The organism is Novosphingobium sp. BF6 (assembly GCF_058273105.1).
Map to the genome: position 1 here is coordinate 2461108 of NZ_CM177775.1, position 107267 is coordinate 2568374.

Here is a 107267-nt window from a genome sequence, read left to right on the forward strand (position 1 = left end):
CTCTTCCGACATCGTCGGATGCACGGCGACGGTCGCGTCGAAATCGGCCTTGGTCAGCCCCGCCTTCACCGCGATGGCGGCGGCCTGGATGATCTCCGGCGCTTCCGGCCCGATCATGTGCAGGCCCAGCACGCGGCCGGTGTGCCCTTCGCAAACCATCTTGTAGAGCGAACGCTCGTTGCGGTGGGCGACGACGTTCTTCATCGGCCGGAAGTCGCTCGTGTAGATCTGCACCTCGCCGTATTGCTGGCGCGCCTGCGCTTCGGTCAGGCCCACGGCACCGATCGGCGGATGGCTGAACACCGCCGAGGGAATGCAGCCATAGTCCACCGTCGTCGGCTTGCCGCCGAACACGGTATCGGCGAAGGCATGGCCCTCGCGGATCGCCACCGGGGTCAGCTGCACGCGGTTGGTGACATCACCCACGGCGTAGATGTGATCGACATTGGTCTGCGAATATTCGTCGACCAGAATCGCGTTCTTGTCGTCCAGTTCGACGCCGACGTTCTCCAGCCCCAGCCCTTCGACATTGGGTACGCGGCCGGTGGCGAACATCACGCAATCGACTTCGAGCGGCTCGTGGTTGGTCATCGAGACCGTGAGCGAACCGTCCGCGTTCTTCTCGATGCCCCGGAAGTCGGCATTGAAGCGGAAGTCGATGCCCTTGGTCAGCGAGATCTGGAGCAGGCGATCGCGCATGGATTCGTCATAGCCGCGCAGCAACTGGTCCGAGCGATTGATCAGCGTCACCTTCGAACCGAACTGGTGGAAGATGCCCGCGAACTCGTTGGCGATATAGCCCGCGCCTGCGATCAGGATGCGCTCCGGCAGCGCATCGAGATGGAAGGCCTCGTTCGAGGTGATCCCGTGCTCGTGGCCGGGGCAGGACGGGATCAGCGGACGCGCGCCGGTGGCGATGAGGATGACTTTGGCGGTCTTCTTCTCGCCGCTGGCCAGGGTGATCTCGTGCGGACCGGTGATCGTGGCGCGCTCGTGGAAGATCTCCACCTGGTTGTTCGAAAGCGTCTGCGTGTAGAGACCGTTCAGCCGGTCGACATCGCCCAGCACGTTGTCGCGCAGCTTGATCCAGTCGAACTTGGCTTCCGGAATGTCCCAGCCGAACTGCCTGGCGTCCTCCAGATCCTCCGCGAAGTGCGCGCCGTAGACGAGCATCTTCTTGGGCACGCAGCCGCGGATCACGCAGGTGCCGCCGACCCGGTATTCCTCGGCAACCGCCACGCGCGCGCCATGCGCCGCCGCGATCCGGCTGGCCCGCACGCCGCCCGATCCGGCGCCGATGGTGAAGAGGTCGTAGTCGAATTCTGACATGCACTTGGCTCCTGCTGCACCGGCCTGCGTCCCGGGCACGGCGCATATGGGGCAGATCGCCGCCGATTGCCAATGGGTGATCGGCCAGACGCGAGAAGCTCTCCTTTCCCTCCCCCAAGTAACGAACCATCGAAACGGCCGCCCCGCTGACCGCAAAATAATTGTCAACCAAAACAGTTGAGTTTATAGGAGTCGCATCACCTGCCGCTCCCTACAGGACAGCCTGCGCCCGGCGGCCACCGAACTCCCCCAGAAACACCTCAGTCGGGAGAAGAGAGAATGGCAAAGACGAACCTTGAGCCCGCAGCACCCGTGCAGGAACCGCTCGTGCTCCTCATCCCCGGTCTCGACGGCAGCGGCCCCGGCCACTGGCAGCGCCGCTGGGCCGAAGAACTGGACAATGCCCAGATGGTCGATCTCGGCCTATGGGAAAAACCGCATCGCAACACCTGGATCAACCGCCTGAACCATTCGGTGCAGCGTGCCGGACGTCCGGTCGTGCTGGTGGCGCACAGCCTCGGCTGCCTGCTGACGGCATGGTGGGCGAAGTTCGAGCAGCCGGGAACGACTTCTCCCGTGGTGGGCGCGCTACTCGTCGCGCCGCCGGAGGTGGATTTCTTTCCGCGCGACGACCGGCTCAACGGCTTCGCGCCGACGCCGAGCGAGGCCCTGCCCTTCCCCTCGATCCTGGTGGCCAGCCGCAACGATCCCTGGATCGGCTTCCCGACCGCGCGCCTGCTCGCCCGCCAGTGGGGCAGCCAGTTCGTGGACGCGGGCGAGACCGGCCACATCAATGCGGATTCGAAGATTGGCAGCTGGGAGGACGGCAAGACGCTGCTGCGTCAGCTTACCGGCAAGCGCCCTGCCGGAGACGGTGCCCGCCTGCCGCTTCCGGCAGACCGGCCCGAGGGCCTCGCATACCGATCCTGACGGGGATCGACCTCCAGCGAAGCCCCGCGAGGAGCCGGGGCAGGTCCAAGCGATCTGCCCCGGCTCTTTTTATCAGGCGATACCCGAAAGCTTGAGCAGCGCTTCGGTCGAAGGGTCGAAAGTGGTGCCGCCCTTCTCGATCTGGTTGGCGATTTCCTTGCCCAGTTCGACGCCGAACTGGTCGAAGGGATTGATCTCCATCAGCACGGCATTGGCGAAAGTGCGGTGCTCGTGGAAGGCGATCAGGGCGCCGAACGTCGCGGGCGAGACTTCGTCCAGCAGGATCGTCGCCGAAGGACGGTCACCCGCATAGGCACGGGCCGGGTCTTCGCTGGCCTTGCCCGCCATCAGCGCCGCGCCCTGCGCGAAGCAGTTCGACAGCAGGATGCGGTGATGCGCGGGGTTGAGGTCGTCGCCCGGCGCGATCGCGGCGATGAAGTCCACCGGCACGAGGTTGGTGCCCTGGTGCAGCAACTGGAACACCGCGTGCTGGGCATCGGTGCCGACGCCGCCCCAGGTGATCGGCGCCGTCGGGCCATCGACCGGCGAGCCGTCGACCTTCACGCTCTTGCCGTTCGATTCCATCTCGAGCTGCTGGAGATAGTCCGGCAGCAGCGCGAGGCGTTCGTCATAGGCGAAGACCGCGCGGGTCTGGCAGCCGCGCAGGCGGGTGTAGTACTGGTCGGCAAAGGCCGCGCGCAGCGGCAGGTTGGCGAGGCCGTCGGTATCGCGGAAGTGCACGTCCATCGCCGCCGCACCGTCGAGGAACTCGGCGAAGTCCGGCCAGCCGAGCGCCATGGCGACCGGGAAGCCGATCGAGGACCACAGCGAGTAACGACCGCCGACGCTTTCCGAGAACGGCAGGATGCGCGTCTCGTCCACGCCCCATTCGACCGCCTTGTCCGGCGCCGCGGTCAGCGCGACGACGCGGCCATAGGGATCCTCGACGCCGTGCTCGCGCATCCACCCAAGGACGCTTTCGGCATTGGTCATCGTCTCGATGGTGGTGAAGGTCTTGGAAGCGACCGCCAGCATCGTCGTCGCCGGATCGCACTTGGCGAAGGCCGCTTCCAGGGCGCAGCCGTCGATGTTGGAGACAACATGGACGTCCACCATCGCCCCGTCGCGGGCGAGCGCATCGATCGCGAGCGCCGGGCCGAGCGCCGAACCGCCGATGCCGACATGGATCAGGTGCTTCACCTCGCCCATCGCGCCGCGGTGGATGGCCTCGACGATGGCCGCCATGCGGGCGTGGAACTCGTGGGCGAGCCCGACGCTTTCCTCGTTGCCGACGCCGCGCTGGGCAGTGTGTTCGGCGGCGCGGCCCTCGGTGGTGTTGACCACCTCACCCGCGAAGAGCGCCGCGCGGCGGCCCGCGAAATCGGTGGCCACGGCCAGTTCTTCGAAGGCCGCGATGTGGGCCGCATCGAGGTGGGTCTTGGACCAGTCGAACCGGATCGCGCCGGGGCTGGTCTCGTCACCCAGCTCCAGGCGGCTGGCAAGCAGATCGAGACGCGCCGGATCGGCGTCGAAAAGTTCGGCAAGCGTCGGTTTGGGCAATCCTTTCAGCTTGTTCCACACCGCTTCGCTCATGCCATGGTTCCTTTGTTCAAGTTGGGGGCAGCCTTATGCATAGCACGCAGCGGAAGGCCAAGTGCCATTCTTGCGCAATCGTCTACACATGCCGCTCGACGAAAACATGACGTTTTTGGTCGATAGCGGCACATCTTGGCCCCGTATCTCCCTTGACGGATGGCCCCGCGCGCAACAAGGGTTCGAGCCATGAGCGACATCGAAACCGCGACTTCCGGCCCCACTCCCGAAACATCCGCAGCGCCGCCTTCGGGCAACAAGCCTGCCCAGAAGGATGCCAAGAAGGATGAGGGCTTCTTCTCCTTCCTGCTCTGGCTGGTGCTGGGCGTGGTGGTGCTACGCAGCTTCATCATCTCGCCCTTCAACATCCCCAGCGAGTCGATGCTGCCGCGGCTGTTGAACGGGGACTATCTTTTCGCCTCGAAGTGGTCTTACGGCTATTCGAAGTATTCGCTGCCCTTCAGCCTGCCGCTGATCCCCGGCCGTATCTTCGCCAGCCAGCCCGCGCGCGGCGACGTGGTGATCTTCAAGGCCCCTCCCGGCAACGACGTCGACTACATCAAGCGCGTCATCGGCCTTCCCGGCGACGAAGTGCAGGTGAAGGCCGGTCAGGTCTTCCTGAACGGCAAGGCCGTGCCGCGCGTGAAGCAGCCCGATTTCGTGCTGCCGGTTACCGCCAACACCCATTGCTACGCGCCCGAGTTCGAAGGCAAGGACGCGGCGGGCGGCGCGGTCTGCAACTACCCGCAGTTCCGCGAGACACTGCCGAACGGCAAGAGCTACAACGTGCTCGACCTCGGCCAGACCCCGCAGGACGACACCGGCGTCTACATCGTCCCCGAAGGCCACATGTTCCTGATGGGCGACAACCGCGACAACTCGCTCGACAGCCGCTTCCCGGCGATCGAGGGCCAGGGCATCGGCATCGTCCCGCAGGACAATCTCGTCGGCAAGGCCGCCATCATGATGTTCTCCACCGACGGCGACGCCGAGTGGCTCAAGCCCTGGACCTGGTTCACCGCCGCGCGCTGGAGCCGGATCGGGAGCGTGATCTGAGTGCTTGAAGCAATAGACCGCACCTTCCTCGCCGAAATCTCGGGCGCCGCGCCTGCCGACGAGGCGCTCTGGCTGTCCGCCCTCACCCACGGCAGCACCGGCGAGAAACGCAATTACGAACGACTGGAATTCCTCGGCGACCGCGTCCTCGGACTCTCGGTCGCCGAATGGCTTTTCGAAAACAGCGAGGAGGCGGAAGGCCGCCTTTCGCAGCGTCTCAACGCGCTCGTCAGCCGCCAGACCTGTGCCGAGGTCGCGCGCCGCATCGGCCTCGGCCCGCACATGCGCCTTGGCAAGCAGGCCCGTGACGACGGCGGGCTCGACAGCGACAATATCCTGGGCGACGTGATGGAAGCGCTGATCGGCGCCTGCTTCACCGAGCGCGGCTTCGAGGCTGCGCGCCAGATGGTCCGCAAGCTCTGGGCGGAACCGATGCAGGGCAAGGCGGGCAAGCGCAAGCATCCCAAGTCGGCGCTGCAGGAATGGGCCGCCGGAAACCGTCGCCGCATGCCGGAATACAAGCTGGTAGAGCGTTCCGGCCCCGATCATGCCTCGCAGTTCACTGTCGAGGTTGCTATTTATAACGTCGGCGCCGCGCGTGCCACGGCCCATTCCAAGCAGGATGCCGAAACCCGCGCCGCCGAGGAATTCATGAGGAAATTCGGATGACCGAACATTGCGGTCTAGTAGCTGTCATCGGTGCCCCCAACGCGGGCAAGTCCACGCTCGTCAACGCGCTGGTCGGCCAGAAAGTGGCGATCACTTCGGCCAAGGCCCAGACCACCCGCGCGCGGCTGATGGGCATCGCCCTGCTCGATGAAACCCAGATCATCCTGGCCGACACTCCCGGCATCTTCGAACCCAAGCGCCGCCTCGACCGCGCAATGGTCGCCGCCGCCTGGGAAGGCGCGCAGGAAGCCGACGCGGTGCTGCTGGTGGTCGATCCGATCAAGAAGCGCCGCCACGAGCTGGAGCCCCTGCTCGAAGCGCTCGCCACGCGCCCGGAACGCAAGATTCTGGTCATCAACAAGGTCGATGCCGGTGCCAAGGAGCCGCTGCTCGTGCTGGCGCAGGAACTGACCGGCAAAGTCCAGTTCGACGAAGTGTTCTTCGTGTCCGCCCTGACCGCCGACGGCGTGCCCGAACTCAAGGCCCACCTTGCCGGGCTGATGCCGGAAGGTCCGTGGCACTACCCCGAGGATCAGGTTTCCGACGCCAGCGAACGCCTCCTCGCCTGCGAGATCACCCGCGAGCAGCTCTACCGCCAGCTCCACGAGGAACTGCCCTACGACGCCGCCGTCCGCCCCGAGGCCTACGAACAGCGCAAGGACGGTTCGGTGGAAATCCGCCAGCAGATCGTCGTCACCCGCGACAACCAGCGCGCCATCGTGCTGGGCAAGGGCGGCTCCAAGATCAAGGCGATCGGCGAGGCCGCGCGCAAGGAACTGGCCGAAGTGCTCGGTCAGAAGGTCCACCTCTTCCTCCACGTGAAGGTCGAGGAAAACTGGGCCGACGCGCGCGATATCTACGAAGAGATCGGGCTGGACTGGGTCAAGTAATGACACGTCTTCCGTCGATGAAGGCCGTGCGAGCGGCCATGCTTCTCGGCGCTTTGGCCGCGCCCGCGATGGCGAGGGCCGCGGAGAGCGAACAGGTCGCCGCGGTCGAGGAAAGCCTGGCCGGGCAGCGCTATGTCGCCATCGGCTCGTCCTTCGCCGCCGGGCCGATGCTGCCGCCCGCCAAGGGCGGCGCCCCCGCCCGCTGCGGCCAGAGCATGAACAATTACCCGACGCTGCTCGCCGAGCGCTTCGGGATGATCCTTACCGACCGTTCCTGCTCGGGCGCGACCACCAACAACGTGCTCGGCCCCTGGGGCGACATTCCGCCGCAGATCAGCGCCGTCACCCCGCAGACGCGGCTGGTGACCGTGACCATCGGCGGCAACGACCTGAATTACATCGGCAATCTCTTCACCGCGACCTGCATCCACCGCGCCAAACAATTGCCGCAAGGCGCCAAGCGACCGTCCTGCGGCACGGTGAAAGTGCCCACCGAAGTCGAATATGCGCGCGACGAGATGCAGATGATGGAAATCGCCCGGCGCATCCGCACCGTGGCGCCGCGCGCGCGGCTGGTCTTCGTCCAGTACCTGACCCCGCTGCCGCAGCCGGGCGGGCTCTGCCCGGCCACGCCGGTCAGCGAGGAGCACGCCGCGATCACCCGCCGCATCGGCCAGCGACTCTCCGAGATCACCGGCCGCGTGGCGCAGGCCTACGGTGCCATCGTCGTCGAGATGAATCAGTCCTCGGCCGCGCATACGCCCTGCGACACCCTGCCCTGGATGATCGGCTCGCCCGAAGGCTACGACGGCAGCCAGGGGCTTCAGTGGCACCTCAACTTCGCCGGAATGCAGGCGACCGCCAACGACATCGGCTGGTGGCTAACCCGCGCGGGCGTGAAGCAGGCCAAGCCGGGCCTCAGCATCCAGCCGCAGTCGATCCCCTCCGGCACGCCGACCGTCGTGGTGCCGCCAGCAGTCCCCGGCACGACGCCCAAGGCCGTACCCTCGCCCACCCCTACGGCGACCGCGACGCCCTCTACCGGCTCCGGTCGGCCCAGACGCTAATTGCCCGCCAGTCGCCAGCGCGCAAAGCTGGCGACGGCGGCAACTCCGGCCAGTCCGGCGGCCACCAGCATCGGGGCAGGCCCTTGTCCGGCCCCGAGCGACAACATCGTCCCGATCATCGCCGCGCCGAGCGTCTGTCCGAACAGGCGTCCGGTCGCGAGCAGGCCGCCCGCCGCGGCCGCCCGCTGGCGCGGCGCATTGCTGACAATCATCCGGGCATTGGGCGAGAAGAACAGCGCAAACCCGAAAGCGGCGACGACCAGCCGCCAGGCGATCGCCAACGCTCCGGCATGAGCGGGCAGAAAAGCCAGCAACACCAGCCCGGCAACCGCGACACCCATGCCGACAAGTCCCATGATCGAAGGCGAGACATGGTCTGAGAGCCAGCCCGCCGCCGGAGCGACGACCAGCATCGTCAGCGGGAACGGCAGGACCAGCAGGCCCACGTTCTCGACGCTATAGCCCATGCCCTGCTCCAGCCGGAACGGCAGCGCGACGATCAGCGCCGCCGAGGCGATAAAACCTGCTATCGCCGCAAGCGTCGAGAGGCCGATGGCGGGCTGAGCGAGGAGATCGACGGGAAAGACCGGATTCGTCTTGCGCCGCTCGCGGCGGGCCAGCAGCAGGGCCGAGGCGATACCGGCAAATGCCGTCACCAGCCCCAGTTCCACCATGCCGCCATGCGCTGCCAGTTCCACGCCGCCGATCAACAGGACGAAACTGATCGCGCTCCACAGACCTGAAACCCCGTCGAAAGGCGTGTCGCCGCGCTCGGGGTCCGGCAGGAAGCGGCCGATCAGCAGGGAAATCAGCGCGAAGGGAACGGCGGCCACGAAGATCCAGTGCCAGTCGGCATGGGCCACGATGAAGCCGCCGAGAACCGGTGCCAGTGCGTTGGAGGAAGCAACGATCACCGAATTGATGCCCAGCCCGCTGCCCAGCTTCGCCTTGGGATAGATCTGCCGGATCAAGGCCGTGCCGACGCTCATCGCCATGCCCGCGCCGAGTGCCTGACCCGCACGTATCAGCAATAGCAGAGGCAGCGAACTCGCGAGAAACGAAAGCGCGGAAGCGACCATGAAGATCACCTGCCCGGCCTGGTAGACGCGCCGCAACCCCAGTCGCTCGCCGAGATTGGCGAAAGGCAGCAGCGCCATGACCATGACGAGCTGATAGACCGTCACCACGTTGACGACGACGCCCTGCTCCACGGAAAGATCGCGGGCGATCGTCGGCAGCGCGACATTGGCGATCGTTCCGTCCAGCACGAACAGCGCGGTGCCGAAGGAAATCGCCACAATGGCCCACAACCGGCGCGGCATCGGCAGCCCGGAATCCCGAACATCGGTCGCGCGGCCGAGAACCGGCTCGCCATCGCTCATCCGCAGCATGTCACTCCAACGCCCGATTTCGAAATCGGCCCGCAGGGTGCCCGGCAGCGGGACAGGCTGCAAGTCATACGGAGGGTTGGGGGCGGACCTGTCGCCAAACCGCAACTTTCGCGGCGCAAGGACGGCCGACGGCATCGCCCGGCGCCGTAGCCGGGACGAGTGCGCAGAAAGGGTCGGACAATGATCGCAATGGCGCGGCTGAGGGCAAGCCGAATGCGACTCGTGCCCGGCTCGCCGCTGCTGTTCCTCGCCCTGGGGGCCACGCTCAGAATTCCGATGTTCGGCAAACCCGCGTTCCAGTCCGATGAGCAGTTCTATCTCCTTGTCGGCCAGCGCATGGCCGAGGGCGCGCTACCCTTCGTCGATATCTGGGACCGCAAGCCCTACGGCCTGTTCCTGCTCTACCGCAGCGTCTACGCCCTGCCCTTCGATCCGGTCCTGACGTACCAGATCGCCGGACTGGTCTTTTCGGTCCTGACCGCGCTCGTCATCGAACGCATGGCCCGCCGGATTGCACCAACCCGCGCGGCGCAGGCGGCGGGGTTGGCCTATCTGCTCTATCAGCCGGTGTTCAACGTGGCGCTGGGGCAGTCACCGGTGTTCTACAACCTGCCGGTCGCCCTTGCAGCAGCCCTCGTGCTCGACGTCCGGCTGCGCGACGGGGACCACAGGTTGTTCCGGCGCGGAATGGCGGCGATGCTGCTCCTCGGGCTGGCCTTGCAGATCAAGTACAGCGTCGTGTTCGAAGGCATGGGTTTCGGCCTCATGCTGCTCGCACGCGGACGCGCCGACGGCTGGAGCCTGCCGCGCCTCGCCGCAACAGGAGCGGCATGGGCCTTGGCCGCCCTCGCTCCGACGCTGCTGGCGCTTATTGGCTATGCGACAACCGGCCATGCCGAAGCCTTCCTGCAAGCCAACTTCCTCTCGATCTTCGGCCGCGCCGTCGATCAGGCCGACGCCTTCGCGCAGCTTGGCAAGGAAAGCCTCGCGCTGATTCCCTTCGCGCTGGCCATCGTGCTGGCTCCCACCCGACTGCCCACCTTGCGGGAAACGAACCCCGCCATGCTCACCGGCATCCGGATCTGGGCGATTGTCGCGCTACTGGGGTTCCTCGCCTTCGGAACCTGGTACGACCACTATCTCGGCCCGGTTCTCGTCCCGATCTGCCTCTTGGCCGCGCCCGCGTTGGGACGCGCGGCTCCCGGCGAGCAATGGTACGAACGGCTGCTGCTCGGCTTCGGCCTGCTCGGCGCACTGGTGGTCCCGGCGCTGCAAGTCCGCGAGCGCGGAACGGCGAAGGACTTCGCTGCCGCCAGCGCCGCCGTCTCACGCGAACTGTATGGCCGCTGCCTCTACGTCTACGAAGGCGACAGCGCGCTCTACCGGACGACACGCGCGTGCATCCCCACGCGCTTCGCCTATCCCAGCCACCTCAATGCGATGAACGAAGCCGGAGCGCTGGGCGTCGATTCCGTAGCCGAAGTCCGGCGAATTCTGGTCCGTCGCCCCGGCGTGATCGTTGTCGCGGAATACGGCCGCCCCAACCTGCCGAACCTCAGGACACGGGCGCAGATACGAAACACCCTCGCGCGCTCCTATGAGCGCTACGAGGGCGTGACAATCGGTACGCGGAAGTTCGGTCTCTACCGCCTGAAGCGCTGAACCTCAGCGCGCCTTGGCGATCGAGAAGCCGTGCTGACGCGCGGCATCCTTGGTCGATTCCTCGGTGCGGTTGAGCGCCTTGGCGATTTCCTTCAGGCCCTTGCCCTTTCCGGCAAGGGTCTGAAGTTTCTGCAGTTCCTCGGGCTTCCAGGGCTGCTTGTGCTTGGCGAACTTGTCGCTCATTCTGCGGCTTCCTTCTTGGCCTTCGCCGTAGTTTTTGGCGCTGCCTTTTTCGCGGCAGGCTTCTTTGCCGCAGTTTTCTTGGCCGCAGGCTTGTCGCCATCCTTGGCAGCCGCCTTCTTCGCCGGAGCCTTCTTGGCGGCGGCCTTTTTCGGCGCAGCCTTCTTCTTCGCCGGTCCCTTGGCGGCCTTTTCGTCGATCAGGGTGATCGCCTGCTCGGCCGTGAGGTCTTCCGGCTTCTGGTCGCGCGGGAGCGTCGCATTGGTGGTTCCGTCGGTGACATAGGGACCATAGCGGCCCGCCAGCACCTTGATCTCGCCGCCCGAAGTGGGGTGCGCGCCCAGCACCTTGATCGGCTCCGCCGCTGCACGCGAACCGCGCGCGCCTGCTCCGGCCGCCGCTTCCGCAAGCTTGGTCACGGCCATGTTCATGCCGGTCTCGAACACTTCGGCAGTATTGCGCAGGCGCGCATACTTGCCGTTATGCGCCAGATAGGGACCGTAGCGGCCAATGCTGGCGGTGATGTTCTCGCCGGTTTCCGGGTGCGGACCGATGGTGCGCGGCAGGCTGAGCAGCTTGATCCCCCACTCCAGCGTCAGTTCGTCGATATCCTTGGGGATCGAGGCGCGCTTGGCCTCCTTGCCCTCGCCGAGCTGGATATAAGGACCGAACCGGCCGGTACGACGCACGATCTCCAGGCCGGTTTCCGGGTCCTGACCCAGCGACTCGTCGTCGCCGCCGTCGGCACTGCCGCCGGGCTGCGCGAACTTGCGGGTGAACTTGCACTCCGGATAGTTCGAGCAGGCCACGAAGGCACCGTAGCGACCGCCGCGCAGCGACAGGCGGCCCTCGCCGCACTTGGGGCAGAGGCGCGGATCGCTGCCGTCCGCCTTGGGCGGGAACAGGTAGTCGGACAGGAACTCATCGAGCGCCTCGGTCACTTCCGAGGGCTTCTTCTCCATGACTTCGTCCGACTTCGGCTTGAAATCGCGCCAGAAGGCTTCGAGCAGCGCCTTCCATTCCTGGCGACCACCGGAAACGTCGTCCAGTTCGTCTTCCATGCCCGCGGTGAATTCGTAGGCGACATAGCGCTGGAAGAAGCGTTCGAGGAACGAGGTGAGCAGTCGGCCCGATTCCTCTGCGAAGAAACGGTTTTTCTCGGTGCGGACGTAGTTGCGGTCCTTGATGACCTGGATCGTCGCCGCATAAGTCGAAGGACGCCCGATGCCCAGTTCTTCCAGACGCTTGACAAGGCTGGCTTCGGAGAAGCGCGGCGGCGGCTGGGTGAAGTGCTGTTCGGCGGTGACGTCCTTCTTGGCGGGCATGTCGCCCGCCTTCATGAACGGCAGCAGGCCGCCGTCGTCGTCTTCCGACTTGTTGTCCTGGCCTTCTTCGTAGACGGCGAGGAAGCCGGGGAACTTCACGACCTGGCCCGAGGCGCGCAGTTCGTGCTGGCCGGTGCCGTCGCGCAGGGTGACGGTGGTGCGCTCCAGCGCGGCCGAGGCCATCTGGCTCGCCATCGCGCGCTTGAAGATCAGGTCGTAGAGGCGGCCCTCGTCACCCGAACCGTAGCGGTCCTTGGTGAAGTCGGTCGGGCGGATCGCCTCGTGGGCTTCCTGCGCGTTCTTCGCCTTGGTCTGGTAGACGCGCGGCTGCTCGGGCAGGTAGTGGCCGGAGAACCGGTCGGTGATCGCGGCACGGGCGGCCGAAATCGCGCTCGGGTCCATCTGCACGCCGTCGGTACGCATATAGGTGATCGCGCCCGCCTCGTAGAGCGTCTGCGCCACGCGCATCGTCTGGCTGGCCGAGAAGCCCAGCTTGCGCGCGGCCTCCTGCTGGAGCGTCGAGGTGGTGAACGGCGGCTGCGGGTTGCGCTTGTGCGGCTTGGTCTCGACCGATTCGACCTTGAAGGCGCCGCTTTCGACGGCGGCCTTGGCGCGCATCGCGGTGCCTTCCTCGCCGATGCTCAGGCGGTCGAGCTTCTTGCCCTCGAAGGCCACCAGCTTGGCGGTGAAATCGGTGCCGTCATGCGCCATCTGCGCCGCGACGGACCAGTACTCCTGCGGCTTGAACGCTTCGATCTCGCGCTCGCGGTCGACGATCAGGCGCAGCGCCACCGACTGCACGCGGCCCGCCGACTTGGCGCCGGGCAGCTTGCGCCAGAGCACCGGCGAGAGCGTGAAGCCGAATAGATAGTCCAGCGCGCGGCGGGCGAGATAGGCATCGATCAGGTCCTGGTCCAGCTCGCGCGGCTGGGTCATCGCCTTGGTGACGGTATCCTTGGTAATGGCGTTGAAGGTGACGCGCTGCACGTCCTTCGGCAGCGCCTTGCGCTTGGCCAGCAGTTCACGCACGTGCCACGAAATGGCCTCGCCCTCGCGATCAGGGTCAGTCGCGAGGATCAGGCGGTCGGCCCCCTTGGCGGCATCGGTGATCGCCTTCACCTGCTTCTGCTTGTCGCCGTAAAGCTCCCAGTCCATCTCGAAGCCCTCGTCCGGGCGGACGGAGCCGTCCTTCGGCGGAAGGTCGCGGACGTGGCCGTAGCTGGCGAGAACCTTGTAGTCCTTGCCGAGGTACTTTTCGATGGTCTTCGCCTTGGCCGGCGATTCTACGATGACTAGCTGCATACTTTCAGACTCTGTGTGCCCCTGGGCGCCAATGCGCCCTTACGTGTGCGCATATACGTGTACGCATAGGGTGGGAAGCCATTGGACGCTTCGTCAAGCCCAGAGATATGGCTTGGATGTGGCTCGTTCGTTTCCGCGCCGCTGCCCCGGAAATGCGGCCTCATGCCAGACTGACCCGGCCGCCCGCATGGCGCACGAGCCTGCCGCCGATCTCCAGTTCCAGCAAGGCCATGTGGATGGCCGGTGCCCCCGCGCCCGATTGCCGAATCAGTTCGTCGACGGCGACGGGCGCGGTGGAGAGCAGATCGGCGATCTCGATGTCCGTGTCCTGCACTGCGTTTTCGGGAACGGAATGCCATTCGGGGCGGCTCTCGCGAACACCGGTCCTCACCGCGCCGTCGAAGCCGGAAAGCAGCTCGATCACGTCCTCCACCGATTGCACCAGCACGGCACCGTCGCGGATCAGCTGGTTGCAGCCGTGCGAGCGCGGATCGAGCGGCGATCCGGGCACGGCCATCACCTCGCGTCCCATCTCTCCCGCCAGCCGCGCGGTGATGAGCGATCCCGACTTGGGCGCCGCCTCGACGACGATCGTACCGGCGGCAAGCCCGGCGATGATGCGGTTGCGGGTGGGAAAATGGCGCGCCAGCGGCTCGGTGCCGGGCGGTTGCTCGGCCAGCAGCAGGCCCTCGGTCGCCACGCGCGCCTGCAATTCGGCATGTTCGGGCGGATAGGCCACGTCGATCCCGCTGGCGATGACACCGACGGTCGCGCCGCCTGCCAGCGCGCCCTGATGCGCCGCACCGTCGATCCCGCGCGCCAGTCCGGAGACGACCGAGAAACCGGCCTCCGCAAGCCCATGGGCGAAGTCCCGCGCCAGACGCACCGCCCCCGCCGAAGCATTGCGCGCACCGACGATCGCGACGGCGGGTCGGCCAAGCACGCCGGTATCGCCCCGGAACGTCAGGATCGGCGGCGCGCCTTCCGAATAGGCGAGCAGCGCCGGATAGTCTGGAGAATCGTGGAAGAGATAGCGTGCCCCGGCCTTGCGGGTAGCGACTATCTCCGCCTGCACGCGGCGCTCCGGCGCTGCCTCGTAGCCCTTGCCCGCCCGTCCGGCGAGATCCGGCAGTGCATCGAGCGCGGCGCGGGCATCGCCGAAGCGCGCCATGAGCTGCATGTAAGTAACCGGGCCGATATGGGGAGAACGCAGAAGCCGGATACGCGCGAAGGCTTCCTCCTGCGAAAGACTCGCTGCCGCCTTGCCGTCCTGCTCCCCCCCTTGCCCTGTCACGGTTTCTTGCTGCCCCCGATCTTCGGCTCGGTGCCGGCGCGCAGGCGGGCGATGTTCTCGCGGTGCTGGAACAGCACGGTGGCCGCGATTACCGCCAGCACGGCGGCGGCCTCACCATGGCCCAGCAGCAGCGCCGCGATCGGCGCGACCACGGCGGCGATCATCCCGGCCACCGAGGAAATCCGGACCGTCAGCAGCAAGCCGATCCAGGTCAGCGCGTAGGCCAGCCCCACCGGCCAGGCGAGGCCGAAAGCGATGCCCGCCGTCGTCGCGACGCCCTTGCCGCCCTTGAAGCCCAGCCAGACCGGGAAACAGTGCCCGAGAAAGGCACCGAGCGCCGCCAGCCAGGTCCATTCCGGCAGGAAATGCGCGGCGATCAGCACCGCCGCAAGGCCCTTGAGCAAGTCGAGCAGCAGGGTCGCAGCGGCCAGCCCCTTGCGGCCGGTGCGCAGGACATTGGTGGCCCCGATGTTGCCTGAACCGATAGCGCGCAAGTCGCCCGCGCCCGCTATCCGGGTGATGAGAAGGCCGAAAGGCACCGAACCAAGGGCATAGCCCAGCACAAGGGCGAGAATCCATTCCATGCGTCGCTCTTAGCGGCTTGCGCGGCAATGGCGAAGGGACTTGCAGCAATGAACATTGCCCTTTCCCCTCCCGAGCGATTAACAGGGTGCAAGGTCCAGGAAAAAGCGATGCCCTCCCCCGTTCTCCCCCTCTCTTCCGTCGATCCCGCCGCGCCGATCCTGCTGTTCGATTCGGGCGTCGGCGGGCTGACCGTGCTGGGCGAACTGCGCAAGGTGCTGCCCCAGGCCCCGGTGATCTACGCGGCGGACATGGCGGGCCTGCCCTACGGCACCAAGACCGAGGCGCAAGTCACGGCCCGCGTCGCCGGGCTGCTCGGCCGCATGACCGAGCGCTTCGCCCCGCGCCTCGTCTGCATCGCCTGCAACACCGCCTCGACGATCGCGCTCGGCATGGTGCGCGAAGTGCTGGAAGTGCCGGTGGTCGGCACCGTCCCCGCGATCAAGCCCGCGGCGGCGATGACCCGGACCGGCGTCATCGGCCTGCTCGGCACCCAGGCGACGATCCGCCAAGCCTATGTCGACCGGCTGGAACAGGAATTCGCAGGAGGCAAACGCCTGCTGCGCTACGGCGGCCCCGGCCTCGTCGAAGCGGCGGAAGCCAAGCTGCGCGGCGAGCGGGTCGATCCTGCCGCCATCACCCGCGCCGCCGAAGCCCTGCGGGCCATGCCCGGCGGCGAGGACATCGACACTGTCGTGCTCGCCTGCACCCATTTCCCGCTGCTGGAAGAGGAACTGGCACAGGCTTTCGGCCCCGGCGTGCGTTTCGTCCACGGCGCCGAAGGCATCGCCCGGCGAATCGCCCAGCTGACCGACGGACAGGAATTCGCGCGCCAGACCCCCGATCGCGCGCTGTTCACCGGACCGGGCGAATTCCCGGGAGCCTACGGCGCGGCGCTGGCCCGCTATGGGCTGCCCGAAGGCGGAAGGTTTTGACGCCGCGTTTCAATCTGCTGCTGCTCATTCTCCTGCTGCTCGTCGGCGTCCCGCTCTACTGGTTCCAGCTCGACCGTAGCGCCCCCGGCGCCAAGGCCTACCCGCTCGACATCGACCGCCTGCGGGACCTCGCCGCTAGCATGCCGGGCGCCGCGCCCGTCGAACTGCGGCAGGAAGTCGTCGGCTATCGTTCGGTTCTTTCCAACGGGATTGCGGCGGGCAGCGGATTCCACCCGGAGCGGCTGGCGGTCCGCGCCTTCGAGGCGGTCGTGCCCGGTCAGCCGCCGATCCTGATCGACGCCGGGACGACGCCCCGCGACGCGAAGAAGCGCAATATCGAGGACTTCGACGCCGCTGCCCAGCACCGTGTCGACCGCCTCGCCGAGACTGCGGCGATGAAGCTGGTCCTGCTGGACCGGCCGCTCCATCGCGGCAACCCGGCCCTGTCCTCTCCGGACGCAATCCCGCTGCCGGACCTCAGCGAAGGCGAGGCGCGCGCGGTGGCGCCCGGCGTGGTCGCCATTCCGCTGGCCGACCTGCCCGACCGGGCGATGATGGTCTACGTCCGACTGGAGGACGGCCGCGAGTTCCTCTTCACCGGCGACGTCGCCACGATGGACGCGAACTGGATGGAGCTTCGCCCTCCCGCCCGCACCTTCGCAGCGATGACCGACGGCGACGAACGCCGCGAGACGGTTTCCTGGCTGATGACGATCAAAGCGCTCAAGCACGCCGCCCCGACAATGGCCATCGTCGCGGGTCACGAACCGCGCAATGTGGCAGGCATTGCAAGCGGGTTTGCAAAAGATCGATGATAGTCAGCGAGACAAGCGACTGGCCATGTCTTCAACGATCATGTATTTGCCCGCAGCAACGGGTAAAAACCCTTTCAAGGCGAACGCAGGATAGAGCCTCGGTGAACTACGAACACATTTTCGATCAGGCGATCGAGCGCCTCCACTCGGAAGGCCGCTACCGCGTCTTCATCGACATCCTGCGCAACAAGGGTGCCTACCCGAACGCCCGCTGCTTCGCCGGGCACAACGGCCCCAAGCCGATCACCGTCTGGTGCTCCAACGACTACCTCGCGATGGGCCAGCACCCCAAGGTGATCGAGGCCATGGAAGAAGCGCTGCACGATGTCGGTGCCGGTTCCGGCGGCACCCGCAACATCGGCGGCAACACTCACTATCACATCGAACTCGAAAGCGAGCTGGCCGACCTGCACGGCAAGGAAGGCGCGCTACTGTTCACCTCGGGCTATGTCTCGAACGACGCCACGCTCTCCACCCTCGCCAAGCTGCTGCCCGGCTGCGTGATCTTCTCGGACGAGCTGAATCACGCCTCGATGATCGCCGGCATCCGCAATTCGGGCTGCGAGAAGAAGGTCTGGCGCCACAACGACCTCGAACACCTCGAGGAACTGCTGGCCGAGACCGATCCTGCCCTGCCCAAGCTGATCGCCTTCGAATCGGTCTATTCGATGGACGGGGATGTCGCCCCGATCCACGCGATCTGCGACCTTGCCGAAAAGTACAACGCGCTCACCTATATCGACGAAGTCCACGCAGTCGGCATGTACGGCCCGCGCGGCGGCGGCATCACCGACCGTGACGAGGCGGCGCACCGCATCGACATCATCGAGGGCACGCTGGGCAAGGCCTTCGGCGTCATGGGCGGCTATATCGCCACCAACCAGAAGATCATCGACTGCATCCGCTCCTACGCGCCGGGCTTCATCTTCACCACCTCGCTCTCGCCGGTGCTGGTCGCGGGCGTGCTCGCCTCGGTGAAGCACCTCAAGAGCTCCAGCTTGGAACGCGAAGGCCAGCAGCGCTCGGCCGCAATGCTGAAGCAGATGTTCCGCGACGCGGGCCTGCCTGTCATGGATTCGACCACGCATATCGTGCCGCTGATGGTCGGCGATCCGGTCAAGGCCAAGAAGATCAGCGACATCCTGCTCGCCGAGTACGGCGCCTATGTGCAGCCGATCAATTTCCCCACCGTACCGCGCGGCACCGAGCGCCTGCGCTTCACCCCCGGCCCTGCCCATACCGAGGCGATGATGCAGAGCCTTACCGAGGCGCTCGTCGAGATCTGGGAACGCATGGAAATGCGCCTCGCAGCCTGAGCAGGGCGCTTTCGCGGACGCAACAAAATCTTTCGTATAGGGCTCCCCGTTCTCGCGGCGGAGCCCTTTTCATTTGCCCGGCCGTCCCCAAGTTCACCCGGTCGCTTCTCCCCGGCGACAACGACCAAAAGGACTTCCATGGCCAAGCTGTTCGAGCCGATCACCATCGGCAACCTCACCCTTGCCAACCGCATCGTCATCGCCCCGATGTGCCAGTATTCCGCCGAGAACGGGCGCATGACCGACTGGCACGCCATGCACCTCGGCAATCTCGCCCAGTCCGGCGCGGGCATCCTCACCATCGAGGCCGCCGCCGTCAGCCCAGAGGGCCGCATTTCCCATGCCGATGTCGGCCTGTGGGACGACGAAACCGAGGCGGCCATGGGCAAAGTGCTGGAATCGGTCCGCCGCTGGTCCGACATGCCTCTCGCCATCCAGCTCGCCCACGCCGGTCGCAAGGCCAGCACCAGCAAGCCCTGGGAAGGCGGCAGGCAGATCGCACCGGACGCCGGGAACGGCTGGCAGACGGTCTCCGCATCCGACCTCCCCTTCCTTCCCGAAGACAACGCCCCGGAAGCCCTCGACAAGGCCGGTCTTGACCGTATCCGCGAGGCTTTCGCCGATGCCGCCCGCCGCGCCGACCGCCTCGGCATCGACGCTGTGCAGATCCACGCCGCGCACGGCTACCTGCTGCACCAGTTCCTCTCTCCGCTCTCCAACCGGCGCGAGGACGAGTATGGCGGCAGCCTCGAAAACCGCATGCGCTTCCCGCTCGAAGTCTACGACGCCGTCCGCGCTGCCTTCCCGGCGGACAAGCCGGTAACGATGCGCGTCTCGGGCACCGACTGGGTCGAGGGCGGCTGGGATATCGAGCAGACCGTCGCCTTCGCCAAGGCACTCGAGGCACGCGGCTGCGCGGCCTGCCACGTCTCCAGCGGCGGGTTGGACGCCGGGCAGAAGATCCCGGTCGGTCCGAACTATCAGGTCCCCCTCGCCCGCAAGGTGAAGGAAGCGGTGTCGATGCCGGTGATCGCGGTGGGCCTCATCACCGAACCGGAGCAGGCCGAGGCCATCGTCGCGACCGGCGACGCGGACATGATCGGTCTGGCTCGCACCGTGCTCTACGATCCCCGCTGGCCCTGGCACGCCGCAGCCGCCCTGGGCGCGACGGTCAAGGCCGCACCGCAGTTCCTGCGCTGCCAGCCGCGTGTCTACAAGGACCTGTTCGTCCAGGCCTGACGCGCCGATCGGACAAGAAAAAAGCCCGCCGGAACCGAAGTTCCGGCGGGCTTTTTCATAACCGTTCCGAACGGATCAGCGCAGCGAGACCACGTTGTCCGACACGCGTGGATCCTTGCGCTCGCCGGTGTAGAGGCTGGCCATCGGCTCGTCCGAGACGTTCAGCACCTCGCCGGTGCCAAAGCCGTTGAACGCCGTGCGCATCGCCGCACCGTATGCGCCGAGCATGCCCACTTCGATCCAGTCGCCCGCCTTGATGTCGGCCGGAAGCATGAACGGGCCTTCCATGAAGTCGGCATCGTCGCAGGTCGGACCGTAGAACGAGAAGCCCTGAAGCTCATCCGAACGCTCGCCGCCGACGGCGGTTTCGCGCGAGATGCACTTCACCGGGAAGCGCCAGGCCACGTGCGCGGCATCGTAGAGCGCGCCATAGGCACCCTCGTTGATGTAGAGCTCGTCACCGCGACGCTTCTCGACCTTGACGATCATCGAGCTGTACTCGGCCGAGAGCGCACGACCCGGCTCACACCACAGTTCGGCGTTGTAGGCGATCGGCAGGGCTTCGAAGTGACGGTGGATCACCTGGAAGTAATCTTCGAGCGGCGGCGGCTCCATGCCCGGATAGACCGAGGGGAAGCCTCCACCAACGTCGATCATGTCGATGACGACACCGGCATCGGCAATCGCCGCACGGGCACGCTCCAGCGCCTGGACATAGGCGAAGGGCGTCATCGCCTGCGAACCGACATGGAAGCATACGCCCAGCCAGTCGGCCACCTGACGGGTCGCCTGAAGCAGTTCGCCCGCATCGGCGAGATCGACGCCGAACTTCGAGGCGAGGCTCAGTTCCGAATATTCGGAACTGACGCGCAGGCGCACGCAGAGGCGCAGGTCGGCGGCGCGGTTGCCTTCTTCATCGGTCGTCGCGTCGAGAATCTTCTCGACTTCCTCGATGGTGTCGAGGCTGAAGGTGCGTACGCCGTGTTCGAAGTAGGCTTCGCGGATCGCGCTGGCCGTCTTCACCGGGTGCATGAAGCACAGCGTCGCGTCGGGCAGAGCGCCGCGAACCATGCGCACTTCACCGATGGAAGCGACGTCGTAATGGGTGATGCCGTTTGCCCAGAGGATCTTGATGAGATCCGGCGAGGGGTTCGCCTTCACCGCATAGAGCGCCTTGCCCGGAAACTTCGTGGCGAAGAAACGGGCCGCGCGCGCAGCAGCATGCGGGCGGTTGAGGATAACGGGTTCGTCGGGCGCGATTGCGCGCGCTACAGCCGGTGCGTCAAGAAATTCGAGCAACTCAAGGGACCCCCAAACGGAATTGTTAACGACAAGAGCTGCCTTGCGGTTTGGAAGTCCCCATGGGGCAGCGAGGGGCGGGATATACGGCTCCCAAGCTGAATCGCAAGTGAAAAAAGTCCTGTTTCACAGAAACGTCACATACGGGGATCGCGCAAGGATTCATGCCGTCTCTCCGTTAGATTTTATCGCCTTTTTACAGGCGGTTGGTCAAACAAACTCCACCTTTTCTACCGCCTCGAACGAGACGCCGGAAAGGGAAGTTTCACAGTAACAATGCGATGGAGGGCAATCCGGTTCTCTCGACTCGGCATCGCAGGGACCGGCTGGGGCAATCGCGGGACGGACCGAACCGCCCCGCGTCTGATTCATGCCATTTTTATCAGCTCAAACGACCCCGGAAATCCTCGTAATCGAAGCGGCGAATGCAATCGAGCGCGTCGGTTTCCGAATCCCACATCCAGATCGAAGGCAGCGGAACGCCGTTGAAAGTCGTTGTCTTGACCATCGAATAATGGGCCTGGTCCAGGAAAGCGAAGCGCGCGCCCGGCTCGGCATCGACCGGCAGCACATAGTCGCCGATCACATCGCCCGCGAGACAGGACGGACCGCCCAGACGCACCGGCTCGCCCTCGCCTTCCGCCTTTTCGCCCAGCATGGCGGGGCGATAGGGCGCTTCGATCACGTCGGGCATATGGCAGGTCGCCGAGACATCGACGATGGCCACCGGCATGCCGTTATGCGCGACATCGAGCACCGATCCCACGAGAATCCCCGCGTCGAGCGCGACGGCCTCGCCCGGCTCGATATAGACTTCGGCGCCGGTGTCTTCCTGAAGGTCGATCAGGAATTCCACCAGTTCGTCGCGCTGGTAGTCGGCGCGGGTAATGTGGTGCCCACCGCCGAGGTTGATCCAGCGGAACTGACCGAAGAACGGCTCCAGATAGTCGAAGGCCTTGTCCCAGGTACGGCGCAGCGGCTCGAAGTCCTGCTCGCACAGGGTGTGCATGTGGATACCGTCGATCATCTCGACATGCTCTTCGGTGAGCTGGTTAATCGGGAAGCCGAGGCGCGAGTGCGGTGCGCAAGGGTCATACTTGGGCACTTCGCCCTCGGCATGCATCGGGTTGACGCGCAACCCGATGTCGAAGTCCTCGCCGCGGGCGCGGGCGGCCTCGATCTGCGGCCAGAAGCGCTCGATCTGCATCGGCGAATTGAAGATCACATGGTCCGAAAGGCGCAGGATCTCGTCGAGGTCCTGTTCCTTGTAGGCAGCGCAATAGGTCGCGATCTCGCCGTCGTAGAACTCGCTGGCAAGGCGCGCTTCCCACAGGCCCGAGGTGCAGACACCGTCGAGATACTCCCCGACGATCGGCGCGGTGGACCACATCGAGAAGGCCTTGAGCGCGGAAAGCACCTTGGCGCCCGACCGCTCGCCGACATCGGCGAGAATGCGCAAGTTATCGCGCAGCTTCGCGGCATCGACGACGAAGCTGGGGCTGTCGACGCGCGACAGGTCGAAGTGGGCGAAAGCTCCCGGATCGCCGGCGCGGGTTTCCATGTTCGTTCAGTCCTTGTTGGGGTGGCTCGATGGGGAGCCGAATTTTTCAACCAGATGGGTTTGGCAGATGGTCCTGCCCGACCATAGCTTCAAGAATGCGTCAGCCGAACGGCCCCTTGAAGATGAACCACGCCCCCGCCCCGACCAGCGCGAAGCCGACGATCTCGTTCAGCCCCGGCTTCTGCCCGAACAGCGCCCAGGCCACCAGCACGAAGGCGGTAAGCGACATCGCCTCCTGCAGCACCTTGAGCTGGCCCAGCGAATAGACCTGGCTGCCGATCCGGTTGGCGGGCACGGCGAGGCAATACTCGAAGAAGGCGATGCCCCAACTCATGGCGATCGCCACCCACAGGGCCTTGCCCGGCATCTTGAGATGCAGATACCACGCGGTGTTCATGAAGAGATTGGAGCCCGCGAGCATGGCCACGGGCGCAACGAAGGTCCAGTTCATGCCCGACTCAATCGACGCAGATCGCGGCGACCGCCTTGCCCTGCCTGACCTCGGCATAGCAGCCGTAGAGCCGGTCATCGGCCTGGCAGGTGCCGCTGGCGGGCCTGTCGGGAGAGACGGCACCGGCGCTGCCGACGCATTTGCCCTGACACTGCGCCGAATCGGTGCACTGCTTGCCCGCGTCGGCGTAGGCATGGACGCATTGTTCCATGCCCAGCATTCCCCGGCGCTGGACCGTTCCGCCCGAAGACTGGCACGAAGCACGGTCTTCGGCGTTCATGTCGCGGTTGTAGCCCTGCCCTTCGCCCTTGTGCCCGCTCGGCTGGACCGGCGGCGGAAGCGCCGTAGAAGTCTGAGGCGGTGAAGGCGGCTGCGGACCGTCCTGCGGCGCGCAGCCGACCAGCGCCAGAGCGCCGAAAGCCGCGACGAGGACGGTCCGCAGCCCGAACATCAGAACGCCAGAGGTCCGTCGAGTTCCTCGACCGTCCACGGCAGGCCATGCTGGTTCAGCATGTCCATGTAGGGATCGGGATCGAACTGCTCCATGTTGAACACGCCCGCACCGCTCCACTTGCCGGTCAGCAGCATGGCCGCGCCGATCATCGCCGGAACGCCGGTGGTGTAGCTGACGGCCTGGTTGCCGGTTTCGGCAAAGGCATCTTCATGGTCGCAGATATTCTTGATGTAGAACGTCTTCTCGCCCGAACCGTCGAGCGCTTCGCCGGTCGCGATGTCGCCGATGTTGGTCTTACCCTTGGTCGTCGAACCGAGCGAGCTGGGCTCGGGCAGCACGGCCTTGAGGAACTGCAGCGGAATGATTTCCACGCCGTTGTAGATCACCGGATCGATGCGGGTCATGCCCACGTTCTGCAGCACGGTGAGGTGCTTGATGTACTCGTCACCGAATGTCATCCAGAAGCGCGCGCGCTCCATTTCGGGGATGAACTTCGCGAGGCTTTCCAGTTCCTCGTGGTACATCATGTACATGTTCTTCGGGCCGACGGCCTCGAAGTCGAAGCTCTGCTTCACGCCCATCGCCGGGGTCTCGACGAACTGGCCGTTCTCCCAGTGGCGGGCCGGTGCGGTCACTTCGCGGATGTTGATTTCCGGGTTGAAGTTGGTCGCGAAGGCCTGGCCATGGTCGCCGCCGTTGCAGTCGAGAATGTCGAGCGTGCGGATGGTCTTGAGCTTGTGCTTCTTCAGCCACATGGCGAAGACCGAAGTGACGCCCGGATCGAAGCCCGAGCCGAGCAGCGCGGTGAGGCCCGCTTCCTTGAAGCGCTCCTGATAGGCCCACTGCCAGTGATACTCGAACTTGGCCACGTCCTTGGGCTCATAGTTCGCGGTATCCATGTAGTTCACGCCGGTCGCCAGGCACGCGTCCATGATCGCGAGGTCCTGATAGGGCAGCGCGAGGTTGACGACGAGTTTCGGCCCGATCGAACGGATCAGCTCGCTGGTTGCCGCCACATCGTCGGCGTCGATCGCATAGGTGCTGATCGAGACGCCGGTGCGTTCCTTCACCGACTCGGCAATCGCCTCGCACTTGGAAACCGTGCGGCTGGCGAGGTGAATATCCGAGAAGATGTCGGGATTCATCGCCATCTTGTGGACCGCGACCGAACCGACGCCGCCTGCGCCGATCACCAGAACCTTGCTCACCAATCTGTCTCCTTAACGCGATAGTCGCGAACAGCCGCATATAGAGGCCCTGTGTGACAACTCAACTCTTCGAGTTTCGTTGATTCATTTGTCGGGTGCGCCTTCGGCATCCGCCGAAGGCTTGCGGCACCAGCCCACGCCCCCACCCGACCTCCCACTCAAGTATACTGCCGATGGGAGGTCGGGTGGGGGCGTGGGCTGGTGCCGCACAAAACGGCCGGATGGCCGTTTTGCCCGACCGTCAGGTCGGAGAAGACTGTCACAAACCGCCATCGTCCCGTCATCGCGCGGTCACCCGGCGGAGGCAATGCGGCGAGCGAACCCCTTTCCCTCGCGGCCAAGGAATATCCGATGCCTCCTGCTCAGCACCCTCACGCGAGGCCTGCGTCCGACCTCATCGGCAAGGCCGTCGTCCGTTCCGAAACGAGCGCAGGCGCCCGCCTGCTCGACAAGGCCTTTGCTCTCGCCTTCAAGGGCCTGGTATATGCGCAGATCTGGGAAGACCCGGTAGCCGACATGGACGCGCTGCAAATCGGTCCCGACAGCCGCATCGTCACGATCGCCAGCGGCAGTTGCAACGCCCTCTCCTATCTGACCGCCGACCCTGCGGCGATCACCTGCGTCGATCTCAACACCGCGCATATCGCGCTGGGCCGCCTGAAGATCGCCGCGATCCGCAACCTCACCGACTATGCCGACTTGCGCCGCTTCATCGCCGAGGCCGATCAGCCGGGCAATCTCGCCACCTATCGCGACCGCCTGGCCCCCCATCTCGACGAGACCACCCGTCGCTACTGGGAAGGCCGCGATCTCGTCGGTCGCCAGCGCATCAAGGGCTTTACCCGCGGCATCTACAAGCGCGGCCTCCTCGGCCACTTCATCGGCGCCGCCCATGTGCTGGCAAAGCTCTACAAGATCGACCCCAGCGAAATCCTCGGCGCCGAGACGCTGGAGGAACAGCGCCGCGTGTTCGACGAGCGCTTCGCCCCGATCTTCGAGCGCAAGCTGGTGCGCTGGCTGACCGACCAGCCCGCCTCGCTGTTCGGCCTCGGTATTCCGCCCGCCCAGTACGACGCGCTGGCAGGCGGCAACCGCATGGCCGACGTGCTGCGCGCAAGGCTGGAAAAGCTGGCCTGTCATTTCCCGCTCAATGACAACTACTTCGCCTGGCAGGCCTTCGGACGCGGCTACGGACGCCAGCCGGAGGCGCCGCTGCCGCCCTATCTTCAGGAAGCCAACGTGCCGATGGTGCGCGAGCGGCTGAACCGTCTCACCTTGCGCCATGCGAGCTTCACCCAGGTCCTCAAGGAAAGCGCCGAGGCCTCGCTCGACCGCTACATCCTGCTCGACGCACAGGACTGGATGAGCGACGCCCAGCTTACCGAACTCTGGAGCGAGATCACCCGCACCGCCCGCCCCGGCTCGCGCGTGCTGTTCCGCACCGCCGCCGAGCCGACGCTGCTGCCGGGCCGCGTGCCGGACGATATCCTCGCCCGCTGGGATTACCGCGAGGCCGAATCGCTGGCGGCGACGCGCGCGGACCGCTCGTCGATCTACGGCGGCGTTCACCTCTACGTCCTGCGCTGAGGCAGCGGCGATGACCGGCACCGCCCTCTCGCAGGATCACGCCGCGCTGATGGACAAGGTCTATCGCGGCCAGCGCCACATCTACGACTTCACCCGCAAGTACTACCTGTTCGGCCGTGATCGCCTGATCCGCGAACTGAACGCCGCGCCGGGCATGAGCGTGCTGGAAGTGGGCTGCGGCACCGGGCGCAATCTCGAACTGATCGCGCGGGCCTGGCCGCAAGTGCAGTGCCACGGCTTCGATATCTCGGCCGAGATGCTCAAGAGCGCCCGCGCCCGGCTCGGCCCGCAGGTCCGGCTGGCGCCGGGTGATGCTACCCGTTTCGATGCGAACGCCCTGTTCGGCTGCGCGGGTTTCGACCGGGTCGTGCTGTCCTACACGCTCTCGATGATACCGGACTGGCAGGTGGCTCTGGAACAGGCGGCTGCCGCATTGGCACCGGGCGGTGTGCTTCATGCCGTCGATTTCGGCGATCTCGCCGGGCTGCCCTCGCCCTTGCGCAAGGGCCTGAGGGCATGGCTGGCGAAATTCCATGTCAGCCCCCGCATCGACCTGCCGATGGTCGCGGCGCGGCTTGCCGGGGAGAAATCCCTGCGGATCGCGGTGGAGCGTGGTCCGCTGGGCTATTACCAGTTGGTCCAGCTCTCCCGTTAGGACTATGCCGGGGCCATGACTCAGGCCCTCCTCCACCGTCCGACCGCGCAAGGCGTTGCGCTTGCTGCCCGTAAAGTCTCGGAAATCCTGCCGAGAACGCCGCTACTGCCGCTGGAGGTCAACGGACGCACGATCTGGTGCAAAGCCGAGAGCCTCCAGCCCGTGGGGGCCTTCAAGATTCGCGGCGCCTGGCACCGCATGACCGCGCTGACCGAAGAGGAACGCACACGCGGTGTCGTCGGCGTGTCGAGCGGCAACCACGCGCAGGGCGTGGCATGGGCCGCCCGCAAGCTGGGTATCCATGCCGCCATCGTGATGCCGGTCGATGCGCCGGAAGTGAAACTCGCCAATACCCGCGCCCTCGGGGCCGAAGTCGTGCTCTACGACCGACCCGGCGGCGAGGACCGCGATGAAGTGGCGAATCGTCTGTGCGAGGAACGCGGCGCCACGCTCGTCCATGCCTATGGCGACCCCTGGATCATCGAGGGCCAAGGATCCGCGGGTCTCGAAATCGCCGAGCAGATGGCCGAGCAGGATTTGGCCTCGCCCGACCTGATTCTCGCCCCCTGCGGCGGCGGCGGCCTCACCGCCGGACTCGCCCTCGCCCTGCCCGAGGCTGGGATAATCCCGGTGGAACCCGAAGGCTGGGACGATGTCTGCCACAGTCTGGAATTGGGCGAAATCCAGCGGGTCGGCCCCGATGCACCGCCGACGCCCTGCGATGCGCTCCAGACTCCCGGCACCTGGCCGATCAACTTCGAGATCCTCAAGGCCCGTTGCCCTTTCGGCCTTGTCGTCACCCCCGCCGAAGTGCGCGCGGCGCAGCGCCTCGCTTTCGCGAAACTGCGACTCGTCGTCGAGCCGGGCGGCGCGGCGGCATTGGCGGCGGTGCTGGCGGGCAAAGTCGAGCTTACCGATCGTACGGCGGTGATCCTGTCCGGTGGCAACACCGATGCCCAGGCCTTCGCCAAAGTGCTGCAAACGCTGGACTGACGCGGGACAGCGGCTCGGCCGAAGCTGTCGCATAGCGATACAGTCCCCGCGAAAGTAATTCTGGACGCATCCACGCTCGCTGCATTATTCTTACGCCGAAAAGACAAGATACTTTCGGGAGACAGCCGTGATCGTTGGCCGCGAGTCATATTCCATCGCCATTACGCGCGGAGCTTTCGTCGCGCTCGAAACCATTCTGGTGCTGATCACGCTTGCCGCGCTGACGAACAACCTGCTGGACGCCGACTGGGGGCTGAGCTGGTCGACCTTCTTCATAGGGGTGATCGGCAGCACCTGGGCCTTGGTGATCTACCAGCTGATTGCCGCGCACATGTCTCGGAACGAAAGCGACTCCTGACTCTCTTCGCGCCGGGGCCGCGTGCTGCTAGAGCGCGTCCATGGATTTGGACGACCAGCTTCGCCGCTATTTCGGCACCGACGACTTTGCGACCATCGCCCCTGCCGCGCTTGAGGCGGGTATCGAACGGATGCGCGTCGATTTCGGCATGCAGAAGGACCCAGCCCGGCGTTTCGCGCTGTGGTCCCTGCTTTATATGTTCGGCGCCTCGCCCGATCTCGACGTTGCCTTCGACAACGAGGAAGACCGCAATGCGGCTCGAGACTTCATGGACATGATGGCCAAGGCGCAAGAGTCAGACTGACTCGAGGCGACCGAGGTTCCCCTCAGCCGCGCTCGAAGTAGCTCGCCAGTTCGACGTGGGTGGACCAGCGGAACTGCCCCACCGGGCGCAGTTCCACCAGCCGGAAGCCCGCGTCGATCAGCCGCGCCGCATCGCGCGACCAGCTTGACGGGTTGCACGAGATATAGACCACCCGGCTCACGCTGGAATCGGCAATGCAATCGACCTGCTCGCGCGCGCCGGCGCGCGGCGGATCGAGCACGACCGCTTCGAACTTGCTGAGTTCGTCGGGCTGGAGCGGATTGCGAAACAAGTCGCGGTGGGCGGCGAAAACCGGCAATTGCGCGCGGTCGGCGCCGGCCTTGCACGACAAGTGCGCGTCACGCGCGGCTTCTGCGGCCAGGACCCTCGTCTGCGGCCCGGCGAGCGCCAGTGCAAACGTGCCGAGGCCGGAGAACAGGTCAGCCACGGTCGCCGCACCTGCCAGCCAGGTCTTCGCCGCATCGACCAGCGCTTGCTCGCCATCGACGGTCGCCTGAAGGAACGAACCCGGCGGGATCGGCACCTTGACGCCGCCCAGCGTCACCGTAACCGGCACCGGCTCCCACACGGTCTCGAACCCGTAGCCGCCGTCCATGGTCAGACGGGCGAGCTTATGTTCGCGCGAGAAATCGAGCATCGCCTCGGTCGCGGCCAGACCCTCTGCGGTAAGGCCCTTCACGCCCAGATCGACGCCCTGATCGGTCAGCGTCATCTCGATATCGGCGGCCATGCGAGTCTGCTGGTGCTTGCTCGGCTTGCCGTGACGGCCCTTCTTCGCCGGTGCCGCCTTGCCCATCATGATGAGCAGCTTGCGCAGCGGGCCCAGCACCGCGAACAGTTCCGGCGCCATGACCGGGCACTCTTCCAGCTCGACCAGCCGGTGCGACTTCGCCTCGCGGAAGCCGATCACGACGCGCCCGCCCGAGCTTTCCGCGCGCAGCGAAACGCGCCGACGCGCACCCGGCGGCGAAAGATGCGGCGGTGCGATCCTTTCCGCGCCCAGTTCCTGCGAGGCCGAGGCATTCGCCACGCGGCCCTCGACGAAATCGGCGAGCATCTGATCGTTCAGCTGCTGAAGTTGGCAGCCGCCGCAGCGGCCGAAATGGGTGCAGACCGGCTGGATATGATGCGGTCCCCATTCCAGGGTGCCGTCTTCATGCAGCAAGTCGCCCGGTGCGGCGCCCCAGGCGAAGCGGCCGGATTCGGTTACGCCATCGCCCTTGGCGGCGATGCGGAGAATTTCTTCGGTTCCAGTAGTCACAGGCAGGCCGCTAGCGCAGCCGGGACCATTTGTCCAAGCTGACCGGCAGTAAAGGCGGGCGGAGAGCGCCGCGCGGCCTCTCCATGCAGCCATACGCCCTCGCAAGCCGCCCCAAAAGCATCGACACCGGCGGCGAGGCGACTGGCGATGCATCCGGCCAGCACGTCCCCCGTCCCGGCCGTCGAAAGCCACGAAGTCGCACGCGGCGCGCAGGCGAGACGCCCATCCGGTGCCGCAATTACCGTGTCCGGCCCCTTGGCGACCACGACCATACCGCTCGCCGCCGCCAGAGCCAGCGCGCGGGCCGGTTTGCTGCCGCTGCCGTCTAGGTCGAAAGCGCGCTCCAGCGCCATCAGTTCGCCCTCATGCGGGGTTGCCACGGTGGCCGCCGAACGCTCCGCCAAGACGCGCGGCGCCAGCAGGATCAGCGCATCGGCGTCGACCACCACCGGCACCGGATTGGCCAGCGCCACCGCCAGCCGCTCGCGCGCGGCGGCATCGCGACCAAGCCCCGGCCCGACCAGAACCGCTGTGTTGCGATCATCGCTCAGCACATCGGTCAACGCGCCCTGATCGACCACGAGATCGGCGGGCACATTGCGTTTGCTGTCGGCAAAGAGCTTCACATAGCCCGCGCCTGCCCCCTGCGCCGCGAGGCTCGCCAGCACCGCCGCGCCGGGCATCGCCCCGCCGACCACCGCCAAAAGCCCGCGCCGATACTTGTGCGCATCCGCCCCCGGCGCCCCGATCCGGGGTTTGCCGACCGAAACGGCGGCCCCGTCGATCGGTGCAACGCCGATCGGCACTTGCCGCAGCGTGCCCATCATGGCCGTCGCGGGCATAAGGAAATGCGCGAACTTCCACGCGCCAAGCGCCAGTGTCGCCTCGTAATCGGGCAGCCCCTGATTGAGCAGCATGCCGGTGTCCGACTGCACTCCGCTCGGCAGATCGAGCGCGATGCGGTGGTGATGCGCCTTCGCCAGCCGCACCAGCAGCGTGAAATCCTCCGCCGACAACGGGCGCGTAAGGCCGCTGCCATAGAGGCAATCGACGAAGACATCGCCATGCACCTCCGCATCCATACCCAGCACCGCGCCATGATAGCGGGCGCGCGCATCACGGGCAGCGTCTGTCTTCGGACCGACCGGCGCAACGACGGTCACCTGCCCGCCGCGCTCGCGAATGGCCTCGGCGATCACATAGCCGTCGCCGCCATTGTTGCCCGGACCGCACAGGACGGTGACGGAGCGCCCTGCCGAAACCCGCCAGACCCATTCCGCCGAGCCCAGTCCGGCGATCCGCATCAAGGCCTCCACCGACGAACCCGCCGCGATCAGCGTCTCTTCGGCGGCGCGCATCTGGGCGACGGTCAGGATCTGGTCATTCTGGGGGAGCAGCCTGTGGGGCATGGGATTTCCTCGTGGCCGGGAACAGGTAGCGGTCGGCCGCGACCGAAACGTCGAGCTTGCCGCCTTCGAGCTTTGTTACCGCCACTTGCGCGCCATCGGCAACCTCAAGCCCGCGTCCGTCGGTCACCACGGCGAAGCGGCGGAAACCGCCGTCCGGGTGGCGAACCACCAGAATCAGCCCGTCCGGCCCTTCTTGCCGCTCGACCGCGCAGATCGGCTTGAGATCGCCGGAACCGGAAACGGCGCAGAGAATATGCTCCTCCCCCTCCGCCACTTTCGGCGCTTCGTGCCTGGACGAGCAGGCCGTGAGGGCCAGAACAAGAGCTGTAGCGGGGAACAAGCGTGCCATGTGCCCTGGCTACAGGGACTTTCCCACCGACAGCAAGCGTCTGTCTGGCGCAGCCCGAGAATGGGACACTTACGCAAGCCTTCACGTGATGTTACGCTGCCCCGGAATCTGTCGAGGGAGAGCATAACGATGCCGCTGATAGAACGCGCTGCCCGTGCCCTGGCGAAGGCCGAACACGGAACCGACGACTGGAATGCCCTGACCCCACAAGATCGCGAGCAATTCAAGGAAACCGCGCGGGAAGTCGTAAAGGCCCTGCGGGTTCCGACGCCCGGCATGTGCCTTGCGGGTGAACACCTTCTCAAGAAGGATCGCGGCCTGTCCGTCAACATCAGCGACGTACACGACGCCTGGCAAAACATGGTGGACGAAGCCGTGCGACTAGCCCCCGTCAGCGACGGCTAGACCGGCCCGCAAGTGTTGCGCCCCCCGATAGGCCGGGCGCAACGAAGACGGTGATGGGGTGCAGGGGTAATAACCCCTGCTCTTACCCTTTGAACCTTACTTCCGCTTGAGCTGCGTGACATCGCGAACGGCACCCTTGGCCGCGCTGGTGGTCATCGCCGCATAAGCCTGAAGCGCCGCCGAAACCTTGCGCGGGCGCGGATGGACCGGCGACCATGCATCGGCGCCCCGCGCCTCCTGCTGGGCGCGGCGATGGGCCAGCACTTCGTCCGAAACCATCAGGTTGATGGTGCGGCCGGGGATATCGATCTCGATGGTGTCGCCGTTCTCGACAAGGCCGATGGCGCCGCCCTCTGCCGCTTCCGGCGAGGCGTGTCCAATCGAGAGACCCGAAGTTCCGCCCGAGAAGCGACCGTCGGTCAGCAGCGCGCAGGCCTTTCCGAGGCCCTTCGACTTCAGGTAGCTGGTCGGATAGAGCATTTCCTGCATGCCCGGCCCTCCGCGCGGTCCCTCGTAGCGGATGACGACGACGTCACCGGCACCGACCTGCCCGCCGAGAATGCCCGCAACGGCGGCGTCCTGCGATTCGTAGACGCGCGCGGTGCCGGTGAACTTCAGGATGGAATCGTCCACGCCTGCCGTCTTCACGATGCAGCCGTCCAGCGCGATATTGCCGTAAAGCACCGCGAGTCCGCCATCCTGGCTGAAGGCGTGCTCCTTGCTGCGGATCACGCCGTTCTCACGGTCGAGGTCGAGTTCTTCCCAGCGGCGCGACTGGCTGAAGGCGGTCTGCGTCGGCACGCCGCCCGGCGCGGCCTTGAAGAATTCCTGCACCGAAGGCGCATTGGTGCGCGAGATGTCCCAGTGGTTCAGGGCATCCCCCAAAGTACGTGCATGGACGGTCGGCAGGTCGGTATGCAGCAGGCCCGCACGGTCGAGCTGACCCAGGATCGCCATGATGCCGCCGGCGCGGTGAACGTCTTCCATGTGGACGTCGTTCTTCGCAGGCGCGACCTTGGAGAGGCACGGCACCTTGCGGCTGAGGCGGTCGATATCCTCCATCGTGAAGTCCACGCCCGCCTCCACGGCGGCGGCCAGCAGGTGGAGCACGGTGTTGGTGGAGCCCCCCATGGCGATATCCAGGCTCATGGCGTTCTCGAACGCGCCGAAGCTGGCGATATTGCGTGGCAACGCGGTCTCGTCTTCCTGCTCGTAATAGCGGCGGCAGAGATCGACCGCGAGACGGCCCGCTTCGAGGAACAGGCGCTGGCGATCCGAGTGCGTTGCCAGCGTCGAACCGTTGCCCGGCAGCGAGAGGCCCAGCGCTTCGGTCAGGCAGTTCATCGAGTTGGCGGTGAACATGCCCGAGCAAGACCCGCAAGTCGGGCAGGCCGAACGCTCGATCGCCTGGACTTCCTCGTCAGTGTAGCTCTCGTCGGCGGCGGCGACCATGGCGTCGACCAGATCGAGCGCCTGCTCCTTGCCGCGCAGCACGACCTTGCCCGCTTCCATCGGGCCTCCCGAAACGAAGACCACCGGGATATTGATGCGCAGCGCCGCCATCAGCATGCCCGGCGTGATCTTGTCGCAGTTGGAGATGCAAACCATGGCGTCGGCGCAGTGGGCGTTGACCATGTATTCCACGCTGTCCGCGATCAGGTCGCGGCTGGGCAGCGAATAGAGCATGCCGTCGTGGCCCATGGCGATGCCGTCATCGACCGCGATGGTGTTGAATTCCTTGGCGACGCCGCCCGCCGCCTCGATCTCGCGCGCGACCATCTGGCCGAGGTCCTTGAGGTGGACGTGGCCGGGCACGAACTGGGTGAACGAGTTCACCACGGCGATGATCGGCTTGCCGAAGTCCGCATCCTTCATGCCCGTCGCGCGCCAGAGGCCACGCGCGCCCGCCATGTTGCGGCCGTGGGTGGAAGTGCGGGAACGATAGGCGGGCATTGTGCGAACTCCGGGATTGGTCATGGACACAGCGCTCTGCGCGCGCCGTGTCGATCATTGATATGGAGCGCCCCTACGCCATGTGCATGGCTTTTGCGAGGCATAAAATTTCCCGAAATGCGCTTTTTACTTTTGTTATCGTGCGCAGTCAGCTTTCCGGGATGGGGCCATAGCGGTTCTCGTCCGTCTTTCCGGAGCGGGCGAGCAGCAGCACCAGCACGCCGAGCGCACCCAGATAACAGAAGTTGTTGAGGAACAGCAGACCGAACAGGCGCGTGTCGAAGGCGGGATCGGCGAAGAGCACCGGCATCCGCGCGAAGCCGAAAAACAGGAAAGGCAGCGGCAGCAGCCCCCAGGCGCCGGAGCGCCCGGTATCGTGAAGCCGCCGGACCACGGCGGCGGCGATCAGCACGATCAGCAGGGCCATGATGCCCTCCATCGCCGTGAGGAACGGCGCGAGGTCCGGCATCAGTTCGGGATGATAACCGCCGATTTCGACCTCGTAATGCCCCGGACCGGAAGTGATCGTCGCCTGCTCCGGGTGCTCCAGCGCGAACTTGCGCATCTTCGCCATGGAGGCGAGCACCATCGGCATCGCCGTCGCAAAACCGCCGACCATAGCAATGCCCGCCACCACTGCCGCCCATGGCCAGAACCGGGCACGGGTCTCGCGGCCGGAGAATTTCGCCAGCCGCACAAGGTGATAGCCGATCATGTTGCCCCCTGATCCATCGCCGCGAGACTATCGCTGCGTCCGGGGGGCCGCAAGACGGGACAGGATCAACCGAGCCGAGCGACGACCGCGCTGCAAAGCCGCGTCATGCGCTCGGCCCAGAGCGCCTGGCCCGCTGGGTCGGCGATCTGGTCCTGCCGGATCTCGATGCTGAGATAGGGTCTGCCATGCACTTCGGCATGGCGGTTCATCGAGGCGTTGAGGATACGGCCCGAGTAAGGCTGCTGGTCGCCCACGGTCAGCCCTTCCGCTTCCAGCAGCGGGATGGCGAGGCGCGCGGCGCGGTCGTCCTCGTTGTAGAGGATGCCGATCTCCCAGGGGCGCGGCTTGTCGCAAGTCGCCAGCCCCGGCGTGAAACTGTGGAGCGAGACGATCAGCGCGGGCGGGCTTTCGGCAAGCAGCCTTTCGAGCGCGGCGTGATAGGGATCGAAGTAGGCCTCGACCCGCGCCGCCCGGCCCTCATCGCCGATGCGGTTGCCGGGGATTTCGTAGCCGTCCGAGACCTCCGGGAACATGCCGGGCATGCCGATATCGCGGTTGAGATCGCAAACCAGACGGCTGACCCCGGCGAGCCAGGCGGCAGTACCCGGCGCAATCATCTTCTGCGCCACGGCGGCGACGCCGATGTCGATGGCAATGTGCTGGTTCATCAGCTCAGCCGGAATGCCAAGATCGATGCCCTCGGGCACATGGTTCGAGGCATGGTCGGCGATGACGAGAATGCCGCCCTCGGTAGGCGTGCCGAGCAGGCTGTAGGGTTCGGTTTTCAACGCAGTTTCCCGGAGAGTTGCCACCAGTCGGGGTGTTCCGCCGCAATCCTTGCCGCGGCATGGCTTAAGGCTTCCTGACTTTCGTAGAGCGCAAAGCACGTCGCCCCGGATCCGGACATGCGGGCGAGGAAAGGCGCGGTCTCGCGCAGTGCGGCGAGGACATCCGCGATCACCGGGCAGATGGCGATGGCGGGACCTTCCAGATCGTTGCGGCCCGCCAGAGCGATCTCGCGCAAGCTTCCCTGCGGCATGGGGCCGCGATCCTGCCCATCCCAGGCTTTGAACACCGGCCCGGTCGGCACCGGCGCGCGAGGATTTACCAGCAGGACCGGGCAGTCTTCGAGGTCATTCTCTGCCACTTCGGCAAGATCGGTGCCGGTGCCGGTGCCAATGCAGGGCCGCGAAAGCACGCAGGCGGGTACGTCGGCACCGAGCCTTGCCGCGCGCTCGTGCCAGTCGTCGGGGAGGCCATGAACGCGCTCGACCATGCGGAACACCGCCCCGGCATCAGCGGAACCGCCGCCCAGCCCCGCCGCGACCGGCAGGCGCTTTTCGAGATCGACCGCCCAGCCTTTACCATGCGGAAGCGCGGTCAGTGCCTTGGCGACGATATTGCCGAAAGGATCGTCGATCTTCCCTGCGAATTCGCCGCGGGTGGTGAGACGGTCCTGCTCGACGGGCACCGCCGTCAGGTCATCTCCCGCATCGACGAAGGCGAACAGGGTTTCCAACTCATGGTAGCCGTCCTCGCGCCGTCTGCGGACATGGAGCGCGAGGTTGATCTTGGCGTAAGCGGTTTCGGAAATCATCGCTCCGTCCATGGCGCGACGCGGACTGGGAGGCAAGACAAGCCTTGGTCCCCCGCGCCCCACGTCTCACCATAAAGCCGCGTCATCCTGAACTTGTTTCAGGATCCATCGGGCCGCTTGTGCCGACGCGTCGTTGAATAAACTGCACCGGCAGCAAGCTAGCTAAAGCACCGCCCGTGCTGCGCGATGGACCCTGAGCCGAAGGCCAGCGCAGCTAAACAAGTTCAGGGTGACGAGGGAAATTTGCGAGGCGCGCGTTGAAAAAAGGGGAGAGCATCGCCCTCCCCTTCTCCATCACATATTCGGATAATTCGGCCCGCCGCCACCTTCCGGCGTGACCCATTCGATGTTCTGGGTCGGGTCCTTGATGTCGCAGGTCTTGCAGTGGACGCAGTTCTGCGCGTTGATCTGGAGCTTCATGCCCGAACCGTCCGGATCGACGAACTCGTAGACCCCCGCCGGGCAATAGCGCGCCTCGGGTCCGGCATAGAGCGGCAGGTTGATCGCGGTCGGCACCGCGGGATCCTTCAGACGCAGGTGAACCGGCTGGTCTTCCTCGTGGTTGGTGAACGAGTAGGACACGCTGGTCAGACGGTCGAAGCTGATGACGCCGTCGGGCTTGGGATAGGCGATCGGCTGGTAGAGATCGGCGCGCTGCAAGGTCGAGGCATCGGTGTGATGCTTCATCGGCTTGGCTAGGCCGAAGCCGAACAGCGTGCGCAGCCACATGTCGGCGCCCGCCAGCACCGTGCCGATCTCGCCGCCCCACTTGGCGACCAGCGGCTCGGCGTTCTGGACGAGCTTCAGTTCCGTCGCGATCCAGCTTTCGCGCACGGCGGTATCGTATTCGCCGAGCGTGTCCTGCTCGCGGCCCGCCTTGATCGCGGCGGCAATCGCCTCGGCGGCCAGCATGCCGCTCTTCATCGCGGTATGGGTGCCCTTGATGCGCGGCACGTTGACGAAGCCTGCCGAGCAGCCCGCCAGCACGCCGCCGGGGAAGGCCAGCATCGGCACCGACTGCCAGCCGCCCTCGTTGATCGCGCGCGCACCATAGGCGACGCGCTTGCCGCCTTCCAGGATCGCGCGGATCTCCGGATGCTGCTTCCAGCGCTGGAATTCCTCGAAGGGATAGACGTAGGGATTCTTGTAATCGAGCGCGGTGACGAAGCCCAAGGCCACCTGGTTGTTCGCCTGATGGTAGAGGAAGCCGCCGCCCCAGGAGTCGGTCTCGCTCATCGGCCAGCCCTGGGTGTGGATCACCCGGCCGGGGACATGCTTGTCCGCCGGGATGTCCCACAGTTCCTTGATGCCGATGCCGTAGATCTGCGGCTGGCAATCCGCCTCCAGATCGTACTTCGCCTTGAGCCGCTTGGTCAGGTGGCCGCGCGCGCCTTCACAGAACACAGTGTACTTGCCGAGCAGGTTCATGCCCGGCTGGAAGTCGCCCTTGGGATTGCCCTCTCGGTCGACGCCCATGTCGCCGGTCTGCACGCCGATCACGGCGCCCGCCGCGTCGTAGAGGATCTCGGCAGCCGGGAAGCCGGGGAAAATCTCGATCTCCAGCGCCTCGGCCTGCTCCGCCAGCCAGCGGCAGAGATTGCCGAGCGATCCGGTGTAGTTGCCGTCATTGGACATGAACGGCGGCATCACCAGATGCGGCAGGGAGAACTTCTTCTTCTTCGTGAGGTGCCAGTGCCAGTTGTCGGTCACCGGGGTCTCGGCCAGCGGACAGCCGTCCTCGCGCCATGTCGGCAGCAGTTCGTCGAGCGCCTTGGGATCGATCGTCGCACCCGAGAGGATGTGCGCGCCGATCTCCGAACCCTTTTCGAGCACGCAGACCGAAAGCTCCGGATCGACCTGCTTCAGCCGGATCGCCGTCGCCAGTCCCGCCGGGCCTCCGCCCACGATGACGACGTCGTACGGCATCTCTTCGCGTTCTATCATTGCGTCCACTGAGCAGGCCCCTAATTTAGTCGCTCGATTAATTTTCTCGAATTGCCTTGATTGGTGGAAGCCGAGAGGTCAAGACCCAGCCGATGGATCAGGCCCCAAATCGGCAATTTCTGGACGATATCACAGGTGCGCTCGGCTGGTGGCGCGAAGCCGGGGTCGATTTCGACTTCCTGGACGAGCCCCGCCAGTGGATCGTGCCAGAGGAAGAACAGGACGAAAACGGCGAACGCCTGCCACCGCGTCGCCGCCCGCCGGTGGAGGAAAATGCGCCTCCGCCGATGCCGACGCGCATCGATCCGGCGCTACTGCCAGTCGACCTTCCTGCCTTCCGCGACTGGTGGATGCGCGAATCGCTGCTCGACGACGGCGGCCCCCCCGGACGCATCGCGCCGCGCGGCGAAGCAGGCGCAAAGCTCATGATCGTCGTCGAAACTCCCGAGCCGCAGGACCGCGAAGACCTGCTGACCGGTGCGCAGGGCAAGCTGCTGGACGCCATGCTCGCCGCCTTCGGCACCCGGCGTGAGGACATCTATCTCGCCAGCGCCCTGCCGCGCCACGATCCCCTGCCGGACTGGCGTTCGGCGGAGACTCGCGGCCTGGGCGATGCGCTCGCCCGCCACGTTAACCTTGTGGCGCCGCAGCGACTCATCATGCTCGGCGGAAACGTCCTGTCGCTCGTCGGCCACGAATTGCCGCAACGCGCTGCCGTTTTAAGACAATTTCAGCATGAAGGAAGGGTTATACCGCTTCTGGCCGGGTGGGGACTCGCTGCGCTGATGCAACAACCGCGCGCGAAGGCGAGCTTCTGGAACGCCTGGCTGGAGTGGACACAGTCTGGAACTGACACAAGAAATTAACCGTACCGGAGACTTCGACGTCCTGAAGCGACGTTCCTTCTCCGGCAAAGCGGTCGCACGATGCGGGGAATGAATTTGAAACGATCCGGCAGGGAGAGAATCCGCAAGGAAGCAGGTCGCGTCAGCGCCGCCCTTGCCGTTCTCGCCGTTCTATCCGCCGCTGGCGCAAGCCCGGCTTTCGCCAACAGTGCCGCTGTGGAATATTTCCGCACGCGCGCCGACAACACGGCGGTCCCCTCGCTCCTCAGCCAGGACGACCGCACCTATTACAAGCAGGCGTTCGACGCGGTCGATTCGAAGGACTGGTCCACCGTGCAGCGGCTGCTGGCGGATCGCCCGGACGGCCCGCTGCACCAGCAGCTTCGCGCCGCCTATTACCTCGCCTCGGGCTCGCCCAAGATCGAACTGCCCGCGCTGGAATCGTGGCTGGCACAGGGCACCGATCTTCCGGGTGCCGACCAGATCAGCCGCCTCGCCCTGAAGCGCGGCGCCGTCAATCTGCCCTCACTGCCGTCGGAACAGCAGTTCGCCCGTCTGCCGACCATGGTTAAGCGCGTGCGCCCCTCCTCGATCAACGACGGCACGATGCCGGCGATGATCGCAAACGGCATCAACGATCGCATCAAGGCCGACGACCCCACCGGCGCGCGGGTGCTGCTCGACGGCATCGACGCCGGTCTCAGCCCTTCCACGCGGGCCGAATGGCGCCAGAAAGTGGCCTGGAGCTTCTATATCGAGAACCAGGACGCGCAGGCCTACCAGCTTGCGCAACTGGCCGCGATGGGCACCGGCCCCTGGGTCGGCGAAGCCTGGTGGACCGCAGGCCTTGCCGCCTGGCGCCTTGGCGACTGCGACGGCGCCGTCGATGCCTTCGACAAGACCGCCAAGTCTTCGGAAAATGCCGAACTGACCAGCGCGGCGCATTACTGGCGCAGCCGCGCACTGATCCGCTGCCGCAAGCCGGAGCAGGCTTCGGCCGCGCTGCGCCTCGCCGCCGCGCGGGACGAGACGCTCTACGGCATGCTCGCCGCCGAACAGCTCGGCATGAAACTGCCCGAACAGCACGCCGCCGCCGACTTCACCCAGAACGACTGGCAGGTGCTGCGCGGCAATGCGAACATCCGCACCGCCGTGGAACTGGCCGAGATCGGCAAGGACAGCCTGGCCGACGAAGTGCTGCGCCACCAGGCCCGGATCGGCACGCCCGATCAGTACGCCTCGATCACGCGCCTCGCCCGCGATCTCGGTTTGCCTTCGACCCAGCTCTGGATGGCCTACAACGCGCCTTTCGGCGGGAAGCCAGAGCCTGCAAGCCGCTTCCCGACCCCGAAATGGACTCCGGTGGGCGGCTGGAAGGTCGATCCGGCGCTGGTCTATGCTCATGCCCTCCAGGAATCGATCTTCCAGACCAGCGTCGTCAGCCCGGCGGGCGCACGGGGCCTGATGCAGATCATGCCTGCCGCCGCGCGCGACCATGCAGGCTCGCTCGGCTACAACGGCAATGCGTCTGACCTCAACAGGCCCGAAGTGAATCTCGCCTTCGGCCAGCGCCATCTGGAAACGCTGCGCAGCGATCCGGGCACGCAAGGCCTGCTGCCCAAGGTCATGGCCGCCTACAATGCCGGTCCGCTGCCGGTGCGCCGCTGGAATAGCGAAGTGAACTGCCAGGGCGATCCGCTGCTGTGGATCGAATCGCTGCCGTACTGGGAAACCCGCGGCTATGTGAACATAGTGCTGCGCAATTACTGGATGTACGAGCGGCAGGCAGGCGGTCAGTCGGAAAGCCGGATGGCGCTCGTGCAGGACATGTGGCCGACCTTCCCCGGACTCTCCGGATCGCAGGCCGTTCGCATGTCCGCGAACGGAGCTATCCTGCGTGGCCATTGACCCCGAACGTATTTTCAAGCCGATCCAGATTGCCGTCCTGACCGTCTCGGACACCCGAGACCCGGAGGACGACACGTCGGGCGATATCCTCGCCCAGCGCGTCGTCGATGCCGGACACACGCTGGCCGACCGGGCGATCGAGAAGGACGACGCCGAGGTCATCGCCGCGCGGCTGAACGCCTGGATCGACGATCCCAATGTCGACGCGATCGTATCCACCGGCGGCACCGGCCTGACCGGCCGCGACGTCACCCCGGAAGCGATCGACCGGGTGAAGGAACGCGACATTCCGGGCTTCGGCGAACTGTTCCGCTGGCTCTCCTACAAGAGCATCGGCACGTCGACCGTCCAGTCCCGCGCCTGCGCCGCCGTTTCGCGCGGCACTTATATCTTCGCCCTGCCCGGCTCGAACGGCGCGGTGAAGGACGGCTGGGACGGCATTCTCGCCGAACAACTCGACAGCCGCAACCGGCCCTGCAACTTCGTGGAACTGATGCCGAGGCTTCGGGAGAAGTAATTCAGGGGAAAATCGGCAAGCTGGCGGCTTCGGCTTCGCTCAGCGCGATGCCGAACACGTCGCCTAGCAGACGGGCATATTCGGCGGCGGTCTCCACTTGCCGCACCTCGCTGGCGCCGTTCCGGCTCAGCGTAAACTGACGGTCGCTCAGCGAGGCAAAGCCGCCTTCCAGCGCGATGCTGGCAATGCAGACCGTCGTGAAGCGCGTCGCCGGGCGGGTCGCGGTCCAGTGATTGCTCAGTTCCAGATCGTCCTGCGCCACCTCGGCGAGGTCGAAGACATATTGCGGCTGCCAATCGCCATGCGGAGCGGCGCGACCATCGGTGACGCTGACGGGTCCGGCCCGTTCCAATCGCCACTCACCGCCCAGCGAACCGCGCTCGCCGCTGCGCAGGAGGCGGTGCCAGGCGCCGTCGCCGGTCTGGACTTGCGCGCCGTCTTCCAGCGGCAGCGGCGGAACGTAAGAGCCGCCGAACCCGGCATCGGCAATCCACGCCTCGCCGCCGAGGTTGACCAGCAGCAGCGTATGGGTGCGCGGCGGCACAAGGCCGTCGCCCAGCCCCAGCAGCACGCGCGCCAGCAAGGGCCGGTTGACCAGACCTATGGCGGAGAGGACATCGGAAAGCAGCCGGTTCTGCTCGAAGCAATAGCCCCCGCGCCCGCGCAGCACGAGCTTCTCGAAAACGCTCTCGCTGTCGATGCGGATGCCCTCACCCAGCAGGATGGCGAGGTTTTCGAAGCCGATGGAGCGGCGGTGCGCCTGCTGGAGGCTGGCCAGCCCCTCGGGCGAAAGCGCGGGGGCTTCGGTAAGGCCGATGCGTTCGAAGTAGCGAGCGAGATCCATGCCCCGTCTCTGCACCCCGCGCGGCACCGGGGCAAGCCTGTGGATAAGCTGTTCGGAAGCAGGGGATGGCGGGTGGATAGTATGTGGGGAGCCGGGGGAAATCCTGTGGACTCCCCCCGGATACTCCGACTGGCCGTCAGGCCTGAACGGCCGCCATCGCATCGTGGAAGGCCTTGATCGCCGCCACTTCGTCGCCGTTCCAGACGGCGCCCGAGACCGCGAGGAAGTCCGCGCCCGCCGTGACAAGCGAACCGCAGTTTTCCGGCGTGATCCCGCCGATGGCCACACAGGGAATCTCGAAGATGCCCTGCCACCATGTCAACAGATCCAGCCCCGCCATGTGCTTCACCTGCTTGGTGGTGGTCGGGAAGAAGGCGCCGAAAGCCACGTAGTCCGCCCCGGCCTCGCCTGCATCCATCGCCATGTGGCGGCTGTCGTGGCAGGTCACGCCGATCTGCGCGTCGCGGCCGAGTGCATTGCGGGCTTCCTCGACAGTGCCGTCGTCCTGCCCGATATGCACGCCGTCGGCGCCGAGGCGCTTGGCGAGGCTGATCGAATCGTTGACGATGAAGGCCACGTCGCGGTCGCCGCAGATCTTCTGCAGCGGCTCGGCAAGGCGCGCGGCCTCGTGCTGGTCGAGGTCCTTGACCCGGAACTGGAACGCCGCGACCGGCCCCGCGTCGAGGGCGCGGGCCAGGCGTTCGGGAAATCCGCCGGCCACTTCCAGCGGCGAGATCAGGTAGAGCTGCGTCGGTTCGCGTTCGATATCGTCCATGGCTGCGGCACTAGCGGTTCCATGGGCACAGGAAAAGGCTTCGTCATGCGCGCAAACGCGATAGTTAGGGCAAGGTTCAGCCGCGATGCGGTTTTCTGCCGGAATTGCCCCTCGGCCCAAAACAGACACGTGTGAGGATCATGAAACGACGCGCCCTATCGACCGCCCTTTCGCTCATGACCGCCCTCGTCGCGCTTTCGGCTTGCCGGATCATTCCGGAAACGCCGGGTGGAGCGCCGCCCCGGCCCGTCGAGGCGAACCGCCCGCCGCCGCCTGCTCTCGAACCGGATGTCGTCGAAGCCGATCCCCAGCCCCAGACCGACAGTACGCCGCCGAGCGATTTCTACACCCCGCAGCCCCCTGCACCGGCGACACCATCACCCGGTCCCTACAGCGGCCCGCCTCTGGCCTATACCCGCATCGGCGAGACGATCTATGTCGATGGGCCGAAAGTGACCCCGCTGGCCCTGCTGGAGGACAGCCGCTGCGCCGCGGGAACCCAGTGCGTCTGGGCCGGACGCCTCCGCGTGCGGGTGCGCGTCGACCTCGGCTCAGGCCCGCGCGAAATGGACATGACGCTCGGCCAGCCCGTACAGGTCGCCGACGGCCAGCTCGATCTGCTGGACGCCCTGCCTCACCCCGTCGGCGGCAAGAAGCCCGCGCCGCTCGCCTATCAGTTCGGCTTCCGCTTCATGGGCGGCCTTTGAGAAACGAAAAGGGCGGCGCCTTGCGGCACCGCCCTTCCCTTCAAGCGAAATCCGTAGGGGCCGCTCAGGCAGCCGCAGCGGCGCCGATCTTCTGGGTCGAGCCCTTGAAGATCTCGTCGATCGCCTCGCCAAGCGCGGCATCGAACTCGGCGTCGCTCATGGGCGCGCGCAGGTCCTGAAGCAGCGCGCGGCTGAAGCTGGCAATGATGCCCTTGTTCTTCGCCAGTTCGACGCAGGCCTCGGGACGCTCGTAGCCGCCCGAGAGCGCAACGACGCGCAGCACCTTGGGGTGCGAAACGAGCGGATCGAACGTGCCCGGCACGATCGGCAGCGAGAGCTTGAGCATCACCCGCGTGCCTTCCGGCAAGGCGTCGAGGTTCTTGAGCAGCTCGGCGAGCAGGATCTCGTCGCAGGCGGCGCGGGTCTCGCTCTTGATGTTCACTTCCGGCTCGATGATCGGCATCATGCCGTGCGAAAGCACCTGCTGGCCGATCTCGAACTGCTGCTTGACGACGGCGGCGATGCCCTCGGCATTGGCCGAGTGGATGACCGAGCGCTCCTTGGTGCCGTAGACGCCGAGCGCCTTCGAGCGTTCGAGCAGGGCGTCGAGGGTCGGCATCGGCTTCATCAGCTGCACGCCGTTCGCCTCGTCCTCAAGACCCTTGTCGATCTTGATGAAGGGAACCACGCCCTTGGTGATCAGCGCCTGCGGAGTGGGCACGCCGGCGACTTCGCCATCCATGGTCCGCTCGAACAGGATCGCGCCGATCACCTTGTCTCCGGTGAATGCGGGCGAAGCGATGATGCGGGCGCGCATCTGGTGGATCAGGCCGAACATTTCCTCTTCGGTCGACCAGGCGCCTTCCTCGATGCCGTAGCCCTTGAGCGCCTTGGGGGTCGAACCGCCGCTCTGGTCGAGCGCGGCGATGAAGCCGTTCCCGCCGGCCATCTTGGCCGTCATCTCTGAAAATTCCATGGTTTTTCTCCTCCTGGATTGTGTGAGCAATCGTGAAACGGGCTTATTCTCCGAGGCTCCGTTTCGCAACTGCGGCAAAAGGCTATCCGTCCGTTGGGCGACCCGTTCCGGCGAAGAGCCGCGCCTGCCGACGGCGGCGCAGCATGTCGGACAGCAGGGTGCGCGCGGGCACGTCGATCCAGCGCACGCAGAACCACGCGGTGGCAAGGCAGGCGCCGAGATAGACGAAGGCCATCAGCACTTCGTTGTAATGCAGGTCGTCCTTGAAGTAGCGCATCGGCTCGATCAGCGCCCAGTGCACCGCATAGAGCGCGAAGGACACTTCGCCGACGAACCAGGCCGCCGGGGCGAGCCTGCGCGAGGGTTCGACGCGCGAGCCGAACCAGACCAGCAGCGGCGAGATCACCAGCGTGCAGGCGAGATCGAAATGACTCTCCGCGATCCATTTGGGATCGGCCAGCAGCATCGCGGCAATGGCGGCTAGGCACAGAAGCCCGCCCAGCGTCGCCGGTCGATGCGCGGGCTGGCGCAGGCGGGCGATCAGCATGCCCGCACAGAACGAATAGATCGTCCGCGCCAGGGCCAGCGACCACTCGTGCCAGACCGCGCCGATATTGCCCGAACCGTTTTCCAGCACGGCGGGAACGAAGCGCCATGCCGAGACCGCGCAGACCGCCAGCAGCGCCAGGCGCGGCAGGCGGAACAGCACGAGGATCATTACGAGATTGGCGACCAGCTCGTAGAACAGCGACCAGGCCGGGACATTGAGCGGGAACAGCGTCCCCGTCAGCGGCGAGGGGATCATCAGCGCATTCAGAGCCGTGCTGATGACGATCGTCGGCAGCTTCAGCGAAGTATCGCCGCCGGTATAATGCCGCACCACGCCCACGGTCGTCGTCAGCGCGATGCCGACGAGGAACAGCGGATAGAGCCGCACCAGGCGCTTCGTCATGAAATCGCCGGTACCCATCCCGCCCTGCCAGCGCGGCAGATAGCTGGTGCAGAGCACGAAGCCCGAAAGCGCGAAGAAGAAGTCCACCGCGACATAGCCGTGCGGGGCCTGCGAGATGTTGAAATGGAACAGCGCGACGGCAAGCGCGGCGATCCCGCGCATGCCGTCGAGCGTTACATAGCGGCCGTGCCAGGGCAGTTGCCGCTCGGGGCGAGCGGCAGGCATCGACGTGTTCATGCTTGCCGCCCCTCCCCAGCTATCGTCGGATCAGGCCGAAAGCGCGGCCACGCCGGGCAGTTCCTTGCCTTCCATCCATTCGAGGAAGGCGCCGCCCGCCGTCGAGATGTACGAGAAGTCGTTCGCCACGCCCGCGTGATTGAGCGCCGCGACCGTATCGCCGCCGCCCGCGACCGAGACCAGCGAACCTTCGCGGGTCAGAGCCGCTGCGGTCTTCGCCAGCGCCACGGTGGCCGCATCGAAGGGCACCGTCTCGAACGCGCCGAGCGGGCCGTTCCACACGAGCGTGCGGCAGGTCTTGAGCACGTCGCCCAGCGCTTCCACCGCGAGCGGGCCGACGTCGAGGATCATCTCGTCCGCCGCCACTTCGTGGACGTTGCAGGTGCGCAGGCTGGGCGGATTGGCGGCGAATTCCTTCGAGACCACCACTTCGTAAGGCAGGTGCACGGTGCAGCCCGCGGTGTCGGCGGTATCGAGGATCTCGTTCGCGGTGCCGGTCAGGTCATGCTCGCAGAGCGACTTGCCCACGTCCACGCCCTTGGCGGCGAGGAAGGTGTTGGCCATGCCGCCGCCGATGATGAGGTGATCGACCTGGGTCACGAGGTGCTTGAGCACGTCGAGCTTCGAGGAAACCTTGGCGCCGCCGACGACGGCCGCGACCGGCTTTTCAGGCTTGCCGAGCGCCTTGTCGAGCGCTTCCAGCTCGGCCTGCATCGAACGGCCCGCATAGGCCGGAAGCACATGCGCGAGGCCCTCGGTCGTCGCGTGGGCACGGTGGGCGGCGGAGAAGGCGTCGTTGACGTAGAAATCGGCGTTGGCGGCAATCGCCTTGACCAGTTCGGGGTCGTTCTTTTCCTCGCCCTTCCAGAAGCGGGTGTTCTCGAGGATGGCGATATCGCCCGCGCGCAGGATGCCGACGGTCTGCTTGACCACGTCACCGGCGATTTCCGGCACGAACATCACTTCCTTGCCGAGCACCTTCTCGACCGCACCGACCACCATTGACAGCGACTGGGTGGAAACGCGCTCGCCCTTGGGACGGCCGAAGTGGGCCAGCAGGAGGACCTTGGCGCCCTTTTCGGCGAGTTCCAGTACAGTCGGCGCCGCGGCGCGGATGCGGGTGTCGTCGGTGACGACGCCGTCGTTCATCGGCAGGTTGAGGTCCACGCGCACAAGCGCGACCTTGCCTGTCACGTCGCCAAGGTCATCAAGGGTCTTGAAAGCGCTCATTGCTCGATCCTCACGCAATTTCTTCTCGGATTCAGCACTGCGCCGCGAAAGCCCGGGTGGACTTTCGCGGCGACAGCAAAGGCGGCAGACCGATTGCGATCCGCCGCCATAGTCATTGTCAGAGCAGGCCTGCCATCACGCCGGCCGTGTCGACCATGCGGTTGGAGAAGCCCCACTCGTTGTCGTACCACGACAGGACGCGGACCAGCTTGCCTTCGAGAACCGAAGTCTCAAGGCTGTCGATGGTCGACGAGTGCGCATCGTGGTTGAAGTCGATCGAGACCAGCGGCTCTTCGGTGTAGCCCAGCACGCCCTTGAGTTCGCCTTCGGCCGCTTCCTTGAGCAGCGCGTTGACTTCCTCGGCCGTGGTGTCGCGCTTCGGCACGAAGGTCAGGTCGACCACCGAGACGTTCGGGGTCGGCACGCGGATCGACGAACCGTCGAGCTTGCCCTTCAGGTCCGGAAGAACGAGGCCCACGGCCACGGCGGCGCCGGTGCTGGTGGGGATCATGTTCATCGCGGCAGCGCGGGCGCGACGCGGATCACTGTGGATCTGGTCGAGGATCTTCTGGTCGTTGGTGTACGAGTGGATCGTGGTCATCAGACCGCGCTCGATACCGATCTTCTCGTGCAGGACCTTGGCGAAGGGCGCCAGGCAGTTGGTGGTGCACGAGGCGTTCGACACGACGACGTGCTCGGCGGTCAGTTCCTTGTGGTTCACGCCGTAGACGACCGTGAGGTCCACGCCCTTGGCCGGGGCCGAGACGAGCACGCGCTTGGCGCCCGCATCGATGTGCTTCGAGGCCGATTCCTTGTTGGTGAAGAAACCGGTGCATTCGAGCACGATGTCGACGCCCTGCGCGGCGTGCGGCAGGTTCGCCGGGTCACGCTCGGCGGTCACATGGATGCGCTTGCCGTTGATGACGAGGTCGGTGCCGTCGATTTCCACGGTGCCTTCGAAAGTGCCGTGGACGCTGTCGCGCTTGAACAGGAGGGCATTGGCCTTGGCGTCGGCCAGGTCGTTGATCGACACCAGCTCGAGGTCATGGTCCGTGCGTTCGAGAATGGCGCGGGCGACATTGCGCCCGATGCGTCCGAAACCGTTGATCGCAACCTTGGTCGCCATAGGTAAATTCTCCTGTTTACACGCTGAGCTTGTTGAGGATCTTCGGAACGATCGCATCGACGGTGAAGCCGAAGCGAGCGAACAGGTCCTTGGCCGGAGCCGAGGCACCGAAGCGGTCGAGACCGATGTTCAGGCCGCCGTTGCGGCTCTGTGCGGTATAGCGTTCCCAGCCCATGGTGATGCCGGCTTCGATCGAGACCTTCAGGATCGAGGCATCGTTGGGCAGGATTTCATGCTGGTAGGCTTCGTCCTGGGCGGCGAAAAGCTCCATGCACGGCATCGAGACGACGTCTGCGCCGATGCCCTGCGATTCCAGCTCGTCCTTCACCTTCACGGCCAGTTCGACTTCCGAACCGGTGGCGATCAGGATCACCTTGCGGTCGGCATCGGCATGGCGGAGCGTGTAGGCACCGCGGGCCGAAAGCATGTCGCCGGTCTTGCGCAGCTGCGGCAGGTTCTGGCGGGTCAGCGCGAGGACCGAAGGGGTATCCTCGGATTCGAGCGCGATGTTCCAGCATTCCGCCGTCTCGATCACGTCCGCCGGGCGGAACACGTAGAGGTTCGGGATCAGGCGCATCGACATCACGTGCTCGACCGGCTGATGGGTCGGCCCATCTTCGCCGAGGCCGATCGAATCGTGGGTCAGCACGTAGATCGCGCGGGTCTGCTGGAGCGCCGAGAGACGGATCGCGTTGCGGCAGTAGTCCGAGAAGATCAGGAAGGTGCCGCCGTAGGGGATCACGCCGCCGTGCAGCGCCATGCCGTTGAGCGCAGCGGCCATGCCGAATTCGCGGATGCCGTAGTAGACGTAGCGGCCGCCGTAGTTGTCCGGGGTGAACGGCTCCTGGCACTTGGCCTTGGTGTTGTTCGAGCCGGTAAGGTCGGCCGAGCCGCCGATCATCTCGGGGATCGCCGGGGCCAGCACGTTCAGCCAGTTTTCCGAGGCCTTGCGAGTGGCGACGGTCGAGTCGCCTTCCAGCCATTCGGCCAGCTTGGCGCGGATCGCGTCGGTTTCCGGCAGTTCGCCGGCCATGCGGCGGCCGAATTCCTCGCCCTTGTCCGAGGCTGCCAGACGGGCGAACCAATCGGCGTGGGCAGCAGCGCCCTTTTCACCGAGCGAGCGCCAGTCGGCCAGGATTTCGGCCGGGATTTCGAACGGTGCCGAAGTCCAGCCGAGGTATTCGCGGGCAGCAGCCACTTCGGCCTCGCCCAGCGCGGCGCCGTGCACGTCATGGCCGCCCTGCTTGTTGGGGGCGCCCTTGCCGATCACGGTCTTGCAGGCGACGAGCGTCGGCTTGTCCGAAGCGGCAGCCTCGGCCAGCGCGCGTTCGATGTCGGCGAAGTCATGGCCGTCGCACTCGAACACGTCCCAGCCCGAAGCGCGGTAGCGCGCCGGGATGTCTTCGCTGGTCGAAAGCGAGGTGTCGCCGTCGATGGTGATCTTGTTGTCGTCCCACAGAACCTTGAGGCGGCCCAGCTTCAGCGTACCGGCCAGACCGATGGCTTCGTGGTTGATGCCTTCCATGAGGCAGCCGTCACCGGCGATGACCCAGGTCTTGTGGTCGACCAGATCCTCGCCGAAGTTGGCGTTGAGCTGACGCTCCGCCATCGCCATGCCGACCGCCATGGCCAGCCCCTGGCCGAGCGGGCCGGTGGTGCATTCCACGCCTTCGATCAGGAAGTTCTCGGGATGACCGGCGCAGACCGAGCCGAGTTGGCGGAAGTTCCGGATGTCGTCCATCGTCGGGCTGGCATAGCCGGTCAGGTGGAGCAGCGAGTAGATCAGCATCGAACCGTGACCGGCCGACAGCACGAAGCGGTCGCGGTCGGCCCATTTGGGCTGGGCGGGGTCGAACTTGAGGAACTTCGAGAACAGGACGGTCGCGACGTCGGCCATGCCCATCGGCATGCCGGGGTGGCCACTGTTGGCCGCCTGAACAGCGTCCATCGACAGCGCCCGGATGGCATTGGCCATCGGCGCGAGACGGTCAGCAGCAAGGGTCATCGTGAAAGCTCCGGAAACGGAAGGAATGGGACGATTCGAACTTGCCGACCCCCTTTAGGGCGAGGCCGTCTCCCGTCAAGTTCGCCTGATAGCGGGTATAGGCCGCGCATATGGGGGCTTGTACATATATATGCCAATCGCGTGGCGCACATTCCGCCCGGCTGATCGAAAGCCCTGTGAACAAGGCCGTCCGATTGATTGCCTTTTGGCCATTTCACGGTAGCGCAAAATCGATGGACAAGGTGACCAACGAGGCCGCGACCGAGCAGGCAGTCGACAGGATCCGGGCAGCCCTCGCAAGGCTGGAACGCGCCGTATCGCAGAACCACGACTTGCAGGAGCGCCACGACCGCCTGCGCGGCACCGTAGAGGACGCGCTCGGCGAAATCGACGCCCTGCTTGCCGACGGCCTGCTTCCTAACGGCCAACTCTCTGACCGGAAGTCCTGAGGCGATGGCAAACGTCACGCTCACGATCGGCGGGCGCGAATTCATGCTCGCCTGCGCGGACGGCGAGGAAGCGCATGTCACCCGCCTCGCGCAGATGATCGACGAGAAGCTCGCGCAGGCCGGAGTCGTCGGCCAGACCGAACCGCGCATGCTGCTCTTCGCCTCGCTGATGCTGGCGGACGAACTGCACGAACTGCGCCAGCGCCCGGCAGCTACCGCTCCAGCGCCCGCTCCGGAGCCGGAAATCCCCGAAGTTCTGGTCGAGGAACTCGTGCGGATCGCGGATCATGTCGAAAATCTTGCAGACCTCCTTGAGCAGCGCGCTCCGAATGCCTAACTAGGGGGGGACGGGAACTGCCCGGCACGTGCCGTTCGAACATCCCTGAGGCTATAAGCAATCCAATGGGGGCTGTCCCTGCCCGGACCCTGGTCCGACGCATATGGTCCCCACCTGACGTCGAGGCGTCAGAGGATTTCTAGGAAACGACCCATGGTGGGCCCGTCACCCATTTTCAGGCCGGAAGGATTCTTCCGGCCTTTATCTTTTTCGGCATGAGCAGTGCCGGAATTCCGACATGCCGCGAAAGACCTTCGGTGCTATTGTCGCGGCCCTGACCAGATTTTGCAGGAATGGGACCCACGGTGGATTCGTCGCCTCCTCTCTCCCCGCCGTCCGAGAAAAGCGCGCTGCGCAAGAAGCACCGGGCCGCGCGCAGCGAACATGTCGCCTCGCTGCCGCAAGGCATGCGCGCACTCGTGCTCAACCGCCCACCCGCGCCCGTCGCCGAAATGATGCCCGAGGGGCTGACCATCGGCCTCTACGCCCCCGTCCGGGACGAAGCCCCGGCCTTCGGCTGGGCCCGCTGGCTCTCGGAGCATGACCGCCGGATCGCTCTCCCCTGGTTCGCCACGCGCGAAAGCCCGATGGAGTTCCGCGAATGGGACAATCCCTTCGACGAGGAACAACTCGTTGTCGGCCCCTGGGGCTCGCTCCAGCCGCCTGCGGAAGCGAAAGCGGTGGTTCCGGCGATCGTTGTCGTGCCCCTGATCGCCTTCACGGCCGAGGGACACCGACTCGGCCAGGGCGGCGGCCACTACGACCGCTGGCTGGAAGCCAATCCCGACGTTCCCGCGATCGGCCTTGCCTGGGACTGCCAGTTGGCCGACACTCTTCCCATGGAGCCGCACGACCGCATTCTCGATGCGATCGTGACGCCGACGCGAATCTACGAGGGAGAGATCTGACTTGCGCGAGACCCCGACCTGGCGAATCCCCATCGGGGTCCTCGGCCTGCTCGTCGCCCTGTGCGTCTATGGGCTGCTGATCGCGCGATATCTGCCCCTGATGATCGGAACATGGCATGCCCTGCTCCAGACGCCGGTCTACCTCGCGCTGGGGGTGGTATGGATTTTGCCGCTAAAGCGGTTCCTGATCTGGATGGAAACCGGACGCTGGGGGTAATTCCCCGGCGTTCTTTTTTGTCGCGCGCGATGGACAAAAGAAAAGGCCGGGCGTTAACCCGGCCTTTTTCGTTTCATTGCCTTACCACTTCCCGTGAAGGAAATGGCGCGAGTGACGGGGCTCGAACCCGCGACCTCCGGCGTGACAGGCCGGCACTCTAACCAACTGAGCTACACCCGCGCAGCAATGTGTTCGAGGTTTTTAGACTACCTCAAGTCCCTGGATTACCAGGATCTTTCCCAAGTGGCGCGAGTGACGGGGCTCGAACCCGCGACCTCCGGCGTGACAGGCCGGCACTCTAACCAACTGAGCTACACCCGCGTTCTTGCGGTTGCGTCCGCTTGGGAGGCCGCCCTCTATGTCAGCACCGGGTGGCTGTCAACGCGATATTCCAACCCCATGAAGATTTTTACGACCGAACCGCGACTAGCCTGTGGACAGTTTTGCCTGAGGCCCGATTTTGGGGGTGATTTTGCGATTTTCACCGCGCGGCAGCGGCTTCAGAGCGGCTCGACCGGCGGAAAATTCGCGAAAAAAATTTCTGGGCCGGGCTGAATCCTCTGCGGAGCCAGGGACGACGGGATTGGGTTGGGAAAGGCTTGCTACTGGGACAAGGACGGCGATCGCCCCTCGCTCAGAACGTCAGGAAGACTTGCGCGGCTTTTCGTATTTCCAGTTTCGGGTCTTTCCCTCGGCGATCCACTCGGCCGCCTGCGCCATGCGCTTGCCCCGCGTGACAAGCGTCTTCGCTTCGGTGATCCATTCGAGATAGTCGCGCCGCTGGGACAGGCTGAAGGCCTCGAACACCCCCTGCGCCGCCGGTGTAGACGCCAGCAGCGCCGCAAAATCTTCCGGCATCGCGATTTCTGGGCGCGGCTTACGTTCACCGCCGGTTTTGAGCGCGGTGCCCTTCTCCAGCACCCGCCCCAGCGCGGCCTGGAGATTCGCGGTCAGCACCGCCTCGTCCGGCAGATCGGCAATCTTCGTGATTCGCCCGAACTGCCCCATCGCGTCGCCTTGCCTACCATCGCCATGGATGACGAAAGTGCAGTGCGCCTTGAACGCCGCCATTCCGGCGACGTTCTTACCCTTTACCGTGAAGTGCGGCATACCCCACTTGATCGCCTCTTCGGCGCCGGGAAGCGCGCGGTGGGCCAGCGCGCGCAGATGTTCGAGAATCGGGCGGGCAAAGTCCGCAGCCCTTTCGATATAGTCATCGACGCGCGGATCCTTGCCCATTCACCCTCTCCCCTTACCCCGCGAGAATGAGCGCGGGAGCCTCGATCAGCGTCTTGAGGTCTTGCGCGAAGCTGGCGGCGTCCCAGCCGTCCACCACGCGGTGGTCGCAGGACATCGAGATATTCATGATCTTGCGCTTCTCGATGCGCTCCGCGCCGTCCGCGCCCTTCACGAACATCGGCCGCTCGACGATGCGGTTCGGACCGATGATCGCCACTTCCGGGCGGTTGATGACCGGCGTGGTCGCCACCCCGCCCATCGGCCCGAGCGAGGTGACGGTGATCGTCGATCCCGAAAGCTCGGACGACTTGGCCGAACCGTCCCGCGCCGCCTGCGCCAGACGGCCGATCTCGGTGGCGAGTTGCCAGAGATTGCGGTCCTGTGCATCGCGGATCACCGGGACCATCAGCCCCGCCGGGGTCTGCGCCGCCATGCCCAGATGGACCGAACCGTAGCGCGTCACCACGCCCGCCTCGTCGTCGTAGTGGGCATTGAGCATCGGATACCTGGGCAGCAGCTTGCAGATCGCCGTGATGAGGAACGGCAGCATCGTCAGCTTTGGCCTATCCCCCCTGCCCGCATTGAGCTGCGCGCGGGTTTCCTCCAGCGCCGTCACGTCGAATTCCTCGACATAGGCGAAGTGCGGGATCTGGCGCTTGGACGCGGCCATGTTCTCGGCGATGCGGCGGCGCAGGCCGATCACGCGGACCTGCTCGTCCTGCCCCTTGCGTCCCGCGGGCTGGAAACCGCCCGCGGCATTGTAGGACAGGAAGGCATCGAGATCGGAATGACGCAGGCGGCCGCCCTCGGCCGGGCGCACTTCGCCAAGGTCGATACCGAGATCGGCGGCGCGCTTGCGCACGGCGGGGCTGGCCATGACTTTGGCGTGGGGGGCAGTCGGCTTTGGCGCGGGCGTGGGTGTGCGGGCTTCGACAAGCTCAGCCTGAGCGGGTGTGGGTTTTGGCGCGGGAGTGGGAGCAGGTGCTACAGTGGTTTCGGTCTCCACAACCTCCGCTCGTGCTGAGCCCTGAGCTTGTCGAAGGGTCGAAGCACCGGCCACTGCCGCCTCAACATTCTCGACCACTTCAGCCTTCGGTACAGGCCCGCGATCGACTTCATTCCCCGCGCCTTCAACCTCGATCACCACCAGCGGCGAGCCGATGGCGATGACATCCCCTTCGGCACCCGCCACTTCGACGACCACGCCCGAAACCGGGCTTTCCATCTCGACCGTGGCCTTGTCGGTCATCATGTCGGCCAGACGGCCGTCCTCTTCGACCCTGTCCCCGATCTTGACGTGCCAGGCGACGATCTCGGCCTCGGCGATACCTTCGCCGATGTCCGGCAGGCGGAATGTGAAACGACCCATCGGATCAATCCTTCATGAGCCGATCGACCGCCTCGCCAATGCGGACGGGACCGGGGAAATAGGCCCACTCGAGGCTGTGCGGATAAGGCGTGTCGAAACCCGTCACGCGCTCCACCGGAGCTTCGAGATGATAGAAGCAGCGCTCCTGGACGAGCGTGACGAGTTCGGCGCCAAAGCCGGACGTGCGGGTCGCCTCATGTATCACCAGACATTTGCCCGTCTTCTCCACCGACTTTTCCACAGTGTCGATGTCGAGCGGGACGAGGCTGCGGAGGTCGATGATCTCGGCATCGACGCCCTTTTCGGCCAGCACCGCCTCAGCGACATGGACCATGGTGCCGTACGTCACGACCGTCAGGGCCGCACCCTCGCGCACGACGCGGGCCTTACCCAGCGGCACCTTGTAATAACCCTCTGGCACCTGGCTTCCGGGCAGCCCCTTCCAGGGCCGCGAGGGACGGTCGTAATAACCGTCGAACGGGCCGTTGTAGATGCGCTTGGGCTCGAAAAAGATGACCGGGTCGTTGTCCTCGATCGCCGCGATCAGCAGGCCTTTTGCGTCATGGGGCGTCGCCGGGATCACCGTTTTGAGACCGGCGACATGGGTGAACAGCGCCTCGGGGCTCTGGCTGTGGGTCTGGCCGCCGAAGATGCCGCCGCCAAACGGCGAACGCACCGTGATCGGCGCCACGAACTCCCCGGCCGAGCGATAGCGCAGACGCGCCGCTTCCGAGACGAGCTGGTCGAGGCCCGGATAGATATAGTCCGCGAACTGGATTTCCGGCACCGGGCGCAGGCCATAGGCGGCCATGCCCACCGCAGCGCCGATGATGCCGCATTCATTGATCGGCGTATCGAACACGCGGTTCTTGCCGAACTTCTTCTGAAGGCCTGCCGTCGCGCGGAACACGCCGCCGAAGTAGCCGACGTCCTCGCCCATGATGACGACATCGGGATCGCGCGCCATCATGATGTCGAGCGCATCGTTGATAGCCTCGATCATGTTCATCGGACGACTCGGCGCGTCGTGGAGGCTGATGGGGTTTTCCTCGATCATGGTCCTCACTCCTTCCACTCCGGCCATTTGGTCTGTCGCTCGCGGATCGCCTGTTCGGCCTGTTCCTGGAGATGCCAGGGCAGTTCCTCGAACACGTCCTCGAACATCGTGTGGAATGGATGGTGGAGGCCGTGGCCGAGGATGCCGTTCTTCTCGGCTTCCTTGGTCGCCGCCTTGACCTGCTCGGCCAGTTCACGGTCCATCGCCTCATGCCGTTCCTCGGACCATTCGCCGAGCGCGATCAGGTGCTTCTTGAGCCGCATGATCGGATCGCCGAGCGGCCAGTCCTCGGCCTCACGCGCGGAACGATAGGCACTGGGATCGTCCGAGGTGGAGTGCCCTTCGGCACGATAGGTGAAGTGCTCGATCAGGGTCGGCCCCTTGTTGGCACGGGCGCGGTTGGCGGCCCATTCCATCGCCGCATAGACCGCGAGGATATCGTTGCCGTCCACCCGCAACCCGGCGATGCCGTAGCCCCCCGCGCGCGCCGCAAAGGTCGTGCGCTCTGCCCCGGCAAAGCCCGAGAAGCTGGAGATCGCCCACTGGTTGTTGACCACGTTGAGCACGACCGGCGCGTTATAGACTGCCGCAAAGGTCATCGCCGCGTGGAAATCGCCCTCGGCGCTGGAGCCTTCGCCCACGAAGCTGGTAGCGATGCGGGTATCGCCCTTGATCGCGCTCGCCATGGCCCAGCCCACCGCCTGCGGGAACTGGGTGGCGAGGTTGCCCGAGATCGAGAAGAAGCCGTAGTCCTTGGCCGAATACATGATCGGCAGTTGTCGGCCCTTCAGCGGGTCGGCGCGGTTCGAGTAGATCTGGTTGACCATTTCCACCAGCGGATAGCCGCGGGCGATCAGGATGCCCTGCTGGCGGTAGCTGGGGAACACCATGTCGTCCGCCGCGAGCGCGTGAGCGCAGGCAATCGAGATCGCCTCCTCGCCGGTGGACTTCATGTAGAAGCTGGTCTTGCCCTGTCGCTGGCCGCGATACATGCGGTCATCGAAAGCGCGGGTCAGCGCCATCGTCGAGAGCATCCGGCGCAGGGTTTCGGGGTCGAGACCGGGATTCCATGGACCCACGGCCCGGTCGTCGTCGCCGAGGACGCGGACCATATCCAGCGTCAACGGCCAGGTTTCCCGCGCCTCGCAGGCCTCGTCCGGCCGGGCCAGAAGGCCCGGTTCGGGGATTCCCAGGTGGGTATAATCAACTGTATCGCCGGGCCGATACCTCGGCTCGGGGACATAGAGATCGAGTGGCGGCAGATTGCCGCGTAACTTGCCTGTGCGAACCGGGCCTTCGGCCATTCTGGTTATCCTCTCCCGACTTTCCGGGCCGCGGAAACCTGATCTGCGCTAGGAAAAAGGGACGAACCTAACGCGTTTCAAAATTCCACGGTCAGGTCATAATATTTCAACCTCCAGCAATGTCAATCCATCGAGAAAGTCTTCGCAACCGGCCCTAGACGGCCACAGGGGCGGCGATATGCGCCTGCGGCGCGTAGCCCGAGACCACGAAATCCTCGATCCGGTAATCGAAGATCGAATCGGGCCTGCGGGCGAATTCGAATCGCGCTTCTCCCTCGGGATTTCGGGAAAGCTGCTCTTCGACCAGCGCCGCGTGATTGAGATAGAGATGGACATCACCGCCCATCCAAACGGCCTCGCCCGGCTCAAGGTTGCATTGCTGCGCGAACATCCGCGTCAGCAGCGCCAGCGACCACATGTTGAAGGCGAAACCGAGCCCGAGATCGCAGCTGCGCTGATAGAGCGCGCAGGACAGGCGGCCATTGGCGACATGGAACTGATAGGTCTTGTGGCACGGCGGCAGGGCCATCGAATCGAGTTCGGCGACGTTCCAGCCCTCGATGATGTGGCGGCGGCTACCGGGACTGTTCTTCAGGCTCTCGATCACTTGCGCGACCTGGTTCACCCCTGCGGCGCGCTTGCGGTAAAGCCCCTCGCCCGCATCCTCGTAGACCGGCCAGTCCACCCATTGCTTGCCGTAGACCGGGCCGAGATCACCCCACTGCTCGGCAAAACCGGCATCCTCGACGATCCGGCGCGAGAACTCCGCTCGCTCGATCGCCTCACCCGTCTCGCGGCGATAGCGGTCCAGCGGCCAGTCGGTCCAGATTTCGACACCCTGCGCGCAGAGCGAACGGATGTTGGTATCCCCGGTCAGGAACCACAGGAGTTCGCGGGTCGCCGTCTTCCAGTAGACGCGCTTGGTGGTGAGCAAAGGCATCGCGCCGGTCGACAAGTCGAAACGGATCGTCGCCCCGAACACCGAGCGCGTGCCGACGCCGGTGCGGTCCACCCGCTCGTCGCCCTCTTCCCAGATTCGGCGCATGAGATCGAGGTATTGCCGCTCCCAGTGAGGCGCGGTGGTCGAAGCAACGGAATCGGCGGTGAGGATTTCGGTCATGCCGCGAAGCCTAGCCCATCGCGCGGCCCAAGGAAAAGAGCATCCACGCGCGGGGGCCAGACAGCAAAAAACCCAGCGTTTCCGCTGGGTTTCTATGCCTCACCCGAGGGTGAAAATGGTCGGGGAAAGAGGATTCGAACCTCCGGCCCCTGCCTCCCGAAGACTGACGGCGAATTGAAAGTGGCTGTTTTCTGCGGTTGTTGCAAGCCTAATCTTGCGGTTATTGACGTTATTCGGCGTTGGTTGCGGCAACGAAACGACAACAACATCATCGCCTCCGATCTGCGGCTTCGAGGGCCTTATCCATAAAGTCCGGCGAGTGGTGGGCATAGATGCGGGCGGTCGTTTCCGGGTCCTGTCCGAGCCACCCAGCGATATCCCACATCGGAACTCCATTCTGCGCCAACCAAGTTCCGCGCGTGTGCCTCAGGGTGTGGGGCGTCACATCGACCAATTCCGCGCGCGTTACGGCAGCTCGAAACCCCTTGTCGATTCGCAGGATCGGTTTGCCATCGATATGCACAACTGGCCCGATGTCGCTTGACCGGCGGCGCCATGCCAGCCTTAGGAAGGTCATGAGGCGGCGGGGGATCGGCAGTGTGGGGCGGCGCTTTTTGGTCTTCGCACGGCCAGGCACCGCGAAGGAAATTCGCTTCGCCTTGAGGTCTACCTGTGGCCATTTGAGCGAAAGGATCGCCTCCTTGCGAGCGCCGGTATAGAGCGCGATCAGCACGAACAGCGGAAGATAGAGCCGCGTGTCTCGCCCGCCATGCCTAGCCGAATTCAGTAGAATCGCTGCCTCTCGCACCGTCAACCATCGGTCCTTTGGGTCCGGCTTGTTGGGCAATGGAAGCGCAACCACTCGCGTCAGCTTGCCTTCCTTGAATAGGAAGTTCTGGGCCGCAGTGATCGTAGCTAGCTCGCGGCGAACAGTCCCTGGAGACTTGCCGCGGTGCCTGCCATATGCCTCGCAAGTCAGGGGCGTAATCTGGTCGAGCATGTTGTGCTCCCAGAACGGCAAGAGGGCTTCAACGGCATAGGCGATTCGCGCGCTGTCGGCAGCCTTTGGGGCGCGATGCTCCAGGTAGAAGGACAACGCCTCAGCCACGCCTATTTGCCCCGGCTCTCGCGGCCCGAGATGCTGATGACTTGCCCCGATGAATTTCGCGAGGGCTGCTTCAGCTTCGCGGCGGTCTGCCGTGCCAGTTGACCGAACGCACTTCTTCCCACGCTCGTACCAGAGAATGTAGAAGGCCGCTCGATCTGCGAGCCAATGGAGGCGGGGGCCTCGGTTTGGTCTTGGCATGTTTTCTGTTTCTCGATGAAGGTGGTTACGTCTTTTTCGTCGAAGAGGTAGGCCTTGCCGAGCCGAACGGCGGCAAGCCCCTTTTCCCTCATCGTGCGAAGGGTTCGCGGCGAAGGAATGCCGAACTGCTGGCAAACCTGCTCGGCGGTCAGAAGTCTCGTCACACTCCCTCTCCTTTCATTGCAGGCCAGCGGGCGATGCTATGGGGGGTCATGCAGACTTCTCCCTTGTTGTGCTTGCCCAAGGCCTCCAGCGCCTGCATGCGCACATCGTCGAGCGCTTCAGCCAAGGTCGAGGGTTGTTCAAGGTCGGCGTGGAAGCCGCTATCGAACCGATCGTCGCTGCCGGGAATGCCGACGATGCCGATATCCATGGTTTCGCTCGTCGGTGCGCACGAGGCATCACAAGACACCTGGCACTCTCCGACCGAGAACCACCAACCCGGCAGGTCGGCCTTGAAGCGGGCTATGGCTTCCTCAAGCCTGGTCGCTGGTGAAGTTATCCATGTCACGCCATCGCTCCCCGAATACTTTCCCTGGCCCTGATGTTCTCTACGATGTGATTGTACTTCTCGCGGGAGATGAGGCCGGAGTGCTCAAGCTGGGAGGCGGCGGCGAGGTCGTCTGGCTGAACCGGCGCGCGGGCTGTCCAGTGCGCAATAGCATCCTGCCGCGCCTCTTCGTGGTCGCGCTGGTTGACCGTGACTTGCGCCAGATCGCCCACAATGAACGATGGACTGGTATATCCCGGAATGCGGGAAGAACCGTGTGTGGGTCGATGGCGTGCCGTTGCAGAACGGGCAGCGCGGAAGCGTGCCTTCGAGCACCAAGCGGATGTCGGTTGCATCAGGCTCCAAGCTGATGGGCGCGGGCCTCGTGGCGGCCTGGTCGTCGGTCCGCAAGGCGATGCGGTGACGGGCGAAGGCTTGGACCATCGTTCCGTCGTCACATTTTCCGTCGCGGATGCGCTGCTGCCAATCGTGGTTTTTGTGACCCCGTATCGCTTTCACAGCATCGGCGGCTGCCGTTCGATCCGCCTGGGTCACCTCTACGGTGAAGGTCTTCATGCGGCACCTCGGGCTTTGGCGACGACATCTCGGCTTTGGACAAGGAGGGCTTGACGCGTGTGACCATCGACTGGTGTTCCGCAGGCCCACCTTGGGCTTTCAGCAGAAAGCCACACGAGACGCTCACGGTGATTTTGAAGATCAGCAGATATCCGCTTTTGGTTCATCTCGCGCGCCGCAACCTTTCCCGGCGTATGCTCAGTGCGGGTGTTAGGCATTACGACCTCCCCAGAAATGCTTGGTTGCGGGTGATGAGGCCATCGCGCTTGGCGCGGCGCTTGATCGCGGCCAGCTCCTTCTGCGCAGCCTCAAGGGTGATTTCTCCGGCATGCACGCGGGCCATCAGCGCAAGGCGAACCTCCATGCTGTCAGCCACGCGGCCATCAGCCTCCATCGCCTTCTGATGGTCCCGGCGATCCCGATATTCAGCGGAGTCCATGCTCACCCCTCCTCGATCTGAGATGGGGCGGCGAACAACGGCATCCAGTGTGTCGGCTCCCATACGTCGTGCGGGCGCTGGCAGGGTGTCCAGCAGTCGCCGTGCTCATTCCAGTAGGCAGCTTCGGGCGGCTCGGCGTATCCGCCTACCGATTCCTTGCCGAACCAATCAGTGGGTTCACCCATGCGGCAGGTCAGGATCGGCGCGTGCCATCCATCCTTCGGCGCGGTCTCGATAGGCTGCCAAGGGGACATGGCCTCGACCGCCTCGCAAACATCGTCGGCCAGCGAGACCATCTGCTCCTCTCCGGTGCTGATGTCGCAAGGCGCGGGATTGCTCATCAGATCGACCAGCGGCCACGGATACCCATCTTCGTCGCACATGTTGCCCATGCGGAAGTCACGGATCGCGCCGTAGATCGCTTGGTTCAGGGGACTGCGGATTTGCAGACTGCGGATAGCGTGATCACTCACTGCGCCGGAGATTGGCGCGAGGTCGGCGGTTCCGGCCTCGACATCCTTGATGATCCGCAGAGGCGGCTGCCGGGTCGCAGCCATGTGGCGATCCCACTCTTCGCGGTCGTCGTGGGCCTCGGGCGCGATAGCCCAAGCCCGCTCAAGGGACTCGTCGCTGATAGGGAAAGCGGCCTTCTTGCCGTTCGCCATGTAGGCATCAGCCCAAGCGGCGCTGTAGCCGACCTCAAAGAAGAACTGCGCGGTGGTGCGGTCGTCGCCCGCAGCGATATCGGAGGCGGTGGTGCTCATGCGGCAATCTCGCTCTTCTTGAGGTCCAGCGCGTGGGTGAGTTCGGCGTGCTCAGCGTCGGTCAGTTCAACCGCGAGCAAGGCGTTGTCGGCCATTTCCCAGCCTTCGCGATCCGTCACAGCGTCGATCTGCGCCTTGAGGTCTGCGAAGCCCACAGACTCGCCGCGCTGTTCATCTGCCGGGCCTTCGATGTGATGCTCGAGCGCTTCGAGGCGGCTGACGGCGGGCTGTTCGGCCTGGACGGTTCCGCCGTCGATAGCGCCGGCCTGCTGGTAATCCACCTGCTGCGGCATCGTCTCGTCGCGCTGGAACACGTTCTCTTCCAGATCGGTGCTCATCGGCAGGCGCTTGGACAGGCGACGCATCACGGTCTTGCGGGCCATCTCGCCCCACCACTGCACCCATGGCCCATTACCGGATGCCCGGCTGACCTTTCGTACCTTCTCGATCTCTTCGAGGCTCATCACCTCGAGCAGCCGTGAGCCATCCTTGAGAACAGCGGTTGCGTAGGCACCTATGGCCTTCCCGCGCGCTTGGTCAAGCGCAGGCGGGCTGTGCTCTACGTCTTCGTCGAAGCCGTAACTCACTTTGAAATGGTCGTTCTCGTAGACCACCTGCGCACTGATCTTGGCGACCTCGCCGGACTGGCGTATCTTTTTAAGCACGCCCGCGATCATCGGCATGGCCTGAGCCTTATTGCCGAACATCACGAGGGCGGCTTCCCGGCCATCTGGGAGAAGTCCGTCTTGGGCCAGCTTAACCACCGCGCCGAACAGGCTCGAGCGATCAGCATTCTGAAGTTGAGGGTTGTTCTGGATCGCGGTCATTGCGACGCGGCTGAACTTCTCAACCGTGACGTGCGCCGGGAGCGCTGCCTTGAACTGCGGCGCCATGACTTCGAGGTTCTGCCGGATGACGGCGACGGGATTGTTTGCCTGGGATGCCATGATTACGCCTCCAATTCCTTGATGCTGAACCTGCGGTACGGTTTGCGCCCGCGGATGATCTCGTCAGCCTTGGCCTTGCGATCCGGTATCCCGGCGACGAGCGTTGACTTGATGGTGAAGCCGTCCATGAACCCGACAGCAGCATCCTTGAGCTTGTCGATCAATTCGGCCTGCGCGGCTTCCTTGCGGGCCTTCGCTTGGCGCTCTTCTTCGGCGGCGGTGAGGTACTCAGCAGCAGCGATCGCAGCCCGGTTGTCACCTGCGAGATCGATCGTCTCTGTTCCCTGCTCGGAATAGACTTCCTTGAGTGCGTCACCGTCGCGGCTGTAGTCCGGCTTCGGCTCTCTGCCTTCTGCAACTGACTTCCAGAACTCGCGTGTGCGCCGCTCAGCCTCCGCGAACAGCTTGGGCCGGAAATCGTACTGGATGCGCTCAAGCTGGTTGCCACCGACAAGGATGAGCATGTCGAAGCCGTCGACATAATCGAGACCGGCGTAGGTGTTGCCCTGCAAGAGATAGTGTAGCGGCGGTTCGTCGCCCCACTTCTTGCGCTCCAGCCAGTCGACCATCTTCGTTTCTAGGATGATCTTGCCGCGCTGGGGGCAAGTGACCTTGCGATCCGGGTGACCGCCAAGGCCTTGGCCATTGCTCAGCGGGTCCTTGTCCTCGCGATCGACGTAGCCGTAGCGCTCCTTTGCCGCCTCGACGATAGCTGCTTCCAGCATGACACCCCAATAGATGCGCTCATTCTCCGGAGTACCGTCCGGCTTTATCGCGTTGAACTCGGGCGTCGCGATGGTCCCGCGCTTGCGGTGCCAAAGCTCGAATTCCGTCAGCCACGGATTGCAGCCGAACAGCGCAGAAACCTCGGAGCCGCCGACATGCTTTGCGCGGAACAGTGCGTCTTGATCTGGAGAGATCATTGAAATATCAGCCCGGGCCTTGTTAGGTGCCCGGGCGCTCCTGTTGAGAAACTAGTTCCAAAGCCCCACGCCAACGCCGAGAAGCAGCGCAGCAGCGATACCGACGAGGCCAAGCGAAATGCTGGCAATCCCTTTCGGAAGGCTCACTTCCGGCGCGACACCGAGTTCCTTAGCAACGCGGGCTTGTTCAGCCTGCATCGCCCGGTACTTGCCGATGACGCTGGTCGGATCCTTGTCGGCCTGGCTCTGACGCTTCCTCTGGGGCGCGCAGAAATAGGCGGGCACTTCCTCGCCGTAGTGCAGGCGGGTGGCGATGGGTTTGGTCACAACGCAATCTCCAATCCCCAGGCGTGCATTGCCTCTTCAGTATCGCGCCATGCTTTTTCGGTGAGGTGGCCGTTTGAGCCTTCCATGCGCATTGCGGTGAGGAAGCAGCTGAGAAGACCGATGGCTTGGACGAATTCTTCGCGGCTGCGGTCGAGGCGATCGTTCAGCCTTTCCAGCGCTGCGAGGTCGAACTCCGCTTGGCTCTTGGCGAAGGCGTTCATGCGATCTGCTCCGTACGACCGCCGGCGCGATAAACGTTGCCGTCTTCGGTCATGAAGACAGGGGTGTCGGAGTGCTGGCGGAGAATGCGTCCAAGCGTCTTACCTGTGGTCTCGACGTAGCGGTCATGCTCAGCCTGAAGCCGGGCGATTTTACCCTTCCATTCCCGCTCAATGTCAGCGATGCGGTCGGATGCAGGCGGCGAGTAGAATGCCATGCCCTGATGCTCGGCAGAGACCTCCAAAGCCTCTCCGACCTGCATCAACTTCTCCATGGGAATGTCTTTGATGGCATCCCAAAGACCGGCGTCTTCAAAAGCCATCATGACGGCCTCCCGCCAATATTCGGCGCGTGCGTCGCTCATGCCGCCCTCTCCCCAGCCTTCCAGCTTGCTTCATCCTCCACGTCATCGATATCGAGCATGACCTCGCCCAACGTGGTGTTGGAAACGCAGGTCTCGAACTTGTCGGAGCAGCCTACCCAGCGAGCGCCTTCCCAGAGGGGTGCAGGGTCTTGGTAAACCGTCCAACCGCGGTAAAGGGTGTGTTTGGGGGTGGTGGTCATGCCGCCTTCTCCTCGACAACCGCGCGGTGCGCTGCCATTTCCAGAATGCGATCTTCGCCCAGCCACTCGGCCAGCTCGATCGCAGCTTCCTCGAACTCGCAAGGGACGCCGTTCAGCAGGATCTTGCACTCGGCAACGACGCCCTTGAGCCTGCGCGTGTCATTGCGGCGGCGCTCAATCAGAACCGGGATCATCCAGCTATCGCCAGAGGTCGAAACCGGATGCAGCGGCATCGCATCAAGCGAGCGCTGGGCAATGTTCTGGAGCGCGGTCAGGAACTCTCGGCTATATCCGCCCGGCGTTTCGCAGGCCTGCTCAAGCGACGCGATGTGGGCGTCGTGGAACTCGCGATCTGCGGTGAAAACGGTGGTGATTTGCATGTCCAAATCCTCTGAAGGCCTAAAGCCATCCTCGCCCTGCTGCCGGGGGTAGAAGCAGCAGGGTCCGGGGGCGTCAGTCCGCGGCGCGCTGCCAACCGGCAGGTGAATATTCACGCTGGCGACGCACCTCCCAAACGCCCGGGGAAAGGCGCACGGTTTCATGGGTGTCGGTGGTGCGAAGGTGCTCCAGATCAGCCGGTTCGCCGGAGATCACAAGCCACGAACGGAAGATGTCCATCGTGTCCTGGAACATCTGCACGCCGGGCCGTTCCATGATGACATGGTGGTGGCCCGTCTCACTATGGGTGACGATGTGAGCGCCGTTCTCGGTAGCTGCGATCGTGCGTCCGGTCTCGGGCATTTCAGCCACCGGAATGAGCATGACATCGCCCTGAGCGATCGGCATGCCGATGACGTGCTGTGCAAGCTTCATGGTACTTCCTTTCAGGTACGGAACTGGAGGTTATCGAGGACCTGCGGGGCCACCCCGTAGGTCGCGGCATTGGCTTCACGAGCCGTGGCGAATTCCATCCCGACAGGCAGGGCAAAAGTTCGGCCCGTCCCGCATTCGACGCGGAGGAAGCGCTCTGGTCCGTGGTCTGGAAGATCGCCCTGCCAGAGTTCACCAACTTGTGGGTTGGGATGCCGATCGATCATCTTTGCGTTGGGAAGCGCTGGAAGGATGTTGTGCCAACCGCGCATTTCGCAGGCGATGCGGCGCAGTTCGGTATTGTCGAGGCGCAGCGCTTCTGCCGGCTCGGGAGGCCCATCGGTGATCCACTCGCTGGGAATACGGAGGCCGCGCCAAGCGTGCATCGCATAGCCATCCGCGTACTCGACAGCTGGGCCGTTCTCGCAGTGAAGGCGAGCCTCGCCATCGAAACGAACGCCGGTTGGCCGTTCACACGCGATGACCATGTTTTCGAACGGCCACCACCATTCGCACTGGCGGCCGATGCGATCCATAATGTCGAGGCGCCGCGAAGTCTCAGGATTGAGATTAACGCCGATGTGCTGGGCGAACTTGCCCCAGGCGATCCAGTAAAGGTCTTGGCTGCCCCACAGAAAATTGGAGTTCCAGATTTTCTGGTCCCAGAGCTGGCCCCTGAGCTGGCCCCCGAGCTGGTCCCAGAGCTGGCCCCCGAGCTGGTCCCTGAGCTGGCCCCCGAGCTGGCCCCAGAGCTGGCCCCCGAGCTGGTCCCAGAGCTGGCCCCTGAGCTGGCCCCCGAGCTGGCCCCCGAGCTGGCCCCCGAGCTGGCCCCCGAGCTGGCCCCAGAGCTGGCCCCTGAGCTGGTCCCAGAGCTGGCCCCCGAGCTGGTCCCTGAGCTGGCCCCCGAGCTGGCCCCTGAGCTGGTCCCCGAGCTGGCCCCTGAGCTGGCCCCAGAGCTGGTCCCAGAGCTGGTCCTTCAGTGAACCGAGAGGCCCTTTATCGCCCATCTCAAAAATCTTGATGGCAAGCATGCAGGCGGCCGGGCTGTCAAAAATGAACAGCGCGGGAGAAGGCTTACCGATCTCGGCATATGCGTCGGTGAGAGCGGTTTGCAGCTTCTCGCGATCCGCACGGGCGGCGCCGCATGCGATGTCGAGATACTGCTTACGGAAGACGGGGAGGTATGCTTCCTGCTCTGCCGTCAGCCGTTCGATCTTGTTGGGCATGATGTCCAAATCCTCGGGCGCCGGATGCGCCGTTGGATTTGGTTATGCGACGTTTATGTGATTATCGCAAGCCTTAAAATGCGATCATCGCAATTTTCTGTGCGATGGCTGATTCGCCTCAGTTCCCGCTACAGCGCGTGAAACCGCCGGTGGTTGAGCATGTGGCGCTCCAATTGCGGTTCATCATAGCTTGGCTCTGGGCGGTCATGTTCTGCCCGATCTGCCCGATTGATTGAAAAACCCCGGCCCATGCGGCACGCTTCTGGCGTTCCTCCACGCTTTTGGCCGGGAAGTAGAGCGATAGGTTCTGGTTCATAAGCGCCAGCTCATCGGCCACGCCCTTCACAGAGCCAGATTCAAACATCGCACTTCCCATGGCCGCGACGCCTGTTTCTGGATCTGTGTTGCCAGGATTGAGGGCTATGCTTCTTGCTTGCTCCATATTCTGCGTCGCCGCCCGCGCACGCTCTTGAAGCTGGTCGATCTGATCCTGCATCCACAGGTTCGCTTTTACCGACGATGGCTTGCTTTTTATCAACTCCTGCACGCTTGCCAAAGCGAGACCTCGGCCTTTGTAATAGCCATATTCATAGGTGCCATTTAGCGCGTCACCAATCGCGCCACGGACCTGCTGTTCACTCGAACCAGTCTTGATTAGCTGCTTGCCAGCTTCAAGCTTGGTTCTGGCATCCTGCGCCTGTTGCTCATATCGCGCAGACCGAGAGGCCCAAGCCTCCTGAAACTCTTTTGCAACCGATTTTGCCTGAAGCGCAGCAGGTGCTGTCGCAACCAAAAGCGCGGCAGCAAGCAAAAGACCTTTCATGGATGCCCCCCAATCAGAGACGACGCGCAAACCAAACTGGCCTGCCTCGTATCGTAGCCTCAGTTTCTTCGATTTCGTATTCGGAGTACCGCGAGTTAGCGCTGAAAACGCGATACCAACCGCGCTTCCCAGGCACTCGCTCAACGAGCTTCACGACGTATCCGTCTTCATCCCAAAGAACGAACGAACCTGGTTGCCGAGGATCCCTGTCGCGGCGATCGATCAATATCTGATCGCCATGCTGGAAGTCAGGCTCCATGCTGTCGCCGCGAACGTCAATGAGTTCGAAATCTGAAGGTCTGCCGCGTAGTTCCTCTTCGATCAGGCGGCGCGAAAGGCGGGCTATGCTTTGCTCGCCTTCACCCGTTCCTCCGCCCCCCATCCCAGCATATGACGGCAGCACGGCGACTTCCACATACCCATCGTCATGTCCGACAGGCACTTGCTCCGGGTGGTGTCCGCTATTGTCGTGGTCTCCAAACATGGAGATAAGCTTGACAACCTCTTTTCCCTGCCACTGGCGTACGCCGGACAGGGATTTGTTCACCTTATCCTGACTGATTCCGAGAGCTTCGGCGATATCAACCTGCCGCCACCCTCTGGATTTAATCAGCTCTCGGATCTCGGAATTATTCATGCCGCCTTTTGCGACAACCGCAGACGGAGGGCAAAAGCGATTATCGCATAAAATAACTTGCGATTGGGTTGCGATCATCGCATAACACTCCGCATGGCACACTCACCAAAATATGCGAACGCAGTGATCGACGCGATGGGCGGCACCTCCGCGGTGGCTCGCCTGTTGGATGCCCCGGTTTCGACCGTCCACAGTTGGCGGAAGATCGGTATCCCGGCATCAAGGATGGCCCATCTCAAGCTGGTCGCCAAAGTTGAAGGAAAGAAGCTTCCGGTCAGCGCCGCCGCATGACCTGGCTCCTCCTCATCGAGACCTGCGGGCCGACGCTGGCCGTGCTGCTGGTTGCTGCTGCGGCGTTCGCTGCCTGCATGCGCGCCAACAGCCGCTTTCCGGGGGAGTGAGGCGTGGGAAACGCTGCCTACATCACCGGTTCGCGCGCTGATCTGCGGCGCATCACTCGCGCCTTGAACGCTGGCCCGTTCGTCGATCCTGTTTTCGTCGAGGGAAAGCCCATGCCGCGCCGCACTGCTCGCATGTTCGAGCGCGCGCTGACCAAGAAGTTTACCCCGCCGCCCAGCGGGTCGCAGGCCGGTGACGTTGCACAGCAGCGCATCGGCCACCCCTTGCCCCACACTGCCGCCGCACCTGCTGGCGCAGTCGTGACCCTGCCCGCCTCGCTGAACCCACACCCAACCGGCGAGGCGGGCCTTTCCATCAATTTCAACAACTTCGAACATGGGAGCCATGTAGGTCATGAGTGACCCGGCAATCGTCGGCAAAAAGCCGACATACTCCGCTTCGAACGCACTTGCAGCAATTGGCAAGGCGCTCGGTGAGATCAAGGCTGAAGACGGCTTGACATGGGCTGATATAGGAGCAGAGCTTGGTGTCAGCGACGATCAGGCGGCCAAGTACGCTGACGGCAGTGCGGCAATGAACGCGGTGACGTTCGGGCGCGGCAAGAGAGCGTGGAACGGCCGATTCACTGGATACTTCGATCGCCTGTGCGTCGATAGCCGCGCCGGGAAGGTCAATGACCACGACGGGCAGTCCGCAGTTCTGAAGGCCGCTCTTGCCCTGCATAGCGCCTGCGTTGGCGGTCATATCTCCCCCGAGGACATCCGCGCCAACCGTGCTGCCCTGGAGCAGGCCCGCGATGCGCTGGAGGAACAGCTTGGAAAGCTGCGTCCCGTCGATGGGAGGGCAGCATGAGCGACTTCTACGCCCAGCGCCGCGCCACCTTCGCCGCGATGATGGCAAAAGGAACCCCGCGCGCCGAGGTCAAGCAGGCCCTCGATCTCACCAGCGGCCAGTACGACAGCCTCAAGCAGCGGTGGCGCGCTCGGCAGGAGAAGGCGGCATGACACCCCGTCAGCGTCGTCTCGCAGCCTACAACCGCAAGCGCTACCTGCCGGTGCAGCTCGACGCCACGCGCCGCAAGCTGGCGATGCTTATTGCCGAGGCCAAGCGCAACGAGATGCATGACATCCTCCTGCCGGAGGAGCGGGCATGATCGCCACCCTCGCCCAGATCGAGGCAGGCCTCACCGCCGCTCCCGAGAGCTTGGAGCAGCTCGAAATCCTGCTTCAGTTCGCCCTGACGCGCGACCGCAAGGCCGATGAGAAGATACTGAAGGCCCAGCGCGAGAAGGCGGAATCATCGGCCGGCGTCATCGCTGCGGTGAACGCTCGGGACAACTTCATCAAGAATGATCCGGAGAGGCTGCTGTGATCATCACGCTGTCGTGGCCCGATAAGCGGTTGTCGCCGAACGCCCGCCTTCACTGGCGCGCCAAAGTTGGCCCCAAACAATCGGCGAAGATCAATGCCGGGTGGGCGACTGTGGCCGCTAAGGGATTCCATGAGACGCGCGAACGCCTTGCTGAAGGCGACGGTCCTATTCTAATGACCATAACGTTCTTTCCGCCTGACAAGCGGAGCCGAGACGATGACAACATGATCGGGTCGCTTAAGGCCGCCCGTGATGCTGTCGCTGAAACCCTTGGCGTAGACGATCGCCGCTTCCGCCCAACATACCAATTTGCCGAGCCTTGCAAGCCTGGCCGGGTGGAGATTGCGCTGTGAGGCCGACCCAGCCCCGCCGCGACAGTAAGCGCCGCGCTGCCATCAATGCGATTTGCCCACAGTGCGGAGCGCTTCCCGGTTTCCTGTGTGTCGGGATACGCGGGAACATCCGCAACTCGCTGCACCGCGATCGCTACGCTGCATCCAAGGGGGAGATGCCAGCGTGAGCATCCGCTACATGACCATGGTGTGGGATATAGAACTGCCCGCCACTGAAAAGCTGGTCATGCTGGCGCTGGCCGACTGCGCGAATGACGAGGGAGAGTGCTGGCCGTCGATCGCCACTCTGATGCGCAAGACTGGGGTCAGCGAGCGAACCGTCCAGCGCGCCACAAAAGCCATTGAAGAAGGCGGCCACATGTCGCGCCACGAAGTGGTTGGTCGCGGCACTCGTTACTTCCTCCACCCCCGTCACAGTGACACCCCCGTCACAGTGACACCCCAGTCGCAAAGTCACCCCCGCCACAGAGACACCCCACCCCCGCCACAGAGACACCCCACCCCCGTCACAGTGACACCCAAACCGTCAGAGAACCATCAAGAACCATCATTGAGAGAGACAGCGCGCGTGCAGCGCGACGATTGCAAGATCGTGTTCGTTCGATGGAACGAGATGGCGGACCAAGCCGGAGTGCCATCATGCCAGAAAATAACCGAGGCTCGGCGCAAATCCTGCTGCGCCAGGCTCAAGGATGACGGTCTGGATGCAATTCTCCGCGCCATCGCCCGAATACCCGCATCACCATTCCTCCTTGGCGAAACCGGCAAATGGTCCGGCGCCACGATCGATTTCCTGCTCCGCCCCGACACCGTGACGAAGATCCTGGAAGGCAAATACGATGACCGACCTGAGAGACCTAACCACCAATCCGTTTCACAATCTGCCGGCTCGCGTGGTGAGCGGCGAAATCCTCTCCTCGACATGCTCGCCCAAGCCGAAGCAGAAAGCCGTGCCGAGCGAGATCAGGAAGATGATCGCGGAACTTGGCCTCCGCTACGAGCCATCGGCGAAGGCTGACCTTCAGGCCCACGCTGCCCGCATGGCTCTGCTTTCGCAGGACGTGGCGGATGCTCGTCCCGATGTGCTGCAGGAGGCGATCGAACTTTGGGTCCGCCGGAAGGACTTTCTCCCGCGTGCCAATGAGCTGATCGCGATGATGGAGACGATCATCGAAAGGCGTTCGGCAGCCCCCCAGCGTGAAGACCTCGCTGCCCGTGTCGAATACCTCAACGAGCTTCCGCTCAGTGAGGCGCAGGGCTGGCGCTGGTTCCTGAACTGCCGCGTCGAGAACGGCCAGAAGCGCTGGTTCATCGATCGCGCAGAAGACCGAGAGACGTTCGGCAAACCAGTCTGGAAGCCAGAGCCGGGCGAGATCGAAGCTATCCACGCCAAGGTTGCCAAGTACGTCGCCGAAGGGTGGACCCAGGACGAATTCAACAAGCACGTCCGGCGCACGCGAGGGAACATCTGAGTGACCCACCCCCACCCCCTCGCCCCGCTCGATGAAGGGCAATCTCACGTGACATGGAAGGATTGATGATGATTGGATTTCTCAAGCGCCGCAAAGCTCGCAAGGAAGCGCAGGCAAAGGCGGCTCGTGATCAAGCCATTCTCCGTCGTGAGGCATCGGATCGTTCGATGACCCGAGTGGTCAGCGATCCTCGCGTACCTTCTGGCGCATCGGCTTCCCAGAGTGACGATAGCGCCCAATCGTACGGCTTAGGACTTGCTGGTCTCGGCGCTGGTGCCTGGGCGTTCGATCCGTCACCTTCGTACGCCTCTGACTTTGGATCCTCCAGCGACAGTTCGTCGTCCTCGTCTGACTTCTCGGGCGGCGGTGGAGACTTCGGTGGCGGCGGATCGGACGGTTCGTGGTGAGCAACATGACCCCCTCCCCGGAGACCAAGACCATGACTGAGAAGCTGATGCCGTGCGAGTGCGGTGGAGACGCCGTGCTTTGTCAATCGAGCGATGGCGATGTTGAATACGCTCGCTGCCTGTCGTGCCATAAGGACGGGCCTTTGAGCTATTCGGCGCATGGAGCCATCACCGCCTGGAACACCCGACACCCCACCCCGGCCGCCGATGAGGTGGAGGCGTTGAAGTGGCCCGAGCTTCTGAGGCGGTCGGCAGAGAAGCACGCCCCGATCTGCAACGAACTTGCGGACAAGACACCGAAGGCGGGTGAGGCAGACGAACTGTGGTGGGAGCGCCAATCCGCCCTTCGTGAGGCTGGAGTGATCCTTGGTCACATCGCTGCCCTGCAAGCGCGGAGAGCCGAACCTGAGGAAGGCGGCTGCGCGAACTGCCATGGCCTGCTGGGCGACCTCGCGCAGGGCCGCGACCCGGAAGAGCTTTGCGACACCTGCTATTCCCATGCGCGGGAGGATCACCCCGCCGAACCTGCGGGCGAGGAGCCGGTGGCCGATGCCTTTCTCGTGCAATGGCGGAAGGATGGTGACGTTTGGGCTCATGCCCACGTCGATGAACCAACCGCAGTGGATCAGGCCCGGCGGATGGGCGGAACCTGCATCCCGCTCTACGCTCGCCCCGCCACCCCGACACGACTAGTCGAATGGACCGTGGAGGAATTGCGCGAGTCGGTTCGGGATGCGATCAACGCGACGGATTCTAGCCATAACGTCTATGCGCGAACGATCGGCCTGAGTAGCGCCAAGCTGTCCGAGTTTCTTTCTGGGAAGAGAGGCGCAGAGCCGTCGATTGTTGAGCCGATGGGGTATCGTTGGGCACTTGTTAGCGCCGAAACCCATCCTCGCCGGGAAGATTTCCCCGCCACCCCGACCAATCCCGAAAGGTTGGTGGATGGCTGGAGACGGATCGACAGCGCACCGAAGGACGGATCGGATTTTATAGGGCTTGGCCATAACTTCGGAGACTTGTCAGGAGATCAGGGGGTTCACCGAGCAATTGTCCACTGGGACGAACGCGTCGATGATTTCTGTGACAGCGGAGAGGTGATGGCGCGCATGTCTTACCTCACACATTGGATGCCGATGCCCGCTGCGCCTATGAACGATGGGGGAGAAAGCTGATGCCACTGTTTGTCTACGGAACGGTTCTTCAGCGCCATATGGGATCGTTAGTCACCACCTCGAGCACCTTAGGTTATTCCGAGGCCGCCAACGAGGACGAGGCTCGAGGGATCGCTCTGCGCAAGGCGCAGGAGTTGAAGCCTGACTTCTCCGTGGTCAATGTCACCGTGTTAGAGGTGGTTCCGGGAGAAAGCGCATGACCGAGATCGACACGGACAAGCTGACCCCAGAAGCGATGGTTCGCGGCGGCCACTACAACTGGAAGAACCAGCCCGAGCGCTTGGTCTACCTCGGGTTCAACTGGAGCGGTAACGGCCACTGGCATCAGTTCCGCAAGATCGGTGACCCCCGCCCGGTGTGGTGCGAGGTGACCGACGCCGAAATCCCTATGTTCGAGGTGAGCCATGACGTTTGACACGGAAAAGCTGCGCGCGCTGGATGGGGAAGGCTTGGTGTGCGAACTGGTCGACATGATGCGGGATGATCCGTTCTGGGATGACGCGCCCCTCATGGGCACCACGCAGCAGGATATGCGCATGGAGCACTATACCCGGCGGATCGTCCCCGCCATCCACGCGCTGGCCGAGGAGCGGGAGCGCAGCGAGAAACACCGCAACGACCTCGCGGACAAGCTCACGGAACAGAGCATCGAAATCGGCGCGCTGAAAGCCGAGAATGCGAGGATGCGGGAGGCGTTGGGCGTCGCAGCCCATGAACTCGAAGCATCGGCGCCATTCATGCCGGAACAGTCTCGTGGAGACATGTTGCGAGCGGCCGCCGACTGCCGCGCTCTCGGGAAGGAGCCGTCATGAGCGAGATCGAGATTACGCAGCCGCATCCCGATCCGCCTGCGGAGATTTTGAAGTTCGCAGGAATGGGGAGCCTTGCCCGTATCATTCGGGAAGGAAAGTGCGATGGCAATGTGACGGTCGAATGCATTGCCCGCCACCGCCACGAGGCCCGCGCCGAGGCGCTGGAGGAAGGCTTTCGTGCTGGGTTCCAGGCAGCACGAGAGTGTATATCGGAAGACGACACATTCTGCCTGACCGAATGTGTCGAGCATGACGCTTGGCTCGATTGCGCCCTCCGCAGCGGTGAGAGGGAGGTATAGGATGGAAATGAAATACTCGTGGGTCGCTTTATTTTTCTTCTTCAGCTTCGCCTTTTGGGTTCATTTCAAGAAGGGTGATGAATTCCAAAGGACTAGGTTTTTCACCGGCATGCATGTCTGGGCAGCCGCGTTTCTCATCATCTATGTCATGGAGCATCAGATATGAAAAACATGCACAATGCTTGGCTAGCGGTCTGGATAGTAACCCTCTTGGCGTTTGTTTGCGGAGGCATAGCCGTGGGCGTCATCAAGCTTATGGCTTGGTGGCAAATCGCGATGAACGGTTGCCAGGGAGGCTTATCATGAGAGGCAGACCGCCAGTCACCCGCGCTCGGGTGCTAAACTACATCGAGAAGCACAGGCCGGAGACCATCATGCAGGTGGTTCGGGCTACCGGGGCGGATCGCAGGCACATCTACCGTATCCTAATGGCGGTATATGGCCCAAATTTCCGCTCCAAGGGCGTTTTTAGCGCCGAAACGAACATAGGTGGTGCCGAGGTAGCTTTAGCCGCCTGAGGGCGCTTAGGAGGCAATTATGGGGCTTGGAGAGAATGACTAACGTACGGTTCGAGTTCTGGCGTGGCGATACGAGAAAGGCCAATGGGTTCGCGTTCCCTCCGAAGATAGGCAAGAGCCGTACCCTTGGCAGAGCGGAACGCTAGCTTCGGAGCCCGCCAGAGAGCGCCGTCGCGAGGATGGCTGGTATTGGGTCCGTGATCACTTCCGTTGGATCGTTGGCGAGTACGTTCACCCGCATTGGTCGATCCCCGATGCGCACGGAGACGTGTATGCCGACCATGAATTCCTTGAGATCGGGCCGCGCTTAGAGCCGCCAGCATGAATTAAACCACATAGTAGGCCATTAAAATGGGGCGTAGTTGGTATGCCCCATGGAGAATGGCGCGCCTTCGTCAGACAGCCCTAAGAAGAACTCTGGCTGGTTCAAGCCGGGCCAAGTCGCGAACCCCGGCGGCCGACCGAAAGGCTCGCGGTCCAAGCTGGGGGAGGAATTCCTCAAGGCGCTTCAGGAAGATTTCAGCGCTCACGGCGTCAAGGCCATCGCTGTGGTCCGCGAGACGAAGCCAGAAGTCTACGTCAAGGTCATCGCGTCGATCCTGCCTAAGGAAATCGACCTTTCCGCTGACCTGACGATCTCCAGCAAAGAGCAGCGAGACGCAGCGGTCGAGGCGTTCAAGCGCGTCATTGGCGAGAATGGCCAGGAGGTGAGGCATTGAGCGCCGCACCTGCCCTCACCGCAGAGGACTTCGCGTTCTCGCGCTTACTGCCATATGTCGCGTACCAGTGGCCGCACTATCAGGACGCTGCGCACCATCGGCTGATCTGTCGCAAGCTTGAGGCCGTTGAGCGGGGCGAGATTGATCGCCTGATGATCTTCGTCCCGCCGCGCCACGGCAAGAGCCTGCTGGCATCGACGTACTTCCCGGCATGGTATCTCGGGCGAAACCCGGACAAGTACGTCATCACGGCGACCTATGGGCAGGACCTTGCCGACGACTTCGGGCGCCAGGTCAAAAACCAGATCAGCGATCCGACGTTTCAGGCCATTTTCCCCGGCGTTGGCTTGGCTGATGATAGCCGCGCTTCCCGGCGCTTTTCGGTCGATGGCGCTGCCGGCGGCTTCGAGCAGACCACCAATCGCCAAGGGGCATACTACGCGGTCGGTGTCGGCGGCCCCTTGACCGGTCGCGGCGCGCATCTTCTCATCATCGACGATCCGGTGCGCAACCGCGAAGATGCCGATTCCGAGACCATCCGTGCCAAGATCAAGGGTTGGTACACCTCGACCGCCTACACGCGCCTGATGCCTGGCGGCGCAGTCGTGGTCATTCAGACCCGCTGGCACGAAGACGATCTGTCTGGTTGGCTGCTTGCCGAGCACCAGCACGAAGGCTGGGACATCATCAACCTGCCCGCAATCGCTGAAGGAGAAGATGCGCTTGGCCGTGAACCCGGCGCGGCATTGTGGCCTGAGCAGTACGACGAAACCGCCCTTAACAAGATCAAGCTGGCGGTTGGCGCGAGAGACTGGACGGCCCTCTACCAGCAGCGCCCAGCCCCCGACAGCGGCGACTATTTCAAGAAGGATTGGTTGGTTCACGTCGATGTTATCCCACCCCTTGCGCAGATGCAGATTTACGGCGGATCCGACTACGCTGTGACGGCAGATGGCGGCGACTACACCGTTCATGCGGTCGTCGGCGTCGATCACGAGAACCGCATGTACCTGCTAGACCTGTGGCGCGCGCAGGCTTCGTCCGACGTATGGGTTGACGCGTTCTGCGCGCTGGTCCGCAAGTGGAAGCCGATCGGTTGGGCTGAGGAAACAGGCCAGATCAAGTCCGGCGTCGGCCCTTTCCTCGTCAAGCGGATGCTTGAAACGCAGAGCTACGTGGCTCGCGAGCAGTTCCCTACGCGCGGCGACAAGGCGGTGCGCGCTCAGTCTATTCGCGGTCGCATGGCTCTTCAGGGCTTGCACGTTCCCCGCGACGCCGAGTGGCTGGCAGATTTCACCTCCGAACTGATGAGCTTCCCTGTCGGCGTCCATGACGACCAGGTCGATGCGCTGGGTCTCGTGGGGCAGCTTATGGATCGTATGGAAATGGGTGCGAAACCCAAGGAGCAGCAGCGCGCCATTCCTCGCGGCGCGATTCCAGTTCCGGCGCTTGGCACAGGGAGGCGTCGATGATCGGCACTGCTGACGAATACCAGCTTCCGGTGCGTGTCGTTTCGAGCGACCCCAAGAGCAGCGAAGACATCCTGAACGCCATCATCCAGGCGGAACGGGAAATGCGCGACTTCGACGAGAACGCGCGCCGTATCGACCAGATCTATTCTGGCCGCCAGCAGCTTGGCGACATGCTCGACACCCTCGGCCTTGAGGATCAGGAATATGATCTCTTCTGGGCTTCAATGGAGGTTCTGAAGCCGGCGATCTACGCCAAACCGCCGAACGTGGTAGCTAAGCCTCGATATTCCGATGCCTCTCCTGCCGCCAAAGTCGCCGCCGAAGTGATTGAACGGGTGGTAAACAGCGAGTTCGAGCGCGGCAACATCGATCTGGCACTTCGCGAGGTGCGCGATGATCTAGCCTTGCTCAACCGTGGCGTTCTCTGGGTCGATTACGAGAGTGAGGGCGGCAAACGGATCTGCGTCGATCACGTGGACCGCCGCGACTTCCTGCATGAGCCTTCCCGGTACTGGTCGGAAACCGGTTGGGTGGCCCGGCGCGGGTGGCTCAACGAAAAGCAGATGAAGGAGCGCTTCAGCGGCAAGTCCGGTGATGCCTATCTGCTCGCCAACTACATCTCGGCGCGCCAGGACTTCGAGGAAGGCGCCCGCGATGAAACCCAGAAAGCGGCTGTATGGTCGTTCTGGTCGAAGACGAACAAGAAGGTCTATTGGGTCAGTGAAGGCGTGGATGTGATCCTCGACGAGAGTGATCCGCCGATAAGCCTGCGCGACTTCTTCCCGTGCCCACGCCCGGCATATGGCACCCTCAAGCGCCGCACGCTTGTGCCGGTGCCTGATTACCTGCGTTATGAGCCGCATCTAGACCAGATCAACTTCCTGACCTCGCGGATTTACTCGCTGCTTGAGCGGGTCCGTTTGGTCGGCCTGCTCCCTGCTGGCGGTGACATCGGTAAGGCTCTCGAAACCGCGATGGCCGAGACCGGGAACGACATGTTCATTCCGGTGCCGGGCGCCGCAATGAACCAGGGCGGTGACTACATCCAATGGGTTCCGATCGACATGATCGCGAACACCATCACCGGCCTCATCCAGGCGCGGACCCAGCTCTTTTCAGACTTTGACCGGCTGTCCGGCATCAGCGACATCATGCGCGGCGAGACCGAGGCCAACGAGACCTATGGCGCCCAGCAGCTCAAGAGCCAATACGGGTCCGTTCGCGTCAAGGATAAGACGGATGAGATCGTGCGGGTATCACGCGACACTGCGCGCATCTCCACCGAACTCGTCTGCACCAACTTCGACCAGGAAACATTGCTCGACATCGCCCAGATGGAAATCCCTAGCCGCAGGGATGTGGACAAGGAGATCCGCGACCTGACTGACGCAGCGAAGGAGGAAATGGAGGCTCTCACCGCGCAGGCGCAGGAGGCCATTCAGCAGGGCGGTGAAGGCGTGGACCGGCAACAGCTCCAGCAGCAGCTCCAGCAGGCGCAGGCCCAGCTTGCCGAGAAATACCGACCGCAGTTCGAGCGGCTTCAGCATATCGTCGTCGTGGAAGACGTGATGGAGATCATCAAGGACCGCAAGGAACGCGGTCTGATCATCGACATCGAGACAGATTCCACCGTAATCGTCGATGAGATGGCCCAGAAACGCGCGGGCAGTGAGATGCTTCAGGCCTTCTCGTCGGCAATTGGTTCGATGCTCCCGTTGTTCCAGATTGGCGAACAGGGCGTGAAGCTGGCCGCAACGGTTCTGCGCGTGACCATGCAGCCCTACACACGCGGCAACCGCATGCTTGAGGCGCAGCTTGACGAACTCGTCGAGAACGCCCCCGAGATCGCCGCGAAGATGGCTGAGCAGCAAGGCGGCGGTGAAGACCAGGGGTTGGCAGAGGCAAACAAGACGCTTGCCGAGGCTGAGCAGCTCAAGGCGCAGGCGGCTATGGCCGGCGTTCAGGCAAAGGCGGCAGAGCAGAACGCCGAAAACCAGCGCAAGATAGCCGAGCTGATCGGTAAGCAGCAGGAATCCGAGCGCAAGCATCAGGTGGAGATGGCAAAACTGCAGCAGTCAGCAGATGACGCCGCTGTCAAGGCGTCTCAGGCTGAACGCGAGATGGAAGCCAAGATCGATAAGCTTCGCGCCGACACCTACAAGGTTCTGGTCGATGCCGGGATTGCGCAGGACCAGCAGGCTCTCAACCAATTCAAGACCGTCGCAGACATCGATGCGCGCTCTACCGACCAAGCCATGACCGCTGAGCGCAACCAGCGCGCCGACATGGAGAGCGATCGAAGCGCCGAGATGGGCGAGCGCCAACAGAACTTCAGCGAACAGCAAGCAATCAATCAAGGAGGCGAGTGATGGCCTATCCCGGCGCTACACCTGTAACCCCGGTCGATAAGGCCGGTAATGTCATTGGCGGCCAAGGTGCTTCCGTTTCCTCGCCGTCCTTCGAGCGAGTGGTTGGCGCTCCTAACGTTGCCATGGGCCAGGCTGCCACATCGATCTCCAACGCGGCTGCGACGCTTCTGGTGGCGGCTCGCGCTGGAAGGCAGTCTGTGACGCTTACCAACATCACCGGCTCTCAGATCGTTTATCTGGTCGCGTCTGCTGTCACCACGGGCGCTACTACGGGCTTCCCGTTGGCCGCCGCTCCCGGCGCCGCGGTAACCATCCAGACCGCTGCTGCCATCTATGGAACCTCACCGACTGCCGCGCAGACGGTTGGCGTGCTGGAAACCTTCTGATGAGCGATGGCGTCTCATATCCGCCCGCGCTGCCCGCCTCGTCCGCTCCCCCGGCTGTGGCGGTGGGCAGTTCGCTCGGCAGCACCATGCGTTTCGCGCTGGCAGACCACACGCACGCCAGCAAGGTTCGGCGGCAGATCATCACCATGTCGAGCGCTTCGGCGACCTACACGTGGACCTATCCCACCGCGTTCGCCCCGGTGTCGTCCCGGCAGTCTGCGCCATTGTGCAGGTGCCATCGGGAACGACCGACCTGTTCAATGTACAGGTTCAGGGCGACCCTACGAACACGCAGTGCACGTTCCAGATCAACCGTGTGTCGGCAGGGCTTCTCGCCTTGCTGCTCGGTGCCCTGTCGCTGAACCCGACGCCGATCGCTGCGACGCTTCATTTGTTCGCGATCGAACCTTGATTTGCGGGGAAAGAGGAGAAAACCATGACCAATCGCAAGACCACCGAACAGCGCGCCGCGGAAGTCGCTAAGGGCGACGCTGAATATCCGACCGAGGCCGCAGAGACCAACGAGAACCTGATCCTGCGCACGCCGGAAGCAAGCGCCGAAGAGGTTAAGGCATCGATCGCGCTGAACTCCCCGGTCGGCAGCCACGCGTCCTACCGTGACGAGAAGGCCGAGAAGAAGCTCGCTGAAAAGCGCGAGAAGGACGCCGAATAATGGCGAGCCTTGTCCGCATTGAGCCGTCCCTGTTCCGTGCGGACGAGGCATGGTTCGTGTTCGACGATGGGCGGCAGTACCTGCGCAAACGGGAACCTGTCGCCCGCGTCGAGCACGGCCTTACGATCATGTCGGATAACATCGACCCCATCAAATCGATGGCCGATGGCAACACCTACGACAGCAAGTCGGCCCTGTACCGGTCATACCGTGCGGACGGCAACCCGCAGGGCATCGCTTACGAATGCGTGGGCAACGCCGAAATCCATCACTTCACCAAGCCCACGCGAGACAAGGGTAAATCGATCGAGGCCATCAAGCGGGCCATGGGCGATCTTTGAGGACGGAAAACATGAGCGACAACCTTAGCACCGACCTGACCCCCGCGCCTACTCCTGAGGTCTCGACCCAGATCGACGATCCGCGCGCCACTGATCCTGGTCAGTCGCAGCACCGCGAGCAAGCGGCTGAGCCTGAAAAGAAGCAGCCGGAAAGCCGCCTTGATGCGATCAAGCGCGCCGCTGAGGATGTCGAGAAGGCCAATACCGGCGATGTCGAGAAGGACGGCGCCGAGAAACCGAAGGTAGAAGAGAAGCCCAAAGAGGCCGAAGTTCAGGAGGAAAAGCCTACCAGGGAAGAGCGCAAGGAGCCGCATGGCGAGCGGCGTCACCCCGATGTGCCGAAGAATTTCAGCCCAGCTGCGAAAGAGAAGTGGCTGAACGTCCCCTATGATGTGAAGATCGAATTTGAACGCGCCCTCAAGGACCATGAGGCAGAGATCGTCAAGCATACCGAGGCCTCGCAGCGCTACGAGAGCATACGTGAATTCGACGATCTTGCGCGTCAGAACGGACGTGAGCTTCGAGAGAGCCTGACCAAGCTCAACGAGATTGAGAACCTGATGGCGAGCAACCCCCTCGCAGGTCTCAATTCTATCCTCATGGAGATCGGCCCACGTAAGGCAGATGGGCAGCCGGTTTCGCTATACGAGGTTGCGCAACACATCGTCCAGGCTGGCCCACAGGGCTATCAGCAGATGATGCAGCAGGCGGCCAGACAGCCCCAGGCACCGCAGGCCAACCGTGAGGTCGAGGAACTGCGCAACCAGATGCAGGCGATGCAGCAACAGCAAGTCGCCAATGCCATTATCGACCCGTTCCGCGCGGCCAATCCGCGTTATGACGAACTGCACGACGATATTGCGTTCTTCCTGGAATCCGGTAAGATTCCAAGCAATCTGAGCCCCTATGACAGGCTCTCGCAGGCATATGACATGGCTGTGCGGATCAATCCGACTTCGCATGTTGAACAGCGGGACCCCGAGCAGAGGCCTGATCCCGAAAGCCGCGCTGGCTCTAACTTCGGCGGCTCTACTTCCGTCAAAGGTGCACCTGCAACCGGGGTTGATGTCTCCGCCCGCAGCAGGAGCAAGATGTCCCGCCAAGAGGCTATCCGCGCGGCCATGGCTGACGCTGGTCTCACTCATTAAGGATTAGGCTATGCCTGCTGTCACGAATGACCGGCAGTACCGCCAGATTCTCTCGACCTCCCTTGCGTATCGCTCGAAGGAGATCCAGGATCTGGTGTTCAACAGCAACCCGGTTTCTAACCTTTTGCGCCAGCGTGGTCGCTTCAAGACCTACACCGGCCCGGAAATCCGCAAGACGCTCCAGATCGACAAGCTCGGTGGCCAGTGGTTCACCGGCTATGATTACCTGGACGCCCAGCCCAAGGAAATCCTCAACGATGCCGTCTTCACGCCGAAGAACCTTGCTGTCGGCTTCTCGCTGACCGGCACGGAACTGCTGGCGAACGAAGGTCGGACGCGCATCTACAACCTGCTCGACGAGTACATGGAGACCGCCGAGAACTCGATGCAGGATCTGTGGGAGCTTGCCCTCCACGGCGACGGTACGGGTGACGCAGGGCGTCAGATGATCGGTTTCGGCGGCGCCATCCCGATCAACCCGGCAACCGGCACTTACGGCGGCATTGATCGCGCGACCAACCCGCTCTGGCGTACCGCCTACTACAACGTGCCCGGCGGCGACTTCTCCGACATCGGCACCACCTGGGATTCGACGACCTGCCGTCCGATCCTGGAGCGCGTCGTGGCGCAGCGGTCGAAGGGCCGTCGTCACGCCGACGTGGCGGTTGCCGACCTGAATGCTTACCAGGCTATTTCGGCATCGATGGTCGCTCACCAGCGCATCGTTCGTGCCGATGGCGGCGGGGCGACTCTCGGCTTCGGCGCCAACGGTGGTCTCGAAGTCGCGACCCCGGCGGGGACGATCGAGGTCTTCTGCGCGACCGGCGTTGGCACGGTCATGCCTGCCAACACCATCTACGGCATCGACCTTCAGGCGCTCGACGTGTTCTATCACCCGAGCCGCAACATGGTCCCGCTGTTCCCGGGCGACGGCGCCCAGCCCATCAACCAGGATGCTATCGCTCAGTTCCTCGTCTGGAACGGTGAGATGGTCAACGGGAACCCCCGTTACTCCTGGCGGATCCGCACGGCCTAAGGAGGTAAGACAATGGCATTCCGCATCACTCCGAGCCTTGGCCCCGGTATCGAAACGGTCATCCCTGCGGGTGGCGTCTGGTTCGACATCCCCGGCCAGATGCAGCTCATCAGTCCCCGCCTCGGCAGTAAGGTCGTTGGCTCCGATGGTCATGACTACGTTCTGGTTCAGGCTTCTGCGGCAATCGCCGCGGCGGCTGCTCCCGGCACGCAGGTCACGATCACCGAGCCGGCCTTCACCGCTGCTGCCGGTGGCGGTGGATTCTACGCCCCCAACAGCACTCTCGCACCCAGCGGCGTTCCCTCGGGCGCGTTCTTCTGGGCGCGCAAGGGCGCTCTCTAACCTGATTGGGCGGGGCTTCGGCCTCGCCCTTTCGCTTCAAGGACTGTTCACATGCAGATCACGCCGATTTCTCGCGATGATATCGTAATCCCCTCGGCCAATGGCGTTGCTGGTGACAATCGCCGCCACACCATGACGCCGTACTTCATGTACGAGAACGTCTATAACGAGGTGCGATCGCGCATCGCCCAGAAGCCGGTCTATGAACTGAAGGAAATGGTCGAGATCCGTTTCGCGGCAAACGCTCAGTACCGCCCCAAGTTCGGCGTGGACGAGATGGCGACGATCAACGAAGATACCGGCGCTGTCGTCACCTGGGCGGAAATGTTCAAGGATCAGTACCAGCAGTTCCTCGCCGGGTCGGCGCAGGAAGCCGAGGGAACCCCGCTGGAAGAGCTTCTTTCCTACGGCGCGAGCCAGGCGAACCTCTCGCAGTGCCGCGCGCTCAACATCTATTCAATCGAGGCCATGGCTCACCTGGAAGGCGCTGCGCTCAAGAGGGCTGGCATGCTCGGCAACACCATGAAGCCGCTCGCCAAGCGCTACCTCGAAGACCGCCGCGATGGCGCGAATCAGCAGAAAGAGATCAACGAACTGCGCCGTCAGCTCGACGAGCTTCGCGCGGCTTCTGCTCCTGCTGCGCCCGAGGAGGACGCATCGGAAGAGGAGCCTTCGCAATATGCGGGCCTCACCGACAAGGAAATCAAGGATCGCATCGCTGATCTCGTCGGCCAGCGCCCTCAGGGTAATCCCTCGCGCGCCACTCTCGAGCAGATGCTTTCGGGCCTGTCTCAGCAGTGACCGTAATCAAGGCCATTCAAGACGCGGCTGTCGTCCTGATCGGGCAGCGCCCGGCGTCCGCATTTGGTGTGGATGATACCTTCGCTATGGAAATGACATACCTCGTCAACGAGGTGGCCGAGGACATTGCGCAGTATCAGGACTGGCAGACGCTGACGCGGGTGGCCGAGATCACGTCTGACGGATCTAGCGATTACGATCTTCCTTCAGACTACAGTCGCATGCTGATCAATTCGGACGTGCAGAACCCTGCTCAGTGGCTGTGGGGATATCGCGCCTACACGGACATCAACGCGTTCCTGTTCGACCAAGGCGCGGGCTATCCCGGGTATCCTGGGGGGTGGATCATCTACGGCGACAAGCTGCGATTTTCCCCCGCACCTAATGGCAATGCTGTGTTCCCCTACATCAGCAAGGCGTGGGCCAAGGCTGGTGACGGAACGCCCAAGACATCGTTCACCGACGACATGGACACGTTTGTCCTGTCCGAGCGCCTTTTGACGCTTGGACTTATCTGGCGCTGGCGGGCCGACATCAAGAAGCTGGATGCCTCTGGAGATCAGGAGGCCTTCATCAAAGCGCTGGATGAATACGGCGGTAAAGACGCCGGTTCGCAGATCATTCGTTTCGGCTCGCGAAACCCTCTCGGGAACCGCGGGCGCATCGCCTACACTGGCATCGTGAGAGGATAATCATGGCTACTTTCGCACCGACCGGGCCGAGCCTCATCGTTCAACTGATGGGCAACCTTCCGCAGCGCGTCGAGCTTCCCATGACGGAAGGCGACATTCCTGCCCTGCGGATCGTCTCCACCGGGCACCCCAGCTCGACGGCATACACCTATATTGCGCTCGGTGATGACACGATCGAAGCGAGCAATCAGAACAGCATGGCTCTCGACCTGTCGGCTCGCAAAGAGCAGATCGTCGGCCTGACCAATGCCCCGTCGCATATCTCGCTTGGTATGGGCGGTGTCACTGCCGGCCAGTACACCATGTGCATCACGCCGGGCATTCTGGTGGCCTGATGGTCTATGCCCGGCGCCAGACGCGCCCTAAGCCACGCAAGGCGGAGCTGAAGAAATTCAACGCCCCGACTGCTGGATGGATTTCGAACCGCAATCTGGCGGACCCTACTTCCCTCCAAGGCCAGGGAGCGGCTGTCCTCGACAATTTCTTCCCGAAATCGTCGTCAGTGATCTTGCGCCGCGGCAAGCAGAAACACGCCACAATAAACGCCGATGTCCTGTCGATGTTCAGCTACGACAACGGCTTCAATGACCGCCTTTTCGCGGCAAGCGCGAACTCGATTTACGACATCAGTTCGCCCGCAAGCCCTACGTCACCCGGCACACTGATGGGTACCGGATATGGCAGTGGCCGATGGTCTGTGGTGCAGTTCGCCACAACCGGCGGCGTCTATCTGATCGGCGTGAACGGAGTGAATCCCGGATTCATCTTCGACGGCACCACGTTCTCTACCTTGTCCGGCATCACTGTCCCGGGTGGCCTGACGACAGCGAACATGTCGTATGTCTGGGTCTACAAGAACCGCCTCTGGTTCGCGCGCCGAGACAGCATGGACGCCTATTACATGGAGAACCCCGACGCGATCGGCGGAAATCTCGTGTGGTTCCCGCTGTCCGGCATTTTCGGGCGCGGCGGGGCGCTTCAGTTCGGTGCAACTTGGTCGCTCGATGCTGGCGCGGAGGGCGGTCTTTCAGAGCAGAACATTTTCGTCTCTACCGAAGGCGAGGTCGCTGTCTACCAAGGCGTTGATCCCGTCACCGATTTCAGCAAGGTCGGCCTTTACCGGATCGGTACGCCGCTCGGCAATCAGGCATTCTTCCGCGGCGGCGGTGACATTGCCGTGGCGACATCCGTTGGCCTCGTGCCTCTATCCAAGGCCATCACCCTCGACGTGACATCGCTGAGCGTGGCGACGGTCAGCTACAACATCGCGGATGCCTGGACGGATGCGCTCGAAAAGCGGGGCAACTCGGATTGGCAGCTTGAGCTATGGCCTGAGCAGAAGATGGCGGTGATCTCGCCTCCCGATGTAATCGGCGGCAGCGATCCGGTGCTTTTCATCTCGAATACCGAGACAGGCGCGTGGTGCCGATACACCAACTGGCACGCTCTCTCGATGACGGTCTTCAAGGGGCAGCTCTATTTCGGATCTCCCGCAGGTGTGGTGTATCTGGCCAACGTTTCAGGCACAGACGACGGGCAGATTTTCACGGGCGCCGTTGCCCCGTTGTTCGAAGACATGGGTTCGCCTGCCTCCCTCAAGATCGGCAAGACCGGTCGCGCGGTAGTTCGAGGATCGGTCAAGGTGCCCGGCAAGGTAACGATGCTGGTCGATTACAAGACAGACCTTGGTGTTGCCCCCAATGCTCCTGTCGCCGCTGCTGGCGGCGTTTGGGGTGACGGCGTGTGGGGCGTATCGACATGGGGGTTCTCGACGGCGCAGGTCATCACGCAGGATCGAGCTTCAGTCGGCGGGTCCGGCTATGCGCTGAGCTTGGGATACACCGTTTCAAGCGGGACGATCGCCCCCCTTGATGCGGAACTCGTGCGCCTGGAACTGACCTTCGAGACTGCTGAAACCTTCACATGATCGTTGCTGACGAGAGGGTGGCGCGATTTGTGTCTGAAACCCTCGGTTTCCCGCTTTGCCCGCCCTACACCTGCATGGGTCTGGAAAGGGGCGGAGAGATCGTTGCAGGCATCGTCTTCAACTGCTTCGAAGGCTACGACGTACACGTTACAGCGGCAGGAAAAGGATGGACGCGCGGGTTCCTGCGCGCAGTGGGGGATTATGTCTTTGGGCAATTGGGATGTTTGAGGGCTACCGCCACGACGGAGCGTCCCAAGGTTGTCGCATTGGCCGAGAAACTAGGCGGTCAAGTAGAAGGCCGGATGCGTAACCACTTTGGGAAAGGGCGGGACGGGGTAATCATCGGCGTGCTTGCGGATGAATACCGCTTCCGCTAGGATACCGCCCAAACATAGCGCCGCTGGACACTACTTCGGGCGCTTTCTGGAAACAGGAAGCTCCTCTTGAAAACGCCAAAGGCACCCGATCCCGTAGCCACCGCGCAAGCCCAATCAGGCCTCAATACGGATACGGCGCTCACCCAGCAGCAAGTCAATATGGTAGGCCAGGTAAACCCCTGGGGTTCGGTCAGCTACAATCAGACCGGGACCACCGGCTTTGTCGATAGCACGGGGAAGTATCGGACAATTCCGACATACACCCAGACGACCACCTACACGCCCGAGCAACAGGCGATCTTTGACAAGTCTACCCAAGCCCAGACCAATCTCGCCAATATCGCGTCTGAGCAATCCGCCAAGCTCCAGCAATATCTCAACAACCCATTCGAGTTCACCAACGATGACGCCTCGAATTGGGCCTACGATCTCGCCTCGCAGCGCATCATTCCGCAACAGCAGCAGAACCAACAGGCGCTTGAAACGCAGCTCATCAACCGCGGCCTGCGACCTGGCACTGCTGCATGGAACAGCGAGCTTGAGCGCCTTGGCCGGACGAACAGCGACCAGCTCAACCAGCTTGCCCTGAATGGCCGCCAGCAGGCCTTCAACGAGGCACTCACGACGCGTAATCAGCCCTTGAACGAGATTGCGTCCCTGCTGTCCGGCTCGCAGATCGCAAACCCGGGCACGCAGTCCAGCGCCACCCCGCAGGCTCAGGTCGCAGGTGTGGATTATACGGGTCTCGTGAACCAGCAGTACCAGTCGCAGCTTCAAAGCTCGCAGGCAGGTCTTGGCGGCCTGTTCGGCCTCGCTGGTGCTTTGGGCGGTTCGGCCATCACGAAGTTCTCCGACCGCCGCCTGAAGGAAGACATCAAGGCTGTCGGCAGGCTCGACAACGGTCTGCCGGTCTACGCCTACCGCTACAAGAGCGGCGGCCCGATGGAGATCGGCCTGATGGCTCAGGACGTGGCCAAGGTGAAGCCGGAAGCCGTGCACCGGGACGAAAGCGGCTATCTCATGGTGGATTATGAAAGGGCAGCGGCATGACGTTGGTTTCCACGCAGCGCACGCCTTTCACATGGGGCCGCGGCGGCTCGCGCATCTCGCCCGATGATTTGCGCGCGCGTCAGGCCATGCAGAACGCTCAGCCGGACTTCTCGCCGGTTGCCTCGCCTTGGCAGGGTCTCGGACGCGTCGCTCAGAACCTTCTCGGCGCATGGGAACTTCGCGACATCGATCGTTCGCAGGCCCAGCAGCAGGCAACGGCGGCGGCAGACAGGAGCGCACAGATCGCGGCGCTTCTGGGTCAAGGCAACGCCGACCTCGCGGCAGGCCTGTCTAGTGTCGATCCGGTGGTTTCCGCGCTGGCTGGTGATGTGTTCAAGAGCCGGCAGCCGAAGGCGCAAACCCCGCTTGAGATCGAGCGATTGGGCCTGCTTGGCGGCCTCACACCTGAAGAAATCAAAGCGGGCGCTCGCAAAGCTTTTGATGCCAAAGCCGACCCGTTCACTAATCTGGTTGTCGGCGGGAACTCTGTGTTCGGTCCGCAATCACTGGTTGCGCAGTCTTTGGGTGGATCGGCGCCCGCTGCTCCGCAGCAGCCTGCCTGGTTCGATGCGTTCACTCCTGAAGAGATCGCCGTCATGCAGGGGGAGGCCGCGCGGCGTCAGGGCATTCAGGGTGGAAGCAATATCCCTTCTGGTTCACCCCTCCAGCCACTAAGCCGCCCACAGCCGCAATCGAAGCGCCTTTCCAATGGCCAGACGGCATATCTTGTCAACGGCGAATGGTACGATAATCCGGAGGGCCTCTAATGCCCAAGATCAGTGACCCTGCGCTTCTACAGGAGTTGAACGGCGGCACGGCGCGAGGCGTGACTGTGGTTCCGCTCAATCCGTATGCCGCCAACGACGAAAGGCGCAAGGAGGAGGATCAACAGCTTCAACGCAATGCCGATGCTCGAGCAGCAGCGGCAGGCGGTAGGGATCAGCAGAACCTCGACCTGCGCATCAAAGATGCTGGCGATACCGATCGGCAACGCCAATTCAGCAACACCCGTGATCTTAAAAAGGATTACGACGCCCTTCCCGCCGTGAAGGCCTACGAGGCAGTCGTGCCCTTGGTGATGCAAGGGCTCCGTGCTAGTGATGATGCTACCGGCGACCAGACCTTGCTCTATCGCTATGCAAAAGTCATGGATCCGGGCTCGGTGGTACGCGAAAGCGAACAAGGCGCAGCGGCCAATGGCGCAAATTTCTGGGATAAAGCCGTAGCTGGCTATAAGAAGCAGCTTGGTATCGAGGGCGGCGGCGCTTTGCCCCCTGTCGTTCGCGAACGCCTGAAGCGCGACATGCTCGCGGCTACCCAGCAGATGGGGCTTGCTTACCGTCAGATTCGGGACCGGTATTCACGCGATGCCTCCGATAACGGAATTGATCCGAAATATGTCATCGGCCCGGATGCCTTTGATCCTTTTCTCGCGCAGTATGAAGAATACGCCAGCAAGCCGCCTGCCGCCGCGACTGCGAACAGCGGCGCTTTGCAGGAAGATGGCACGATCGAGCGAGATGGCGGCCTTTATGATAGCCAGGGCAACTTTCTGGGCCTTTCCGTTCGAGTAACTGACGATAGCCCTCAGTTGCCGCCACCTTCTGGGCCGCAAGGTTCTGATCAAACGTGGGATAGCAGCTATCTGAGCCAAGGTCTTTCAGGCCTCAATGAAGGTATCGCTGGAACCCTTGGCCTTCCAGTAGACATCGCTACTGCAGGGCTTAACCTTATCCCGAAAGGGGTGAACGCGATCGCTAATACCAATCTGCCTGAGATCAGCGATCCGTTCTTGGGCGGCCAGTGGTGGAACCGAGCCTTCAATGACATAGGCGCCGTGCGAGCAGAGAGCAGTGACCCCAGTAAGCAGTTTGTTCGCAGGACCGCGCAATCTGTCGGATCGTCCCTGATCCCGGCTGCAGCAGTTGAAACAAATGGCGCGCGCATCGCTCAGGCACTTCTCGCTTCTGCCGGTGGCGGCGCGGGCGCAGCAACCGCCCAACAGCTTGCGCCTGGCAATCCGTATGCGGAGCTGGCTGGAGAACTTGTAGGCACCGGGATTACGGGGGCCGGGATTTTGGCGGCAAATCAGCGAGCAGCCCAGCGGGGTATTGAGGCATCTATTCCTACTGTTCCCCAGCTCAAGGAGCAGGCTTCCCGTCTCTACGACAATGCTGAACTGACCGGCGCAACGGCCGATGCTTCGCAAACTCAAGCGCTCGCTGATGCGGTAAGGAAGACGTTGCGTGATGAAGGTCAGCTTGGGCCGTCTGGTCGCATCACCAGTGCTGACAGCAGCACCAACAAGGCGCTCAACCTAATTGAGCAATACGAATCTCTGCCCATGACACCGAAGGAAATGAACGCCGTTCGCAAGGTTGTGGCAGAGGGCCGAAGCAGCACCGACGCTGCCGACCAAAGGATGGCAGGACTCCTTACTCGACAGTTCGATGACTGGGTTAAACCTTTGGCGCCCGGCTTTGATGAGGCACGTGATGTCGCAAGCCGCTATCTTCAGGCTGAAACCCTTCAGGATGCTCGCAGGGTCGCGGGCACTAGACCTTCTGCGAATGCGCTGCGGAACGAATACGCCAACCTGGAGCGCAGAGATATACGCGGGTACGAGAACTTCAGTCCTGAGGTTGGAGCTGCGATCGACGATATTGTCTATGGCACTCCGGTTTCGAGAGGTCTTGATCTTATAGGCAAAGCGGCCCCCACCGGCATAGTCAGCGGGGGGCTTAGCGCCGGCGTCCCGTATATGATCGGAAATTCAATCGGCGGCCCGGCTCTTGGCGCAACTTTGGGAGGTGCTTCGCTAACTGCTGGCGCTGGGGCTAGAGCGCTATCAAATGCCAATATGGCTAGGCGGGCTGACATCGCTGAACTGCTGGCCCGCAATGGCGGGGCGATCGAACAAGCTCAACTCATTGACCCGCAAACACAAAAAGTGATTGCGGCCATAATGGCTGGGCAAATTTCTCAGTATGCGGGGAATTAACGGCTTTCTTGGTGCTCGCGAAGGTCTTGCAAGCCTTCGTGGGTGCTAGAAGCCAATCCTTCGATACGGCCAAGTCTGCGACTGTTGCTTGCCTCACGTTTTGCGGCGTCATCCGCTTCCATCTTCGCGAACTGGCGAACATCCTCGCGGATATCATCAAGCTTTTCGGAAAGCCTTCTTAGGGCCACGTATCCGCCCAAAACAGCAACGCCTACGAGAATAAGGGTGGTTGTCGCAATCTCCATCCCCCACCCCTACCACAGCCCCGCACGCGCGACTAGCGGTGAACAGGATAGCTCACATCACACAGGCAGTTCGTAATTCTCCCCCTGCTTTGGGGCGACTTTATCGAGATTGGTTTTGAACTCGTTCCACGATGAAGCAGCCTTCATGAACATCGTGACCATGTGAACATGCTGGGCTAGCAGAGGATGGCCGATGTCGTCAGTGAAAAGCTGATGAAGCTTCCCTTTCTTGGCGCCAGATTCCGAGCGGGGCATGCGCGTCTCAAGCTCTTTGCGAAGCCCTGGGGCGAGGCGATCATAGATAAAATCGTTAGTGTAGTGCGCAACGATCTGCGGCGGGTTGATATGCCGCCCTTTCCACTCCCAATCACGAAGCCTATAAATCTGCTTGTAAAATTCATCAGGAAACCGCTTCGCCCACGCGGCCAGCTCCTTACGAAGAACCGCCTCGAACATCTCCTGAAGTGCTAAACGATTGCGAACGTCCTGGAAGCCGGTAGCCTCGTCGATAATCGCGGCAACACCGACCTCTGCGAACGCAGACTTGATCGCCTTCGCGGCAGCGATCATCTTATTGTATCGATCGGCCACCTTACCCTGCTCTCGCAGCATTTTTTCGCCAAAATCGATGTAAACGTTGGCGACGCCGAGTATGAGCGCGGCATCGTACCCAACGCCCTTTTTCCCCGACCGAGTGCGGTAGAATATAGGTTTGGTCGACGCCAATAAATCCTCTGATATTAGAGGTTTAAGTGCTTTAGCCTGCAAAAAGAAGGGTAGTTCGTCGACCGTCGAAAGCACCCCAGTCCCTGCCTTCGGGGATCGTGAACGACCTAGTGCCCGCAGAAACGTGGCCTGGGTGATAATTCGCCTTTGGTCACGTAAAACAGCGCATGCCACTAAATCACTGCCGATAAGGAATTCTCCTTCGAAATCGGCTTCTGGTAGGTCAGCACTCCAACGCGCCTCAGCGGCCGCGCTTGCGATTTCCTTACGGCGCTCTGGCGTCATCGACTTCGCTCTTAGCTTACCAGCCTCTACCTTTTTTGGGTCTTTCATGATTCACCTGCTTGCACGGTAATGTTGCTAGCATATGCTAGCACACCCATCATGCAAGCATTAACTTAGGGTTTGCCATGTCGCGCCCCGGCCAGCACGCTTGTAAGGCCGCGCGGTATCGGCTATTCTCCCGCTGAAATCGCAGGGCTGGACCTACTTCGCCTGCTTGCCCCAAAAGCAAGAGGTCCACTTTGCCACGCGATCCCAACGGCGCCTACAGTCTGCCAAGCGGCACCATCGTAAGCTCTGGCCAGACGATCCAGCCCAGCCAGCACAACCCTGCGATGAACGACATCGCGGCGGCCTTGTCGCAGTCCCTGAGCCGCACTGGTCAGGGTGGATTGCAGGCCGACCTGAACATGAACGGGTTCGGCATCACAAATGGCGGGACTTTGATCGGCCAAACTGTAGGGGTTGATGCCAAATTCTACGCAAGCATTGAAGGTAGCAACCCCCGGTTGCTGTTCGATGACGGCGATTTCCTTATCTATGACCGTGCCACCAACACCTACACTTTCAACATAGGCAGTGCTGGCAAGCTTGGTATTTCGAACACTGCTATTACTGCGAGCGTCCCTCTGACCGGTGTCACGGTGACCTCTGGGACCGTCAGTTCGAGCGCCATCGCCGCGAGTAACACGGTAAACGACACCGGCACGATTTCCGCCACCTCGCCCGGGTTCCGCGGCCTTCCTGTTAACAGCCCGGTGGCAGGTACATACAATTTTGTCCTATCTGATGCGGGGAAGGTTGTTGTCAGGAATAGTTCCGGATCCTTGGGGATTGTCCCGTTTTCCAGCGTCGCATTCCCTGCCGGCACGGCGATTACCATCATCAACAACAGCGGCGCGCCCATTGCGCTGAACGCTGGCTCTGGCGTGTTCCTCATTTGGGCCGGGACCGGATCAGTGGGTAACAGGACGCTGACCCACACGGCGGTGGTAACGATCATCAACGTGTCTACCGATGGATGGTATCTCTCGGGGTCGGGTATTAGCTGATGACCGGCATAACCTGCGCGATCGCTGGGTCTGGGCGGCCAATGCGCGTAACAATAAATCCTAGCTCTATCAACCAAAGTGGCACAACAGCTACGGTAACATCAAGCTCGGTTGTCGCGACGGTGACGGGATCTGTCGGCTCCCTATCCTATCTGTGGTCGAAGGTTTCGGGCGGCGCAATAAACCTCACCGCGACCACAACCGCAAGCACATCGTTCCAAGCCACAGGTCTGGCCGTTGAAGAGACCAGAAGCGCTGTCTTCCGCTGCACCGTGACTGACACGGCGACAGGGCAAACTGGATCGGCAGACATCAACGTCACACTGCGCAGAAGCCCTGTTTAGGAGGAAATTATGGTCACCACCAATACCCGCGCGCTGATGGAAAAGGGTGTCGCAGCCCCGCCTGCGAAGGAAGTCACCACGCAGGCCGCTGCCGCAACTGGCAACATGCGCCGTCTGGCTGAACTCGGGTTCACGCCGCTGGTGGCCCAGCAGATCGCGCTGGCAGCAAGCGGAACCCCCGGCTCTCGGCGCAAGCTGGCTGAGCTGGGCGTGCCGACACCCCTCATCAACGACCTCATCTAACCAAGGAGCCAAACATGCCCCCGAAGAAGCCCGCACCCAAGCCGAAGCCCCAGGCAAAGCCGACGCAGCGCCCGTTCAGTGGCGGTGGCGGTTCTGGCGATCCAGACAAGAAGAAGCGCTGATGTTCGAACCGGCGCTTTTCTCGTTCAATGGCGCTCTGTGCGTGGCGGCCATTGGGTGCGCCGCGGCAGTTCTTCGTGGGCGAGTGGAAGCGCTGGTTTTGTCCGGCCTGCTGCTGGCGAACTTCATCTTCTGCAACCTTGCCTACACGCCCTATGCCCCGAAATACGGGTTAGCGGCGGCAGGCATCAACGTCACGAGCAAAGAACTCTGGATGCTGGCCGACACGCTGCTTGCGGCGTCGTGCGCGCTGGTGGCCTTTCGCAGGTGGTGGGGCTGGGCGCTTTGGGCGGCGGGCGCAGTGCAGATCATCATCCACCTAGCCTACAGCTTCGATCTCTTCAGCCCGGATGCTTACTCCGACCTCTTGCAGGTCGTGCTTCTGGCGCAACTCGCCGTATTTTTCATGATAGGAGGGCCGGGAGTTGTCGATCTTCTGTATAGCGCTCTGGCTCGCTTCCGCAGCCGCAGCAGGTCATTTGCGGCGTCGCGCTATTCAGCGCCGGAAGAGCCGCTCCCATGAGTGACCACAGCACCGAAATGAACCGGCTGCTCTGGAGCCTTCTGAGCAGCGTTGCGGGCGCGATAACATCGCTGTCGTTCCAGTCGTGGAAGAACATGACGAAGGCCGAGGTGGCGATGTCGCTGTTCGTGGCGGCCAGCTTTGCCTTCTTCGTCGGCCCCCTCGTGCTCGACAACATCAAGGACGCGCGGGCAGCGGGCGGCGTCATCTATCTCATGGCAACCGGATCGAACGTTCTGATCCCCTGGGCAGTTAAGCAGGTGGGCAAGCTATTCGGCAACGGGGCGAACGAAACGGAGAACCAGTCATGATATTCTGGACGATCGTTAACGTCGTGACGGCCCTGCTGGTGAGCGGCATCGTCGTCTACATGCTCAATGCCTACCACGAGCGGTTCGTGATCTACGAGCGCATTGCGCTGGTCATGATCGCATCGGGCATGCTCCTGCGCATCGGGCCTATCCTCGGCAAGAACATCCTGAAGGTGGACAGCCCGTTTGACGACTGGAGCACGTCATTCCTGCACCTTGGCATCGCCGGGTTCGTGCTGTGCCTGTTGTGGCGCATGGAGCGGAGAGAGGCGCTGTGACTGATCCCCGCAAGCCAATCTTCGACGCTGCCCGCCAAGCAAAAGGCGCTGGCTTCACGCAGGATCAGGTTGAGGCGATCAACTACGCGCTCGATCGCGCCGGAATCCCCAAGGAGACAGTTGGCATGAAGACGAGCCAGAAGGGCATCGACCTCATTCACTCGTTCGAGAGCCTGAGGTTGACCAGCTATAAGGACCCCGGCTCGAAAGACGGCCTGCCGATCACGAACGGGTGGGGTACGACGGTGGACGAGAACGGCGGCAAGATCCCGCTCGGGGCCGTTTGGGATAAGGCCAAGGCTGACCGGTTGTTCGCGCGCGATCTGGTGAAGTTCGAGGGCGAGGTTTCCAAGTTTATCGGGGACACACCTACCACGCAGAACCAGTTCGATGCACTGGTGAGCTTTCACTACAACACGGGCGCGATCGGGTCATCTACGCTGGGCAAGCTGCACAAGGCTGGCGACTATGCCGGGGCCGCAGCGCAGTTCGACAAGTGGGTCTACAACGACGGCAAGCCGATGGAAGGGCTGAAGCGGCGCCGGGCCGCTGAAAAGGCGCTATACCTGTCGTGACCCTCGCCTTCCTCACCGCCGCCCGGACATGGTTCACCGCCCTGCCCAATGGCGTCCGGCGCCTGATCTACAGCGCTGGCCTCGCGATCATCGCCGCCCTGCTCGTCTGGTGGTGGCTGAAGTCGCACGACGAACGTGTGATCGAGCGGCACCAATCGGAACAGCGCGAACAGGACGTGAAAGCTCTCGACATGAGCGCCGAGGAACGCGCCTCAGACGCTATGACGAATCTTATTAACGAGAAGGAACGCGAAGATGCCATCAAGGCTGCTCCTGAAGGCGGGGTTGTGTCTGACGCTGACCTGCGCCTCAACTGCCTGCGCCTCCGAAAAATCGGTCGGATTCCCGAGCCGTGCCGACGTTTCAGCGGTGACTGAGCAGAAGCCTGTTCCGACTGACAACATCGTGACCGATCCCAAGGCTTCGGCACTCTACAACGCCTCTGTCGAAAGCTGGGGGGATCGTGTCAGCGCTGCTGGTGGACGCCTGTGCCGGTTCTTCAAGGCGCGGGGGATGGTGGTGGATTGTCCGGATAAGTGATCGTCAAACCGGCTTGTGTGGATTTGACGATCGTCAAGTAGCTGCGGGGCTTCCACCCGCTCCGGCATGTCGCCCGGTATCCACCAGACCGCCTATGCTGCGACGTGACGGGATTCGAACTTGCGACCTCCGCCTTTTGGGGCGGCGCTCTAACCAACTGAGCTACTCCGCCGCAGCCCGCGCAGAATCTCACATCAGGGGGCGGGGGTCAAGGAAGGCTGACCTGCTCCTTTCCGCAATTCAGGCATCTGCGCTCAGATCGGATCAGGATTTTTCTATTCATCTCGCGCGCCAATTCTTCTGGGTCGCTGATGAACTTCAGTGGCATATCTCGCTTCACCTCTGATTGCACCCATTCGCCCCAAGCGTGATGCTCATCTGTTGCGCAAAGCTGGTCTTGCGCCTGATTGGCGAGGCCCCGCAGAAGAGCGCCGTAAAGATGGCTACGCTCATCGTCTGTAAGGTCGGTCATTCGATCAGCTTACCACCTTCTTCGGCAAGCGCCGAGAGGTAATGGTCGCGGGTGAAGGTGGTAAGCATCGCGGTCCAGATGTGCTCGGCGTCCTGATGGTCAATGCAACCGAAAGGAGCTTTCTGGCCAGCTTGCTCCATCGCCTCGCTCGGCTCCTTGAGCGCATCCAGCACGGCCTTGATCGCGGCATCGGCGCGCTCGTATGCAAGGTCCTGCTGGCACGTCTGCTCCCAAGGGACGATGCGATTTGATTCGTGGATGGCTTTCGCCACCTGCTCGCGGAGGCCCATCATGCTCCGTCTCCTGCGCGGGCGCGGGCACGTAAACATGCTGCCGTGAGAGCGAGGGCAGGGTTGGCGCCTCGACATTCGATATGACGAGCCCACGATTTCTCCGTATCGCCCGGCTGCGGCGGAAGCATGACGATCATTGTTCCAGGCCCCCAGCGAAGCCATTCGTGCCCCTCAGGTAGAAGTGCCAAGGCCATGTCGATCGAGGCGGTTGGCTCCCAGCAGTTACGCTCAACCCAAAGTCTCGGATCGTAATTCACGCCAAAAAGGCGATTGTCATAGCCGACCTGTGCGATGTCCAGATCAATGGCGTCATCCGGCCCCTCCGCCGCTTCGCACCGCGCCGCCAGCGCAAGAAGCCTCTTTGATTGCTCGGGGTTAGGGGTCATGACGTGAACCTTTCGCCAAAGAGAATGTAGCGGATGGCCTTGGGGATCTCGGCGATGAACTCGCGCCCCTCCTCCTTCCATCCGATGACGATAAGGGCGGGGAGGAACCACAGAGGGAGGGTGATCAGCATCAGCGCTGCTAGCCAGCGGGGCTTCATGTGGGAATCCTCCTCTGCGCTCGTTCGGCGCGTCGCTTAGCGTTCTGCGCTAGCTGCTTGGCTTTTATGCATTCTCGACACCACCGATGCCCATCCTTGTTGATGTATACGTTTTCTCCAGAGTACGGGTGGCTATGGGGGCAATGCGTTTTTCTGGCGTTGTACACAGGGTACCAAAGGGTTCCCTTTTTAAGCCTGCCCTTGATCATTGCGTCATGCGAGTTTGCTCGGTGATCTCCCCAAAAAAGATGGTGAGGATTGACGCATGGCGGATTATCGCAGCGGTGGCAGGCAAGCATATCGCGCCCAGGCATATCCTCGCTCACCATCGCCAAGGAAAGGCGATGAGCGCCAAACCTCCTTCCTTTGATTGAGAAGCAACCATACCCGTCAGAGCTGACTGACCTAAGCCAAGGCCAGCAACTATCAACTTCGGCGACACCAACGGATGACCAGAACCGATCAATATCTCGGTCGCTGAGGCTTGAAAGAAGATTGTCCCGCTCGACAAGATCGCTCTGGGTGGTCTCAGGCATGGTCATGTCATCTCTCCACATCCGCGACCGATCTGCCCACTATCTCGGCTGTCGACAAAATCGCGCCAGTGCACCCAACCCTTCGGGCAAGCGAAACCCCATTCGCGGACGGCGGGGCCAGTCATAAAGAGTGAAATCGCCCGTTGACCGGGGATCACTTCAAGGCGGTGCAGTGCGTCTGCGGCGCGCTCGATCACCTGACCAGCGGTACGGGTGAAAGTTCCCTCCGGGGTGTGCTCGATATAGCTTCCAGCAATCAGGAGAGACGTGTTCGCCCACGGATGATCATGCATCGCACGATCGTCATCGCTGTGCAGGTAGACGTTGCAGAAGGTATTGCGCGGGATCACCCACCAGCGACGCATGTAGTTATCGCCGATGATGAAGTCGGGATTGCGAGACATGATGCCTTCGGCCCATTCCTGCATGTCCGCGAGAGTGGCGTAAGGAGCCATCATACCGCCGCCTCCGAAACATCGATCGCGAAGACGGCGCACGAGCCGCGGGGTCTGCGCAGCCGTTCGATCTCAGCAAGGATCGGCCCAGCAGGCTCAAACCATTCTCCCGACAGCCGGTGTGCCGCAAAACGCGCGTGATACTCGCGCTCAAGGCTGCAATTGCCGGAGCACCGCGCCAGCACGACAAGCTTCTCGGCGCAGGCCGTCTGAAGCTCTGCTACGCGCCGTGCCGGGTTCTTCGCGAGACCGATCTTGATGGGCGCCTCGGGATCATACCCGCGCTGGATGAAATAGACCTGCTCGCCGCCGAAACCTTCATGCCATTGACGCCAGGCGGTTTCGATTTCCGTCTCTGAAGGAGCCGACTCACCTATAGCCTCCAACCGCGACTTGCGGCGATAGGCGGGCATCAGGGCGAGATCGAGTGCAGTGAGAGTCTTGTGCTGCTCATGAGAGCGTGAGATTTGCGTTTTAGCCATGGGCGCGCTCCACCGTGCGTATGGTGAGGGCCGCGCTGGAGTGATGATCCTGTTGCGGCCCGCCCTGTTTCCGAAACCGTTGCGGGAACGGAAACGGAAACAGGTGGTTCGCGTCAGGCCACGGAAATGGCCAAAATGTTGGTCGGGGAAAGAGGATTCGAACCTCCGGCCCCTGCCTCCCGAAGACAGTGCTCTACCAGGCTGAGCTATTCCCCGACCGGGTGGGCGTTCCGAAGACCGCCCTGGGCAGGAGCGCGCCTATATAGGGCGACTCCGGGGGTGGCAAGGGGCCAATCTCATTTTTATTCGCACCGCGCGGTAGCAGGCAGGTCAAACAATCTTCAGATCACCGGAAAACCTGGAAATTCCAGCAAAAACAAAAATTTCCACAGGCAAGATTTTCTCTGATCGAAGCCAGCGAAGCACCGGTGCGCCCCTCGAATCGTCCATCCACGAGGCTAAAAAAAGTCGAATCGGCGGATCTTTCCGGCTGCCCTAACCCTTTCGGCCAGCCCGGTTGTCACCTTGCAGCCCCTCGGGCAGAACATCGGTGAGGGATGCATGGTCGCGGGGACTGACGATGCGACATCTGCCTTTTCGACATCTGCTCACTTGCTGGGCTACGGCATGGCTCGCTCTGCCCGGCGTGGCCGCGGCATCCGCTCCGGCCACGCTCACGCCGATCACCCTCGCGCCGGGGATCAACACCATGTCCGACATCGCGGGAACCGGCGAGGACGGATCGGTCGCGCAACTCTGGCGCCAGAACAACAAAGTGCGCGGCCAGCACGTCTTCCTGGTGAAAGTCGGCGATGTCACCGCGCTGCTGGAAGGACGCGAGCAGATCATCGATGCGCCGGACGTTGGCGACGACATGATCCGCTCAGTCCGCTTCGCCCGCGGCGATTATCGCGGCAAGGCGACACTCTATATGCTGATCGCCAGCAGGGACATCGGCACGTCTCCTTATGACGCCGCACCCACGCATATCCAGTCCTTCGCGCTGGTGAAGGAACAGGAAGGCTTCGGCTTCACCCCCGTGCGCGCCTTCGTCGCCAAGGACAAGTACTGCCACGCCGACGCCGCCTTGCTGGCGGAATTGAACTTTCCGCTTTCCCCTGTCTACGCCGGACGAGCCACACCGACCGGCTGTTAGCTAGCAGAACACATCCGCAAGAATCTGAGGCCTAGCAAGCTTCAATTCCCTCAAGCACTTTGGGTAAGCGTCCAGATCAGCCCAAATGCTGCCTCATTTTTACATGCCACCAAGACCGGCCCGCCGTCGTGAGTCCTTCTATAGTTCGACGCACCAGGGGCTGGATCGCGGCCACAAACGCGAGGAGCTGGGACCGATTGATTTCAAGGACGCGATCGGTAACGCTAAATCCCTGCAATATAGCCAGTTCTCTGGTCAGCATCGCATCGTGCTCATCGATTCCGGCCTCAATCTGGCCAAGCTGACGCCAAAGATGGATATCTTTAACTTTAGCCTCCTTGCGTGTAAAACCCAGCAACTCCCTTGCGGATTGAAGCCGTTCCATCGCCTCTATAACCGGCCGCTTCTTGACGGAAACCTCCCAGTTTATCCGGGGCTCCTTCTTAAGTTCCTCGAAACTGGAATCCAGTTCACGAAGTGCGTCTTCGATCATCTTGAGATCGCTGCGAACAGCCGATTGCCGCTTCCAGCTTTCGACGTAAACCGCACCGCCTACGGCAAGGATGACGCCCATAAGATTACCGGCAGCAGCCAACCAATCTCCCGATCCAATCCCCTCCGTCACTCTCATCTCCACTTGGCATCTGCACGTAAGTTCAACTGACGTCATTGTTGAATGTACTGACGTCAAAAGCGGTAGAAACAGAGATATTTTTATTATAAATCATATGATTGAAGAGAAATTCGGCTTACCCAATCATCCCCCGCGCAAAAGCTGCACGCCCCAATCCCGCTCGAACAGATAGAGCAGCAGGCGCGCCGCTTCCCCGCGCGGTCCAGCGAGGCCGCCGTCACGCTCGATCAGCAGGCGGGCATCGTCGTGGGCGAGCGGCAACAGCTTGGTGATCTGCTCCAGACTGGCAATGCGGAACGGCGTGTCGCCCGACTGGCGCGTGCCCAGCAGTTCGCCGCCGCCACGCAGTTGCAGGTCCTCTTCCGCCAGCCGGAAACCGTCCTGCGTCTCGCGCATCAGGGCAAGGCGCTGGCGAGCCGTCTCGCTGAGCTGCTGGCCGCGCAGCAGCAGACAGGTCGATTTCTCGCTGCCGCGCCCCACGCGTCCGCGCAGCTGGTGAAGCTGGGCGAGGCCGAAACGCTCAGCCTGCTCGATCACCATCAGCGTGGCATTGGGCACGTCCACGCCGACTTCGATCACCGTCGTCGCCACCAGCACCGCAGCCTCGCCGCTGGCAAAGCACTCCATGCCCGCGTCCTTGGCATCGGGCTTCAACTGTCCGTGCACGAGCACGACCTTGTCGCCGAAACGATCCTTGAGCGTGGCATAGCGGGCCTCGGCGGCGGCGAGGTCGTCGTTCTCGCTCTCGCTGACCATCGGGCAGACCCAATAGGCCTGCTGCCCCGTCTCGATATGGCGGGCAATGCCTTCGACGACATCGCCCATGCGCTCCACCGAGACCACGCGGGTGTCGATGGCCTGACGCCCCGGCGGCAGTTCGTCGAGCTTGGAGACTTCCATCTCGCCGTACTGGGCCAGGGTCAGCGTGCGCGGGATCGGCGTGGCAGTCATGGCCAGCGTATGCGGCGTGCGGCGGCCCTTGCGCGCCAGCATCAGCCGCTGGCCGACGCCAAAGCGGTGCTGCTCGTCGATCACCACCAGCGCGAGATTGCGGTAGGACACGGTGTCCTGAAAGATCGCATGCGTGCCGACGACGATATCGATGGTGCCGCCGACCAGCCCCATGAGGATCGCCTCGCGCGCCTTGCCCTTGTCGCGCCCGGCCAGCAGCGCAATCTCGACGCCGGTGCCCTGAAGCATCCGGGCGAGCGTATCATGATGCTGGCGGGCGAGGATTTCGGTCGGCGCCAGCAGTGCCGCCTGCGCGCCTGCCTCCACCGCGATCAGCATCGCGTTGAGCGCCACGACCGTCTTGCCCGCGCCGACATCGCCCTGAAGCAGGCGCAGCATCGGCGCGTTCTGCGCCACGTCGCCCTCGATCTCGTCGATGGAGCGCTTCTGTGCGCCGGTCAGCGCGAAGGGCAGCTTGAGCTTGGCGCGCAGCGAGCCGTCGCCTTTCAGCGGCGTGCCGGACTGTTTGCGATTGCTCTCCCGCACCAGCATCAGCGCCAGCGCATTGGCGAGCAGTTCGTCATAGGCGAGCCGGTCCCGCGCCTGGGCATGGACGCCGCGATGGACCTCGCGCACGGCCTCGTGCCAGACCGGCCACTTCATCTTGTCGTAGAGGCCGTGCTCGATCCATTCGGGCAGCTCCGGCAAAGCCTTGAGCGCCTGCTGGACGAGACCCGCGACGCGCCCCTGCGTCAGCCCTTCGGACAGCGGATAGACCGCCTCGCAAAGCTGGCCCACCGGCGCGGCGCTGGTTTCCGAGATATGCTCGGGATGCACCATCTGGAGCATCTGGCCATACTGGTCGAGCCGCCCCGCCACCCAGCGTGTCTCGCCCACGGGAAGCTGCTTCTTCGCGGTGTAGGAGGCGCGGCCGAAATAGGTGATCGTGCAAATATTGCCGGTCTCGTCCTCGGCGATCACCCGGAACGGCCCGCGCCCGGAGGGCGAGCGATGTTCGCGCACGGTGAGGCGGACGATTACATTCTCGCCCACGCTGGCATCGTCGAGATTGAGCACCGCGCGCCGCTCCACGAAGCGATCGGGCAGATGGTAGAGCAGGTCCCGGATGCGGGTCAGCCCGAGTTTTTCCAAGGGACGCTTGAGCTTGGGGCCAACGCCGTCGAGGGAATCGGTCTCGGTGAACAGGCAATTCAGAGCTTCGGGCCGCATGGCCGCCTCTTAGCGCGACTGATGCTCATTTCACCAGACTCGCCGGGAACGGATTTGCGGACAGCCACGTTGGCCTCAGTGAACCCCACCCCAGCATAGGAGAAATAGATGCTTCTTCCGCACGGAACCGTGTTCGCGATCGTCGACGGTGAAAACTTCGAACTCTATCGCAACGCCGGACGCGAAGCCGCACCACGGCTCACTTCGCTGGAGACTCCCGATCTGGAGGCGACCAACTTCAGCGCCGGTTTCCGCCGCCGCGACGCCCCTTCCCGCCATCAGGCCCGCACCGGCGACGGCAGCAACGACACATTGGACGAAAGCGCCCATGCCGCCGCCGTCGCGGGTTGGCTCAACCAGCAGGTGCTGGACCGCGAGATCGATCAACTTGTGATCGTCGCCGATCCGCGCTCATTGGGCGAGATGCGGCGTCATTATCACAAGGAACTGAAAAGCGCGCTGCTGACCGAAGTGCCAAAAACGATGACCGGCCGTCCGAGCGACGAGATCATCAAGGTGTTCCAGAGGTAAGTTCCGGCACTATTTCTTTCCCGGAAATCTCGTCGCCCTCGCGAAGGCAGGAGCCATGCCTTCGTGGGTGGCGACGGACGGGGCACGTCCATCGGGTCGCAAATCCATGCGTTTCGCACGACCCGCCTCGTCCGCCCCCTCGCGCCGGACGCAGGCAATCCCGAAACTTGCCCCGGCTCGCCCGGCGCGGTAACGGCGCGGTATGACCGAACTTCTTCCCCGGCTCGCCCGCCTCAAGTTCCGCGCCTGGCATCGCGGCACGCGCGAGGCCGACTACATGATCGGCTGCTTCTTCGACAAATTCCACGCCGAATGGTCCGAAGCCGAGATCGACCTCTTCGAAACGATGATCGAGGAAGAGGACGTCGACATCATGGCATGGGCACTCGGCACCCAGAGCATTCCCGAGCCATATCGCGGCCCCTTGATGGACCGCATGATGAAGCTCGATTACGTCGATATTCCGCGCTGATTTCATAAGGCAGACTGACTGCGGCATGGCCGATTTCCAACGTATTCTCTCGGCTACATCGCCGCTTACCCTCGCCTCGGTAACGCGCGGTGCCCAGCCGCTGGTCATGGCCGACCTTGCCCGCGCCGCGAAAGGCCGGGCGGTGTTCATCGCCGACAACGAAAGCGCCATGCGCGCCGTTGCCGAGGCCGCGCAGTTCTTTGCGCCGGAACTGGATGTCGTCGAATTCCCGGCATGGGATTGCCTTCCCTATGACCGTGCCAGCCCTGCCCTTTCGGTCAGCGCCCGCCGTCTGGCCGCGCTGCACCGGCTCCAGCTGAAGCGTACCGGTCCGCAGCTTCTGGTCACCACCGCCAATGCCATGCTCCAGCGCGTGCTCACGCCGTTCCGCATTCGCGAATCGGTGCGCCTGCTCAAGCCCGGCACGGAAATCGGCCATGAAAGCCTGATCGCGCTGCTGCGCCGTCAGGGCTATCAGCGCAGCGACACCGCCATCGACGCGGGTGAGTTCGCGGTGCGCGGCTCGATCTTCGATATCGTGCCCTCGGGCCTAAACTCCGAAAACGGCTCAGGCGGCCTGCGCCTCGATTTCTTCGGCGACGAGCTGGAAACGCTGCGCCTGTTCAACACCGGCACCCAGCGCTCCACCGGCACCGTTCCCGATCACCTGCTGCTCCCCGCCAGCGAAGCGCTGGTGGACGAGGACAGCGTCAAGCGCTTCCGCAGCCGCTATCGCGAGATGTTCGGCGCCAATGCCACGGCGGATCCGCTCTATCAGGCGGTCAGCGACGGCCGCCGCCTTGCCGGTATGGAACACTGGCTGCCGCTGTTCGAGGACCGTCTGGTCACGCTGTTCGATCACCTGTCGGACGACGACCTGCTGGTGATCGACAGCCCCGCGCTCGGTGCCGCCGACGAGCGCTTCACCGACATTGCGGACTATCACAAGGCCCGCCTCGAAACCTCGGGCCAGAAGGCGGGATCGTACCGCCCGCTGGCGACCGATGCGCTCTATCTGGGGCGCGAGGAGTTCGAACAGGCTGTTGCCGCCTTCCCGGTCCACCGCGCCGATCCTTTCGCGCAGCCGGAAAGCACCAAGGTCATCGATTTCGGCTTCGGCAATGCCCGCGACTTCACGCCCGAGCGTGCCCGCGGCGACAATGCCTATGAGGCCGCCGCCAAGCACCTCCATGCCGTGGCCAAGACCGGCCGCAAGGCGATCCTGGCCGCTTATTCCACCGGCAGCCGCGCGCGTCTCGTCTCGATTCTGGGCGAGGCACAGGGGCCGGAACCCAAGCTCGCCGAAACCTGGCAGGAAGCGCTTGGCCTTGCCGTGCAGGGCCGCTCCGCCGCGCTGGTGTTGCCGCTGGAGACCGGCTTCTCCAACGATTCGGTCGAAGTCGTCACCGAGCAGGACATTCTGGGCGACCGCCTTGTCCGCCGGAAGAAAAAGAAGAAGGATTCGGACGCCTTCCTCGCCGAACTGGCGGCGCTGACACCCGGCGACCTGATCGTCCACATGGACCACGGCATCGGGCGCTACGAAGGCCTCCAGTCGATCCCGGTGGGCAAGTCCCCCCACGACTGCGTGATGCTGACCTACGCAGGCGGCGACAAGCTCTACATCCCGGTCGAAAACCTCGACGTCCTTTCCCGCTACGGCAGCGAGGCGGAAGGCGTCGCGCTCGACAAGCTGGGCGGCGAGGCATGGCAGAAGCGCCGCGCCAAACTGAAGGAACGCATCCGCGAAATCGCGGGCGAACTGATGAAGACCGCCGCCGAGCGCGCCTTGCGCGTCGCGCCGGCGCTGCTGCCTGAAAAGTCCTCCTACGACCAGTTCGTGGACCGTTTCCCCTGGCAGGAAACCGAGGACCAGGAACACGCCATCGACGACGTGCTCGGCGATCTGGCCGAAGGCAAGCCGATGGACCGCCTCGTCTGCGGCGATGTCGGCTTCGGCAAGACGGAAGTGGCCCTGCGCGCGGCCTTCGTCGCCGCCATGGCGGGCCAGCAGGTCGCCGTCGTCGCCCCGACCACCCTGCTCGCGCGCCAGCACTATTCGAGCTTTGCCGAACGCTTCAACGGCTTCCCGCTGGAAGTGGGCCGCCTCTCGCGCCTCGTGCCCGAAAAGGAAGCCAAGGCCACGCGCGATGGCCTGACCGCCGGCACCATGGACGTGGTCTGCGGCACCCATGCGATTCTCTCGAAAACGGTCAATTTCAAGCGCCTCGGCCTCGTCATCGTCGACGAGGAACAGCGCTTCGGCGTCAATCACAAGGAACGCCTGAAGCAGCTGCGCACCGACGTGCACGTGCTGACGCTCACCGCCACGCCGATTCCGCGTACGCTGCAGATGGCGATGTCGGGCCTGCGTGAACTCTCGACCATCCAGACCCCGCCCGTCGATCGCCTCGCCGTGCGCACGTACGTGATGGAATGGGACGAGATGGTGATGCGCGAGGCCCTTCTGCGCGAACACCATCGCGGCGGCCAGAGCTTCATCGTCGTACCGCGCATCACCGACATGGCCGAAGTCGAGGAATGGCTCGCCAAGAATGTGCCCGAAGTGAAGGTCATCTCCGCCCACGGCCAGATGAGCGCGGGCGAGGTGGAAGAGCGCATGAGCGCCTTCTACGAGGGCAAGTACGAGGTCCTGCTGTCGACCACCATCGTCGAGAGCGGCATCGACATTCCGCGCGCCAACACGATCATCATCCACCGCGCGGACCGCTTCGGCCTCGCCCAGCTCTACCAGCTGCGCGGACGCGTGGGCCGCTCCAAGCTGCGCGCCTATGCCTACCTGACGACGCCTGCGGGCCGCGCCCTGTCGGAAGTCGCCGAAAAGCGCCTGAAGGTCTTGAGCGATCTCGATTCGCTGGGGGCGGGCTTCCAGCTTGCC

General features: G+C 63.5%; 129 protein-coding genes and 3 tRNA genes (2 of these 132 only partly in view). 69 read left to right on the plus strand and 63 right to left on the minus strand.

What is annotated here, in order from left to right; genetic code table 11:
- On the minus strand, positions 1-1329 hold the 5' portion of the coding sequence (gene gor / locus AC4D6D_RS11890; protein WP_491325439.1) for a glutathione-disulfide reductase. It extends 18 nt beyond the left edge of the window; 1329 of the gene's 1347 nt are visible here — the first part of the coding sequence; it begins with the start codon at positions 1327-1329; its stop codon lies off the left edge, out of view.
- A gap of 279 nt (positions 1330-1608) precedes the next feature.
- Between gor and AC4D6D_RS11895 the strand changes: the two genes are divergently transcribed.
- Positions 1609-2259 (plus strand): RBBP9/YdeN family alpha/beta hydrolase, encoded by a 651-nt coding sequence (locus tag AC4D6D_RS11895; protein ID WP_491325440.1) that lies wholly within the window; start codon positions 1609-1611, stop codon positions 2257-2259.
- Positions 2260-2331: 72 nt separating this feature from the next.
- Here AC4D6D_RS11895 and pgi read toward each other — a convergent pair whose 3' ends face one another.
- A complete protein-coding gene (gene pgi / locus AC4D6D_RS11900) occupies positions 2332-3852 on the minus strand; it encodes a glucose-6-phosphate isomerase (protein WP_491325441.1) in 1521 nt (506 codons plus the stop codon).
- Between the two features lie 189 nt (positions 3853-4041).
- Between pgi and lepB the strand changes: the two genes are divergently transcribed.
- From lepB to AC4D6D_RS11920, 4 genes are read left to right on the plus strand one after another with little or no spacing between them, the layout of a single operon-like run.
- Positions 4042-4908, plus strand: coding sequence for a signal peptidase I (gene lepB / locus AC4D6D_RS11905; protein ID WP_147215496.1), 867 nt, complete (start codon positions 4042-4044; stop codon positions 4906-4908).
- Positions 4909-5577, plus strand: coding sequence for a ribonuclease III (rnc, locus tag AC4D6D_RS11910; protein WP_491325442.1), 669 nt, complete (start codon positions 4909-4911; stop codon positions 5575-5577).
- Entirely contained in the window at positions 5574-6467 is an 894-nt protein-coding gene (gene era / locus AC4D6D_RS11915) for a GTPase Era (protein ID WP_147215499.1), read from the plus strand. Before rnc ends, era begins: the two co-directional genes overlap by 4 nt.
- Positions 6467-7534 (plus strand): SGNH/GDSL hydrolase family protein, encoded by a 1068-nt coding sequence (locus AC4D6D_RS11920; protein ID WP_147215501.1) that lies wholly within the window; start codon positions 6467-6469, stop codon positions 7532-7534. The genes era and AC4D6D_RS11920 overlap by 1 nt, the downstream gene beginning before the upstream one ends.
- Here the strand turns inward: AC4D6D_RS11920 and AC4D6D_RS11925 are convergent.
- Positions 7531-8988, minus strand: coding sequence for an MFS transporter (locus tag AC4D6D_RS11925; protein WP_491325443.1), 1458 nt, complete (start codon positions 8986-8988; stop codon positions 7531-7533). The two genes, AC4D6D_RS11920 and AC4D6D_RS11925, sit on opposite strands and share 4 nt — an antisense overlap.
- A gap of 150 nt (positions 8989-9138) precedes the next feature.
- Here AC4D6D_RS11925 and AC4D6D_RS11930 point away from each other — a divergent pair, with 150 nt between their 5' ends.
- On the plus strand, positions 9139-10587 hold the full coding sequence (locus AC4D6D_RS11930) for a glycosyltransferase family 39 protein (RefSeq protein WP_491325444.1): 1449 nt from the start codon (positions 9139-9141) through the stop codon (positions 10585-10587).
- A 3-nt stretch (positions 10588-10590) separates the two neighbouring features.
- Here the strand turns inward: AC4D6D_RS11930 and AC4D6D_RS11935 are convergent, their stop codons facing one another.
- From AC4D6D_RS11935 to plsY, 4 genes are all read right to left on the minus strand, one after another.
- Entirely contained in the window at positions 10591-10770 is a 180-nt protein-coding gene (locus tag AC4D6D_RS11935) for a hypothetical protein (RefSeq protein WP_147215505.1), read from the minus strand.
- Positions 10767-13394, minus strand: coding sequence for a type I DNA topoisomerase (gene topA / locus AC4D6D_RS11940; RefSeq protein WP_491325445.1), 2628 nt, complete (start codon positions 13392-13394; stop codon positions 10767-10769). The genes AC4D6D_RS11935 and topA overlap by 4 nt, the downstream gene beginning before the upstream one ends.
- A 160-nt stretch (positions 13395-13554) precedes the next feature.
- The gene (gene dprA / locus AC4D6D_RS11945) at positions 13555-14688 is read right to left on the minus strand and encodes a DNA-processing protein DprA (RefSeq protein WP_491325446.1); all 1134 of its coding nucleotides are present in this window, start codon (positions 14686-14688) and stop codon (positions 13555-13557) included.
- Positions 14685-15272 carry a glycerol-3-phosphate 1-O-acyltransferase PlsY gene (gene plsY, locus AC4D6D_RS11950; RefSeq protein WP_491325447.1) on the minus strand — a complete coding sequence of 196 codons (588 nt, stop codon included), beginning with the start codon at positions 15270-15272 and terminating at the stop codon, positions 14685-14687. The genes dprA and plsY overlap by 4 nt, the downstream gene beginning before the upstream one ends.
- A gap of 108 nt (positions 15273-15380) precedes the next feature.
- Here plsY and murI point away from each other — a divergent pair, with 108 nt between their 5' ends.
- The 4 genes from murI to AC4D6D_RS11970 all read left to right on the plus strand — a co-directional run bounded on the left by murI (position 15381) and on the right by AC4D6D_RS11970 (position 19575).
- On the plus strand, positions 15381-16205 hold the full coding sequence (murI, locus tag AC4D6D_RS11955) for a glutamate racemase (protein ID WP_491325448.1): 825 nt from the start codon (positions 15381-15383) through the stop codon (positions 16203-16205).
- On the plus strand, positions 16202-17020 hold the full coding sequence (locus AC4D6D_RS11960) for a hypothetical protein (RefSeq protein ID WP_491325449.1): 819 nt from the start codon (positions 16202-16204) through the stop codon (positions 17018-17020). Before murI ends, AC4D6D_RS11960 begins: the two co-directional genes overlap by 4 nt.
- Before the next feature lie 101 nt (positions 17021-17121).
- Complete coding sequence (gene hemA / locus AC4D6D_RS11965; protein ID WP_491325450.1) at positions 17122-18336, plus strand: 5-aminolevulinate synthase; 1215 nt, start codon at positions 17122-17124, stop codon at positions 18334-18336.
- A gap of 138 nt (positions 18337-18474) precedes the next feature.
- The gene (locus AC4D6D_RS11970) at positions 18475-19575 is read left to right on the plus strand and encodes an NADH:flavin oxidoreductase/NADH oxidase (RefSeq protein ID WP_491325451.1); all 1101 of its coding nucleotides are present in this window, start codon (positions 18475-18477) and stop codon (positions 19573-19575) included.
- A gap of 75 nt (positions 19576-19650) precedes the next feature.
- On the opposite strand, the gene AC4D6D_RS11975 is transcribed toward AC4D6D_RS11970, so the two are convergent.
- The 5 genes from AC4D6D_RS11975 to AC4D6D_RS11995 form a co-directional block, all read right to left on the minus strand.
- Entirely contained in the window at positions 19651-20874 is a 1224-nt protein-coding gene (locus AC4D6D_RS11975; protein WP_147215519.1) for a type III PLP-dependent enzyme, read from the minus strand.
- A gap of 382 nt (positions 20875-21256) precedes the next feature.
- The gene (locus tag AC4D6D_RS11980; protein ID WP_147215521.1) at positions 21257-22435 is read right to left on the minus strand and encodes a carboxynorspermidine decarboxylase; all 1179 of its coding nucleotides are present in this window, start codon (positions 22433-22435) and stop codon (positions 21257-21259) included.
- Positions 22436-22535: 100 nt separating this feature from the next.
- Positions 22536-22886, minus strand: a complete 351-nt coding sequence (locus AC4D6D_RS11985; protein ID WP_086492732.1) for a DMT family protein — start codon at positions 22884-22886, stop codon at positions 22536-22538.
- Between the two features lie 7 nt (positions 22887-22893).
- A complete protein-coding gene (locus tag AC4D6D_RS11990; protein WP_491325452.1) occupies positions 22894-23337 on the minus strand; it encodes a hypothetical protein in 444 nt (147 codons plus the stop codon).
- Positions 23337-24548, minus strand: a complete 1212-nt coding sequence (locus tag AC4D6D_RS11995) for a saccharopine dehydrogenase family protein (RefSeq protein WP_147215525.1) — start codon at positions 24546-24548, stop codon at positions 23337-23339. Before AC4D6D_RS11995 ends, AC4D6D_RS11990 begins: the two co-directional genes overlap by 1 nt.
- Before the next feature lie 351 nt (positions 24549-24899).
- Here AC4D6D_RS11995 and AC4D6D_RS12000 point away from each other — a divergent pair, with 351 nt between their 5' ends.
- From AC4D6D_RS12000 to AC4D6D_RS12020, 5 genes are all read left to right on the plus strand, one after another.
- Positions 24900-26135 carry a BtaA family protein gene (locus tag AC4D6D_RS12000; protein WP_491325453.1) on the plus strand — a complete coding sequence of 412 codons (1236 nt, stop codon included), beginning with the start codon at positions 24900-24902 and terminating at the stop codon, positions 26133-26135.
- A gap of 10 nt (positions 26136-26145) precedes the next feature.
- Positions 26146-26790, plus strand: a complete 645-nt coding sequence (locus AC4D6D_RS12005; RefSeq protein WP_491325454.1) for a class I SAM-dependent methyltransferase — start codon at positions 26146-26148, stop codon at positions 26788-26790.
- Between the two features lie 15 nt (positions 26791-26805).
- Positions 26806-27783 (plus strand): threonine ammonia-lyase, encoded by a 978-nt coding sequence (locus AC4D6D_RS12010; protein ID WP_491325455.1) that lies wholly within the window; start codon positions 26806-26808, stop codon positions 27781-27783.
- 127 nt (positions 27784-27910) lie between these two features.
- Positions 27911-28141, plus strand: a complete 231-nt coding sequence (locus AC4D6D_RS12015) for a hypothetical protein (protein ID WP_147215534.1) — start codon at positions 27911-27913, stop codon at positions 28139-28141.
- A 40-nt stretch (positions 28142-28181) separates the two neighbouring features.
- Positions 28182-28445 (plus strand): hypothetical protein, encoded by a 264-nt coding sequence (locus AC4D6D_RS12020; RefSeq protein ID WP_491325456.1) that lies wholly within the window; start codon positions 28182-28184, stop codon positions 28443-28445.
- A 22-nt stretch (positions 28446-28467) separates the two neighbouring features.
- Here AC4D6D_RS12020 and AC4D6D_RS12025 read toward each other — a convergent pair whose 3' ends face one another.
- Genes AC4D6D_RS12025 through AC4D6D_RS12035 form a run of 3 tightly spaced genes read right to left on the minus strand, consistent with a single transcriptional unit; the run spans position 28468 to position 31485 of the window.
- On the minus strand, positions 28468-29727 hold the full coding sequence (locus tag AC4D6D_RS12025; RefSeq protein WP_491325457.1) for a class I SAM-dependent RNA methyltransferase: 1260 nt from the start codon (positions 29725-29727) through the stop codon (positions 28468-28470).
- Positions 29724-31136 carry an NAD(P)H-hydrate epimerase gene (locus tag AC4D6D_RS12030; protein WP_491325458.1) on the minus strand — a complete coding sequence of 471 codons (1413 nt, stop codon included), beginning with the start codon at positions 31134-31136 and terminating at the stop codon, positions 29724-29726. The genes AC4D6D_RS12025 and AC4D6D_RS12030 overlap by 4 nt, the downstream gene beginning before the upstream one ends.
- On the minus strand, positions 31108-31485 hold the full coding sequence (locus AC4D6D_RS12035; RefSeq protein ID WP_491325459.1) for a hypothetical protein: 378 nt from the start codon (positions 31483-31485) through the stop codon (positions 31108-31110). Before AC4D6D_RS12035 ends, AC4D6D_RS12030 begins: the two co-directional genes overlap by 29 nt.
- 129 nt (positions 31486-31614) lie before the next feature.
- Between AC4D6D_RS12035 and AC4D6D_RS12040 the strand changes: the two genes are divergently transcribed.
- Entirely contained in the window at positions 31615-31890 is a 276-nt protein-coding gene (locus AC4D6D_RS12040; RefSeq protein WP_147215545.1) for a hypothetical protein, read from the plus strand.
- Between the two features lie 96 nt (positions 31891-31986).
- Here AC4D6D_RS12040 and ilvD read toward each other — a convergent pair whose 3' ends face one another.
- The 5 genes from ilvD to AC4D6D_RS12065 all read right to left on the minus strand — a co-directional run bounded on the left by ilvD (position 31987) and on the right by AC4D6D_RS12065 (position 38099).
- Positions 31987-33843, minus strand: coding sequence for a dihydroxy-acid dehydratase (gene ilvD / locus AC4D6D_RS12045; protein ID WP_491325460.1), 1857 nt, complete (start codon positions 33841-33843; stop codon positions 31987-31989).
- A 148-nt stretch (positions 33844-33991) separates the two neighbouring features.
- The gene (locus tag AC4D6D_RS12050) at positions 33992-34558 is read right to left on the minus strand and encodes a DUF805 domain-containing protein (protein ID WP_491325461.1); all 567 of its coding nucleotides are present in this window, start codon (positions 34556-34558) and stop codon (positions 33992-33994) included.
- A 65-nt stretch (positions 34559-34623) separates the two neighbouring features.
- Positions 34624-35346 carry an N-formylglutamate amidohydrolase gene (locus AC4D6D_RS12055; protein WP_491325462.1) on the minus strand — a complete coding sequence of 241 codons (723 nt, stop codon included), beginning with the start codon at positions 35344-35346 and terminating at the stop codon, positions 34624-34626.
- The gene (locus tag AC4D6D_RS12060; protein WP_491325463.1) at positions 35343-36155 is read right to left on the minus strand and encodes a 4-(cytidine 5'-diphospho)-2-C-methyl-D-erythritol kinase; all 813 of its coding nucleotides are present in this window, start codon (positions 36153-36155) and stop codon (positions 35343-35345) included. The genes AC4D6D_RS12055 and AC4D6D_RS12060 overlap by 4 nt, the downstream gene beginning before the upstream one ends.
- Positions 36156-36449: 294 nt before the next feature.
- On the minus strand, positions 36450-38099 hold the full coding sequence (locus AC4D6D_RS12065; protein WP_491325464.1) for an electron transfer flavoprotein-ubiquinone oxidoreductase: 1650 nt from the start codon (positions 38097-38099) through the stop codon (positions 36450-36452).
- A 92-nt stretch (positions 38100-38191) separates the two neighbouring features.
- On the opposite strand from AC4D6D_RS12065, the gene AC4D6D_RS12070 reads away from it, so the two are divergent.
- The 3 genes from AC4D6D_RS12070 (at position 38192) to moaB (ending at position 41369) form a co-directional block, all read left to right on the plus strand.
- A complete protein-coding gene (locus AC4D6D_RS12070; RefSeq protein ID WP_491325465.1) occupies positions 38192-38965 on the plus strand; it encodes a uracil-DNA glycosylase family protein in 774 nt (257 codons plus the stop codon).
- Positions 38966-39034: 69 nt separating this feature from the next.
- A complete protein-coding gene (locus AC4D6D_RS12075; protein ID WP_491325466.1) occupies positions 39035-40852 on the plus strand; it encodes a lytic transglycosylase domain-containing protein in 1818 nt (605 codons plus the stop codon).
- Positions 40842-41369, plus strand: a complete 528-nt coding sequence (gene moaB / locus AC4D6D_RS12080) for a molybdenum cofactor biosynthesis protein B (protein ID WP_491325467.1) — start codon at positions 40842-40844, stop codon at positions 41367-41369. The genes AC4D6D_RS12075 and moaB overlap by 11 nt, the downstream gene beginning before the upstream one ends.
- A 1-nt stretch (position 41370) precedes the next feature.
- On the opposite strand, the gene AC4D6D_RS12085 is transcribed toward moaB, so the two are convergent.
- Entirely contained in the window at positions 41371-42213 is an 843-nt protein-coding gene (locus AC4D6D_RS12085; RefSeq protein ID WP_491325468.1) for an arylamine N-acetyltransferase family protein, read from the minus strand.
- Positions 42214-42349: 136 nt separating this feature from the next.
- The gene (gene thiE / locus AC4D6D_RS12090) at positions 42350-42988 is read right to left on the minus strand and encodes a thiamine phosphate synthase (RefSeq protein WP_491325469.1); all 639 of its coding nucleotides are present in this window, start codon (positions 42986-42988) and stop codon (positions 42350-42352) included.
- 140 nt (positions 42989-43128) lie between these two features.
- On the opposite strand from thiE, the gene AC4D6D_RS12095 reads away from it, so the two are divergent.
- Positions 43129-43695 carry a hypothetical protein gene (locus tag AC4D6D_RS12095; protein WP_491325470.1) on the plus strand — a complete coding sequence of 189 codons (567 nt, stop codon included), beginning with the start codon at positions 43129-43131 and terminating at the stop codon, positions 43693-43695.
- 64 nt (positions 43696-43759) lie between these two features.
- Here the strand turns inward: AC4D6D_RS12095 and AC4D6D_RS12100 are convergent, their stop codons facing one another.
- The 5 genes from AC4D6D_RS12100 to tkt form a co-directional block, all read right to left on the minus strand.
- On the minus strand, positions 43760-44671 hold the full coding sequence (locus tag AC4D6D_RS12100; protein ID WP_491325471.1) for a fructose bisphosphate aldolase: 912 nt from the start codon (positions 44669-44671) through the stop codon (positions 43760-43762).
- Positions 44672-44753: 82 nt separating this feature from the next.
- Complete coding sequence (locus tag AC4D6D_RS12105) at positions 44754-45860, minus strand: acyltransferase family protein (RefSeq protein WP_491325472.1); 1107 nt, start codon at positions 45858-45860, stop codon at positions 44754-44756.
- A gap of 30 nt (positions 45861-45890) precedes the next feature.
- The gene (locus AC4D6D_RS12110; RefSeq protein WP_491325473.1) at positions 45891-47090 is read right to left on the minus strand and encodes a phosphoglycerate kinase; all 1200 of its coding nucleotides are present in this window, start codon (positions 47088-47090) and stop codon (positions 45891-45893) included.
- Between the two features lie 118 nt (positions 47091-47208).
- Positions 47209-48216 carry a type I glyceraldehyde-3-phosphate dehydrogenase gene (gap, locus tag AC4D6D_RS12115; RefSeq protein WP_491325474.1) on the minus strand — a complete coding sequence of 336 codons (1008 nt, stop codon included), beginning with the start codon at positions 48214-48216 and terminating at the stop codon, positions 47209-47211.
- A 16-nt stretch (positions 48217-48232) separates the two neighbouring features.
- Positions 48233-50221: a transketolase gene (gene tkt, locus AC4D6D_RS12120; RefSeq protein ID WP_491325475.1), complete on the minus strand. Its 1989-nt coding sequence runs from the start codon at positions 50219-50221 to the stop codon at positions 48233-48235.
- A gap of 233 nt (positions 50222-50454) precedes the next feature.
- On the opposite strand from tkt, the gene AC4D6D_RS12125 reads away from it, so the two are divergent.
- The 4 genes from AC4D6D_RS12125 to AC4D6D_RS12140 all read left to right on the plus strand — a co-directional run bounded on the left by AC4D6D_RS12125 (position 50455) and on the right by AC4D6D_RS12140 (position 52132).
- Entirely contained in the window at positions 50455-50670 is a 216-nt protein-coding gene (locus tag AC4D6D_RS12125) for a hypothetical protein (protein WP_147215576.1), read from the plus strand.
- A gap of 4 nt (positions 50671-50674) precedes the next feature.
- On the plus strand, positions 50675-51007 hold the full coding sequence (locus tag AC4D6D_RS12130) for a cell division protein ZapA (protein ID WP_491325476.1): 333 nt from the start codon (positions 50675-50677) through the stop codon (positions 51005-51007).
- A gap of 305 nt (positions 51008-51312) precedes the next feature.
- Entirely contained in the window at positions 51313-51915 is a 603-nt protein-coding gene (locus AC4D6D_RS12135; protein WP_491325477.1) for a 5-formyltetrahydrofolate cyclo-ligase, read from the plus strand.
- Position 51916: 1 nt separating this feature from the next.
- Positions 51917-52132 carry a DUF2842 domain-containing protein gene (locus AC4D6D_RS12140; RefSeq protein ID WP_491325478.1) on the plus strand — a complete coding sequence of 72 codons (216 nt, stop codon included), beginning with the start codon at positions 51917-51919 and terminating at the stop codon, positions 52130-52132.
- Between the two features lie 103 nt (positions 52133-52235).
- On the opposite strand, the gene AC4D6D_RS12145 is transcribed toward AC4D6D_RS12140, so the two are convergent.
- From AC4D6D_RS12145 to AC4D6D_RS12195, 11 genes are all read right to left on the minus strand, one after another.
- Positions 52236-52312: transfer RNA gene (locus AC4D6D_RS12145), tRNA-Asp, on the minus strand.
- A gap of 64 nt (positions 52313-52376) precedes the next feature.
- Positions 52377-52453 (minus strand) — tRNA-Asp (locus tag AC4D6D_RS12150).
- A gap of 321 nt (positions 52454-52774) precedes the next feature.
- The gene (locus tag AC4D6D_RS12155) at positions 52775-53371 is read right to left on the minus strand and encodes a YdeI/OmpD-associated family protein (RefSeq protein ID WP_491325479.1); all 597 of its coding nucleotides are present in this window, start codon (positions 53369-53371) and stop codon (positions 52775-52777) included.
- 13 nt (positions 53372-53384) lie between these two features.
- Entirely contained in the window at positions 53385-54740 is a 1356-nt protein-coding gene (locus AC4D6D_RS12160; RefSeq protein ID WP_491325480.1) for a dihydrolipoamide acetyltransferase family protein, read from the minus strand.
- 4 nt (positions 54741-54744) lie between these two features.
- Complete coding sequence (locus tag AC4D6D_RS12165; RefSeq protein ID WP_491325481.1) at positions 54745-55797, minus strand: alpha-ketoacid dehydrogenase subunit beta; 1053 nt, start codon at positions 55795-55797, stop codon at positions 54745-54747.
- A gap of 5 nt (positions 55798-55802) precedes the next feature.
- Positions 55803-57101: a thiamine pyrophosphate-dependent enzyme gene (locus tag AC4D6D_RS12170; protein ID WP_491325482.1), complete on the minus strand. Its 1299-nt coding sequence runs from the start codon at positions 57099-57101 to the stop codon at positions 55803-55805.
- A gap of 154 nt (positions 57102-57255) precedes the next feature.
- Positions 57256-58221: a thymidylate synthase gene (gene thyA / locus AC4D6D_RS12175; RefSeq protein WP_491325483.1), complete on the minus strand. Its 966-nt coding sequence runs from the start codon at positions 58219-58221 to the stop codon at positions 57256-57258.
- 268 nt (positions 58222-58489) lie between these two features.
- Positions 58490-59329, minus strand: a complete 840-nt coding sequence (locus AC4D6D_RS12180; protein ID WP_491325484.1) for a tyrosine-type recombinase/integrase — start codon at positions 59327-59329, stop codon at positions 58490-58492.
- Between the two features lie 2 nt (positions 59330-59331).
- Positions 59332-59691, minus strand: a complete 360-nt coding sequence (locus AC4D6D_RS12185) for a helix-turn-helix domain-containing protein (RefSeq protein ID WP_491325485.1) — start codon at positions 59689-59691, stop codon at positions 59332-59334.
- A complete protein-coding gene (locus AC4D6D_RS12190; RefSeq protein WP_491325486.1) occupies positions 59688-59900 on the minus strand; it encodes a hypothetical protein in 213 nt (70 codons plus the stop codon). The genes AC4D6D_RS12185 and AC4D6D_RS12190 overlap by 4 nt, the downstream gene beginning before the upstream one ends.
- Before the next feature lie 134 nt (positions 59901-60034).
- The gene (locus AC4D6D_RS12195; RefSeq protein WP_491325487.1) at positions 60035-60250 is read right to left on the minus strand and encodes a hypothetical protein; all 216 of its coding nucleotides are present in this window, start codon (positions 60248-60250) and stop codon (positions 60035-60037) included.
- A gap of 8 nt (positions 60251-60258) precedes the next feature.
- On the opposite strand from AC4D6D_RS12195, the gene AC4D6D_RS12200 reads away from it, so the two are divergent.
- Entirely contained in the window at positions 60259-60441 is a 183-nt protein-coding gene (locus tag AC4D6D_RS12200; RefSeq protein ID WP_491325488.1) for a hypothetical protein, read from the plus strand.
- Positions 60442-60810: 369 nt separating this feature from the next.
- Here AC4D6D_RS12200 and AC4D6D_RS12205 read toward each other — a convergent pair whose 3' ends face one another.
- The 13 genes from AC4D6D_RS12205 to AC4D6D_RS12265 all read right to left on the minus strand — a co-directional run bounded on the left by AC4D6D_RS12205 (position 60811) and on the right by AC4D6D_RS12265 (position 68350).
- Positions 60811-61032 (minus strand): hypothetical protein, encoded by a 222-nt coding sequence (locus AC4D6D_RS12205; RefSeq protein WP_491325489.1) that lies wholly within the window; start codon positions 61030-61032, stop codon positions 60811-60813.
- A gap of 2 nt (positions 61033-61034) precedes the next feature.
- Positions 61035-61796 carry a DUF551 domain-containing protein gene (locus AC4D6D_RS12210; RefSeq protein ID WP_491325490.1) on the minus strand — a complete coding sequence of 254 codons (762 nt, stop codon included), beginning with the start codon at positions 61794-61796 and terminating at the stop codon, positions 61035-61037.
- Positions 61793-62743 (minus strand): recombinase RecT, encoded by a 951-nt coding sequence (locus AC4D6D_RS12215; RefSeq protein WP_491325491.1) that lies wholly within the window; start codon positions 62741-62743, stop codon positions 61793-61795. The genes AC4D6D_RS12210 and AC4D6D_RS12215 overlap by 4 nt, the downstream gene beginning before the upstream one ends.
- Positions 62744-62745: 2 nt before the next feature.
- Positions 62746-63666: a YqaJ viral recombinase family protein gene (locus AC4D6D_RS12220; protein ID WP_491325492.1), complete on the minus strand. Its 921-nt coding sequence runs from the start codon at positions 63664-63666 to the stop codon at positions 62746-62748.
- A gap of 51 nt (positions 63667-63717) precedes the next feature.
- Positions 63718-63993, minus strand: coding sequence for a hypothetical protein (locus AC4D6D_RS12225; protein ID WP_491325493.1), 276 nt, complete (start codon positions 63991-63993; stop codon positions 63718-63720).
- Positions 63990-64214, minus strand: a complete 225-nt coding sequence (locus tag AC4D6D_RS12230; RefSeq protein WP_491325494.1) for a hypothetical protein — start codon at positions 64212-64214, stop codon at positions 63990-63992. The genes AC4D6D_RS12225 and AC4D6D_RS12230 overlap by 4 nt, the downstream gene beginning before the upstream one ends.
- Positions 64211-64576, minus strand: coding sequence for a hypothetical protein (locus AC4D6D_RS12235; protein WP_491325495.1), 366 nt, complete (start codon positions 64574-64576; stop codon positions 64211-64213). Before AC4D6D_RS12235 ends, AC4D6D_RS12230 begins: the two co-directional genes overlap by 4 nt.
- A complete protein-coding gene (locus tag AC4D6D_RS12240) occupies positions 64573-64776 on the minus strand; it encodes a hypothetical protein (RefSeq protein ID WP_491325496.1) in 204 nt (67 codons plus the stop codon). Before AC4D6D_RS12240 ends, AC4D6D_RS12235 begins: the two co-directional genes overlap by 4 nt.
- Positions 64773-65270 carry a hypothetical protein gene (locus tag AC4D6D_RS12245; protein WP_491325497.1) on the minus strand — a complete coding sequence of 166 codons (498 nt, stop codon included), beginning with the start codon at positions 65268-65270 and terminating at the stop codon, positions 64773-64775. Before AC4D6D_RS12245 ends, AC4D6D_RS12240 begins: the two co-directional genes overlap by 4 nt.
- Positions 65230-65589: a DUF8820 family protein gene (locus AC4D6D_RS12250; protein WP_491325498.1), complete on the minus strand. Its 360-nt coding sequence runs from the start codon at positions 65587-65589 to the stop codon at positions 65230-65232. Before AC4D6D_RS12250 ends, AC4D6D_RS12245 begins: the two co-directional genes overlap by 41 nt.
- Before the next feature lie 11 nt (positions 65590-65600).
- Complete coding sequence (locus AC4D6D_RS12255) at positions 65601-66812, minus strand: DUF6745 domain-containing protein (RefSeq protein WP_491325499.1); 1212 nt, start codon at positions 66810-66812, stop codon at positions 65601-65603.
- Positions 66813-66930: 118 nt separating this feature from the next.
- Entirely contained in the window at positions 66931-67635 is a 705-nt protein-coding gene (locus tag AC4D6D_RS12260; protein ID WP_491325500.1) for a hypothetical protein, read from the minus strand.
- Between the two features lie 13 nt (positions 67636-67648).
- Entirely contained in the window at positions 67649-68350 is a 702-nt protein-coding gene (locus AC4D6D_RS12265) for a S24 family peptidase (RefSeq protein WP_491325501.1), read from the minus strand.
- A gap of 15 nt (positions 68351-68365) precedes the next feature.
- Here AC4D6D_RS12265 and AC4D6D_RS12270 point away from each other — a divergent pair, with 15 nt between their 5' ends.
- The 14 genes from AC4D6D_RS12270 (at position 68366) to AC4D6D_RS12335 (ending at position 74521) form a co-directional block, all read left to right on the plus strand.
- Positions 68366-68563 (plus strand): carph-isopro domain-containing protein, encoded by a 198-nt coding sequence (locus tag AC4D6D_RS12270; protein WP_491325502.1) that lies wholly within the window; start codon positions 68366-68368, stop codon positions 68561-68563.
- 113 nt (positions 68564-68676) lie between these two features.
- Positions 68677-69033 carry a hypothetical protein gene (locus AC4D6D_RS12275; protein ID WP_491325503.1) on the plus strand — a complete coding sequence of 119 codons (357 nt, stop codon included), beginning with the start codon at positions 68677-68679 and terminating at the stop codon, positions 69031-69033.
- Positions 69026-69484: a hypothetical protein gene (locus AC4D6D_RS12280; RefSeq protein ID WP_491325504.1), complete on the plus strand. Its 459-nt coding sequence runs from the start codon at positions 69026-69028 to the stop codon at positions 69482-69484. Before AC4D6D_RS12275 ends, AC4D6D_RS12280 begins: the two co-directional genes overlap by 8 nt.
- Positions 69481-69636: a hypothetical protein gene (locus AC4D6D_RS12285; RefSeq protein WP_491325505.1), complete on the plus strand. Its 156-nt coding sequence runs from the start codon at positions 69481-69483 to the stop codon at positions 69634-69636. Before AC4D6D_RS12280 ends, AC4D6D_RS12285 begins: the two co-directional genes overlap by 4 nt.
- Positions 69633-69785: a hypothetical protein gene (locus AC4D6D_RS12290; RefSeq protein ID WP_491325506.1), complete on the plus strand. Its 153-nt coding sequence runs from the start codon at positions 69633-69635 to the stop codon at positions 69783-69785. Before AC4D6D_RS12285 ends, AC4D6D_RS12290 begins: the two co-directional genes overlap by 4 nt.
- Positions 69782-70003: a hypothetical protein gene (locus AC4D6D_RS12295; RefSeq protein WP_491325507.1), complete on the plus strand. Its 222-nt coding sequence runs from the start codon at positions 69782-69784 to the stop codon at positions 70001-70003. Before AC4D6D_RS12290 ends, AC4D6D_RS12295 begins: the two co-directional genes overlap by 4 nt.
- The gene (locus AC4D6D_RS12300) at positions 70000-70356 is read left to right on the plus strand and encodes a hypothetical protein (RefSeq protein WP_491325508.1); all 357 of its coding nucleotides are present in this window, start codon (positions 70000-70002) and stop codon (positions 70354-70356) included. Before AC4D6D_RS12295 ends, AC4D6D_RS12300 begins: the two co-directional genes overlap by 4 nt.
- 163 nt (positions 70357-70519) lie before the next feature.
- The gene (locus tag AC4D6D_RS12305) at positions 70520-71374 is read left to right on the plus strand and encodes a helix-turn-helix domain-containing protein (RefSeq protein ID WP_491325509.1); all 855 of its coding nucleotides are present in this window, start codon (positions 70520-70522) and stop codon (positions 71372-71374) included.
- A gap of 22 nt (positions 71375-71396) precedes the next feature.
- The gene (locus tag AC4D6D_RS12310) at positions 71397-71828 is read left to right on the plus strand and encodes a hypothetical protein (protein WP_491325510.1); all 432 of its coding nucleotides are present in this window, start codon (positions 71397-71399) and stop codon (positions 71826-71828) included.
- A gap of 439 nt (positions 71829-72267) precedes the next feature.
- Positions 72268-73410, plus strand: a complete 1143-nt coding sequence (locus tag AC4D6D_RS12315) for a hypothetical protein (protein ID WP_491325511.1) — start codon at positions 72268-72270, stop codon at positions 73408-73410.
- A complete protein-coding gene (locus tag AC4D6D_RS12320; RefSeq protein WP_491325512.1) occupies positions 73410-73610 on the plus strand; it encodes a hypothetical protein in 201 nt (66 codons plus the stop codon). The genes AC4D6D_RS12315 and AC4D6D_RS12320 overlap by 1 nt, the downstream gene beginning before the upstream one ends.
- On the plus strand, positions 73607-73825 hold the full coding sequence (locus AC4D6D_RS12325) for a hypothetical protein (protein ID WP_491325513.1): 219 nt from the start codon (positions 73607-73609) through the stop codon (positions 73823-73825). The genes AC4D6D_RS12320 and AC4D6D_RS12325 overlap by 4 nt, the downstream gene beginning before the upstream one ends.
- Positions 73815-74222, plus strand: a complete 408-nt coding sequence (locus AC4D6D_RS12330) for a hypothetical protein (protein WP_491325514.1) — start codon at positions 73815-73817, stop codon at positions 74220-74222. The genes AC4D6D_RS12325 and AC4D6D_RS12330 overlap by 11 nt, the downstream gene beginning before the upstream one ends.
- Entirely contained in the window at positions 74219-74521 is a 303-nt protein-coding gene (locus AC4D6D_RS12335) for a hypothetical protein (RefSeq protein ID WP_491325515.1), read from the plus strand. The genes AC4D6D_RS12330 and AC4D6D_RS12335 overlap by 4 nt, the downstream gene beginning before the upstream one ends.
- Positions 74522-74549: 28 nt before the next feature.
- Here AC4D6D_RS12335 and AC4D6D_RS12340 read toward each other — a convergent pair whose 3' ends face one another.
- Entirely contained in the window at positions 74550-74678 is a 129-nt protein-coding gene (locus AC4D6D_RS12340) for a hypothetical protein (RefSeq protein ID WP_491325516.1), read from the minus strand.
- A gap of 735 nt (positions 74679-75413) precedes the next feature.
- Between AC4D6D_RS12340 and AC4D6D_RS12345 the strand changes: the two genes are divergently transcribed.
- The 18 genes from AC4D6D_RS12345 (at position 75414) to AC4D6D_RS12430 (ending at position 91373) form a co-directional block, all read left to right on the plus strand.
- Positions 75414-75758 carry a DUF5681 domain-containing protein gene (locus AC4D6D_RS12345; RefSeq protein WP_491325517.1) on the plus strand — a complete coding sequence of 115 codons (345 nt, stop codon included), beginning with the start codon at positions 75414-75416 and terminating at the stop codon, positions 75756-75758.
- Entirely contained in the window at positions 75755-77230 is a 1476-nt protein-coding gene (gene terL / locus AC4D6D_RS12350; protein ID WP_491325518.1) for a phage terminase large subunit, read from the plus strand. The genes AC4D6D_RS12345 and terL overlap by 4 nt, the downstream gene beginning before the upstream one ends.
- On the plus strand, positions 77227-79599 hold the full coding sequence (locus tag AC4D6D_RS12355) for a cell envelope integrity TolA family protein (RefSeq protein WP_491325519.1): 2373 nt from the start codon (positions 77227-77229) through the stop codon (positions 79597-79599). The genes terL and AC4D6D_RS12355 overlap by 4 nt, the downstream gene beginning before the upstream one ends.
- Positions 79599-79985 carry a hypothetical protein gene (locus AC4D6D_RS12360; RefSeq protein WP_491325520.1) on the plus strand — a complete coding sequence of 129 codons (387 nt, stop codon included), beginning with the start codon at positions 79599-79601 and terminating at the stop codon, positions 79983-79985. The genes AC4D6D_RS12355 and AC4D6D_RS12360 overlap by 1 nt, the downstream gene beginning before the upstream one ends.
- Positions 79986-80157: 172 nt before the next feature.
- The gene (locus AC4D6D_RS12365) at positions 80158-80397 is read left to right on the plus strand and encodes a hypothetical protein (protein ID WP_491325521.1); all 240 of its coding nucleotides are present in this window, start codon (positions 80158-80160) and stop codon (positions 80395-80397) included.
- A 24-nt stretch (positions 80398-80421) separates the two neighbouring features.
- A complete protein-coding gene (locus AC4D6D_RS12370) occupies positions 80422-80658 on the plus strand; it encodes a hypothetical protein (RefSeq protein WP_491325522.1) in 237 nt (78 codons plus the stop codon).
- A complete protein-coding gene (locus tag AC4D6D_RS12375; protein ID WP_491325523.1) occupies positions 80658-80999 on the plus strand; it encodes a hypothetical protein in 342 nt (113 codons plus the stop codon). Before AC4D6D_RS12370 ends, AC4D6D_RS12375 begins: the two co-directional genes overlap by 1 nt.
- Before the next feature lie 11 nt (positions 81000-81010).
- On the plus strand, positions 81011-82147 hold the full coding sequence (locus AC4D6D_RS12380) for a hypothetical protein (RefSeq protein ID WP_491325524.1): 1137 nt from the start codon (positions 81011-81013) through the stop codon (positions 82145-82147).
- Positions 82148-82157: 10 nt separating this feature from the next.
- The gene (locus AC4D6D_RS12385) at positions 82158-83183 is read left to right on the plus strand and encodes a phage major capsid protein (protein ID WP_491325525.1); all 1026 of its coding nucleotides are present in this window, start codon (positions 82158-82160) and stop codon (positions 83181-83183) included.
- A gap of 12 nt (positions 83184-83195) precedes the next feature.
- Positions 83196-83525, plus strand: coding sequence for a hypothetical protein (locus tag AC4D6D_RS12390; RefSeq protein ID WP_491325526.1), 330 nt, complete (start codon positions 83196-83198; stop codon positions 83523-83525).
- A gap of 51 nt (positions 83526-83576) precedes the next feature.
- Entirely contained in the window at positions 83577-84326 is a 750-nt protein-coding gene (locus AC4D6D_RS12395) for a hypothetical protein (RefSeq protein WP_491325527.1), read from the plus strand.
- The gene (locus AC4D6D_RS12400; protein WP_491325528.1) at positions 84323-85018 is read left to right on the plus strand and encodes a phage adaptor protein; all 696 of its coding nucleotides are present in this window, start codon (positions 84323-84325) and stop codon (positions 85016-85018) included. The genes AC4D6D_RS12395 and AC4D6D_RS12400 overlap by 4 nt, the downstream gene beginning before the upstream one ends.
- Positions 85019-85020: 2 nt before the next feature.
- Positions 85021-85353, plus strand: coding sequence for a hypothetical protein (locus AC4D6D_RS12405; protein ID WP_491325529.1), 333 nt, complete (start codon positions 85021-85023; stop codon positions 85351-85353).
- A complete protein-coding gene (locus tag AC4D6D_RS12410; protein WP_491325530.1) occupies positions 85353-86945 on the plus strand; it encodes a hypothetical protein in 1593 nt (530 codons plus the stop codon). Before AC4D6D_RS12405 ends, AC4D6D_RS12410 begins: the two co-directional genes overlap by 1 nt.
- On the plus strand, positions 86942-87322 hold the full coding sequence (locus tag AC4D6D_RS12415) for a GNAT family N-acetyltransferase (protein ID WP_491325531.1): 381 nt from the start codon (positions 86942-86944) through the stop codon (positions 87320-87322). The genes AC4D6D_RS12410 and AC4D6D_RS12415 overlap by 4 nt, the downstream gene beginning before the upstream one ends.
- A gap of 66 nt (positions 87323-87388) precedes the next feature.
- Entirely contained in the window at positions 87389-88372 is a 984-nt protein-coding gene (locus AC4D6D_RS12420; RefSeq protein ID WP_491325532.1) for a tail fiber domain-containing protein, read from the plus strand.
- Positions 88369-89139: a hypothetical protein gene (locus AC4D6D_RS12425; protein ID WP_491325533.1), complete on the plus strand. Its 771-nt coding sequence runs from the start codon at positions 88369-88371 to the stop codon at positions 89137-89139. Before AC4D6D_RS12420 ends, AC4D6D_RS12425 begins: the two co-directional genes overlap by 4 nt.
- Positions 89139-91373 carry a hypothetical protein gene (locus AC4D6D_RS12430; protein WP_491325534.1) on the plus strand — a complete coding sequence of 745 codons (2235 nt, stop codon included), beginning with the start codon at positions 89139-89141 and terminating at the stop codon, positions 91371-91373. Before AC4D6D_RS12425 ends, AC4D6D_RS12430 begins: the two co-directional genes overlap by 1 nt.
- Here the strand turns inward: AC4D6D_RS12430 and AC4D6D_RS12435 are convergent.
- Together AC4D6D_RS12435 and AC4D6D_RS12440 are read right to left on the minus strand one after the other, a co-directional pair.
- The gene (locus AC4D6D_RS12435; RefSeq protein ID WP_491325535.1) at positions 91370-91618 is read right to left on the minus strand and encodes a hypothetical protein; all 249 of its coding nucleotides are present in this window, start codon (positions 91616-91618) and stop codon (positions 91370-91372) included. The genes AC4D6D_RS12430 and AC4D6D_RS12435 overlap by 4 nt on opposite strands.
- 57 nt (positions 91619-91675) lie before the next feature.
- Complete coding sequence (locus AC4D6D_RS12440) at positions 91676-92677, minus strand: P63C domain-containing protein (RefSeq protein WP_491325536.1); 1002 nt, start codon at positions 92675-92677, stop codon at positions 91676-91678.
- Positions 92678-92961: 284 nt separating this feature from the next.
- On the opposite strand from AC4D6D_RS12440, the gene AC4D6D_RS12445 reads away from it, so the two are divergent.
- The 8 genes from AC4D6D_RS12445 to AC4D6D_RS12480 all read left to right on the plus strand — a co-directional run bounded on the left by AC4D6D_RS12445 (position 92962) and on the right by AC4D6D_RS12480 (position 96612).
- Positions 92962-93678 (plus strand): hypothetical protein, encoded by a 717-nt coding sequence (locus AC4D6D_RS12445; RefSeq protein WP_491325537.1) that lies wholly within the window; start codon positions 92962-92964, stop codon positions 93676-93678.
- 353 nt (positions 93679-94031) lie between these two features.
- Entirely contained in the window at positions 94032-94265 is a 234-nt protein-coding gene (locus AC4D6D_RS12450) for a hypothetical protein (protein ID WP_491325538.1), read from the plus strand.
- A gap of 121 nt (positions 94266-94386) precedes the next feature.
- Positions 94387-94908: a hypothetical protein gene (locus tag AC4D6D_RS12455; protein WP_491325539.1), complete on the plus strand. Its 522-nt coding sequence runs from the start codon at positions 94387-94389 to the stop codon at positions 94906-94908.
- Entirely contained in the window at positions 94905-95219 is a 315-nt protein-coding gene (locus AC4D6D_RS12460) for a hypothetical protein (protein WP_491325540.1), read from the plus strand. Before AC4D6D_RS12455 ends, AC4D6D_RS12460 begins: the two co-directional genes overlap by 4 nt.
- On the plus strand, positions 95216-95497 hold the full coding sequence (locus tag AC4D6D_RS12465) for a hypothetical protein (protein WP_491325541.1): 282 nt from the start codon (positions 95216-95218) through the stop codon (positions 95495-95497). Before AC4D6D_RS12460 ends, AC4D6D_RS12465 begins: the two co-directional genes overlap by 4 nt.
- Positions 95494-96072, plus strand: a complete 579-nt coding sequence (locus AC4D6D_RS12470) for a lysozyme (protein ID WP_491325542.1) — start codon at positions 95494-95496, stop codon at positions 96070-96072. The genes AC4D6D_RS12465 and AC4D6D_RS12470 overlap by 4 nt, the downstream gene beginning before the upstream one ends.
- The gene (locus tag AC4D6D_RS12475; protein ID WP_491325543.1) at positions 96069-96449 is read left to right on the plus strand and encodes a hypothetical protein; all 381 of its coding nucleotides are present in this window, start codon (positions 96069-96071) and stop codon (positions 96447-96449) included. The genes AC4D6D_RS12470 and AC4D6D_RS12475 overlap by 4 nt, the downstream gene beginning before the upstream one ends.
- Positions 96442-96612, plus strand: coding sequence for a hypothetical protein (locus AC4D6D_RS12480; RefSeq protein ID WP_491325544.1), 171 nt, complete (start codon positions 96442-96444; stop codon positions 96610-96612). Before AC4D6D_RS12475 ends, AC4D6D_RS12480 begins: the two co-directional genes overlap by 8 nt.
- Positions 96613-96820: 208 nt before the next feature.
- Here the strand turns inward: AC4D6D_RS12480 and AC4D6D_RS12485 are convergent, their stop codons facing one another.
- The 7 genes from AC4D6D_RS12485 to AC4D6D_RS12515 all read right to left on the minus strand — a co-directional run bounded on the left by AC4D6D_RS12485 (position 96821) and on the right by AC4D6D_RS12515 (position 99610).
- Entirely contained in the window at positions 96821-97084 is a 264-nt protein-coding gene (locus AC4D6D_RS12485; RefSeq protein ID WP_491325545.1) for a hypothetical protein, read from the minus strand.
- The gene (locus AC4D6D_RS12490; protein WP_491325546.1) at positions 97081-97377 is read right to left on the minus strand and encodes a hypothetical protein; all 297 of its coding nucleotides are present in this window, start codon (positions 97375-97377) and stop codon (positions 97081-97083) included. Before AC4D6D_RS12490 ends, AC4D6D_RS12485 begins: the two co-directional genes overlap by 4 nt.
- Positions 97374-97763 carry a hypothetical protein gene (locus AC4D6D_RS12495; protein WP_491325547.1) on the minus strand — a complete coding sequence of 130 codons (390 nt, stop codon included), beginning with the start codon at positions 97761-97763 and terminating at the stop codon, positions 97374-97376. Before AC4D6D_RS12495 ends, AC4D6D_RS12490 begins: the two co-directional genes overlap by 4 nt.
- A complete protein-coding gene (locus AC4D6D_RS12500; protein ID WP_491325548.1) occupies positions 97760-97921 on the minus strand; it encodes a hypothetical protein in 162 nt (53 codons plus the stop codon). Before AC4D6D_RS12500 ends, AC4D6D_RS12495 begins: the two co-directional genes overlap by 4 nt.
- A gap of 538 nt (positions 97922-98459) precedes the next feature.
- Entirely contained in the window at positions 98460-98915 is a 456-nt protein-coding gene (locus AC4D6D_RS12505) for a hypothetical protein (protein ID WP_491325549.1), read from the minus strand.
- Entirely contained in the window at positions 98912-99394 is a 483-nt protein-coding gene (locus tag AC4D6D_RS12510) for a GIY-YIG nuclease family protein (RefSeq protein ID WP_491325550.1), read from the minus strand. Before AC4D6D_RS12510 ends, AC4D6D_RS12505 begins: the two co-directional genes overlap by 4 nt.
- A gap of 139 nt (positions 99395-99533) precedes the next feature.
- Positions 99534-99610: transfer RNA gene (locus tag AC4D6D_RS12515), tRNA-Pro, on the minus strand.
- A gap of 430 nt (positions 99611-100040) precedes the next feature.
- Between AC4D6D_RS12515 and AC4D6D_RS12520 the strand changes: the two genes are divergently transcribed.
- Complete coding sequence (locus AC4D6D_RS12520; RefSeq protein WP_186829886.1) at positions 100041-100550, plus strand: hypothetical protein; 510 nt, start codon at positions 100041-100043, stop codon at positions 100548-100550.
- A gap of 76 nt (positions 100551-100626) precedes the next feature.
- Here the strand turns inward: AC4D6D_RS12520 and AC4D6D_RS12525 are convergent, their stop codons facing one another.
- Together AC4D6D_RS12525 and recG are read right to left on the minus strand one after the other, a co-directional pair.
- A complete protein-coding gene (locus tag AC4D6D_RS12525; protein ID WP_491325551.1) occupies positions 100627-101145 on the minus strand; it encodes a hypothetical protein in 519 nt (172 codons plus the stop codon).
- Between the two features lie 162 nt (positions 101146-101307).
- The gene (gene recG, locus AC4D6D_RS12530) at positions 101308-103365 is read right to left on the minus strand and encodes an ATP-dependent DNA helicase RecG (RefSeq protein WP_491325552.1); all 2058 of its coding nucleotides are present in this window, start codon (positions 103363-103365) and stop codon (positions 101308-101310) included.
- Positions 103366-103473: 108 nt separating this feature from the next.
- On the opposite strand from recG, the gene AC4D6D_RS12535 reads away from it, so the two are divergent.
- From AC4D6D_RS12535 to mfd, 3 genes are all read left to right on the plus strand, one after another.
- Positions 103474-103896 carry a baeRF12 domain-containing protein gene (locus AC4D6D_RS12535; RefSeq protein ID WP_147215597.1) on the plus strand — a complete coding sequence of 141 codons (423 nt, stop codon included), beginning with the start codon at positions 103474-103476 and terminating at the stop codon, positions 103894-103896.
- Positions 103897-104098: 202 nt separating this feature from the next.
- Entirely contained in the window at positions 104099-104368 is a 270-nt protein-coding gene (locus AC4D6D_RS12540; protein ID WP_147215599.1) for a succinate dehydrogenase assembly factor 2, read from the plus strand.
- 25 nt (positions 104369-104393) lie between these two features.
- Positions 104394-107267: the 5' portion of a transcription-repair coupling factor gene (gene mfd / locus AC4D6D_RS12545; RefSeq protein ID WP_491325553.1), read on the plus strand. It continues 612 nt past the right edge of the window; 2874 of the gene's 3486 nt are visible here — the first part of the coding sequence; its start codon is at positions 104394-104396; its stop codon lies off the right edge, out of view.

Excerpts from the sequence above, each read along its gene's own strand:
- AC4D6D_RS11895 (WP_491325440.1), top strand. The coding sequence starts at position 1,609 with ATGGCAAAGACGAACCTTGAGCCCGCAGCACCCGTGCAGGAACCGCTC.
- pgi (WP_491325441.1), bottom strand. The coding sequence starts at position 3,852 with ATGAGCGAAGCGGTGTGGAACAAGCTGAAAGGATTGCCCAAACCGACG.
- lepB (WP_147215496.1), top strand. The coding sequence starts at position 4,042 with ATGAGCGACATCGAAACCGCGACTTCCGGCCCCACTCCCGAAACATCC.
- era (WP_147215499.1), top strand. The coding sequence starts at position 5,574 with ATGACCGAACATTGCGGTCTAGTAGCTGTCATCGGTGCCCCCAACGCG.
- AC4D6D_RS11920 (WP_147215501.1), top strand. The coding sequence starts at position 6,467 with ATGACACGTCTTCCGTCGATGAAGGCCGTGCGAGCGGCCATGCTTCTC.
- AC4D6D_RS11930 (WP_491325444.1), top strand. The coding sequence starts at position 9,139 with ATGCGACTCGTGCCCGGCTCGCCGCTGCTGTTCCTCGCCCTGGGGGCC.
- AC4D6D_RS11935 (WP_147215505.1), bottom strand. The coding sequence starts at position 10,770 with ATGAGCGACAAGTTCGCCAAGCACAAGCAGCCCTGGAAGCCCGAGGAA.
- topA (WP_491325445.1), bottom strand. The coding sequence starts at position 13,394 with ATGCAGCTAGTCATCGTAGAATCGCCGGCCAAGGCGAAGACCATCGAA.
- plsY (WP_491325447.1), bottom strand. The coding sequence starts at position 15,272 with ATGGAATGGATTCTCGCCCTTGTGCTGGGCTATGCCCTTGGTTCGGTG.
- murI (WP_491325448.1), top strand. The coding sequence starts at position 15,381 with ATGCCCTCCCCCGTTCTCCCCCTCTCTTCCGTCGATCCCGCCGCGCCG.
- AC4D6D_RS11970 (WP_491325451.1), top strand. The coding sequence starts at position 18,475 with ATGGCCAAGCTGTTCGAGCCGATCACCATCGGCAACCTCACCCTTGCC.
- AC4D6D_RS11980 (WP_147215521.1), bottom strand. The coding sequence starts at position 22,435 with ATGGAAACCCGCGCCGGCGATCCGGGAGCTTTCGCCCACTTCGACCTG.
- AC4D6D_RS11985 (WP_086492732.1), bottom strand. The coding sequence starts at position 22,886 with ATGAACTGGACCTTCGTTGCGCCCGTGGCCATGCTCGCGGGCTCCAAT.
- AC4D6D_RS11990 (WP_491325452.1), bottom strand. The coding sequence starts at position 23,337 with ATGTTCGGGCTGCGGACCGTCCTCGTCGCGGCTTTCGGCGCTCTGGCG.
- AC4D6D_RS12000 (WP_491325453.1), top strand. The coding sequence starts at position 24,900 with ATGCCTCCTGCTCAGCACCCTCACGCGAGGCCTGCGTCCGACCTCATC.
- AC4D6D_RS12005 (WP_491325454.1), top strand. The coding sequence starts at position 26,146 with ATGACCGGCACCGCCCTCTCGCAGGATCACGCCGCGCTGATGGACAAG.
- AC4D6D_RS12010 (WP_491325455.1), top strand. The coding sequence starts at position 26,806 with ATGACTCAGGCCCTCCTCCACCGTCCGACCGCGCAAGGCGTTGCGCTT.
- AC4D6D_RS12020 (WP_491325456.1), top strand. The coding sequence starts at position 28,182 with ATGGATTTGGACGACCAGCTTCGCCGCTATTTCGGCACCGACGACTTT.
- AC4D6D_RS12030 (WP_491325458.1), bottom strand. The coding sequence starts at position 31,136 with ATGCCCCACAGGCTGCTCCCCCAGAATGACCAGATCCTGACCGTCGCC.
- AC4D6D_RS12035 (WP_491325459.1), bottom strand. The coding sequence starts at position 31,485 with ATGGCACGCTTGTTCCCCGCTACAGCTCTTGTTCTGGCCCTCACGGCC.
- AC4D6D_RS12040 (WP_147215545.1), top strand. The coding sequence starts at position 31,615 with ATGCCGCTGATAGAACGCGCTGCCCGTGCCCTGGCGAAGGCCGAACAC.
- ilvD (WP_491325460.1), bottom strand. The coding sequence starts at position 33,843 with ATGCCCGCCTATCGTTCCCGCACTTCCACCCACGGCCGCAACATGGCG.
- AC4D6D_RS12050 (WP_491325461.1), bottom strand. The coding sequence starts at position 34,558 with ATGATCGGCTATCACCTTGTGCGGCTGGCGAAATTCTCCGGCCGCGAG.
- AC4D6D_RS12060 (WP_491325463.1), bottom strand. The coding sequence starts at position 36,155 with ATGATTTCCGAAACCGCTTACGCCAAGATCAACCTCGCGCTCCATGTC.
- AC4D6D_RS12065 (WP_491325464.1), bottom strand. The coding sequence starts at position 38,099 with ATGATAGAACGCGAAGAGATGCCGTACGACGTCGTCATCGTGGGCGGA.
- AC4D6D_RS12070 (WP_491325465.1), top strand. The coding sequence starts at position 38,192 with ATGGATCAGGCCCCAAATCGGCAATTTCTGGACGATATCACAGGTGCG.
- AC4D6D_RS12075 (WP_491325466.1), top strand. The coding sequence starts at position 39,035 with ATGAATTTGAAACGATCCGGCAGGGAGAGAATCCGCAAGGAAGCAGGT.
- AC4D6D_RS12085 (WP_491325468.1), bottom strand. The coding sequence starts at position 42,213 with ATGGATCTCGCTCGCTACTTCGAACGCATCGGCCTTACCGAAGCCCCC.
- thiE (WP_491325469.1), bottom strand. The coding sequence starts at position 42,988 with ATGGACGATATCGAACGCGAACCGACGCAGCTCTACCTGATCTCGCCG.
- AC4D6D_RS12095 (WP_491325470.1), top strand. The coding sequence starts at position 43,129 with ATGAAACGACGCGCCCTATCGACCGCCCTTTCGCTCATGACCGCCCTC.
- AC4D6D_RS12100 (WP_491325471.1), bottom strand. The coding sequence starts at position 44,671 with ATGGAATTTTCAGAGATGACGGCCAAGATGGCCGGCGGGAACGGCTTC.
- AC4D6D_RS12105 (WP_491325472.1), bottom strand. The coding sequence starts at position 45,860 with ATGAACACGTCGATGCCTGCCGCTCGCCCCGAGCGGCAACTGCCCTGG.
- AC4D6D_RS12110 (WP_491325473.1), bottom strand. The coding sequence starts at position 47,090 with ATGAGCGCTTTCAAGACCCTTGATGACCTTGGCGACGTGACAGGCAAG.
- gap (WP_491325474.1), bottom strand. The coding sequence starts at position 48,216 with ATGGCGACCAAGGTTGCGATCAACGGTTTCGGACGCATCGGGCGCAAT.
- tkt (WP_491325475.1), bottom strand. The coding sequence starts at position 50,221 with ATGACCCTTGCTGCTGACCGTCTCGCGCCGATGGCCAATGCCATCCGG.
- AC4D6D_RS12125 (WP_147215576.1), top strand. The coding sequence starts at position 50,455 with ATGGACAAGGTGACCAACGAGGCCGCGACCGAGCAGGCAGTCGACAGG.
- AC4D6D_RS12130 (WP_491325476.1), top strand. The coding sequence starts at position 50,675 with ATGGCAAACGTCACGCTCACGATCGGCGGGCGCGAATTCATGCTCGCC.
- AC4D6D_RS12155 (WP_491325479.1), bottom strand. The coding sequence starts at position 53,371 with ATGGGCAAGGATCCGCGCGTCGATGACTATATCGAAAGGGCTGCGGAC.
- AC4D6D_RS12160 (WP_491325480.1), bottom strand. The coding sequence starts at position 54,740 with ATGGGTCGTTTCACATTCCGCCTGCCGGACATCGGCGAAGGTATCGCC.
- AC4D6D_RS12165 (WP_491325481.1), bottom strand. The coding sequence starts at position 55,797 with ATGATCGAGGAAAACCCCATCAGCCTCCACGACGCGCCGAGTCGTCCG.
- AC4D6D_RS12170 (WP_491325482.1), bottom strand. The coding sequence starts at position 57,101 with ATGGCCGAAGGCCCGGTTCGCACAGGCAAGTTACGCGGCAATCTGCCG.
- thyA (WP_491325483.1), bottom strand. The coding sequence starts at position 58,221 with ATGACCGAAATCCTCACCGCCGATTCCGTTGCTTCGACCACCGCGCCT.
- AC4D6D_RS12190 (WP_491325486.1), bottom strand. The coding sequence starts at position 59,900 with ATGGATATCGGCATCGTCGGCATTCCCGGCAGCGACGATCGGTTCGAT.
- AC4D6D_RS12200 (WP_491325488.1), top strand. The coding sequence starts at position 60,259 with ATGGACTGGTATATCCCGGAATGCGGGAAGAACCGTGTGTGGGTCGAT.
- AC4D6D_RS12205 (WP_491325489.1), bottom strand. The coding sequence starts at position 61,032 with ATGGACTCCGCTGAATATCGGGATCGCCGGGACCATCAGAAGGCGATG.
- AC4D6D_RS12210 (WP_491325490.1), bottom strand. The coding sequence starts at position 61,796 with ATGAGCACCACCGCCTCCGATATCGCTGCGGGCGACGACCGCACCACC.
- AC4D6D_RS12215 (WP_491325491.1), bottom strand. The coding sequence starts at position 62,743 with ATGGCATCCCAGGCAAACAATCCCGTCGCCGTCATCCGGCAGAACCTC.
- AC4D6D_RS12220 (WP_491325492.1), bottom strand. The coding sequence starts at position 63,666 with ATGATCTCTCCAGATCAAGACGCACTGTTCCGCGCAAAGCATGTCGGC.
- AC4D6D_RS12230 (WP_491325494.1), bottom strand. The coding sequence starts at position 64,214 with ATGAACGCCTTCGCCAAGAGCCAAGCGGAGTTCGACCTCGCAGCGCTG.
- AC4D6D_RS12235 (WP_491325495.1), bottom strand. The coding sequence starts at position 64,576 with ATGAGCGACGCACGCGCCGAATATTGGCGGGAGGCCGTCATGATGGCT.
- AC4D6D_RS12240 (WP_491325496.1), bottom strand. The coding sequence starts at position 64,776 with ATGACCACCACCCCCAAACACACCCTTTACCGCGGTTGGACGGTTTAC.
- AC4D6D_RS12250 (WP_491325498.1), bottom strand. The coding sequence starts at position 65,589 with ATGAAGCTTGCACAGCACGTCATCGGCATGCCGATCGCTCAGGGCGAT.
- AC4D6D_RS12255 (WP_491325499.1), bottom strand. The coding sequence starts at position 66,812 with ATGCCCAACAAGATCGAACGGCTGACGGCAGAGCAGGAAGCATACCTC.
- AC4D6D_RS12260 (WP_491325500.1), bottom strand. The coding sequence starts at position 67,635 with ATGAAAGGTCTTTTGCTTGCTGCCGCGCTTTTGGTTGCGACAGCACCT.
- AC4D6D_RS12265 (WP_491325501.1), bottom strand. The coding sequence starts at position 68,350 with ATGATCGCAACCCAATCGCAAGTTATTTTATGCGATAATCGCTTTTGC.
- AC4D6D_RS12270 (WP_491325502.1), top strand. The coding sequence starts at position 68,366 with ATGGCACACTCACCAAAATATGCGAACGCAGTGATCGACGCGATGGGC.
- AC4D6D_RS12280 (WP_491325504.1), top strand. The coding sequence starts at position 69,026 with ATGAGTGACCCGGCAATCGTCGGCAAAAAGCCGACATACTCCGCTTCG.
- AC4D6D_RS12285 (WP_491325505.1), top strand. The coding sequence starts at position 69,481 with ATGAGCGACTTCTACGCCCAGCGCCGCGCCACCTTCGCCGCGATGATG.
- AC4D6D_RS12290 (WP_491325506.1), top strand. The coding sequence starts at position 69,633 with ATGACACCCCGTCAGCGTCGTCTCGCAGCCTACAACCGCAAGCGCTAC.
- AC4D6D_RS12295 (WP_491325507.1), top strand. The coding sequence starts at position 69,782 with ATGATCGCCACCCTCGCCCAGATCGAGGCAGGCCTCACCGCCGCTCCC.
- AC4D6D_RS12310 (WP_491325510.1), top strand. The coding sequence starts at position 71,397 with ATGGCTCTGCTTTCGCAGGACGTGGCGGATGCTCGTCCCGATGTGCTG.
- AC4D6D_RS12315 (WP_491325511.1), top strand. The coding sequence starts at position 72,268 with ATGACTGAGAAGCTGATGCCGTGCGAGTGCGGTGGAGACGCCGTGCTT.
- AC4D6D_RS12320 (WP_491325512.1), top strand. The coding sequence starts at position 73,410 with ATGCCACTGTTTGTCTACGGAACGGTTCTTCAGCGCCATATGGGATCG.
- AC4D6D_RS12325 (WP_491325513.1), top strand. The coding sequence starts at position 73,607 with ATGACCGAGATCGACACGGACAAGCTGACCCCAGAAGCGATGGTTCGC.
- AC4D6D_RS12330 (WP_491325514.1), top strand. The coding sequence starts at position 73,815 with ATGACGTTTGACACGGAAAAGCTGCGCGCGCTGGATGGGGAAGGCTTG.
- AC4D6D_RS12335 (WP_491325515.1), top strand. The coding sequence starts at position 74,219 with ATGAGCGAGATCGAGATTACGCAGCCGCATCCCGATCCGCCTGCGGAG.
- AC4D6D_RS12340 (WP_491325516.1), bottom strand. The coding sequence starts at position 74,678 with ATGCTCCATGACATAGATGATGAGAAACGCGGCTGCCCAGACATGCAT.
- AC4D6D_RS12345 (WP_491325517.1), top strand. The coding sequence starts at position 75,414 with ATGGAGAATGGCGCGCCTTCGTCAGACAGCCCTAAGAAGAACTCTGGC.
- AC4D6D_RS12355 (WP_491325519.1), top strand. The coding sequence starts at position 77,227 with ATGATCGGCACTGCTGACGAATACCAGCTTCCGGTGCGTGTCGTTTCG.
- AC4D6D_RS12360 (WP_491325520.1), top strand. The coding sequence starts at position 79,599 with ATGGCCTATCCCGGCGCTACACCTGTAACCCCGGTCGATAAGGCCGGT.
- AC4D6D_RS12370 (WP_491325522.1), top strand. The coding sequence starts at position 80,422 with ATGACCAATCGCAAGACCACCGAACAGCGCGCCGCGGAAGTCGCTAAG.
- AC4D6D_RS12375 (WP_491325523.1), top strand. The coding sequence starts at position 80,658 with ATGGCGAGCCTTGTCCGCATTGAGCCGTCCCTGTTCCGTGCGGACGAG.
- AC4D6D_RS12380 (WP_491325524.1), top strand. The coding sequence starts at position 81,011 with ATGAGCGACAACCTTAGCACCGACCTGACCCCCGCGCCTACTCCTGAG.
- AC4D6D_RS12385 (WP_491325525.1), top strand. The coding sequence starts at position 82,158 with ATGCCTGCTGTCACGAATGACCGGCAGTACCGCCAGATTCTCTCGACC.
- AC4D6D_RS12390 (WP_491325526.1), top strand. The coding sequence starts at position 83,196 with ATGGCATTCCGCATCACTCCGAGCCTTGGCCCCGGTATCGAAACGGTC.
- AC4D6D_RS12395 (WP_491325527.1), top strand. The coding sequence starts at position 83,577 with ATGCAGATCACGCCGATTTCTCGCGATGATATCGTAATCCCCTCGGCC.
- AC4D6D_RS12405 (WP_491325529.1), top strand. The coding sequence starts at position 85,021 with ATGGCTACTTTCGCACCGACCGGGCCGAGCCTCATCGTTCAACTGATG.
- AC4D6D_RS12410 (WP_491325530.1), top strand. The coding sequence starts at position 85,353 with ATGGTCTATGCCCGGCGCCAGACGCGCCCTAAGCCACGCAAGGCGGAG.
- AC4D6D_RS12415 (WP_491325531.1), top strand. The coding sequence starts at position 86,942 with ATGATCGTTGCTGACGAGAGGGTGGCGCGATTTGTGTCTGAAACCCTC.
- AC4D6D_RS12425 (WP_491325533.1), top strand. The coding sequence starts at position 88,369 with ATGACGTTGGTTTCCACGCAGCGCACGCCTTTCACATGGGGCCGCGGC.
- AC4D6D_RS12430 (WP_491325534.1), top strand. The coding sequence starts at position 89,139 with ATGCCCAAGATCAGTGACCCTGCGCTTCTACAGGAGTTGAACGGCGGC.
- AC4D6D_RS12435 (WP_491325535.1), bottom strand. The coding sequence starts at position 91,618 with ATGGAGATTGCGACAACCACCCTTATTCTCGTAGGCGTTGCTGTTTTG.
- AC4D6D_RS12440 (WP_491325536.1), bottom strand. The coding sequence starts at position 92,677 with ATGAAAGACCCAAAAAAGGTAGAGGCTGGTAAGCTAAGAGCGAAGTCG.
- AC4D6D_RS12445 (WP_491325537.1), top strand. The coding sequence starts at position 92,962 with ATGAACGACATCGCGGCGGCCTTGTCGCAGTCCCTGAGCCGCACTGGT.
- AC4D6D_RS12450 (WP_491325538.1), top strand. The coding sequence starts at position 94,032 with ATGGTCACCACCAATACCCGCGCGCTGATGGAAAAGGGTGTCGCAGCC.
- AC4D6D_RS12455 (WP_491325539.1), top strand. The coding sequence starts at position 94,387 with ATGTTCGAACCGGCGCTTTTCTCGTTCAATGGCGCTCTGTGCGTGGCG.
- AC4D6D_RS12460 (WP_491325540.1), top strand. The coding sequence starts at position 94,905 with ATGAGTGACCACAGCACCGAAATGAACCGGCTGCTCTGGAGCCTTCTG.
- AC4D6D_RS12465 (WP_491325541.1), top strand. The coding sequence starts at position 95,216 with ATGATATTCTGGACGATCGTTAACGTCGTGACGGCCCTGCTGGTGAGC.
- AC4D6D_RS12485 (WP_491325545.1), bottom strand. The coding sequence starts at position 97,084 with ATGACCGACCTTACAGACGATGAGCGTAGCCATCTTTACGGCGCTCTT.
- AC4D6D_RS12490 (WP_491325546.1), bottom strand. The coding sequence starts at position 97,377 with ATGATGGGCCTCCGCGAGCAGGTGGCGAAAGCCATCCACGAATCAAAT.
- AC4D6D_RS12495 (WP_491325547.1), bottom strand. The coding sequence starts at position 97,763 with ATGACCCCTAACCCCGAGCAATCAAAGAGGCTTCTTGCGCTGGCGGCG.
- AC4D6D_RS12500 (WP_491325548.1), bottom strand. The coding sequence starts at position 97,921 with ATGAAGCCCCGCTGGCTAGCAGCGCTGATGCTGATCACCCTCCCTCTG.
- AC4D6D_RS12505 (WP_491325549.1), bottom strand. The coding sequence starts at position 98,915 with ATGATGGCTCCTTACGCCACTCTCGCGGACATGCAGGAATGGGCCGAA.
- AC4D6D_RS12510 (WP_491325550.1), bottom strand. The coding sequence starts at position 99,394 with ATGGCTAAAACGCAAATCTCACGCTCTCATGAGCAGCACAAGACTCTC.
- recG (WP_491325552.1), bottom strand. The coding sequence starts at position 103,365 with ATGCGGCCCGAAGCTCTGAATTGCCTGTTCACCGAGACCGATTCCCTC.
- AC4D6D_RS12535 (WP_147215597.1), top strand. The coding sequence starts at position 103,474 with ATGCTTCTTCCGCACGGAACCGTGTTCGCGATCGTCGACGGTGAAAAC.
- AC4D6D_RS12540 (WP_147215599.1), top strand. The coding sequence starts at position 104,099 with ATGACCGAACTTCTTCCCCGGCTCGCCCGCCTCAAGTTCCGCGCCTGG.